The sequence below is a fragment of the Flavobacterium notoginsengisoli genome, assembly GCF_042686225.1.
In the GTDB taxonomy this organism is placed as follows: Bacteria; Bacteroidota; Bacteroidia; order Flavobacteriales; family Flavobacteriaceae; genus Flavobacterium; species Flavobacterium notoginsengisoli.
The window spans coordinates 93417-208759 of the sequence record NZ_JBHUOT010000007.1 but is presented as its reverse complement, the minus strand read 5'-3'; the positions used below and the strand labels follow the sequence as shown (position 1 = coordinate 208759).

Sequence of the window (115343 nt, the reverse complement as noted above, 5' to 3'; positions counted from 1 at the left end):
AGTTGTTTACAAAAACTTTTGCACCTGAACCCCAACCTGGAATTCTCAAAAGAAAAGCATAATCCTCTTTTGGCGCTTTTATAATTTTTAAAGTTATTTTTCCATCCCAAGGATAATTCGTCTGTTGTTCAATTTGCAGCGCTTCTCCATTAATTGTTTTAGTATTCAAAGAATTACTTCCGTATAAATTAACAAACAAACCTTCTTTTGAAAGACTGTAAGCATAATTTCCAACTTCAGCAATAGTTCTAGTTACGTTTGGCGCACAACAGTTGGATAATGCAATATAACCTTCACGCTCATTTCCCCATCTTTGATGAAATGGTAAATCATTTGAAACATTTAATGGATTATTATACAAGAATTTTTCTCCGTCTAAATCCATTCCCGAAAGCACACTATTATAAAGTGCCAGCTCTACAACATCAGCATATTTGGCATCTCCCGTGATTTGAAGCATTCTCCAGTTCCATAAAACATTTCCAATATTGGCACAGGTTTCGGTATGAGCCGTTGCATTTGGCAATTGGAAAGGTCTTCCATACGCTTGATGGATTTTCTGAACCACCGTTGGGTCATAAGAAGTTCCGTCTGGCGAAACTCCATCATACAAAGAACCACATCCTCCCGTAATGTACATTTTACGATACGTTACATCATCCCAAATCGATTCTAGATTATCTAGCAGTTTCTTTTCTCCAGTTTCGGCATATAAATCAGCTATTCCAGCGTATAAATAATTCGCTCTTACGGCATGTCCCATTGCAGTAGTCTGCTGTCTAAACGGAATTCGATCCTGATTATCATCAGTTCCGTCATTTGTAGTTCCTCTAATATCGATTAGATTATTGGCCAATTCCAGATATTTTGGATCTTTTACTGTTCTATACATCTCAACAATTCCCATATAATGTGATGGACAAATTGCATTTCTGGCCAATTCTGGCGATGCTTTTTTGTAGAAATCATATAAGAAATCGGCAACTCCTTTGGCAATATTTAAGAAATTTGTTTTCCCAGTGGCACGATAATGAATACAAGCCGCAGTCATTAAATGTCCCATATTGTATTTCTCAAAACCTAACTGTTTCTTAACTTCTTCTGGGCCTAAAGTTCCCCAGCGTTCGTCAATTAAAACTGGCGTATGAATATAACCGTCTTTGCGCTGTACTTTCGCGAAAAGTGCAATAGCTTTATCCATTTCTGCATCGAGTTTTTTATCTTTTGTAACAGCATAAGTCGCCGCCATTCCTTCAAAAATTTTATAAAAATCTCCATCATGAAATGAAGGTCCTTTAAAAGCTCCTTTGCTTAATCCTGCTGCAATTTCGAAGTTTTTGTAAGCATGCGAAATTTCATCGTTATGATACAAATCCCACATATACGGCAAGGTATTTTTGGTTTCTACATCAAATTGTTCTTTCCAAAAACCATTTGTCCATTTTACATCTTGTAAACCTACGCTTTGTAATTTGGAATACGGACTTTCTGAATTCGCAACCAACCCTTTGTTCTGCGCTAATAATCCTGAACTAACCAAAAACAAACTAAAGGAAACATTTAATATTTTTTTCATCTTACTATCATTTTGAACCATATAAGAAATATAAGTTCATTTAAACTAACCTTTTTAATCCTTAGCAATACAGACTTGAGTCAAACTTATAATATCTTATATTGCTTATATGGTTTAATAATTTATTTTACAAAGAAATTAATGGTTCTACTCATTGAATCTCCATCCGCATCTTTTACAGTTACGATGAAAGAAGCGAAACCTTTATCTGAAGCTGTAAACTGAATTTCTTTTCCTTTTAAACTTGCTTTTCCATTTTTTACTTCAGAGAAAGTATAAACTGGTTTATTTTCAAAACCTTTGAAAAAATCTGCCACATTTAAAACTTTTTTATCTTTTAAATTGATAAAATAATGAGGCTGAGCCAACCAGTCTAAATAATTATCTAACTGCGTAAATCCGTCTTTATCAGTATCTGAATTCGCATCTGAGAAATCTCCTGAAGCGGAATTTTCATTTAGTCCAAAAGCTTTTTCCCACCAGTTTGGCAAACCGTCATGATCTGTATCCCAATCTGCTGGACGAATTTCTGAAGCAAAATTTGGCCATCCTCCTGCATCTTGTTCGTTATCAATCATACCGCCTAAACCGCTTTTGCTTCCTTTGTAAGTAAATGTTCCTTTTAAAGTTTCATTGATAATTCGGTTATCGTGTTTATCAAAAAACGGCTGATTAGCACCAACATCTGAAAGCACATTTTTATAAGCCGCTTTCGCTGATTGCGTTTCTACGTAAGAAGGAAAAAATGGTTTATCTACAAAAGTTTCATATTCTACTTTTTCTCTATTTGTCACAGTCGATTTTCGGCCTTTATCCTGAGATTTCTCATCGAAATAACCTGGCATAACATTTCCATCAAAATAATAACGTTGCATTCCTTTCCCAACGCCTTCATGCTGTGCATTTAACGCTACAAAAATTCCAGTTGAAGCACCCGGTTTGTAATAATTATTGACAAAATTTACCTCATTTGCACCACCGTCAGTTGTTCTTTTCCCCCAATTGTAAACCACATTATTAGTAATATCCAATCTTCCTGTATAAAATCCGTCGCCACTTAGACCTCCGCCAATACTCCAGTTTCGTCCGTAATTATGAGATAATAAGTTATGATGAAAACTACCAATATCGCCGCCAATTGTAGCTGCATAACCATGCATTTTACCTGCTTCATATTTATCATGTCCCGCAACGTTTAAAGCTTCAGAAATTAAAGTTCGCTGTAAAGTAATATGATGTGCACCACGTGAACTAAACGATTCATCGATCGTCCAGCTTATTGAACAATGATCGATAATACTATAATCTGCACCTGTTAATCCCATTCCGTCAAAAGTAGTTCCGCCTCCGATTCTCACTTTTAAAAAACGAATTACACCATCATTTCCTGTCAATCCAATTGGCGCTCTGCTAATCGTAATTCCTTCGCCTGGTGCTGTTTGTCCCGCAATAGTAATATATGGCTGATTTGCTACTAATCTCGAAGCTAATTTTATATTTCCTGAAACATTGAAAACAATCGTTCTTGGGCCAATTTCCTGATTGATCGCATCACGTAAACTTCCTGGTCCGTCATCATTTAAATTGGTTACTTCAATTACTTTTCCGCCACGTCCACCAACAGCATAACGACCGTAGCCTTCTGCACCTGGAAAAGCCAATTGTGCAGGTTTAAACGACCAAACGTTTCCTAAAGTCACTTCGCCATTATTATCCACTTCATCGACTCTCCAATAGTAAGTTGTTCCACTGTATAAATCAGAAACTGTAAAAGATTTCTCCGTTAGTTTTCCTTTAAATTCTTTTGAAACTTCTGTTGCATTTTCTACCGCATTTTTATCTTCTCCAAAATATATTTTATGAGACGCTACGTTTTTCACAGCATCCCATTTTAGAATTAAAGTTTTGCCCACTTCAACATGTTCGTCTCTATTTTTTGGTTCTGGAGTACGAGCCTGATTCATCAAATTTGGCGTATCAATTTCAAAACCATTAATGACAATCTGTTTTACAACATCAGTACTAGAAGTCGGATCAATTTCAAAACGAACAATTACATCTTTACCTTTTTCAGCATTAAAAGTAATATACGCCATCGAAGCATCAATTTTAGCATTGGCTCTTTGGCTTGCATTTACTGTTTCCTGAAGTTTTCCGTTTACAAAGATTTTGATTGGAGAAAAAGTTTTCCCTGTAATCACATCAAAAGCATTATGAAAAGTTAAAAGTGTATGTTTTCCCGCTTTCAATCCGTTTATTTTCAATTCTAAATTTTCAGCCGTAACCAATCCGTCGCTTCCTAATTTGTTATAATGTGGAGCACTCATTCCCACTTTATACCATTTTGAAGTAAAGTTTCCTTTTAATTTAAAACTTACTCCATTAAAAGTTTTCTGATCTTCTTTTCCTTCATTAATTACCCACGAATCATAACTCGGATCATGAACTTCTTCCAACCTTCTTTGAAAAAAATCAAAGTCAACTTTTACAATTTGTTTATCAGTATTTTGAACTGATTGTGCTTGTCCGTTTGCTGTCAAAAGCATTGCCAATGCAAAAGAACACACTAATTTCTTTATCATTTTTGTTTAATTTAATTTCTTTTTTTCTGCCTCAGATTTCCCTAACAGATTTATAATGTCTTTTTTTCGTTCTTCCGGAATTACTTTTAAAACCTTCAATTCTCCATTTAAGAGTTCGGCTTCAATTGTAGTATTTTGTTTGGCATATAATTTAAAATGGACGTTCCATTCTTTTGGCCAGGCTGGAAAAAGATAAATCTTTCCGTCTGTTTCCTGCAAAAGCATTTCCTGCATGCCAATCATCCCCGATCCGCCCCAATTATGATCTGGAACCCAGTCAAATCCTGGTCCCCAGAAAGCTGGAAAACGTCTATCCGAATTCGCCATTTTTAGTGTATTGTATTTCATCGCTTCTTCCGTCAAACCCAAACGTGCCGAGAAAATATTATCTTGCTTCCATCCTACGTGGCTTCTGAATTTTAAAGCATCTAAATCGTATTTCCATGTATTTAAAGCGGTTTCTAAATCAGGTTTTCCAATGCCGTAAATTCCCCACGGATAAACAGGATACAATTGCGGAACTTCCGAATTATTAACCCTTTCCCAAGTTTTAGCAGGAAGTAAAACTTTATGATTTTCAATCTGTCCAAAATTCAAAGGCGGAATTCGATTTTGAAATCCTTTTACATATTCCAGATCTTCTTTAGATAATTGTTCCAAAGAAAGGTTTAAAAGTTGTGCTGTAATTACCTGTAAAGCCGAAATGGTACTATTGGCATTATTCGCCATTTTATACGTTTCTGCTCCAGAACCTGGATATAAAACTAATTTTCCGTTTCCGTCCAAAGCTTTTCGTCCTCTTTGTTTGGCTAAATATTGATAATGTTCATCGAAAAAACGAAGACAGCTGATGATGAATTTATGGTACTTCTGAATATCTTCTCCTGCATATTCCTTTTGCTGCAGCATCATTTGACAGAATTCTAAAACCGTATCCCATTCGTATTCCAGCCACGCATTATATTCCATTCCCGGATCATAATCTGCAGGACGTTTCCATTCGTATTCAGCTGGATTTGGCAAGCCGAAGTTTTCTAATTGTTCTGTGAATGATGCTCCGTTATGATTCCAATATACTTTACTACGCAGTTCAGCATTTTTTTGAAGACTAACGTAATAATCCAATTGTGATTTCATCATATCAAAATCACCGTTTTTTACCATCGGAAAATAAACCAATCGCTGATTTTGAGCCGTCATCGTTCCTCCTCCCCAATTTCTGAAATCGGGTGTAAAATTCAGGTCTTTATTCGTGTAAACAGGATCAACTGTGAAAAGTCCGCCGTTGAATTTCGTTGGATATTTTCCATACGCATTACATCCAAGCATGTATCGGAACAACTGATAATTCTGCCCAATTTGATAAACCGAATCTTTGGCCGTCGATTGATTTTTTTGAGTGAAAATAAAACTACGGTTCCAGAAAGTATTCCACCATTTTTGAGTGTTTTTTTCTACTTGTTTAAAATTGTTTTTATTAGCTGAAATCAAACTTTTCAACCCGTTATTCCAAGCAGAAAAATCGGATTGACTGGTGTTTAAATATATTTCTAAAGAATGCTTTTTTGAAGGTTTTACGCTAGATAAATTGAACCCTTTAAAATCTGTCGACTGATATTTTCCTAAATATGTTCCATCAGGTTCTAAATTGTCGCCTTTCATAAATCCGCCAAAAGTTAAATTCGCAATCGGGTTCAGCATTTGGTCTTTAACCGATTCCATTTTCTGCTGTTTAACGGCTACATCAAAAACAGTATTTTCTCTATTTCTGTGGTAAAATTTAACTCCATTATTTTCAAACGAAATAGAATCTTTATACGTAATAAGTTCTCCCTGAGGCGCCCATTTATAAGAATTAGCATTGTTCTCTTTTCCTTTCGGATAACGGTTTTGATAACGCCAGCTTTCGTAAGAAGCAGTCATTTTTAATGGGTTCTTACTTTCTAAATCAACATGAATAATCGGTTTAAAAACATCTACCCAAAGTTTGATTCTAGTATCGTTTTGCCTAACTAAAACATAACCATCTTTCAATTTTAATTCCTGATGAAACCCTTCTTTTCCTTCAAAAGGATTTGGTGTTAAAGTAACTTTTACACGACCTAATTTCAATAAAGTATTATGTTCGTCGAAAGTTCCGCTTCGTGAAAAATAGAAATACAAATCGCCCTTCTCAACCCAAACATTCATACCAATATCACCGCCCCCCAAAGGCATAGATTCTGATGAATTATTGCTTTGCGTTGTCCAAACCTGATTGTAATTATAAAGCACAGGAATTTGCGCTTTAAGGCAAAGCGTTGTGAAGAGAAGTAGTAATAGTATATTATTTTTCATCGTTTTCTTTCCTGCAAGGTTTTCAAAACCTTGTAGGTATATTTTTTTATTTTCTCTCGCAGATTTAGCTGATTGAGCAGATTTATTATTATCTCATAAATCCGCCAAATCTGCGAGAGTTATAAATTAAGCGTGTCTAAATCTTTGTCGAGTTACTTGCGGAGATCCCTCGTTACTCGGGATGACAAACTAGACGTTAAACTCATACTTTAACCACACCTACAAGGTTTTAAAAACCTTGCAGGAGCGTCCGTATATTACCATTCGTCTGTTCTAAACGAAGAAACTGGCAAACCTCCGCCACTAAACAATTCCGCTTTAGCGAAATCTTTCCATAAATAACGAACAGCAACTGGATTTTTTACTTTATCAGAAATCAGAACCACTGATTTTCTTCTTACAGCCGTTTTCGCTGGATAAAAAACTTTGTCTTCTCCTGCTATTTCAAAACCAGTTACTTCTTTATCATAAGATGTAATTCCGTTATTAACATCATCAAAAGAAACGGTTACAGCGCCATCTTTTATTTCCATCGATTTGTATTTCGGACTTTCGTATTCAAAACCTTCAATTCCGTACGTTCTTGCCAAAGCTTGAAAAGCCAATCTATTTCCTCCTTTTTCTTTATCCATTGGATGAATACTGTTTTCTTCACCTACATCCATCAAAACTGCCATTCCTGAGTTCGGAATTGCTGCCGAAGCCTTAAACTGCGCTTCTCTCAAATAAGCCGAATTGTATTTTTCCTGATAATCCTTTGGATGAAATGAAGCATAATTAAAAGGCGCAATCTGAGCGAAATAAAAAGGAAAATCTCCCTGATTCCACAACGTTCTCCAACTGCTGACCATTTTCTTCATTAAAGCAGTATATTCATTTGCTCTTTCGTAATTTGATTCTCCCTGATACCAGATACAGCCTTTGATTCCGTAACCAATTACAGGCGAAAGCATTCCATTAAACAAGGTCGTCGGAACACGATTTGGATCTTTTGCCAATTCTTCTTTTGTAGTCGGAATTTTAGCGCTGGCGAAATCTTTCAGCATTTCTTTGTTCATCCAAGCTTCCATACTCGAACCACCATACGAAACATGAATTAATCCCACAGGAACATTTAAGACTTCCTGCAAAAGCGAACCAAAATACCAAGCCGTCGCACTAAAATTGGAGGTCGATTTTGGAGAAGCTTCTTCCCATTTTCCTTCAAAATCCTGCAAAGGTTCTAAAACGGTTGCTCTTGGAATCGTAATTAAACGAATGTTTTTATTGGTTGATCTTACAATAATTTCGTTTCCGTTTTTAACAGGCTGTCCCTGAAAACCTTTTAATGGCATTTCCATATTTGACTGTCCTGAACAAAGCCAAACTTCTCCCAATAAAACATTTTTGATGGTTATTTTTTCCGTTCCTTCCGATACTTCAATCATATATGGGCCACCAAAAGAAGAAGTCTGTAATTCTGTTTTCCATTTACCTGAAGCATCTGCTTTTGTTTTATAGATTTTAGAATCCCACGAAGTTTTGATTACGATATTAGCGTTCTTTTCTGCCCAGCCCCAAATTGGTGCATTTGATTTTTGCTGTAACATCATGTTATCAGTAAACAATGCTGGGAGCTTGATTTTGGCATTGATTTGAAGACTTGCTAAAACCGTTAATAATGTAATAATTGATTTTTTCATTTTTTATTTATTTTTTGCCACAGATTAAAAGGATTAGAAAGATTTTTTTTTCGCCACGAATTCACGAATTTTCCTTACTTCTACACCCTTTAATATATGGTTATTTTTTTCAATTGCCTCCAGCTTTAGCTGGAGGTTAAAAATATTCGAACTTGTCGGGCTTTAGCCAAACTAATTATTTGGCTAAAGCCCTTATCTATTTATCTTATGAAACGCCCGTTCGTTATCGCTCGGGTCGTGGTTAACATTTATTTCTCTTGTAAAATCGTAACCGGTCCAAATAACCCCGCCTTCAACAATGGTTCTCCCTCTAAACGGAACGGCGCTGTTGTCCATGTTAATCTTTCTTCTTTTGGCAATTTTTGATCGCCAATTAATCTATTTGCCCAGGTATTTGTGATTTTTATTTCTATTGAATTTTTTCCTTTTTGTAAAGCTTTTGAAATATCAGTTTTGAAAGGGAAAGTCCAAAGAGTTCCGCAGTCTTTTCCATTGATTTTGATTTCGGCGATATTTGAGATTTCTCCTAAATCCAGCCAGATTTTATTGGAATCTTTTCCTTTCCAAGCAAACTCTTTTTTATAAACCACAGTTCCTGAATAATACTTAATCTGATCATTTTCGGAAGTACTCCAATCAAAAAGTTTGTTTGTTTTTACCACTTCTTTTGGCCCTTTAAATTCAGGATCAAACTGCAATTCCCAGTTTTCATCTAAAGTCTGAACTTTCTCCAATTCAGAAGATTTTCCATGTGCTAAAACTTCTTTCGTTTCTCCTTTAAAAATCACAAAACCTGATTCGTTGGCATCTAAAGTTATCGAAACAATTGTTCTTCCGTTTTCTATTTTCCAATTGGCTAAAGCCGAAGTTTGATCTGTTACTGGATTGTACCATTGCGGTACTTTTCCTGAAATTCTGAAAGACGCCTCGAAAGAACGTTTTTCTGCTTTTTGATTGGAAATGAAATAAATATCTTCCGTCTCCGATTTACGATGCGCCCAAGCCAATGTTTCAGCTTCAGAACGCTTTAAATTAGGAAAATAAATATCCTGAGTAATTCCGATTGACGCAAAATCATTTCCTAAATACGGCAATTTAACAACCGTTCCTTTTCCGATTTTCCATGTTGAAGAATTGGCATTATTCCAGATTTCATCAACTACATTCTGCCATTTCTTTTGATCTTCTTCTGAATGGATTCCTGGCTGAATATTGGGCTTTTCATCCACAAAAATAGTTGCGCCGTCTTTTAGCAATTGCAGAATTTTTTCGGCGGAAGCCAAAGAAAGCATCTTACTTGGTGCCATTTTATGACTTCCTGGGAAGAATAAAGCGCCATATTCTATTCCGCCTTCAAATGAAATTTTTCCGTTTACCACTTTCGCACGATTAATTAAAACATCAGCATTAAAAGAATCATATTGATAACCATTTAGCGGATTAATCCATTGTGATAAATCGGTTATATTTTTAGAATAGGTGACTTCTTTTGGCATTTTTGCCGTTGGCTGACCTTCATTTTCTAAACGGATTTTCTCGCTTTCCAATCTTTCTTTTCCGAAAACATTCGGAATAAAAGGAACCAAACGATCTGGAACAAAAGAACGGGAAGGAAAATCTTCGCCAATAAAAACTGCCAGATCAATTACAGGTTTTCCTTTTTGCAATTGAAACTGTACTCTTTGACAATAATCAAACCACGCTTTTCCGGGTTTCCACCAAGTTTGGTCTCTTTGAAAAAAAGTTCCGATATCGTCTAAAGTCATTCCGGGTTTTCTATCCGTCCACGGATTATGGACAAAAACGTGATAAAATAAACGGTTAATTCCTAAAGCATAATTGCGGTCTGCCGTTGTTTTTAGATTTCCGGGATGTTCGTCCCAATCCATTCGCAGAGCTGTAAAAGATTCTGCCTGAATAATATCTTTTCCATAAATATGCCCGCCCGAAATGGCATCAACCATGTCAAAAGGTTTATCGTGGGTTGGGCTTTTCAGCCAAAATTCTCCACTTGGATAATCGACAAATTTATAATGAAGTAAGGCATCGCTTGTTACAACCGGCGCTACATTCTCGGCACTTAATTTTATGTTGTTTTCTTTGGCGATTTGCGCTACAGTTCCATAGAAATTATCGGCAACTAAATCGGTAATAGTTTTGCGGACATCGTATAAAACTTTCTCCGAGAAATCGGCACTTTCTATAGGAATTCCTGCCATAACTGGAAGATAATCTACAAAATCGTAGCCACGTCTCTTTTTAAATTCCGCCTGAAAAACCGAAGACCAGTTTTGGCTTCCACATTCCCAGCTGTCAAAATGAAGAATTTCTAAAACTTTTGAAGCCAGTTCAGGACCAGCAGAGCGAACGGCTTCTCCGAACCAATGATCCAACTGAAAACGAATTAATTCTGGGTTAAATTTGTCTACTTCCAACCCTTTTCCTGCTCCGCCAGTTGCATTTTCATGCCCTGTAGAAGTATGTCCCATTCGGATAATTTTCCACTTTCCTTTTGGTGCTTTCCAGTTCAAATTTCCTTCCGCATCAACAAAATTCGAAATATTGATAATTTCAGTTTTTTTGAATGCATCAGAATTTGGAATTTCTTTTTCAGTAGTTTGTGGAGTCAAACGCCAGATTGCGCCTGATTTCCCTTCGTAATTATTAATCACCGATTGATTCGAAAGTGTAATTTTACTTACTTTCAGATTCTGTTTCCACTTAGCAAAATCCAAATCTTCTGCTCCGGGTTCTGTTCCTTTTGGATCATAAACAAATCGGAAATATTTTGCCGTGACAGGCGTAATCGTATGTGTATTTGGGAAATCCATATCCTGCCAGCCGTGACGTGGCGCAATCATTCTTTCGTGGAATCTAAAATTAACTCCATCATCACTCACTTCTACAATCAGACGCTGTGCCTGAAAATCTCTTCCTTTGGTTTCAATAACAATAGATTTACAGGTAAAAGGCTGTGCAAATTCGTACTGAATCCATCCTGCATCGGCAAATTTGAAATTTTCATCTTTTTTAGGATCAGCCAAAAACGAAGCATCGGTATTGTTTGATGTGGTTACTTTTGGCAGTTGCATCTGCGAAGTGATTTGGTATTCTTTTATCGGAATAGCAAAAGTAGCAATGTCTTTATAATACTCTTTGTAATGTGCTGGAACTGGCAATTTCAGCGCAACTTTTTTTCCTCCTAAAATTTCAGTTGTTGACCAGACTACTTTCTGCATCGACATTTCTGGTGTAATCCATGGCCCGCCAGCAACGGCAAATCCGTCAGCTCCATGAAAAGCTAGTTTTAATCCTAAACGATCTGCCTCTTTAAAAGCCCAATGAATCATATCCCAAAATTCAGGCGTCAACTGTAAAACTGGCGGATCTATCAATGGTGGATTTGCTGGCCCTTTAATGGTCATTAAATAAGCGCCCGCAATCCCGGCTTGTTTCATGGCTTCTAAATCGGCTGTAATTCCGGCTTTAGAATAGGCCGATTTCATCCAATACCAATACACCCAAGGTCTTGAGGATTCTAAAGTTGGCTGAAAATTGGTTTCTTTTTTATGGACTTCTTGTGCAGAGACAATGCTTGCAAGGAGAAGGATAAAAAAGAGGTGTTTTTTTTGAAACATTTTATCGTTGTTTTTATTTCGTTTGTAAACCCGACAGGTTTTGAAACCCTGTCGGGTTTGATCTATTATTTGCTATTAAAACATAGCCAATGGTTTCAACCATTGGGACGCAACGTCATTTAACAATACGTTTCCCGAGGTTTAAACCTCGGGCTATGTTTGATAATCTTTGTCGAATTTCTTGTATGATTTCTCCTTACGTCGAAATTACAAACTGTACTTCTACTATACTTAAAATATACTTTATCTATAAAATACAAAATACCTAACAGGTTTTGGAAACCTGTTAGGATAAATCGTAATCTAATATTTAAACTTCTTCAAACTACTTTCCAATTCATTCTTCGATCCGCTGAAAGGCGTCAAATAAAAACTATACTCATAATTTCCAGATTTAATCTGATATTGTTCTAACGGCTGTGCAACAATCGTCCAGCTGTCGTTTCCTCCTACTCCCATTTGGATTAAATCGATGTTTAGTGTTAAGAATCCTGGATCTTTCAAATCGTACGTATGTCCTGATGTACTTAGGTTTTCCTGTGTATACGGCCATGCACTCATGCTTAAAACTTTTGAATCGTTTACTACTAAAAATCCGTTGTTTTTTTGTGGAGTGCTTAATGCCATCCATCTTACATCACATCTGTTTCCGTTTTCTTGTGGTTTTGGATAATGTTCGTTAAAATCATTTATTGGAAGTGAATATTTCCCAACAAACGAACCGAAACTTCTGTCACTGTAATTTTCCAACTCGCCTTTACCGTACCATGAAATCTGGTCGAAACTTCTTTTAACTCCCATCTGCATTCCGATTTTTGGAATGTTTGGCAATTTGTTAGAAGCTTTTAAACTGTAATCTACTTTTATTAGTCCGTTTGGTAAAATGTTGTAAACTACTTTTACGTTCGCACTGTCTTTTATTACTTCGTAATCGCTTGTAATTTTGATTTCTGAAGCTGATTTGTCAATTGAAATATTAACCAATTTTGGTTTTGCTTTATACCATTGTTTCAGCAGTTTTTGTGATTTCCATCCTCGTTTATCGTTGTCTGTAAGTGGTCTTACGAAGTTTGGCAATAAAGGTGCAAAAACTTGTTCTTCTCCGTTAAAAACATACGAACTTAAAGCTCCGTTTGTTTTTCCAATTGTAATATCAAAAGTTTTTCCTTTGATTTTAAAATCAAAATCTGATTCAGAAACGTTCAGCGTTTCTTTTTTCGATTCTGGAGAAACAACTTCTTTCTTTTTCAATATAAACTGATCTTCCGCTACAGCGTAACCTTTTGAAGCCCATAATTCATCTTTTGAAAGCTGGAATTCTATATTTAAAATATATTCGGCATCGGCTTTCATTTTTGGAAGATAAGGACTCACATCTAAAGTTGTCGATTGTCCAGCTTCTACTTTTAATGGTTTTAAAATCTGAGTTTTGATTACGTTTCCGTTCTCTAAAACTTTTAAAACCGGAATATAACCTTCTAAAGATTTTACTGCCTGACGATTTTTGATTTCTAACTGATTTCCGTTTAAAGTTGAAATCGCTGGCTGATACACCCATTTATTCTCAAAAATAGATCCTTTTGGTTTTCCGTTAGAATCTACAATTCCTTTTGTATTGAAGTTTCCATCATGATATTTTTCGCCAAAATCTCCTCCGTGAGCAAAATAATTCTGACCTGATCTGGAATCAAATTTAACTATTCCCTGATCTTTAAATTCCCATATACAACCTCCGATAACTCTTGGAAGCGAACGGAATTCATCCCACAATTCTTTTAAATTTCCAACTGAATTTCCCATTGCATGAGAATATTCAACGAAAATAATCGGACGTGTATCTTTCTTTTGATCTACTAAAAATTTTGGTGTAAAAACACCTGGATAAAAACGGCTGACCATATCAACATACGAATCATCCTGAGGGTTTTCGAATCGATAAGCATGATCGATTGTTTTTGGATATCTCGGATCAAGCGGATCAATATATCCGTCTAATTTGGCATTTCCCTGCGCTGGTTCGTAATGAACTGGACGTGTAATATCGAAATCGTGAACCCAACCTGACATTGCGGAATGATTTGGCCCTTTTCCGCCTTCGTTTCCTAAACTCCACATTACGACCGACGGATGGTTTTTATCTCTTTCGACCATTCGGATCATTCTTTCCATATAAGCATTTGTCCAAAGCGGATCGTTGCTTAATTTTCCGCCAATTCCATGTGTTTCCTGATTGGCTTCGTCCATTACCATGATTCCGTATTGATCGCATAATTCGTAGAAATAAGGATCATTTGGATAATGACTTGTACGTATAAAATTGAAATTGAACTTTTTAATTGTGGTAATATCTTGTTTGATATCATCTCTCGTAACCGCTTTTCCTCTTGTTGGATGATGATCGTGACGGTTTACGCCATAAACGTAGGTTTCTTTTCCGTTGATAAGCATTTTTCCGTTCTCTTTCGAAAATTCAATAGAACGGAAACCTACTTTACAGCTTTTGGCTTCAGTAACGTTTCCGTTTTTATCTTTTATGGAAATAACCATCGTGTATAAATTCGGCTCTTCTGAACTCCATTTTTTTGGATTTTTGATGGTTTCTTGAAAGAATCCAAAGCGGACATTATCCAAACGAGGATAACTTTCGTTTATTAAATCAATTACAGGTCTTTGAAGCGGTTCTTTGAACATTGCCGTATTATTGGCATCGTACAACTGAACATTCATGATGTAATCTTTGATTTTTGCTCCTGTCAAATTCTCCACTTTCGGACGAAGTTTAAAAATCGCGTCTGTATATTGTTTATCTAATTTGGTTTGAACAAAGAAATCCTGAATACGCAATTTTGGCTCGGCCATAATGAAAACTTCACGCTGGATTCCGCTCATGCGCCAATGATCCTGATCTTCTAAATAAGAACCATCTGTCCAACGAATTACACGAACCGAAACTACATTTTCTCCTGCTTTTAAATAAGGTGTAATATCAAATTCTGATGGCAGAAAACTGTCTTCGCCATACCCTAAAAATTCTCCGTTTAACCAAACTTCAAAACCTGAACTTACGGCTCCAAAATGTAAAGTCACAGTCATATCTTTCCAGTTTTCCGGAACGGTAAAACTTCTTTGGTAAGAACCAACTCCGTTATAATCTTTAGGAATATAAGGCGGATTTATCGGTCGAAACGGATAAACCGCACTTTTGTAAATCGGATTATCGTAACCTTTCATTTCCCAATTTGATGGAACCTCGATTTTATCCCATCCTGAAACGGTATTTTTATAGAAATCTTTAGAAGCTTCTTTTAGGTTTACAGCATATTTAAAATCCCAATCGCCATTTAGCATTTGTATTCGGCTTTTGGTTCTGTCGCCTTTTAATGCGTCTTCAACATTTGAATATGAATATGAAGTTGCTCTTGATGGCTGTCTGTTGATGCTTGTAATTGTTGGATCTTCCCACGGAGCAAATTCGTATTTTTTATGTAATTCCGGAACTCCCGCTGGTTCTCCTGTTACGGATTGGGCTTGCGTGGTGTAAGATGTTAGAAGTAAAATGAAAAATGTGAATACCGATTTTGGTATCGAAAATCGAAACCTTGAAAAGTTATTTATTTGAAATGGCTTAAACATTATTTTATTTTTAGTTTTTTTGTCATTCCGACGAAGGAGGAATCTCCGTGCGATATTCTACAAAGATTGGTAGCTTTTCTGTGTGGAGCTAATTGTGGAGATTTCTCCTTCGTCAAAATGACAAAACTGTGTCTTTATTTATTTTTAAGTAATTAAACCTATCAGGTTTAAAAGCATACTATATCTTAATTCTTTGTACTTTGTACTTTGTACTTTCCTCTTAATTCTTCTTCTTTTTCTCCGGCGGTGCCACAAAATTCAATTTGCTTTTTCCTAAATCTTTAGATGTTGCGATTGCAATTCCTCTTTGTTCTGCTTTATTAACGGCACAATAAAAATGATAGACAACACCATCATGTTTTACCACAAATGACTTATGCGCAAACATATCATCGTATGGTTCTGATGATTTAACTAAATCGTCGCCTTTCCAGTCTGTCCAGTTTACTAAATCATTCGAAACGGCAAAACGATTAAATGCACCTTGATCCCAGCCTGTCCAAAAAGCTCCGAAATAGAACATTACCCAAGTATCATTAATTCGTTGAATATAAGCATCTCCCGAGATTCCTTTATGATGATTGATTAATGGTTTACTGCCATAACGCTTCCAAGTTTTCATGTCGTTTGAAACCGCCATTGCAATGCGTTCAGCACCTTTTGCAGGATTGATACTATCGCCACGGGCATTGTAATACATGATAAAATTGTGTCCTGTAACTTTGTCTTTATCACGAATTACACTGTTTTTGTACATCGTACTATTATCCCACCATTTGGCGTCTTTGTCTTTTGGAGTCAAAACCGGATTTTCTAATCTCTGAAATTCGTGTGGTTTTGTCGGAGCTTCTTTGGTATATGCCATTCCGATTGATAAAACACCCGCTTCATAACCTTTGCTGTCTCCTCCAAAATAACTCATCCAGTATTTGTCATCGTACTTTTCCCATTCGTAGCTTCCGCCCCAAGTTGGATCTTGCAACGAAATATATCCTGCTTTTTGGTTGACGTCCCAATGTTTTTCATTTTCTGAGAATGACATTACTTTTCCTAGATATTTCCAGTCTAATAGATTATCGCTTTCTGCTAGCCAGGTTTCATAACCTCTTCCGTCATAAATTAAATACGTCATGTACCATTTTCCGTCTTTTCTAAATACACTCGGACAATCCATTTTGTATGAGTTGTCGGTAGGAACCATCACCAAACCGTATTTATAAGGCGTTTTGATTTCTTCGTAAATCTCCTGCATTACACTATCAGTAATTTCTCTTTTTTTGTATTTAGTTGCACAACTTGTTAGGGCAAGTGCTGAAATGGCTAGGACTAGATATTTAATTTTCATTTTGCTTTGTGTGTATTTTGGTACGCAGATGACGCGGATTTACTTCGTAAAGACACGGATTGTAACGGATTTTTCTTTTTTACTTACATTCTGATTTAAACTAAAATCTGCGTAAATCAGCGTTTTTACGAAGTAAATCCGTTTAATCTGCGTTCTATTTTCTATATTCTATTCTCTATATTCTATTCTCTATATTCTATTCTCTATATTCTATTCTCTATATTCTATTCTCTATATTCTAAAATCTTGCTTCTTGCATCTTACATCTTCCCCACTTCTCTTCTATTTCTTCAATTCTTTTAATTTAGATTCCATTACGTCTTTGTTCAGTTTTACTTTTACCATTCCTGTTGGATGAAATCTTCTTTTCAGGTCGATGGCGTTATAGACTATTGTGTAAACCTCATTTCCTTCTGGGATTAAACACAAAGGCGTTCGCATAATATCCCACCATTTATCGACTTTGGTTTCTATTGGCAAATAATGTGCTTCTGCCCAATTAATTCCGTCTGCAGATAACGAATACGCAATCATATTTGGTAAATGATGTCCCCAACCGTCTGGGCCACCGTCGAAAATTGCGATGTACATCCCGTTTGGCAACTGACTCACGATTGGATTTTCAACAAATAGAGGATGCATAGTCTTAATTGGTTCTAAACCTTTATTCATTCTTAACCAAGGACCTTCTAAACTTTTTGATTCGGCTAAAGCCACAAACCAGCCTTTTCCTGATTTCTTCGGATAATCTGCCCATGAATTGAACGGATACGCACCGCTATAGAATCCGAAAAATTTATCTCCTACCTGATATGGAAAAAACGATGCAACACCCTGACGACCTTCCCAAGGCTGAGAATCCAATCCCGGTTCCATAATGATTCCCATATCTTTATAAGGTCCGCCAATCCCGTTGATTCCTTCTACAGTCGATTCACAACGCCAAATTCTTCCGAATGAATGATTCGGTTCAATTTCTTTACTCACAGTATACGCCAAATAATAGCCGTACCATTTGTTTGCTTTTTCATTAAAAATTGGCATGTAAGACCAAATCGCAGCACGACGGTCATTCATTGGGTTATCATCTTCAGTTACGGCATAAATTCCACTTGCTTGATAAATTGTCGATTCTCTTTTCCAATGAATGGCATCTTTACTTGTCCAATGTCCAATTTTTGTTTTTACACGATCGTAATAATAGTCAACACCTTTTTCTCCTGCTCTTTCGGTTGGAAACATATGATAGGTATCGCCGACTTTTACAACACGTCCGCCTTCAAAACCTCCCTGAATTCCTTCTGTTCCGGACATTCCTTCATCAATAACAGGTTTGTTTTCTCCGCCGATAATTTCGAAAAGCGGTTTTTCATCTGAAAATCCTTCTACAATAAAAGTTGGGTTCCAAAGTTTTCCGTCTGGAAGTTCTGCGTTTCTAGATTTTAAATTTTCAGAAGCTTTTACAACTCCTAAAACTGCAAATAATCCTTTTCCAAAATTTAATGTTTGTGTTCCTTTTGAGAAAGAAATCGCATAAACATTTACTGACGATAAACCAGTAATCGTCAATCCGTTTTCTAAAACTAATTTACCATTTTGAAGTTTATCAGCTTGAAGATATTCAGCATTTTTATCCTGAAAAACCCCAACTAAAACAGTTACTGGCTCTTTAAATTTTAATTGTAATGGAGTATTAGTTCCATTTTTATATTTATCTAAAGGAAGTTCAATCCCTGTCAAACCTTGCAATTCTGGAGCTAAACGAACAATATTGTGTTTGCTTCCTGAAAATACATGAGCGTATTGCGTAGTTTTGAAAGTTTTATAATTGGATTTTACAATTTCAAAGGATGCTGGTTTCCATGCCGTGGTTTGTGCTGTAGCTTGGATGCAGACAGCGATTAGCATTAGGAAAGTAGTTTTTAATTTGAAATGGTACATTTTACTTTTTGAAAACATTGGTTTTTATTTTTTACTTTTTGTCATTTAGACCGAAGGGAGAAATCGCACTCGTAACCACAAAGATTGTCGACAATTGTTGCGGAATTTCTAGTGTGATTTGCTTCACCTATTCGCTATCGCTCGAGTCTCGTTCCTCAAAATGACAAACTGTGCGTTATAAGCTTTAGATTAAAAACTAATTACTAAGAACTCAAATCGCCTTATAACTCACTTTATACTCTACATTCGGTTTTACAATCAATTGATATTTATTTTTGGCTAATTCAGTAATTGTTCCCGAGTTTGTTTTGGGCTTAGATGAACTTTCTATAATCAATTTTCCTTCTCCTTCACTTGCTTTTACTTTGATTTCTTTGGTACTGCAATACACAGTAACTTCTCCATTCGGTGTTGGTACTTTTCCTTCCATCCATTTTAAACCGCCAAGATTTGGTTTGATTTCGTATTCAGAATATCCCGGAGCGGTTGGTTTTACACCCAAATAATATTTTCCTAATAAGTAAATCGGACTTGCTCCCCAAGCGTGGCAAAGGCTTTTCCCGTAAGGGCGACCGTACATCGTTAAGTGTTCCGTTCCTTTTTTCTTGGGATTATATTCTTCCCAGAAAGAGGTTGCACCTTCATTCAGCATTCCGCCCCAATAGTCCTTCATTTCTTTTAAAACGTAGTTTTGTTCTCCCATTGCGCATAAGGCTTCCAATTCGTAGAAACGCATATATGGAGTTGTAATTTGAAGAACATCTTTATTGAGCAACACTTTATTTTTTACGCTTTGCTTTTGTTCTTCATTAAAATAATTAAAGAAAATACCGAACATATTAGCGTATCTGGTTACAATATCCTGCATTTTACCATCGATACGCTGGTGTTTCATGACGTTTTCTTTTTTATCCCAAAAGACATCAAATAATTTTGTTTTTAAATCAGTTCCTAATTTTTGATATTGCTTCTGATCTTCGGTTTTCCCAGCAATTTCGGCACTAACCGCCATAGCTTCTAAACTTCTTGCTAAAAGCATTTGCTCAAAACTAACTTCGCCTGTTTTTGGCAATCCGTCAGCCCAATCAATAAAAACCCAATCGCCTTCTAATGGTTCAAGGAATCCGTTTTTATTTCTTCTTTCTAAACAGAAATCCATAAGCGATTTCATTCTTGGATAAAAAGTTTTGATGAATTTCGTATCGCCAGTGTGTAAGTAATAATCGTAAACACCTACAAACCAATACAACGAATAATCCATTATGATATTTACGTGAGCCGTTACAGGATCTTTTCCACGAAGGGCTAACAACGTTCTTTCTACCGAAGCCGAATCAAAGAATAAATAATAATTCATTAAATAACTTTGATACGCATCGCCAGACCAAACCCAGCGGTCTCGTTTGATTCCGTCGATAAAAAATTCGCGAGACGTTAAATGCATTGTATAAGCCGACACATCCCAAATTTTATTCAATTGTTCATCTGAAGATTTGAATGCACCACGATAGTCCAATGGCAAATATTCATAAAGCATCGAAATCGAATCGTATTTTACACCTGCATCTGCCTGCACCTGAACATAACGAAATGCTTTTGATCCGTCGTGTGTATAGGTTTCAGATTGTTTTCCATCAAAAGATAAGTGATCTAAAGTTTCGCATTTAGCAGAATCCAAAGCTTCTTCACGAGATTCTCCATAATACAATGCTAGTTTACCTTTTCCTTTTAAACCGTGAATTTTAATATAACCGAAAGTTTCTTTTCCAAAATCTACCAATTGACCAGTTCCTACTTTTTCGGTTTTCTTTGCGCTTAAAGGCTTTGTTGTTAGTTTAAACTCAGAAGGTTTATTTTCTGGCGAATTAAAATTCCAAGAACCAACAGGAACCCATGGCGTGCCAGATTGTTGTGCTTTTCCGGTTTCGTCAATCCAAAGTTTATCTTCGTTGGTAACTTTCCACGAAGCATCAGATTTAACGTATTGACCTGAAATATAAATAGCCGGCAATACTTCCTGATTATAAACTTTAAAGGAAATTTTGTGTTTTCCGGAAGGAACTGTAATCGATTTTGGTTGTCCATAAATTTGAACGCCATCTAAAAGCAATTGAAAAGGTCCTTCCGAGAAAATTTTTACTTCGTCTGGTTGTGGAATATCTACTTCTGTCTGAAAAGTGACTAAAGCATAAGGACTGTAATATTGCCAAAGCGGAGGAAATACAGCTTCACGTTCTGTACGTCTTACCTGCATTTTATTGCTTAACCAAACTTCAAAATCTCCTGGATACCAGATCCATGTCGCTTCTTTTGTTTTTTCTTGTGCAAATGATAATGAACATGAAAAAAAGGCAACAAAAATAAGCAAGATCTTAAAAATGGAAGAGCGGTTTAGCATAGTAAGTATATTTTGGGAATAAAGATAAGTGTTATCTTTACATTTCACAACCTGCACTATCCTGCTATCTCATAAAAAATAATACTTTTTGATAATTTTTTAAGGGAAAAATTATGGGGTATCACTTTTTTAGTATTAAAAAAAATGATGTTAGAATTTTATGGTACACGGATGAGACGGATTCGATATCGCGAAGACGCGGATGAAAACGGATTTTATTTTTTAAACACATAGAAACATAGAATTGCTTTGAACACAAAGGCGTTTCACTTGTATACATACACATAGCTATGTGTTAATGACTAGTCATTTTTATTATTTCTATTTCGCAAAGAGAATAAAAACCTATGTTTCTATGTGTTTAAAAAATCCGTCTAAATCCGCGTCTTTACGAAGTAAATCCGTTTAATCAGCGTTCAATTTACATTCAAAACCTAAGCAATCATTCTATCGTTCTCATTTTCATCTTCTAAAATATAATTAGAAGGTGTTTTGCCCAAATGCTTTTTAAACATATAAATAAAAGCACTTGTAGTTTCGTAACCCAAGTTGAAAGCAATTTCCTTGATGGATTGTTTTTCGCCCAAACGTTTTATGGCTTCTAGAAGTTTTAAACGAGTTCGCCAGTCACTGAAATTCATTCCCAGTTCTTTGATGAATAAACGTGATAAAGTTCTACTACTCATAAACGAAAGTTCGGCGTAATAATCGATTGTGTTTTTGCTAGCAACATCATCCATTAAAAGTTCGACTACTTTTTGCAATCTTTCGTGATTGGTTGTGGGCAGGAAAGTGGCGCTTGGTTCTATTAAAGCCAATTCGTCTAAAAAAACCGATATGATTCTGTGTTGTGGAGGCGTTAAATTTCCTTCTATTCCAAAAGAAATGATTTTGAAAACCAATTGCTTTAAAAACATCGGAATATCAAATGAAAAACTTTTCTCTGGTAATCCCGCCATTGCAGATGCATCAATAAAAACACTATAGTAATTAACGTCTTTCTGAAAAGTAACCTGATGCTCTACTCCACCCGGAAGCCACAAACCCTGTAACGGATTCACAACCCAGATATTATTTCCCACCACTACATTCATTACACCACGTGTTGCATAAATTAGCTGTCCTCTTGGGTGCGAGTGCGAAATACACATCTCGTTGGTTACCATTTCGGTATAGCCAATAACAGGAATCGATGGATCTTCTCTGTATCCATGTTCCTGCGCCATTCGATATGTCCGAATCTGGTTATTCATTGTCCAAATATAGCAATTCTGACATTAGTATTCTTTTAATCTTTGCAAAAAATAATACAGCTGTTGTTTTTTAGCCTAATTTAAAAATCAAAAAATACCACATGGACACTATTAAAGCAAATCCTGACATAGTTAAAAAAACCACCTATTCGATCTTATTTATCATCAGTTTTTCTCATTTAATTAATGATCTTTTACAGGCTGTTGTGCCTTCCATTTATCCACTTTTAAAGGAAAATTTCAACCTAAGTTTCTCTCAAATTGGAATCATTACTTTTACTTACCAAATCGTAGCTTCTATCCTTCAGCCTTTTGTGGGAATGTATACCGATAAAAACTCAAAACCATACTCGCTGATTATTGGAATGTGTTTTACCATGGTCGGACTTTTCATGGTTTCGATCGCTTCTAACTTTGTGTATTTATTATTATCAGTAAGTTTAATCGGAATCGGATCTTCCATTTTTCATCCTGAATCTTCACGTGTGGCTCATTTGGCTTCGGGCGGAAAAAGAGGCTTGGCACAGTCCATCTTTCAATTGGGAGGAAATGCAGGAAGTGCGATCGGACCATTATTAGCCGCTTTTATTGTAATTCCGCACGGACAATCTTATATCGCTTGGTTTTGTATTATTGCGTTAGTTGGTGTTTTTGCTTTGTATAAAATTGCAATATGGTACACGGCACACTTATCGGAAAGAAATGCTAATAAATCGGCTCATAAAATTGAAACACATCATTTATCTAAAAACCGTGTAATTGCTTCGTTGATTATTTTATTGGTTTTGATTTTCTCTAAATACTTCTACATGAGTAGTATTACAAGTTATTATACTTTCTTCCTTATTGATAAATTCCACATTACGATTCAGCAGTCGCAAGTCTATTTATTCTTGTTTTCGGGTGCTGTTGCGGCAGGAACTTTAATTGGAGGGCCAATTGGAGATCGTTATGGCAGAAAATACGTAATCTGGGTTTCTATTTTAGGTGTTGCTCCGTTTACTTTAATGTTACCTTACGTTTCTTTATTTTGGGTTGGAACTTTATCTGTAATTATCGGATTGATTCTTTCTTCGGCATTCTCAGCGATTCTGGTTTATGCAACTGAATTAATGCCTGGAAAAGTCGGACTTGTAGCGGGTCTTTTCTTCGGATTTGCTTTCGGAATGGGCGGTTTAGGTTCTGCTATTTTAGGAAAAATTGCCGATGCTACAAGTATTGAATATGTATTTAAGATTTGTGCGTTCCTGCCTTTAATTGGGATTATTACTGGATTCTTGCCGAATATTGAAGGGAGAAAAAAGGACTAATTTTTTAAACACATAGTCCCGAAGCTTCGGGATAGTATTTTGGATTGTCTTTAGAAGGCATTTCATTTTATAATAAACACATAGTTTTTCTGGATTGAAAAGCTATGTGTTTTTTTATCTAAGTTGCTTTTCCAAATGTATTTCGTTTCCTGTCAGCAATATAAGGTCTTCATAACACCAAAATAACCTTCTGTGACTATTTAACATTGTAGGATTATTTTCTAAAATACCTTCGTTATGAATTTAACCCAAACAACTATGGAAACAACAAAATTTACTAAAGCAAAACAATTATTGGGAGGCTGGTTACCCCAAAATCCACAAATTATCGAAGATTGGATTAAAAAAATCAAGAAATTTACAGCAGAAAATCCAACACAACTTATTCCCGAAATTGCCGATTTTCAGAATCTAGTGTATTCAGACTCTGTTTTATATGCTAATGTACAGGGAATGTTTGCCGAAGCTTATTTTTTAAAGCAAACTACTCCTTTAGAATGGGAACCGGAACCTATGACTTTTGAGGATTTCCTTGTCTTACTCAACGGAATCATGCAAACTGCTCCCGAAGCATACCAAACTGGCGCTCCCGGAAATCAAACACCAGCAGGTATGATTGGTTTTCCTATTAACGCTCTTTTAGCCTGGCCAATGGCGACTAGTTTTGGTTATGATGTTTTCTCAAACGTTTTGGTCAATCAGCAGTTAAAAAAGATATTAAACTACTGGTCTAAATTTTTGGTTACGGAAGATTCCAGATATGTTTTGATAGAAAATGATCCTTCAGAAGATGTAATTGCTTGGTTGAGCGAAGTAGCACAGTCCGAAATGATGCAAGTTGCTCAAGGAGCATTAGGTTTAGAACCGAATCCTATTTCGCCAAATGCTACATTTTCTGATGTCTTTCAATCAAATCCTTCAGATCCGTATTATGGATTCAAAAGCTGGGACGATTTTTTCACAAGATTGTTTTGCCAAAATGTCCGTCCAGTTACCGCACCCAATGATGATTCAATTATTGTAAACGCTTGTGAGTCGGCACCTTTACAAGTAGCCAAGAATGTAGCATTATCAGATCAATTTTGGTTAAAAGGACAGCCTTATTCATTGGAAAATATGATGAATTTTGATGAATTAGCTCCCCAATTTGATGGAGGAACAGTTTATCAGGCCTTTTTGAGTGCCTTAAGCTATCACCGCTGGCACAGTCCTGTAAACGGTAGAATTGTTAAAACAGCTATTGTAAACGGTTCGTATTATCTAGAAAATCTATATCAAGGTTTCTATAATCCGGCGGGACCCGATTCAAGTGCACCCAACAATTCACAACCTTTTTTAACAGCAGTTGCCACCAGAGCTATAATATTTATTGAAGCAGATAATCCTGCAATTGGACTTATGTGTGTAATCCCTGTGGGAATGGCAGAAGTTTCCAGCTGTGAAATAAAAGTAAAGGCCGGAGACATTGTGAAAAAAGGCGACGAACTGGGAATGTTTCATTTTGGAGGCTCCACACATTGTCTACTTTTTAGACCAAGTGTAAATTTAGCGTTCACCACTTATGAAACACCTGGTTTGGATGCAGCTTATAATATTCGTGTAAACACACAAATAGCAAAAGTGATTTAAACCTCAAGTTACTTTTTATAACGCTCAAAAGGCTTTAGCCAAAATATCTACAATTTGGCTAAAGCCTTTTCTATTTTTATTACATATACCTGCAGTTAAAACTGGAGGCAACTTATAAAATAACTTTGTTTTATTATTTATATTTTTTTCAAAACATAGCCAGTGGTTTCAACCACTGGAACAAAAAGCATATAACCTTACGTTTATCAAAATACGTTTCCCGTGGTTGAAACCACGGGCTATGTTTAAAATAGATGATTTTTATTTCGTTTCAGTTTCATTATTGGTGGTAATAATGATTTTATTTTGCTGATGTTCAATCGTTACGAAATTACCGTAATGGAAACCGATTTTCTGAAGCCATTTTCCGCAAAGACGAATTTCTGGAAATATAACGTATCGATGATATGATCTTGCGATATGTCTTGGCTGTATTTTTAATCGTCTTTTTACTGATTTTTTCATTTTATTTTTTATTTCATCGAAACAAAAATAGTAAAAATTATACTACAAATAATATTTTTAAGACACTAAATTATTGTTTTAGGGCAATTTTGAGTATTTGAAGTATTCTTTTTATTATATTTAAATTATAAGATATTTGCATGGAATGTCAATAAATCAACATTGTGTCGAAACTTAAGTTAAATAGAATAAAAGTTGTTTTGGTTGAAAACAATCGAACTAGTAAGGAATTATCTAATCATTTAGGCAAAACTGTATCGACTGTTTCGCGTTGGTGTACAAATGAAGCTCAGCCCTCTATTGAAACACTTTATGAGATTTCTAAATATTTAAAGATTGATATTCGGGAGTTGTTGGTTTCGACTGGGAATAAATAAAATAGTTTTCTATTATTTAAGCTATTTAAATCTTTTTGATAAATTATTATTTTACTACTTCTTTATATTTTTCCACATAATGATTTAACTTATCTATGTTATCAGAATGTAACTTAATTTTATGATTATGATGTTTTAATTCATCTATTGATTTTAATAAAATTTCAGAAAAAATTGAATATTTTTCTCCATAATGCAAGTCGAAATCGCTCTTTAGTCTAAGTTTCTCATTTTGATAGAATTTTTGTTCTTCTATAAGTTTATTATGTTTATTAATAAATGTCTCATAGAATGTTTTACTTACTTTAAGTTCTTTTTTTTGATCGTTAAGCGCTAGATAAACATTTGGAATAAATTTTCTATTAATTGATATAATCCTTTGAATGTAATCTTCTGTAGGTATAATTTCATTATAATCAATAATCTTACTTATGAAATCTAAAGCTCCAATAATTTTTTCTGTTCTAAAATCAATTAGTTCATAACCTTTGATATCTACTCGCTGTATAATAGTTTTTTCATCTTCTAAACTAACTTGATTTTCATCAATAAAATCAAATTCTGTTTCTTCGTAAAAGGTTTTTAAGCCATCAACCATCCTTTCACATTCACAAATGATATATTTTTCAATAAATTCTTTCTCATTTGTTAGCGATAAATTAGCAGCATTTTTTGTAAACTCAATTGCATTATACCAATATGAATTTTCAATTTTCGTTTTATAATAACGTATTCTATTTTCATTATCAGTAACTGCAATCCGACTTCTAAAACTCCTTGTATATCTAATAACTTCAGAAAAATTTGAGTATCGATAGTCAATCCATTCTGATAATGGAGTTATTTGAATATTTTTATAAGTCAGTAAAGAATAGAAAAAACTAACGCTACCATATCCGAAATTAGTTTTTACTTGTTGTTTTAAATTATTTGTTATCCTATACTCTGGATTTGACCAGCCACTAATTCTATGAGAATAAACTAAAACATTATCTATTTTTTTTGCACTATCATATGCAAACTCAATATTAAATACTTTAAACCATAATTTTATTTTATCAAAAATTTTCCTTTTTAAAGCTTTTATATTTATATCTAAATTTGAATCAAGGTTTTGGTCATTTGCAATTTTATTATTTGTATAAATCAACTCTCTTTCCATTGTAATATCTTTAATCCCATCATCAACATTTACAATAACGCTTTGATAAGCTTTATCTAATTCTCTACAGTAATTAAATATTTTGTTTGGGAGTTTTGGTTTTAAAGAGTTCTTTATAAAGAAAATAATCTGAAGAATATTATCATTATGTCCTTCACACAATTTTTCTAAAGTCAAAGTTTCTTCTTCAAAATGATTATCAATTAGAATCTTCGCAATATCAACTAATCCATTTTTTTCAATTAGCAATAATAAAAAGTCTTCATTTATATATTGTTCAGCCATCTTTACAATAATTATCTAAAAAACGAAAAAATAAAATTACATCGTTGATTATTTGAGCTTTATATATCAGTTATTATATCATTTAAACAAACCTAATCTTTTTTTAAAACTTCAATTCACATTTTATATTTTTTTTTAAAAATTTAAAAAAAATGCTTCCTTGATAAGGAAGCTTTTTAGTAAATTGAATAATCACAAATTAATTTCCATTAAAAACCAAATACAAAACCAAAATCATAAATCCCAACAAACCAAACAAAAGTTTCACCTTTTTACTCGTTTTAGGAATATCCGTTTCATCTGAAACATTCACTTCAGGTTTTTTATCGGTTAACGAAATAATAACAGCTGTAATTAAAAGCACGGCAAAAATGTAAAAGGAAATCAATAAAAAGTGAGGCCAAACTGGATATTTATCGGCAGGGAAAATCCATAGATATAAAACTCCAACAAACAAACTAAAAGCCGAACCCCAAGAAAGTGTTGCATTTACAGCCTTTTTGGTTGTACGTTTCCAGAAAACACTCAAAAGAAAAACAACAGATAACGAAGGCGCCAAGAACCCTAAAACTGCCTGAAAAATGTTGAATAAATTTTGTCCTTTGATATTGTCAATCGCAACGGCAATCAGAATCGCAAATACACATCCAGCGGCAATCGTTAAACGACCAATTTTAATTTGATCCTGAATCGTCGCCGTCGGGTTGATTTTCTTAACATAAATATCATTCGTAAAAACGGTGCTTAAAGCATTTAGAGAAGAACCAATTGTTCCTACCAAAACCGCAATCATCACACAGATTACCAAACCGTTCATTCCGCTTGGGAAAAGATTCGTAACCATGGTCATATAAGCCAAGTCTGAATTGCTTCCTAATTCTGGGTATAATGCATAACACAAAATTCCAGGTAAAATAAATAACGGAAGCGCCATCACTTTCAACCATCCAATAAAGTTCACGCCAAGTTGTCCTTGTTCCAGGTTCTTCGCACCTAAAACACTCTGCACCATCGATTGATCGGTACAGAAAAAAGCAACAGCTGCTACAGGATATCCCAATAAAATAGCCGGCCACGGATAATGTGCATCATCTGAAGGACGAACTAAATTCCAAAAATTAGATGGTGTTTTTGCAATTAAAACATCGATTCCGCCTAACTTTTGTAAACCTAAAAAGGAAAGCGTTAATGAAACGACAATTAACAAAATCATTTGAAAAACATTCACTTTTGCAATTGCTTTTAATCCTCCGGCAAACGTAAATATTCCAGAGAAAATCACTAAAACCGTAACGCTCTGCCACATCGGAATTCCCAAAATCTGACGAACTAAAACACCTCCGCTGAATAATCCTAAAGACAGCCAGCTTACCAAAATTTTTACCAAAGCGTACCAAGCCAAAATATTCTGTGTACTGTCACCGTAGCGTTTTCCCATATATTCTGGCATGGTGCTAACTTTACTCGCAATATATCTTGGTGCAAAAACCATTGCCAAAAGCAGTAAAAACACAAAAGCGTACCATTCGAAATTTCCCGCTACAATTCCCGTAGCATAACCAATACTCGCAAAAGCCAATAATGATGAAGGTCCAACATTGGTTCCCCACATATTAAACCCAATGCTATACCAGTTTAATGAATTTCCGGCCAGAAAAAGCGTTTCGTTTTTCTTTCTCTGTTTCATACTTACCACGTATCCAATGACTAATAAAGCCACTAAATAACCCGCAACAATTACAAAATCGAGCGTGGTTAATTTATCGTAAATACTGTTCATAGTCCATATTCGTTAAGAATATCGGCAATTTTAACCGGCATTCCTGTTTGCAGAGATTTATCCATTGCTTGTAATAAAGCTACAGTTCCGATTCCTTCTTCCATGTTTGGATACGCTTCAAAACCTTGCTCGATACTGTCCACAAAATATTCTAAGTAATTCTGATATTCTCCGCCGTGATGACTTTGTCCTTCAAAACGGAAATAATATTTTATCGTGCTGTCGCCCCATGTAATTACTTTTTCTTCTCCAGTTTTGTCTGTAACGGCATAACGCAATTCATGATAATCGGCCTGACTTGCTCCTTCTGTTGCTCTTAAAATCGTACTCATTCCGCTGTCACGTTGCGCTGGTTGAGTCGGCGAAGTATATACACCACTTACACGAGCAATTCTTCCATCGGTTGCTTTAAAAATAAAGTGCATCGTATCTTCATTTTTCAATCCAGCATTTTTTCCGTTACTGCTAATCATTCCGTACCCCATCACTTCTTCGATATTTGGAAGATACCATCTAATAAAATCAACGGGATGACTCAAACCTCCGTACAGCCATTTAAACGATTGCAAAAGCGACCATTCTTTCTTTAAAAACCATCTGTGATCGGCATGATATTGAGCTTCAATCGTAATTAAATCTCCAATTAAACCTGCTTCGTAATCCGCTCTTTGTCTTTTTGCTGGTTCGAAGAAACGAGAACTTTGTCCAATGAAAACTTTCTTTCCAGTTGATTTGCTTAATTCTAATAATTCTTTTGCATCCGAAAGATCATCGATAAACGGTTTGGTACAAACTACATGTTTTCCGTGCAACAAAGCTTGTTTTACATGTTGTGCGTGAAGATGATCCGGTGTGTAAATCGCAATAATATCAATTGATGCATCGTTTAACAAATCCTCGTAATTGGTGGTATACGAATGAAAATCGAATTCTTTTGCTCTTTGTTTACACAATTCTTCGTTTCGGTCACATATTTTAACGAGTTCTAGTTTTGAACTTTCGATTGCAGCCGACATTGTGCTTCGTCCTTCTCCAAGTCCCAGAATGGCTATTTTTAACATTGGTCTTTATTTTAGGTTTTTGATAGTTTTTTTTAGCCACGAATTCACGAATTATTTTTTTATAATCTGGATGTAATATTAATTCGAATTATTCGAAAAATAATCGTAAAGATTTTCAAAAGAAAATTCGTGAATTTGTGGCTATCTTTTATTTTTTTGCTTCTACTTCTACTTTGTTTAAGAAAATCCAGGTTTCGTCTGGTTTTGTGCCTTCAATTCCAGATTGGTATTTTTTCATTAAGGCGTTCCAATCGTCAACTCTTGGATTATTTTGAGTTGTTTTTGGATTTAATTTGTCCAGATTTTCACCTTTCGGAATACTAATGATCAAAATCAATTGTCTTTCGTTTTTAAAGACCTGCAATTGCTGGAAATCGGCGTTACAGAAACCTTTGGCTACTTCTGGCCATTTTTCGAATTGCGTTTTATGATACTCCACATATTCTTTTTGAAGTTTTTCATCGGCAGGAAGATTGGCTGTTAAAACCACATTTTCCCAATCTGATGCCGGTTTTGAATCTTTACATCTTTCGAAATTTTGGAAGTCGTAAACTAAATCTTCATATATTTTAATTTGTAATGAAGGAAAAGCACCTGCCAGTTTTCGTTTCGTTCTTTCTGGCTGATTCATTTTTCCGTAAATCACCAAATGATTTTTCCATTGGTACAATTCCTGACCTACAATTCTAAATCCGGTTAAAGTCGATTTGATTTTTTCAATATCAAAATCAGAACCTATCAATTCGATTGCATACGGTTTTGGCATTTCCTGCAATCCCCATTTTTCATCGATTACGACTTCTTTTTCTAAATCTTTGTAAGGCGCTCTGATTCCGGCATTGTCTTTAATTTTAGCACTTACATACGGATCGTTATATTCCCAGATATTGCCTTTTGGACCGTTATGGTTTTTAAGGATTTTCTTCTCGGCAATCCAATTGTTTTTAATCGTAAAACCTTCACTTCCTTCATCCGTATACAAATACAGCCATAAAAACGGATCGTGCGCATACGGACTATTGTAAACTTTGTCGATATAATTTTCTTCGATTCGGCTGCCGGGTTGAGCAGAAAGCGTATAAATTCCTGCTACATCATGCAGGTGTTTGGCATAATGATGAATTTTATTTCCTAGAATTTTATTGTTCTGCATCACGTTTGGCGTATGTGTCCAACCCCAGCCCATTGCCATTCCGGAATACGATACATCCGAAATTTCGTTGTGTTCAATGGTTATATTTCGAACAAAACCTGCGCTGATTCCCAGAGTTCCCCAATCTTCATTGGTTACGTTGGTGATTAAATTATCTGAAATCACTTCGTCCGAACACATTTCTCTTTCATCTTTTATGATTAAAGGCAAATGCGCTTCAAAAGCTTCTTCAGAGAAAATTCCAACGTTGATGGCACTTCCGCCAATATCTTTAAATAAATTTCCTTTTACTGTATTGTGATTTGTTCCTTTATTTAAATCTAAACCAGTCGAAGCCAAATGCTCAAAACGACAAGATTCAAACTGAATATTATTAGCATAATTTACTTCAACCGCTGAGCGAGGTCGTCCAACCCAAGCCTGATTTTCTAAACTCGCCTGATTTGGCGTTCCTGGAACTTTTAATTTATAAGCGTCTAACAAATATAAACCGGACTGCAACGGTACATGACCTTGCTGAGAAGGGCGAAGCCAGTTGCTGTACTGAAACGAAATTCCTTTAAATTGAAAATGATGAACAGGAGAATCGATTGTTCCTTTTACTTCTACAAGATTTTCTAAAACTGGAGCTGTAACGGTAACCGAATTAATCTCTTCTCCAGCTCTCGGAACATAATAGATTTTAGCATTTTTCTTGTCCAAATACCATTCTCCTGGTTCGTTTAAAAGTGAAAAAGCATTGTTTAAAAAATAAGCCGAATTTCCGTTATTTTTAGAAATCCACGGCGCTGGCCATGGATGTTCGCTTTGAATACGGCTTTCTGGTTCTTCAAACGAAAGTTTAGCACTGTCCTTTTGAACTTCGATATTTTTGATGCGTAAGTTGGCATTCGACCACCATTGCACAATAAACATTTCCATTCCCGGCTCAAACTTAACCGACTTATCTTTAAACGGAATCCAACAGGTTTGTTCCTCGTGATTCCATGATAAAATACGCTCCATTGTAGTTCCTGCAGTATTTTTGGCTCTTACGGCTTTTTTACCATTTACCCATAATTGTCTGTAATCAATCAGACTTCCTGCTTTTTTAGGAGCATCTGCCAACCAAACTGATCCTTTTTTCAGTCCGTTGATAACGGTTGTTGATTTTGTCCAGTTTTTAATTTCTATTCCACCGCTTATAATGGGTCTTGCATTTACATCGGCTTCAATTGTTGTTGGACTTTCTGCTGTTCCTGAATCTTCAGGACGTACGAATAACGGTTCGTTTAAATAATACGTCCCATTCATTACTATGATACGAATTCCGTCTTTTATCGATGGATCTTTTAGTCGGCGAAGTTCTCTGGCTTTTCGCATTGCCATGTGAACCGTTGCCAACGGGTTTGATTTTGTTCCGATGTTCGAATCTTTTCCTGATGGTGAAACCCAGATTTCAGCTCCACTTGCCGAAAACGAGAATATCAGTAAAAAAACGACTAGTAATTTGTTGAAAGGAATTAAACGCATTATTTATAGTATTGATTTTTTTCTTAAGCTAAAATTATGAGGCATTTATTTAAAGCACTATAATTTTTACAAATAATTGTATTTTTAACACTTTTACCAAATAACAGGGACAATTTAAAAGAATATAAAATCACAAGCATCCTGTACCCTCCTGTAATATTGACTTTAAGTCGGGATTCTTTAAAAACTCACTTTTCACTATCTTATGATTTTATAAATAGAAAAAGTTAAATTCATAAAAAATCTGTGATAAACTGGCTAAAACTGTTATTTCGTATTATTTTTTTAATAGATTTGTGTAATCGATTACATTTAAAGATTATTATTTATAAGAACTTAAATTTTCATATAAATAAAATAAACATCAAAAAAATTACTAACAATGAAAATCAACCGACTACAATTTGCTTCTCTTGCACTCGCTATCATGATGTGTTTGAGTTCTAAAAACCTTACTGCCCAAAATACCTCAAATGGTGCTTATCAAAACATTGAGTTTAAAATGTCTAAAATTAATGAGCCTGTTATTCCTAACAATACTGTAAACTTAAAAGATTACGGTGCAGTAAACGGAGGTTATATTTTAAATACTAAAGCATTTGCTGATGCTATTGAGGCACTTTCGAAAAAAGGTGGTGGTAAACTAATTATTCCACCTGGAATCTGGCTTACAGGACCGATTATATTAAAAAGTAATATTGAGCTGCATGCAGAAAGAGGTGCTCTGATAAAATTTTCTCCAGACAAAACTTTATATCCTTTAGTAGAAACCAATTTTGAAGGTTTGAATACTTGGCGTTGCATCTCTCCTATTTATGGTAAAAACCTTGAAAATATTGCTTTTACTGGAACTGGAGTTTGGGATGGTTCTGGAGAAGTATGGAGACAGGTTAAGAAAAGCAAAGTGACAGATAGCCAGTGGAAAGAAGTTATTGCAAGAGGCGGTGTTTTAAATAAAGAAAAAACAAGCTGGTATCCTTCAGAAGTTTTTATGAATGCTTCTAAAGGTGCTGACCAAAATGTGCGTCCGGATTTAAAAACAAAAGAAGAATTTGAAACGATTCATGATTTTCTTCGTCCTGTAATGGTAAGCATTCAAAATAGTAAAAGGGTTTTATTTGACGGCCCTGTTTTTCAAAATTCGCCAGCGTGGAATATCCATCCTTTTATGGTTGAAGATTTGATTGTTCGAAATGTAAGTGTTCGTAATCCTTGGTATTCTCAAAACGGAGACGGTCTTGATGTAGAATGCTGTAAAAACGTATTAGTTGAAAATTCAAGTTTTGATGTAGGAGATGATGCAATCTGTATTAAATCCGGAAAAGATAAAGACGGACGTGAAAGAGGTGTTCCTTGCGAAAACATCATTGTGAGAAATAATATCGTGTATCACGGTCACGGCGGTGTTACGGTAGGAAGTGAAATGTCTGGCGGCGTAAAAAACCTTCATGTGTCTAACTGCACTTTTATGGGAACAGATGTAGGTCTGCGTTTTAAAAGTGCCCGCGGAAGAGGTGGTGTCGTAGAAAACATCTTTATTTCGGATGTGTTTATGACTGATATTCCATCCCAAGCCATTTCTTTTAATTTGTATTATGGCGGAAAATCGATTGCAGAAACATTAGAAGAAGGCGGAGACAAAGTTGTGAACAAGGCGATGCCTGTGACAGTTGAAACTCCCCAATTTAAAAACATTTCGATTAAAAACATCACTATTAAAGGTGCTCAGCAAGCCGTATTTTTACAAGGTCTTCCAGAAATGAATTTAGAAAATATTGAAATCACAAACTTAATCGCTAAAGCCGAAAAAGGGTTTTCGATTATTGATGCTAAAGGAATAAAATTAAACAACTTACAATTAGATATTCAGGCTAAAAATGCATTTGAAATTTATAATGCTCAAAACCTTTCTCTAAAAAATGTAGCATTTAATCCTTCTTCTTCAAATAGCATTACAATTGCAGGAGAAGCCAGTAAAAATATCGATTTAAGCGGTTCTAATTTATCAAAAACTACTACTGTCGATAAAACTGTTCCTAAGAAAGCTGTTAAATTTTAAAACGGAGATTTTATGTTCAATTCCATAAACAGCTCGAAATTATTGGCATCAGCGTTTTGTGTCTTTTCATTTTTATATTCAAATGCACAGACAAACAGCGAGATTAGCACAAAACCTTTTACAGACGGCACCAATCATTGGTATTTTATCAAAGACAAAACCAATATCATAAATCCGATTCCTAATCAGCCCAAATATGCCGAGACGGATTATACCAAAATTGCCGATAATATTCTGTATTTCCAACGTGATAATGGAGGCTGGCCCAAGAATTATGATATGAAAGCTATTTTGACGCCACAACAAATTGACAGTGTGGTTAAGACGAAATATATTGAACATACAACTTTCGATAATGAAACGACTTATACCCATATTCATTATCTGGCGCAGGTTTATACACTAACAAAAGATCCGAGGTATAAAGATGGATGTCTGCGAGGTATTAATTTCACTATAAAAGCACAATATTCAAACGGAGGCTGGCCACAATATTATCCGCTCGAAAAAGGTTACAGTCGTCATATTACTTTTAATGACGGAGCTTACATGGGAATCATGAATCTCCTTAAAAAGATTATAAACAATGATCCTGATTATGCTTTTATTGATGCTAAAACCAGAAAAAAGGTAGCCAATGCCTACCAAAAAGGACTGGACTGTATTTTGAAAATGCAGATTAAAGACAATGAAAAATTAACTGCCTGGTGTCAGCAACACGACGAAATAACACTTGAACCTGCATGGGCTCGTAAATTTGAACCGCCTAGCATTTGTAACGCAGAAAGTGTTGATGTAGTTTTGTTTTTGATGGACATTGATAATCCAAATGAAAAGATAATCAATGCCATTCAGGGTGCTGTAAAATGGTTTCAGGATTCTAAAATCTATAATACCAGAGTTGAAAGTTTTGCTGCAGAAGAAATGGAATCCAAATACAAGAAAATCAAAAATGACGTAAGAGTCGTGCACGATACAACTGCTCCACCTATTTGGACTCGTTATTACGAACTTAAAACACATCGTCCTTTATTCTCTGATCGTGACAGTGAGTTTTTATATTCCTTAGCCGAAGTAAGCCGTGAAAGAAGAACAGGTTATGCGTGGTATACGGATAAACCTGAAAAAGCTTTGAAGAAATATCCTGAATGGCAGAAGAAATGGGCTCCGGAAAATAATGTTTTAAAAAATTAGAAATAATTTTTAACATTTCGACCGAAGTCACATTTTCAAATATAGCACTTGGTTTCAACCACGGAGACGCAATATTGAAACGTCTAGCATTGTGTTCCCGTGGTTGAAACCAAGGGTTAAGTTTTTTTATATTCTAATAATAGGCCAAAGGCCTAAAAGCATCACCATAGGGCAACGCCCTATGAATTGATATAGACCAGCATAATAAAGCCCTGAAAGGGCCCAAGCATTCATCCTCAAATTTGCTTACGCCCTTTCAGGCCTTTGTTGCATATCTCTATTTGCTGTCACTGGACGTTGCCCAGTGTTCATGATTTGAGCCTTTCAGGCTCTTATAATCTATGAGCTAACTTATAACTCATAACTTGTAAAACTCATTCGCATTTTCAAACCAAATCTTATTCTGGTCTTCAATAGAAAACTTCGAAATATAATCTTCCAATGTTTTTACCACTTCATTATAATCTGAAGCAACATTTAGAACTGGCCAATCTGAACCATACATTAATTTATCAACTGAAAAGTTTTCAAAAATCACATCTAAATACGGTTTTAAATCTTCTGGTTTCCAGTTTTTCCAATCGGCTTCTGTGACCATTCCTGAGATTTTACACCAAACATTATCATGTTTTGCAATTTCTTCAATACCACTTTTCCAGGAATCAATACTTCTTGATTTAATGTCCGGTTTTGCAATATGATCAATCACAAATTTTTGGTTTGGAAAATCTTTTACCAAACTTATTGCCGCTGGTAATTGACGTTCGAAAATCAATATATCATAAGTATAATTGAATGGCTTTAAAGCTGCGATTCCTCTTCTAAATTCTGCTCCATACATAAAATCATCGGCTTCGCCTTGAACGACGTGTCTAAAACCTTTCAGTTTTTTTTGATCTGAAAAGAATTGCAAACGTTCTTTAATGTTTTCATTTCGCAAATCTACCCAGCCTACAATACCTTTTATGAAATCATTTTTAGAAGCTAAATCCAATAAAAAATGAGTTTCCTCTTCCGACTGACTTGCCTGAACTGCAACACAGCCTTCAAACTGATTTTCTTTTAATAACGGCTGTAAATCTTCAGGAAGGAAATCTCTTTGAATATTTTGCATGGTTTCGTCGATCCAGCTGTCTCTAACGGGATCAAACTTCCAAAAATGCTGATGGGAATCTATTCTTTTACTCATATCTTTTTAATTAACATCGCTGATTAATGCGCGGTCTAAATGTACGTAACCTCCATCCACAAAAACAAATTGTCCTGTAGTATGCGATGATTTTTCAGAAATGATAAAAAGTGCTGTATCTGCAATTTCTTCTGTTTTCGTCATTCGGCTTTCTAACGGAATACTTTTATTGATTTTATTCAAAACCGTTTGTCCGTCTGGCAATGTTTTAATCCAATCTTCGTAAGCAGGCGTATAACTTTCAGCAATAATAATCGCATTCGAACGAATTCCGTATTGAATTAAATCTACAGCCCATTCTCTTGTTAGTCCTAAAACGCCACCTTTCGCAGCGGCATAACCCGAAGTCCCGCCCTGCCCTGTTAAAGCTACTTTTGAGCCAATATTCAAAATATTTCCTTTTGATTCTTTTAAATATGGAAGTGAATATTTAGCCAATAAAAAGTAACTTACTACGTTCAATTTCAAAGAATTCATAAAATCCTCGTAGCTTGAATCTAATCCTGCACCATCATTAACGCCAACATTATTAATTATAGCATCAATTCTGCCGTATTTAGCTCCGATTACTTTTACAGCATTTTCTATTGCAACAGGGTCGGTTACGTCAGTTTGTACAAATAGTGAATTAACGCCTCTTTTTTGAAGTCTTTCCACATATTCGAAACCTCTTGCATTTCTGTCAACTAAAACCGGAATAGCACCTTCATCTGCCAATCTGTTAACGATCGTTTCTCCGATACTGCCTTCTTTTCCAGCCGAACCAGAAACGACAACTATTTTATTTTTTAAGTTTAAATCCATTTTTGTGGGTATTAAAGTTTAGTAGTTAGATTTTCAAACACATAGAAACATAGATTTTAAAACCGTTCAAAGGCGTTTCACTTGCATAAATACACATAGCTATGTGTTAAGAAACTAGTTTCTTTTTTTATTCTCTTTTACAAACAATAAAAATCTATGTTTCTATGTGTTTAAAATTTTTGCAGCATTTTGTCATCCTGACGAAGGAATGACAAACAGTACCTACAATATATTCTTAGTCGATTTCAATCAACGCCTTGATCACATTATTTTTAGGATCAATCAGCTTCCCAAAATCAGTAATCATTTCAGAGAAATTTGTTCTGTGCGTGATGTATTTTTTAGGATCAATTTTTCCTTCTTTCAGGCATTTCATCACATATTCGAAATCTTCGATCGTTGCATTTCTGCTGCTCATTAAAGTCGATTCTCTTTTGTGGAAATCGGGATGACTAAAACTTAATTCTCCCTTTTGAAGTCCAACCAAAACAAATCTACCTCCATGTGAAATATAATTAAAAGCGCTGTTCATTACTTTCTGATTTCCAGTCGCATCAATAACAACATTTGCCATATCTCCATTTGTCAATTCAGCTAATTTTTGAGCAACATCATCGTTTAACGGATTAATCGTTTCATCAGCATTTAGTTCTGTTTTACAGAAATTTAATCTGTAATCGTTGATATCCATTACGATTACTTTTGCTCCAGCAATTTTAGCAAACTGAATCAAACCAATTCCGATTGGTCCTGCTCCCATTACCAAAACGGTATCCGTCGGTTTTACAGCCGCTCTTCTCACGCCATGTGCTGCAATTGCCAAAGGTTCAACCAAAGCCAATTCATCATAATCCAAACCTTGACCGTGCAGTAAATATTGTTCTGGAATTGATACATATTCAGCCATTCCACCGTCAATATGAACACCGAAAACTTTGATATTTACACAGCAATTTGTCAATCCGTTTCGACACGCAACACATTTTCCGCAGTTGAAATACGGAATAAAAGTTACTTTGTCGCCGGCTTTAAATCCTTCTGCATTTCCTTTTACATATTCTGCAGCCAATTCGTGACCTAAAATTCTTGGATATTCAAAATAAGGCTGAGTACCACCAAAAGCATGGATATCAGTTCCACAGATTCCGATTCTTTTAATTTTCAATAAAACTTCGCCCTCTTTTGGTTCCGGAATACTGGTTTCTTTTAGTAAAAATTCCTGCGGTTTTTCGCAAACTATATATTTCATTTTATACTTTCTTAATTTTTATTTTTGATATGCTACAGCCTTTTGTTTACTTGTTCCTAAACCTTCAATTCCTAATTCAACAACATCGCCCGCTTTAATATAAATCGGATCTGGTTTAATTCCTAAACCAACTCCTGGAGGCGTTCCTGTACTGATAATATCGCCCGGAAGCAAAGTCATAAACTGACTTAAATAATGTACCAGATAAGGAATTTTGAAAACTAGATTTAGTGTATTACTGTCTTGGTATTTTTTACCATTTACCGTCAGCCACATCTTTAAATTGTCAACATCTGTAATTTCGTCTTTTGTAGCCAAAAATGGTCCAAGAGGCGCAAAAGTATCGCTTCCTTTTCCTTTTGCCCATTGTCCTCCACGCTCTAATTGAAATGCTCTTTCGCTGTAATCGTTCAATAAAGCATAACCCGCAACGTAATCTAAAGCTTCCGCTTCTTCAACATAACTTGCTTTTTTTCCAACAATAAAAGCCAATTCTACTTCCCAATCTGTTTTTTCACTGTTTTTCGGAATAATCAAATCATCGTCTGGACCGCACAAAGAAGTTGTTGATTTGAAGAAAATAATAGGTTCTGTCGGAATCGGAGCGTTTGTTTCTTTACAGTGATCGATATAATTTAAACCAATGCAGATAATTTTTGAAGGTCTTGCCACCGGTGAACCTAAACGTATTGAAGCATCTACTTCCGGCAAAGTTGGATTACTTTCTAATGCTTTTTGTAATTTCTCTAATCCGTTTTCTTCAAAGAAACTTTCGTTAAAATCGGTTACAATCGAAGAAACATCGTATCTTTTCTCTCCAATCAAAACTCCGGGTTTCTCTTTTCCGATTTCTCCAAAACGTATTAATTTCATAATCGTATATTTTTTAGTTGTTAGTTTATAATTTGTAGTTATTCTTCATTCATTAATTCAAAATTCTTCAAAAAGAACATAGCAAAATTAATAAATGTAAAAATCACAATTACAAAAATACTTTTTAAAAATTAATATCCGAGTGATATTTTATTTTCCGTTAATGAAAATGACTAAACTTTAAATTTTTATAACATTTTTTAGATCGTTTGTAAAAATTATATCACTAATTATCGATTTATGTAAAAAAGATTTCTTAAAAAGAAAGGATTTCTTGTGCATTTAAATCTTATTTCTACTTTTGTAATTGTAAATTTTACATTTATTATTTCAATCGATTTCACTACAAAAAATTCCTATATACAAATGATAAAATTAAAGGGCATAACTTGGAACCATACAAGAGGTTTGCTTCCAATGGTTGCTACATCGCAGCGTTTTACAGAATTACATCCTGATGTTGAAATTTCTTGGGAGAAAAGAAGTTTACAAGAATTTGCAGATGCTTCTATCGAAGACTTGGCCAAAAGGTTCGATTTATTGGTAATCGATCATCCTTGGACAGGTTTTGGAGCGCAAACCAAAGCGATTCTTCCGTTATCTGATTACTTATCAAACGAATATATTAAAGATCAAGAAAGTAATACTGTTGGAAAATCTTACGGAAGTTATGTTTTTCATGATAAATTATGGGCGTTGCCAATTGATGCAGCAACTCCGGTTGCCTCTGCCCGCTTGGATATTTTAGAAAAAAACAATTTAGAGGTTCCAAAAACTTATGATGACTTATTGGCTCTAGCGAAAAAGGGTTTAGTCGCTTTTGCCGGAATTCCGGTAGATGTTTTAATGAGTTTTTATATGTTTTGCTGCAGTTTGGGTGAAGCTCCTTTTCTTTCTGAAGAAAAAGTGATTTCTGAAACTACAGGAATCAAAGCGCTTCAAATGTTTAGAGAACTGGCGCAGTTGATTGATCCCGCAAACTTTAATCGTAATCCAATTCAGGTTTATGAAGCGATGGTTAATTCAGACGAAATTGCCTACTGCCCTTTTGCTTATGGTTATTCTAATTATTCTCGCATTGGCTACAGCCAAAACCTTTTACATTTTTATGATTTAGTAAAATTGAATGATAATCCGATGATTTCTTCTTTGGGCGGAACTGGATTAGCGGTTTCTTCATTCAGCGAACATATTGAAACAGCCATAAAATATGCTGAATTTACGTGTTCATCACAAGTGCAGCAGAATATTTATACCGATAATGGCGGTCAACCAGGACATTTGCAAGCTTGGAAAAGTGAGCGAATTAATAGCGTGACGCACGATTATTTCAAAAATACACTTCCTGCTTTAGAACGCGCTTTCCTTCGTCCAAGATATTATGGACATATGTATTTCCAGGATCATGCTGGAGATGTAGTTCGCAATTATTTGATGAACGGTGGAGACGAATTAAAAGTGTTGGAAGAAATGAATTCGCTTTACAAGGAATCTTTAAAAATCCAGACCGTATGAGACCTTTAGAAGGATTAATTGTTCTGGAATTCTGCCAGTTTTTAGCAGGACCTTCGGCAGGATTAAAACTAGCTGATTTGGGCGCGCGCGTTATCAAAATTGAACGTCCTGTAAAAGGTGAAGCCTGCAGACAATTGAGTATTAAAGATTTGTTTGTGGATGACAGTAGTTTGCTTTTTCATACCATTAACAGAAATAAAGAATCTTTTGCAGCCGATTTGAAAAATCCTGACGATTTAGTTTTAATTAAAAAACTAATCGAAAAGTCTGATATTATGACGCATAATTTCAGACCTGGAGTAATGGAAAAAATCGGTTTAGATTTTGAAAATGCTTTGGCTATTAATCCACAGATTATTTACGGAACTATTACAGGTTACGGAAATGAGGGTCCGTGGGCTAAGAAACCGGGACAAGATTTATTATTGCAATCACTATCTGGTTTAAGCTGGCTGAGCGGACGCAAAAGTCAAGGTCCAGTTCCTTTTGGTTTGGCTGTAGCCGATTTAATGTGCGGGAATCATTTTGTACAAGGAATTTTGGCAGCACTTTTAAAAAGAGCTAAAACCAAACAAGGAGTTTTGGTAGAAGTGAGTCTGTTGGAATCTATTTTGGATGTACAATTTGAAGCCATAACTTCTTTCTTAAACGATGGAGGCCAACAACCGGAAAGAGGTGATATTAAAGGAAGTGCACATGCTTTTTTAAGCGCTCCTTATGGCGTTTACCCAACTCAGGACGGTTATTTATCGCTGGCAATGGGCGATTTGATTTTTATTGGAAAAACTTTAGGATTGGACTTAAACGCTTTCGCGGATAAACATCTTTGGTTTGAAAAAAGAGATGAAATCAGAACGATTTTGAGTGAAAGAATTAAAACCCAAACATCTGATTATTGGATTGAAATATTGCAGAAAGAAGGTATTTGGTGCGGAAAAGTTTTCAATTACGAAGAACTGGACAATCAGCCTTTTGTAAATGAATTACAGCTGAAACAAACCGTAAAAAATACGGAAGGCGAAACTTTAGTTACAACGAGAAGTCCAATTCAATTGGACGGCGAAATTCTATTAAGTGAGAAAGCTGCGCCAAAAGTAGGACAAGACAATTTAAGCATACACGAACAATTTTTAAACAACTTGAAATGAAACCATTAGAAGATTATTTAATTGTAGATTTCAGTCAGTTTCTTTCGGGTCCATCGGCGAGTTTGCGTTTGGCCGATTTGGGCGCGCGCGTAATAAAAATTGAAAAACCGGGAACGGGAGATATCTGCCGTACTTTATATACTTCTGATTTGATTATGAACGGCGAATCGTCTGTTTTTCATACCATCAACAGAAACAAAGAATCTTTTGCAATTGATTTTAAACAGCCAGAAGAACTTCAAAAATTAAAAAAATTATTAGCCAAAGCAGATGTTGTGATGCATAATTTCAGACCTGGAGTTATGGAACGCATTGGTTTGAGTTATGAAGAAGTTAAAAACATTAATCCGAATGTGATTTATGGGTCAATTTCAGGTTTTGGAGAACATCCAGATTTGAAAGATTTACCAGGACAAGATTTGCTTTTACAATCATTAACCGCTTTAACTTGGTTGAGTGGCAATCAAGAAGATGGTCCAGTTCCAATGGGATTATCGATTGTTGATATGCTTGCTGGTGCACATTTGGCTCAGGGAATTTTAGCCGCTTTATATCGAAAAGCAACGCATAACATTGGCGCACAAATTCAAGTCAGTATGTTGGAATCGGCATTTGATTTTCAATTTGAAACGATTACGACATATTTTAATGACGGAGGAGAATTACCAGTTCGAACTAAAACCAATAACGCACACGCTTATTTGGGCGCTCCATACGGAATTTACAAAACCAAAAACGGCTATTTAGCATTGGCAATGGGATCGATTCCTGTTTTGGCTTCTTTGCTACAATGTGATGCTTTATTGGCTTTCCCAGAAAATAAATTTACACTTAGAGACGAAATCAAAAATATTCTTGCCGATCATCTGCAAACGCAGGAAACACAGTTTTGGTTGGACATTTTAGAACCTGCAGACATTTGGTGCGCTGGAGTTTTAAACTATCAGCAGTTATTTGCTGAAGATGGATTTAAGGTTTTGAATTTTACCCAGCAAGTTGAAATGCTTGACGGTTATACCTATAAAACAACACGCTGTCCGATAAAAATTGACGGCGAATATCTGACTTCAGAAAAAGGTTCGCCGAAACTAGGTCAGGATAACGAAAAAATTATTAAAGAATTTATTGACTGTTAATGGAAAAAATTAGAATCGCCGTTCGTAAATTCGATCCTTTCGAAAGTACACTTCGAAAATTATGGGATGCATTTTCACTTCAAAATAATATAAAAATTGAAGCTAAAATGGTTGCCTTAGAACTTCATGATTTGTATGAAACCACGATTTCAGATAAAGGTTTAAAAGAAGGAAAATGGGACATCGCCCATATTAACACCGATTGGATTTATGACGCTGCAAACGAAAATGCGGTTCTTAATTTATTTCCATTAATTGGAGAAAATCCGCCAGAAAATTATCCTTTTGGATGGCATAAATCACTTTTGCATTTGCAGAAACTAAGTAACGGCATTTTCGGACTTCCATTTCACGATGGTCCAGAATGTCTGATTTACCGAAAAGATTTATTCGAAAACGAAACAGAGAAAGAGAATTTTAAAAAACAGTTTGGTTACGAACTTGCTACTCCAAAAACCTGGCAGGAATTCGCAGAAATAGCCACATTTTTTAATCGTCCCGAACAAAATTTATACGGTGCTGTTTTTGCCAATTATCCAGACGGACATAATATGGTTTTTGACTTCTGTCTGCAGTTATGGACACGCGGCGGTTCTTTATTAAACAAAAAAAATCAGATTGACATTCATAATGAAGCAGCGGTAAAAGCATTGGATTTTTATCGGAAAATGGTCAATAACAAAAATGCAGTTCATCCAAAATCTAGAGAATTTGGTTCAGTTGAAGCAGGTTTGGCTTTCGCCGAAGGACAAGCCGCAATGGCCATAAACTGGTTCGGATTTGCTTCTATGGCAGAAGTAATTGAAGAATCGAAAGTGAAGGGGAAAATTGATATCACTTCCCTCCCATCCGATCCTGGTCATAAAACAGCTTCTTTGAATGTATATTGGTTGTATACTATTGGCTCAGGAAGCAAACATCAAAAACTGGCGTATGATTTTTTACGATTTGCCACTACTCCTGAAAGCGATAAATTATTAACAATCGAAGGCGGCATCGGATGCAGAAAATCGACTTGGAAAGATGCAGAAATTAATAGTTTAATTCCGTTTTATCATAAACTGGAAATGCTTCATGAAAATGCATTAACACTGCCTCAAACCCCAATCTGGCCAAAAGTAGCCGAATTAATTGACGGAGCAGTTTTAAAAGCGATTGAAACTGATATTTCATCAGGTATAATTTTAGAGGAAACTCAGAAAAAAATTAAAGAATTAAGTCAAGGAACAACATTACACAGCTCTGTCAAAAATTAAACTTGGCAGACTTAATTTCAAAATATAGAACAAATGAATATTCCCTATAAACCTTTACTTCCCCAAACAGAACAGCCCATTGTAATTATTGGAGCGAGCGGTATTGTAAAAGATGCCCATCTTCCTGCTTACGAAATGGCTGGTTTTAAAGTTTTTGGTATTACCAACAGAACGATTTCGAAAGCATATGATTTACAGAAACAATTCAAAATCGATCATGTTTTTGAAAGTGTTGCTCATGCGGTTAAAAATGCGCCTTCAAACGCTGTTTATGATATTACCGTTTTACCTGATCAATACATCGAAATTTTAGAACAATTGCCAGACGGAGCTGCAGTTTTGATTCAGAAACCAATGGGAAATGATTTGGCTCAGGCTCGTGAAATTGTAGAAGTCTGCGAAAGAAAAAATTTGGTTGCTGCAATCAACTTTCAATTGCGTTTTGCTTCTTTTGTAAGTGCAGCCAGATATTTAATCGATCAGGGCATTATCGGCGAATTATACGATTTAGAATTTAAAGTTACCGTAAATACGCCTTGGGAATTATTTCCTTTAATTAAAGAACATCCGAGATTGGAGATTCTTTTTCACAGTGTGCATTACATTGACTGCATTCGATCTTTTCTGGGAAATCCGAAAAGTGTATTGGCAAAAACGGCTAAACATCCGCTTAAGAAACTATCTTCAAGCCGATCTACCATTATCTTAGATTATGGCGAAGATAAACATGTTGTGATCAATACGAATCATGATCATCATTTTGGTCCAAAGCATGAAGAAAGCTACATCAAATGGGAAGGAACAAAAGGCGCTGTTAAAGCAAAAATGGGTCTGTTAATGAATTATCCTGACGGTCTTCCTGACGTTTTTGAGTACGCGCTGCCAAAAAAAGATAATGAAAATGAATACGAATGGACAGAAGTAAAACTGGAAGGCTCGTGGTTTCCTGAAGCTTTTATTGGCGCAATGTCTAATCTAATGCGTTACAAAGAGGGTTCTGACTCAGTTTTATCTGCCAGCGTTCAGGATGTTTTAGGAACAATGAAAGTTGTAGAAGCTTGTTACGCGAGCAGTAAAAACGGTGGAATTTCTTTTGATGAAGTGTAATTAAAACACTATATTTCAAAACCAAAAAAAAACAAATTTCAGTCCGTCTCAAAATAAATATCTTTTGACATTTATTTGAAAGAGCCAGACCGATAAAAATATCTAGAATATGTATTTTAAATCGACTTTTTTCGAAGATTATCAAATCGACGACAAACGAGTAACTTTAGGCAGAACAATCACAGAAACTGACTTCGTAGTTCACGCCGGACACACTGGAGATTTCTTCCCGCACCACATGGACGAAGAATGGTGTAAAACACAACCTTTCGGACAAAGAATCGCCCACGGAACTATGGTTTTTGCAATCGGAATCGGATTAACGGCTTCAGAAATAAATCCAGAGGCTTTTTCTAGAGGTTACGATAAAATGCGTTTTGTAAAACCAGTTCATATCGGTGACACCATTCATTCTGAAATCACTATTTCTGAAAAAGGCGAAGCCAAAAATCCAGAAATGGGAACTGTAACAGAACACGTAGAAATCATTAACCAATGCGGTGAAGTCGTTTTGGTATGTGATCATTTACTTTTAGTAAAGAAAAAATAATTTTCTTCTAGGGACAAAGGTTCAGAGGTGCAAAGGAACAGAGGTTTCTTCACTTTGAACCTTTGTCGCTTTGAACCTTTGAACCTAAAAAATAACAAAAAACTATCTAAACAATGCAAATTACAAACCAAGCTGGCGATCAACACGAAGTGCCGACAGAAGGCGGAAAAGGAAATCAATATCTTTTGCCTTTTATTCTTGTTACCTGCCTATTTTTTCTTTGGGGAATGGCCCACAACTTAGATTCTGTTTTGATTCCGCACTTGAAAAAAGCATGTGAATTAAACAATCGTCAATCTACTTTAATTGATACTTCTGTATTCTTTGCTTATTTTATTATGGCGATTCCTGCGGGAATGCTGATTAAAAGGTTTGGTTATAAAAACAGTATCATAACGGGATTATTAGTTTTTGCTGTGGGAGCATTTTTGTTCGTTCCAGCGGCTAATACCAGAACTTACGAATTGTTTTTATTTGCACTTTTTGTTATCGGGTGTGGTTTAACTATTTTAGAAACAAGCGCAAACCCTTATGCTGCAATATTAGGACCTGCTGAATCTTCTTCTAAAAGATTGAATTTAGCAGCTTCTTTCAACGGATTAGCCGCAATGGTTGCTCCAATTGTAGGTTCGTTATTTATTCTTTCAGGAACCAATCATACACCAGAACAAATGGCCGCAATGCCAGAGGCAGAAAAAGCGGCTTATTTACTAGGCGAAGCAGCTTCTGTAAAAATGCCATATATCGTATTAGGAAGTATTTTAGTTTTAGTTGCTATTATTTTCTATTTCGTACAATTGCCTTCAATGAAAGCGACTCATGCTGAAGCTGAAATTAAACCAGGATTTTTCTCTGTTTTAAAATTCAGACATTTAAGTTGGGGAGTTATAGCTCAATTTTTCTATGTTGGAGCACAGGTTTGTATTACAAGTTTCTTTATCCGTATTGCACAGCAAGGCGCTGGATTAGATGAAAAAACGGCTGGTTATTACTTAGGAATCTATGGTTTCCTTTTTATGGCGGGACGTTTTATTGGAACATTCTTTTTACGTTTTGTAAAAGATTATGTTTTATTGTCAATCTACTGCGTAATGAGCGCTATTCTTTGTCTGGTTGCCATATATGGTTCTGGAATTGTAGTGATTTATGCTCTTGGAGGAATCGGATTCTTTATGTCAATTATGTTCCCAACGATTTTCTCTTTGGGAATTAAAGGCTTAAAATCGAATACTGAAACGGGTTCTTCCTGGTTAGTAATGTCAATTGTTGGAGGCGCGATTATTCCTTACGGAATGGGAACTTTAATCGATATGAATCACGATGATATTCAGTCAGGATATATTATTCCTTTAGTTTGCTTTTTGATTATTCTTTCTTTTGGTGCTTTTGGTCATAAAGTAAAAACGGTTTCTGAATAGTTTTTTTTGCCACAGATTATTTGGATTAAAAAGGATTTTTTTTAGCCACACCCGAACAATAGCGAACTGGCGAAGCAAATTTCACGAATTATCACAAATTTATTTTTATTAAAAAATATTTAAATATCAATTGCCTCCAGCTAAAGCTGGAGGTTTTTTGTTTAGTGTAAATAAAATAACACATCTAAATAAAGCTCTGAAGGAGCGAAATATTTGTAGCAAATAAAATATACATCCATCTAAAGAAAGCTCCAGAGGAGCGACACAATATCATTGCAATACGTCCCCGTGGTTGAAACCACGGGCTATATCGAAATACATGATGCTAAAATAATGGTATTTTTTTTTTATAAAATCAAAAACGCCTCCAATGTGGAGGCGTCTTCATTTAGCCAGTTTAAGGATTAACGGCGATTACCGTTTGAATGATCGTGGTTTTTGTCTGACTGTTTTTTGGAGTTATTATTGTTTTTATGATTCCCATTGTTATCAGATTTTTTTTGACCTTTTCCATTGTTATTTTTCACTGGTTTTTCTCCTCTGTTTTTTTGAGGTTTTCCAACATAACCTTTTGGATAAACTTTTCTGTGATTTGTATGATAATTATAAGGTGCATCACCTCTATAATCAGTCAAAACCACTTTATAACCTGAATACAAATCATAATTTCTATATCTTGAAGGAAGTCTTTTTTCACGCATCCATTTTCCTCCGTTGTCGTAGATAAATACGCTTTGATTTACATCATAATATACATCGATATCTGGCAGGTAATAATATCTGCTGTCATCGTAACCTTGCGGTCCCCAGTTTGGAGGTGTTCCAATATTTACATTGATTGACACTTGAGCCTGGGCGAAAAAAACACTCATAAAGAGTACTGAGGCGAATACTAATTTTTTCATGATCTTTAGTTTTAAATATTAATTTTAGTAGATATGAATCTAAAGTAATGCCAATATTTAACGCAGTCGCATTCATTATACGGAACAGCCAAACTAATCGACGAATACTACTTTTTAGCCGACATAGATTTCAAAAAAAAACGCCTCATTTCTGAGGCGTTTATAGTCATGTTTTTATTAAATTAAGCGATCATTAAATGATCTTGATCGTGGTGGAACTTAAAGTCTGTTTTAATTATTTTTAACCGATTCAAAGTTAAATCCAATTCTACAATAATTAATTATTAATTAGACGAAAGGTGAAATATTTCCGACAAACGGTTATTATTCTAACAGATAAAACATTTTTTTACTTCCATCCTCCGCCTAAAGCTCTGTATAAATTTACAACAGCCTGTAACTTTTGCAAATTATCATTGATACCACTTAACTGCGCAGCCAAAAGATTTTGCTCAGAAGTTAATACATCTGTATAATTTGTAGCTGAACTGTATTCTAAAAGCTGTTGTGTAAAATCAACCGCTTTTTCTAAAGCTTCAATTTGTTTTTGTCTCGAATCTTCTTTCTCAACAGCCATTTCATAAGAATATAAAGCATTTGAAACTTCCTGTCCCGCCACTAAAAGGCTTTGCTGAAAATTATTATAAGCTTGTAATTGTTGCGACTGAGCCGTTGTTAATCTCATTTTATTCAATCCCTGATTAAAAATTGGCTGGGTTAAACCTCCAATAATAGAATAAAAAATAGAGTGACTAAAAAAGTCTTTCAATTCTAAATTCGAAAATCCGGTGCTTGCTGTAAGTGTCAGACTTGGATAAAAATAAGTTTTAGCCAAATTTACAGATTCAAAAGCTACTCTGAAATTGAATTCCGCTTGACGAACATCCGGACGATTCTGTAATAGTTGAGCAGGCATACCAAGAGCAATAATTTCAGGAATAATTTGTGTTCCTAATTCCCCTCTGTCAATTGGTCCGGGTGCTTGTCCTAATAAAATATTCAAAGCATTTTCTGTTTCACGAATATTTTGTTTTAAATCCGGAATCAAAACTTCTGCAGCATGCTGGTTTGCTTCACTTTGAACAACCGCAGCTCCTGTAACAATTGCACCTTCTTTTAAAGCTTTAATTGTTTCCACATTTTTGATACGGCTTTCTAATGTTTCCTGTGTAATCTTAAGCGATTTATCATAAGCCAAAAGCATAAAATAATTATTGGCAATATCTGATATCAACTGTGTCTGAACAGCCTGTTTGGCAGCATCAGTTGCTAAATAAGTAGCTAAAGCGGCTCTTTTAGAACTGCTTAATTTTCCCCAGATATCAAGTTCCCATGAAGTGCTTGCCCCTAATTTATAGGTTGTCGTCAGAGTATTGATATTGATTCCCGCCGGAAAGTTAAGTCCTGCTTGTGATTGTTTATTATGAGTGGCACTTGCGTCTAATTGCAATGTTGGATAGTAAGCCAGTTTGCTCTGACGTAGTGAAGCACGAGCCTGCACAATATTCTCAATGGCATTCTTCAAATTAAGATTCTGATCTAAACCTTTTTGAATTAATGCATTCAGTTTTTCATCTTTAAAAACACTCTGCCAAGGCATATCAGCAATTGTTGTCGAATCTGTTGAAGATTGGTCACGATACAACTGATCTGTTTTTAAGGTTGTGGGACGTTCGTATTTCTTGGTAACGGAGCACGCACTCAAAAGTGCGGCCGTCATTACCATAAGAATATATTTATTTGAACTATTAGTCATTTCTTTCTTGATTAAATTTTACTCTTTGTGAGCTTCTATTAAATGAATTTCGTCTTCATCATCATCTTCATCATCATAACCGTCTTTTGCAGGACCGCTAATCTTTTCCTGTAGATTTTGGAAAATGATAAACAGAACCGGAATTACGAAAACTCCTAAAATTGTTCCGATTAACATACCTCCAACAGCTCCGGTACCAATCGATTTGTTACCAACAGCACCTGCTCCGGAAGCAAACATCAATGGAACTAATCCTAAAATAAAGGCAAATGAAGTCATCAAAATCGGACGTAAACGTGCTACAGCTCCTTCAATTGCCGATTGTACAACCGGTAGTCCTTTACGTCTTCTGTCCAAAGCAAATTCGACAATCAAAATACCGTTCTTTGCCAAAAGTCCGATCAGCATGATTAAGGAAATCTGCAAATAGATATTACTATTCAATTTGAAAATAATCGAGAACAAATAAGCTCCTGCCAATCCAAATGGAATTGATAGTAATACCGCGAATGGCAAAATATAACTTTCGTATTGTGCACTTAACAAGAAATAAACGAACACCAAACATAAAATAAAGATGAAAATCGTTTCTCCGCCCGAAGCTAATTCCTCGCGCGTTAATCCCGAAAATTCATAACCATAACCTGCCGGAAGGTTTTCTGCTGCCACTTCCTGAATCGCTTTAATAGCATCTCCGGAACTGTAACCCGGTTTTGGTGCTCCCGTGATCGAAATTGACGTAAATAAGTTAAATCTAGAAATAGATTCCGGACCAAAAACCCTTGTCATTTTTACAAACTCTGTAATTGGTGCCATATTTCCTGCACTATTACGTACAAATATCTTATTCAATCCTTGTGTGTTTGTTCTAAACTCTGGAGAAGCCTGAATCATTACACGATATTGTTTTCCAAATTTGTTGAAATTAGAAGCATACAATCCGCCATAATATCCTTGCATAGTGGATAGAATTGTATTGATAGAAACTCCGGCATCTTTCGCTTTAGCTAAATTTATATCCATCATATACTGCGGGAATCCAGGATTAAATGGAGTTGTCGCATATTGTATTTCAGGACGTTCAGATAATTTAGCTAAGAATTCGTTATTTACTTTATAAAATTCAGAAGTTGTATGTCCTCCTTTATCCTGTAATTGGAATTCGAATCCACCACTTTGACCAAAACCCTGAATAGTTGGCGGAGAAATAAAGAAAATACTAGCCTCACGAATTCCGCTTGTTTTAGCAAAAAGCTGTCCAATTACATCATCAACACTAAGATCACGCTGATCCCAAGGATATAATTTCACAATAACCATACTGTAGGCACTACCCGCACCCGCCGTAAAGTTCTGTCCAACGATACGAAGTGTATTTTTTACTCCCGGAATAGTCTTCGCAATACTATCTACTTTTTTAGCCATTATATCAGAACGTTCCATAGAAGCTGATGGTGGTAAACTAATATTAGCAAAAACAGTTCCCTGATCTTCTGAAGGAACGAAAGCAGACGGCGTAGTTTTCATCATATAAACTAAGGCTGCTCCCGCAATCACAATTGCAGCTAATGCAATCCATTTTTTTACAGAAAGAAAACTTACTGATCGTTTATATCTTGCTGTAACATTATCAAATGCAACGTTAAACGAAGTATAAAAACGCTGTAAATAACTTTTATGTTTATGATCCTCTGCATGTGGTTTTAACAAAAGTGCACACAAAGCAGGGCTCAGTGTCAAGGCGTTTACTGCAGAAAGAATAATCGCAACAGCTAGTGTAATACCAAACTGCTTATAGAAAACCCCTGTTGAACCAGTAATAAATGTTACCGGAATAAATACCGCCGCCATTACCAGTGTAATCGAAATAATCGCGCCTGAAATTTCATCCATTGCATGAATGGTAGCTTTTTTAGCCGATTTATATCCATGATCTAATTTGGCGTGAACTGCCTCGACGACCACAATCGCATCATCGACCACAATACCAATGGCGAGTACCATTGCAAAAAGCGTTAATAAGTTGATCGTAAATCCGAATAAATTCAGGAAGAAAAACGTACCCACAATCGCAACCGGAACCGCAATTGCCGGAATTAAAGTCGATCTGAAATCCTGAAGGAAAATAAATACAACGATGAAAACCAATATAAAGGCTTCAATCAAAGTATGAATTACTTTTTCAATAGAAGCATCCAAATTTTCGTTGACATCCACCATAATAGTGTATTTCATTCCTTTTGGAAAACTTTTTGCTGCTTCTTCGATCAGTTTTTTAGAATTGATAATTACATCACGTGCATTAGATCCTGGAGTCTGGCTGATTGCCATTGCTGCAGATTCTACACCATTAGTTTTAATTGTTGAAGAATAACTTAATGAACCTAATTCTACTTTAGCCACATCTTTAAGTCGCAGCATCTGTCCATTTCCAACAGATTTTATAACAATGTCTTCAAATTCCTGAGCACTTGTTAAACGTCCTTTATATTTAATTACATATTGAAATGCCTGATTTCCATTTTCACCAAATTTACCTGGTGCCGCTTCGATATTCTGTTCGGCCAAAGCAGCTGAAATATCGCTTGGAATCAGTTTGTATTGCTGCATTACATCCGGTTTTAGCCAGATTCTCATAGAGTAATCTTTTGCACCAAAAACGGTTACATCTCCTACTCCAACTACACGCTGAATCTGAGGTACAAGGTTGATTTTCGCATAATTCTGAAGAAACGTCTGATCATAAGCTTTATCATCACTATATAAAGAGAAAATCAATAAGTTACTACTCTGACTTTTGGTTACAGTAACCCCGGCCTGAGTTACCTCAACAGGAAGTAAACTTGTCGCTCTGGAAACCCTGTTCTGCACGTTTACCGCTGCTAAATCAGGATTGGTTCCTACTTTAAAGAAAACTTTTATAGAAGCATTTCCATCATTTGTTGCTGTAGAAGTCATGTACGTCATGTTTTCTACACCATTAATCTGCTCTTCCAACGGAATTACGATACTTTTAAGTACCACATCCGCGTTGGCTCCGGTATAACTTGCCGCCACATTTACCGTTGGTGGTGCAATATCCGGATATTGGGAAATCGGTAACTCTATTAGGCCTAAAACACCTAAAATAACGATAATAACAGATATTACCGTCGAGAGTACGGGTCTTTGTATAAATTTTTTAAACATTTGATTTATTTTAAGTCAGCGTAAACTGTTTCTGGACTTTGTTTTTGCGCTTTAATTTCAGTTCCTTCTTTTAAAGAAGCTACTCCTTCTAAAACTATTTCGTCTCCTGCCTGCAAACCGCTTGTTACCACGTAATAGTTTCCTGCTGTATTTTCAAGTACTGAAATATTGGCATTTCTTGTTTTACCGTCTTTTCCTAGAACTACTGCAAACATTTTATCCTGAAGTTCGAATGTTGCACTCTGAGGAATAATGATTCCGTCTTTTACTTCTTTTGGAATACGAACTGTAGTGCTGCTTCCGCTTCTGATAATTCCTTTTGGATTTGGGAAACGAGCTCTCACATTTACGGTACCTGTTTCAGTATTGATTAATCCGTTTACAGTTTCGATATTTCCTTTTTGATCATAAGCTGAACCATCTGAAAGCAGTAATGAAACTGCCGGCATACTTTTTAATTTTTGGTTTAATGAAGCTCCTGCATCTTTCGTAAAATTCAATAATGTTTTTTCATTCATCGCAAAATAAGCATACACATTACCAATACTTGAAACTGTAGTTAAAGGTTCTGTAGTATTAGAACTTACCAAACTTCCTAAACGAAACGGAATTGAACCTACAACTCCATTTACAGGACTTGTAACGGTAGTATATCCTAAATTAACTTTCGCATTTACTAAAGCTGCATTAGCCTGAGCTAAAGCTGCCAAAGCAGACTCATAAGTATATTGTGCAGATTCTAAATCATACTTACTGATAATTCCTTTTTCTACTAAAGGTTTTACTTTATTTACAGCCAATTTAGCCGAACTTAAATCTGCCTGAGCACTTTTAATACTTGCTGTAGCAGTTCTTACTTGCTGTTCATATTCCGGAGCGCTAATTTTGAATAAAGGCTGACCGGCTTTTACAACTGCTCCTTCATCTACAAAAATTTTATCAATATACCCTTCAACTCTTGGGCGAATTTCTATATTTTGCTGTCCTTGAATACTAGCAGGAAAATCGCTGTTTAATGTAGCAGATTCCTGTTGTAATGTCACAGTCTTATACTCTTTTATCTGCGGTGCTCCGCCAGCCTGAGCCGACTTGTCATTTTTACCACAAGATGCGATAATAAATGCTGCTGCGAGAATACTTAAAAATGATTGCTTATTCATTGTGAAAAATGTGTGATTATCGATTATATGACAACAAAAGAACTAAAATATAACAAACGAAAAATTTCAAATAGACGAAGAGCAAAAGAGAATCGATAAAGGCAACCTAAGAACCGATGGACTTTTTTAAAATATTAAACAAGTGTTTAATTTTTGACTTATCGGCTCTAAAATGCTTTTTAGAGACTCTAAATCCGTTTTGGGCGATTGCCAAAAAATCGTATTTAAATAAAATGTAATATTGTCTCAAAATCATAATTTGTAATGACACCAAATATTTTCAGACCTTATTTATTCACCGGATTACATATTCTCAGTTGGGTATTATTAGGCTTTATTATGTTGTTTTACATGCCTTTAACCTGGAATGTAATTCTTCCGTCTGCTTTTTGGCTTTGGCAGATTATTTTATTGTTATTATTAATGATTATTTTTTATTCGAATGCTAAAGTCATAGTTCCAAGAACCATTTTTAAGGATAATACTTCGCCTTTTATGATTTGGGCTCTTGTCATTATTTTCATCATGCAGTTAATTGCTTATTTTTATACTTCCCAAACTGATCTTCATAACAAAATCAGTTTAATATTAGGATTTAAAAAATATAGAAATCCCTATTTTGACAATTACGTTTTAACACTCACTTTGTTGGTTTTAGGAATCAGTACGAGCTGGGCGATGCTGCAATACTGGCAAAAAGCTGCACAGCACAAACAGAAACTGGAGCAAGACAAAACAATGGCTGAACTGGCAATGTTAAAAGCACAGATTAATCCGCATTTTTTCTTCAATTCGCTTAATAGCATTTATTCACTTACCTATACAGATATAGAAGATTCCAGAAATGCGTTACATACTTTAAGTCGTATGATGCGTTACTTACTTTACAGCACTGAAGGAGAAAGAACAACTTTATTAAAAGAAGTCGAATTTCTAAAAGATTTTATTGCTTTAATGAAACTGCGTGCCAACAGCAAACTAACCATCACAACTGAAATTCCCGAAAAACTGCACGATTATCCAATTGTTCCCATGTTATTACTACCTTTAGTAGAAAATGCATTTAAACATGGCGTGCATGCCACTGATAAAAGCGAAATACACATAAAACTTACTCAGGAAGGAACTGATTTAGAGTTTGAAGTAGAAAATACTTTTTTTGAAAAAGTCTCTATTCCCGATGTAGGAGGCATTGGCTTAACCAATACCAAACGAAGATTGCATCTGATTTATCCCAATCATCATTTTATGACTTTTGGTGTTACTCCGGATGGAACCTATAAGATTAAACTGAAAATAACTTTAGAGCAATGACCGTATTAAAATGTATAGCAGTAGATGATGAACCATTGGCTTTAAAATTGGTAGAAACATTTATTCATCAGACACCATTTTTAGAATTAATTACTACCTGCGATAATGCTGTAGACGCAATGGGTATTATCAGGGAAGAAAAACCGGATGTTGTTTTCTTAGATATTAACATGCCGAATTTAACCGGAATGGAACTAGCAAGGCTTTTACAAGATCAACCCGGACCATTGCCAAAAATCGTTTTTACAACAGCATACAATCATTATGCTATTGAAGGTTATCGCGTAAATGCTGTTGATTATCTTCTAAAACCTTTTAGTTATGAAGAATTCCTTCGTGCTTCAAGTAAAGTGCTTCAATTACATGAAGAAGCCAACAATAATGCTTTCCAAAACATTGCTGCCGATGACGAATTTATCTTTTTGAAAGTTGAATATCAATGGGTTCGTATTTCGCTAAAAGACATCTGCTATATTGAAAGTTTGAAAGATTATGTAAAAGTACATCTTGAAGATTCGCAAAAAGCTTTGCTGTCACTTATATCCCTAAAAGCTTTAGAAGAAAAACTGCCGTCTTCAAAATTTATGCGGGTACATCGCTCGTTTATTGTTTCCTTAGATAAAATTAGTGCCATTAGTAAAAACTCCATTTTTATTGATAAGATAGAAATTACGGTTGGTGAACAATATAAAGAGGCCTTTAAAGTAATGGTTGATAAATGGCTTAAATAAAATTAGAATACAAAAAATTATGGAAAAAAGATCAAACAAATATTACTTAACATTAAGTCTTAAGCAATACGCAAATGGTGAAACCGAACCTGCAAAAGAATTAGGAATCGAATTTGACAATCACGATGAAATTTTTGGAATTATTGACCGAATCAAAGAAAAGAACCTTTTTGCTGACGATTCTGAAGCAGTTCAGTTTGCAATTGGACTGAAATTATTCAGCGAAATCAAAATTAAAAATCGTAAAAACCCACTTTTTGACGAATTAAATGAAGTTTTTCCTGTCTTCATGAAAAAACTAAAAAGTCTTTAAGAATCCCTTTAAATTCAAGACCTCGTCGATATTGCCTTTCAAAATTTGAATGTTAAATTTAAGATATTAAATAAATAATCTAATTTTTATTGACAATAATCTCTCACAAAATCCCGTTTCAATTAAGCATGTCCCACTAAATGCTTTTCCAAAAGAAGTTTAATTTCTGCTTTTTGAAATTCTTTTGCTTCAGATAAAATGGCACAAAGCATTTAGGCATTCTTAATTGAAAATATAAGGAGAATTTATTTCGAAACTGACCATTTCATTTTAAATAAATCTCCAAAAACAATCTTCTCTTTCGAAATGTTCGATAATGCATAATTTATTTTTTAACCATTAAAATGAAAGCATTATGATAATTCAAAAAAGTATATTACTTCTTGTTGGAGTCTTAGCCTTAAGCAGTTGTTCCAACAATGACAATGATGACAATACCAATACGGGCCCAACAGGACCACCCGTAGAAACTGGTACTGCCAACACTACCTATCAGCCTGCATTTGCCGGACAAACTCGTGCCGGAAGCATTCAGACTACCACAGAAATTGAATCTAAAGTTATCACCAGCGGTTTAAGCGCTCCTTGGGGCGTTGCCTATCTTCCTGACGGACGTCTTTTAGTCACTGAAAAAGGTGGAAATATCAAAATAGTTACACAAGCTGGAGTAATTGGTAATGCCTTAACGGGAGTTCCTGCCGTTAATCCTGCAGATCAGGGAGGTTTGCTGGGAATTTGCCTTGATCCTGCTTTTGAAACAAATAGAATGATTTATTGGGCATTTTCTGAAGCTGTAGCTGGCGGCAATATTACTGCGGTTGCAAAAGGAAGAATATCTAATAATGACACTGCTCTTGAAAATGTTACTGTGATCTACCGTTCGAATACGCCAAATGCCAGTACGCTGCATTATGGAGGCCGTGTTTTATTTGATAAAACCGGAAATTTATTTGTGAGCATTGGAGAGCGATCTGTATTACAAACTCGTCCATTGGCACAATCCGTAAACAGTAGTTTAGGTAAAGTGGTTCGTATTTCAACTACCGGACAAGCCGCTACAGGAAACCCAACTTTTACAGGAACCGGCGCTTTGTCTGAACTTTACAGCATCGGTCATAGAAATCCACAAGGATTGGCGCTTCATCCTACAAGCGGAGAATTGTGGCAAAGTGAACACGGGCCAAGAGGCGGTGACGAAATTAACAGAATTAAAGCCGGAGCCAATTATGGATGGCCTACAATAACTTACGGAATTGAATATGGCGGAGCAAAAATTGGAGACGGAATCACACAAAAAGAAGGAATGGAACAACCTGTTTACTACTGGGATCCTGTAGTTTCTCCTAGTGGAATGACATTTTATGCAGGAAAAAGAGTTCCGGAATGGGAAAACAATTTATTCATAGGTGCCTTAAGCGGCATGCATATTGTACGTTTAGCTTTTAAAGACAATAAAGTAGCCGGAGAAGAAAGATTATTAGCCGGAGAAGGACAAAGATTTAGAGATATTACACAAGGAAAAGATGAAGCATTATACGCCGTTACCGATCAAGGAAGACTTTACAAAATTGATAAAAAATAGAAAGCAAACTTGTTCATTATACTAGCCAAAAACGCCCCAATTAAGGGGCGTTTCGTATTTTTAAAAATTTTGGTTTCAAGTTTCAAGTTTCAGGTTTCAGGTTTCAGGTTTCAGGTTGCTATGCTTTGTGTTTTTCTTACCGCAAAGCACGCAAGGTTGTTTTATATGTAAAATCTATAGAAAACGCAAAGTTCGCAAAGCTTTGTGTAAAAACTTTGCGAACCTTGCGATTATGTATACATATCGTATATCAACCTGAAACTTGAAACTTGAAACTTGAAACCTGAAACAAAAAAATTAAGCTTTCGCTTTTCTTTTTACCGTGCAGCCAATTTCTTTTGTTTGTGTTACAGCTGGTTTCTGTCCACTTTTTAGTGAAGCAATTACATCTTCAGCATATTTAACTTTATCGGCTTTATTTCCTTCCGGATCATTGTCGATTGCTCCAACGTATTCTACTACGTTTCCTTTTGCTGTTTTAGAAATAATGAAAACGTGTGGTGTACGTTTTGCTCCGTATTCGTCAGTAATTTTTTGTCCCGGATCGAATAAGTATGGGAAAGGATATTTTTTCTCTTTTGCTAAATCCTGCATTTTACTGAAAGTATCGGCTGTCGAAGCTTCCGGATCATTTGGATTAATAGCAATTACCGGATATCCTTGTGGTCTGAATTTTTTATCTAAATCAATAATTCTTTGCTCATATCCAATTGCATAGGGGCAAGTATTACAAGTAAAAACAACGATATAACCTTTTGCCTCCTTAAAAGTTCCGAAAGAAACTTCTTTGTTGTCAACGTTCTTTAATTTAAAATCTGGTGCTTTATCTCCTGCTTTAAGAGTTGCTCCTGTCTGTGCCTGCGAAAGAAAGGCAGAAAAGGCTAATGCGAATAATAAGATTATTTTTTTCATGGGTTAGGAATTTATAGTTTTTTATACTCAGTTAATAATTGTTCATAGGTAAATTCACTTTCGACAAATTTTCGTTTGTCTCCTTTGATAAAAAGTGTTGCCGGAATACTTCCTGACCAGCTCGGATCGATCCGGTCAATGAATTCCTGTGGACTGCTTTCGTTTAAAAGAAATACTTCGTTTTTAAGATTCTTTCTTTTTACAAACGGAATTACATTCGACTCTAATTTAGATTTGAAATCAAGACTCACTAATAATACAGCCAGTTTCTCTGATTTATGTTCGGCACTTAATTTTTCAAAATGGGGTAATTCTTTTATACACGGCGCGCACCATGTTGCCCAGAAATTAACAACATAAGTACTGTCTTTTCCGTTTTTGATTCTTTCGTTCAACTGATCGATGTTCATCAGTTTAACTTTCTGACTGTATGCTGAAACTGAAACAATAGTGAATAGAAATATATAGAGAACTGATTTGATTTTCATAAAAAACGCTTTAGAATTAATTTTGAGCCTTACAAATATAAACTAATGAAATCTTACTTTTTGTTAATGAAAATTTAATGAGTTTTTTTTTGAGATACTAAGATTCTAAGTTGCTAAGATTTATGTATCGTTCCTATGGAACTTTATGATTTTTGTCTTTATTTTTCAACGGATTGATCCCGATAGCTATCGGGAATTGCTACAAAATGAAATATTCCTACGGAATTTTAGAAGAAACTAAAATCTTGTTCAATTCAATCACATTTTCCCGATAACGTGGATAAACCTCAACATTCCTAACGCTGTGATTTTGATTATTGGTTATGCCAACTCCTTCTATTTCAGAAAATCCGGATTCCATAACTAAACCATTTAAAATACAATCGGCTATATATTCAGAATGTGTTTCAAATTTTGGAATTGAATTTAAATGTTTTACTATAAACGGTTTTAAAATCAATCTTTCATTTTCAACAATTCCTGTCATTGGTAAAAAAAGGAGAAATAATTCAGGATATTTTTCAAAAGCTAATAATTCCTCTAATGTAAAAAACCAGGCTTCAAAATGTCCGCCCAGATTTCCAATATAAATATCATTCAGGAAAAAGTTAATTTCATATTCCTGAAATTCAATCGCGTAATTTAGATTATCGTTGATTTTTTCTGCAATGTATCTTGGGTTTTCTTCTATCTCTGCTTCATTCAGAAATGATCTTTCCCATTCGTAAGCTTTGGTTTCGTCCGTTTCTATCACTTCCAGAACCTCATCAATGTTTAGTTCTTTTTGATCGTCGTATCCTCTTGACCAGCAGAAATAAAATTTCCAGAAAAAGGTGTTTTCTTTTATTTCTTTCAATATAATTTGTTTATTCATGCTTTTCAATTTGTTTTCTCTTGTGCTTTTTATTAGTTATTCTTTTATAGTAAAATTGTTTTTAATCTACTAATATTCATCTAATTTGAAAATCTATCAAGAACTTTTTGAGGAGCATAATGAAATTCAAACTTATCTTTTATCGCATTATCCACAAGTTTATAATATTCCGTCCACGCTTCTTCTCTATTGGAAAAGCTTCTTAAATCTGTACCATCAAACAAATCCGTCTCATTTCTAATTTCAAACATTTCATATTGAGTATAATTTGAAAGATTTATTAAACAGCTAACCGTTTGAGGTCTTAAATTTTCAATAAACACATCAAAAGTGCAGATTTCTTCTTGAAGTTTATATTGCAACCAATCTAGGTCACAAATATCCTGTACATGAAAAATATGAATTGTATTTCTATGTTTATTTAGTAAAACTATTTCTGTTGCACCATAAAGACTTCCTATTTGAATAAATTCATCTGGAATTTCTTCACGAAACTCATCTTCAAACGTTTTCAACTCATCTTCGTCCGATAAAAATCTAAATGGTTTTTCAAATTCTTCTTCATCTCCTTCAATTATCAATTCTGCAGGAACTGCCAGCAAATTATTTCCAAAAATTTTATAAGAATGAAGACTTCTTAGGTTTTCAGAGAATTGAGAAATAGTATCTTTTTGTAAAGAAGATTTTTCTCCAAATGGCTCTATACTTTTTTCTAATTTTTCTAATGCATTCATTTTTTTTAACTATTCTTCATCCAACATAAAATCAAACTTCTGAGGCTGTCCTTTTTTTACAGCATTTATCTCATTTTGTAATAATTCTTCCAGAGAGTCTGCAATTACACCTCTATACCACGATTCGTTCTGAAGCTCAATTATCTGTCCATAATTTCCTTTTGAACTTGGATCAGTGTCAAAAAGCAAGTAATCACCTTCACGGCTTTCTGCAAAAGGTATCCAGCCAGGATTAGCATAATTGCTAGCTTTTACCCTATCATCAAACTCCGCTACTAAATCTTTTATCGCTTCGTAATCATCTTCATCATTCATTGATTGTATATCCTCCCACTCCTTTTTTATTTTTTCGAAGGGTAATAAATCATATTGGCAATTGTTCCTAAAAAAAGAAAATGGAGAGGTTACAGGATCGTACTGAACATTGTAAATTTTGTAAAAATTAACAAGCTCGTTCGGAATAACTATATGATTTTCCAGATCTAATTCTGTGTTTTTTTCAATATCTTCCAGAGTTATTCCATGTATGAGATTATAATATGGATTTCCAACCGAAATAATATTTGTTGTTTCTATTACCCATTCTTCCCACAGACCAATAAGTTTTTGATATTTCTCCTCTACCGGAAGTCGTTCATGTGGTTTTTGAGAACTTTTGTATTCAAATATTTTAATTAATTCTACATTTTTACTATTCCTTTTCTTGTATAATGAGAAACCAATTCCATTTATTTCAAATGCCCCATCTGTATCGCCTGAAAAACGTCTGAATAATTTATTCTTATTGTTTTCCTGATAATCAAATACATCTTGTTCCTCAACCCAAAATTGACCTTTAAATACTTTATTGGGACTAAAATCGAATTCTGTTTTTTCGATCATCAACATAATATATTCTACCCATGTTCCATTTTTAGAATAAGCTAATATTCCATATTCATCCCAGATATAAATAGTATTAAATTCTTTTACAGTTTGACGAAACTCTCCTAACAAATTTCTAAGGGCATAAACATTTACCGGAAATTCAAAATCAACATCATTAATTTGAAATCTGTTCTCATCTAAGATTAATTTTATCATATTTTTTTTTGTTATTACAGAATATCTTCCTACAACTTCTTCAATGCATTTTTATATTAACTTTTATTTGCTTATTTTTTAATTGTTGCAAATATTTTTCCCTTCCAATAAAAGTTCTTATTTACAATAGAATCAAAAAAATCTTCACGTCGAAATTCAAACTTTGCTTTCATTATACCTTTCTGCCAAAACTTCCTGTCAATTATAATATAACCTGTTGTAAATCCTACACTATTTTCAACCCCCGTTATACTCAAAAGCAATACATCTGCCTTACAATCATCTCCAACAATCATTAATTCCAAACTACTATGAGTCGAGACATTATTGAGCGTATAAGCGTACACAGTATCCTTAGATTTTTGCACTACCTCAATAAAATTTGTTCCTGCCCATTCCCAAACCTTAGCAACACTTTCAATTGTATGTGTAAGATGAGTAGTATCCACTATAGCATAATAGGCAGAAATTGAATCTTTAAAAATTTTACCTGTTTCATCTATCATACTATCTAATTCAGAAGGACAGAATCCATCGCAAACCAATTGTCCAAAATCATTTTTATAGATCCCTTCCGGGTAACTCCATTGATTCTTAAACGAAAAATCTCCTTTTAATTTATCGACCCATTTGATTTTTAAAATATTAGACTGATTTACAGTCTGTCCACTTACTTTAACATTCAATAGACAAAAAAGGCAAATCAGTACTATATAGTTTCTCCTAAACATAATAAATACTATTAACTACTCTCTAACCCGCAATACACATTGGAGAAATCTCTTTTTACCAGGTCACTTTTATGAATTACAAAATAAATTTCACCTGCGTCCCAAAAACAGAATCCAGGATTATTATCGGAACTTACCTTTAACAGCACCATCCATTCTTCAGGTTTTCCTTTTAATTTATCAACCGTTTCTATTTCAGGAGAATCATACTGTTTGAACACATAACTATTTACTGAATGTATTGACTCTTCGCCAAGCGGAAGAAGCATTTTTTTTAATGCATCCGTTTTCTCTTGTTTTTTTGTTAGCTCTTTTAATTCAGGAGCAATATTTTTATAATAATGTTCATCATAATAAAATGCGGGCAAACTTGGGTAATTGAATGTAGCAACTATAAATGGTTCAAAAATATCAAATTCAAAATATTCTATTTTTTCAGCATTATCGAATTCTCGTGCTGATTTTAGCTTACTGATTTCTCCATCATAATAAATCACCTTTGGTTTAAAATTCTCCTGATCTTCAATAAAAAAATATAATATCCCTGTACGAGGCAAATACTCTTGCAAATGAGCAACTGATGCACAATTAATCTGTGCAATAAACTGCCAGGCATAATTTGTTTCTTCTTGATTTTCGGTAATAATCTTAGGGAAACTAACAGATTCAGGCAAATCCGGAAGACCTCCAAAACGGTTATTTCCTATTTCATCATAATCATCAAAAACAGTAGTTACAAAACTGACCGAGTGGCGCGCAAGCTTATTGATACCCTCTTCATATTTTTTAAAATCTACTTTTTCAATAGCATGAGCAAGTAAATTACGCAACGCAATGTCATTACGGGCATAAAAGACTTCATCGTTATATGGAACTACTCCTTTTCCATCGGTTCCTTTATAAGAGTAATCGAGCAGAGTCATCTTTTTCTCCAGTTCTAATTCAAGTTCAGGAATATTTTCTAATCCTGATGGAAGCCATGTAATTGGGTTATTTTTAATATTAAGTCTTGCCAGATTCTCTAATTTAAGATACGATGCCGGGACTTTATCAAGCTGATTTCCTTCTAAATGTATTATCTCAATCGAACCATCTAATCGAAAAGCAGGAGCACTTACTAATTTATTATACTGTAGATAACAAAATTTAAGTTTTTCCAGGTATTGAAATGTATTCGGATTTATCCCTTCAACTTTACTGTCTGTGAAAAGGAAAAATTCTAACTCTCTTAAATCTCCTATCCATATTGGCAATTTTGTAATGGCAGAAATACCGGAAAAATATAATTTCTTTAAATTTTTAAAATGTTTGATAAATGATGGAATTTCTACGAATTCAGATGCCTCTTGACTATTATTGGTAAAATCGACTATTAAGGTTTCTAAATCTGTAAACGAATCAATTGATTCCCTAAATTCAACATAATCCGGATTGGTTAACTTTACATGACGGACAACTTGTGGCATTGCACCTTCAAGTTCTTTAAAAGTAGTAAACTCATACTTTTCCCATTCTAATTCCTGCAACGAAATTCTTTTTGCTAAGCTTATTTTATAGCATTTTTTTTGTTCTCCACACTCATCTTCCAAGTATCCGTTCAACCCTATCCAACCGTCTTTAAGAGTTACATTTCCTGTAAAACGTAGAGAAAAAGTAAAACCACTTTCCCAGAGATAATGATTATAGGTCTTGTCACGGCTCAATACAAATTGAATAACACCTGTTGGTATACCAGCATCATACACTTTACTGAAACTAAAGTGAAAGTGTGCTCCTCCATTATACGAATTTACCACATGTCCATGACACTCTTTGTCATAATCCCTAACTAAACCTTCTAATGCTATATATAGTTTATCGTTACTATTTACATTACACTCTGATGTAAAATCAAAAACAACATCATCAATTATCCAATGTTCTTTTTCATCTTGAGGAATACAAAAAGCTTCTATTTCTTTTGGAATATCTGCTTGTTCCTTTTGTAGTACACTTTGACCTGCGACAATTTCTGTGGTCTGTTCGTTATAATAAAAACCTCTTAAAAATGAAGGCAATTTATCCATTGCTTCCTGAGGATCTCCGAAATATTTAAGGCTCATCCATATTTCCTCAAACAATGGCTCATAAAAATCTCTGTGTGCAATTTTGCAATCTGCTTTGAAGGTATAGCAAAACTCATCGCTAATTTGAAGTATACCCAAATAATAAAAAATGTTATCATTTGTCCTTACTAATCTAACATTCGAATTAAGATTTTCTATTTGTATTATTTTGTCTGCAATGATCTCTTTGATATCATCCTCAGATAAGCAACTTTGCCAATAACGAAAAATAAGTTCCTCATGTGAAAATTTATCAAGAGAAACTATCGGAATTAGTCCTGTAGTGGCAAAAGACAAATAATCATCTTTTGGAAATTCATGAGCAGCACGAATGCTTTCCCATGCGATTTGGACGTCACTATAAATATCTGGAATAGAAAGACTAAAAGTAGAAGTTTTAAATTGTTGATTCCCCATATTAATAACTTTAATAATATAAAATCATAAATATAAATCTGTAATACTTATAAAACATCCTTTAAAAGGTATTATTCTATCATAAAGAGCCAAACTTCTTTCAGTCAATAATTCTAAAAGGATACGTAAAATCAGCTGTATAATCCGGCTTTTCAGCAGTAGGTTTTAATACGAACTCAAAAGTAGGTTCCATACTTTCAAACTCTTCTATTTCTCCTGAAACTGTTTCTACTTTAAAAAGTTGTTTGGTTAATCCAGCCAAAATAGCTACCGAATACCAGCCATTTGGCAATTCTATTGTTGCGTGTTTATATTTCTTTAGTAATTCGACTTTGGTTTCTGTAAAATCTCTTAAATAGGGAATTGTGTAAAGATAAATTCTGCCATTCACTACCTTCAGACAATATCCATCACGCTGATGCTGAACTTCATTTCCTTGTTTCAACAACTCTGGCGTTTCATCTGACAAATTGAAATAAACGGTATAAGGATAATTTTCAATTCCTATCATGGGCACCATTACGCCTTCTTCTACAACCTGATCTCCTGTTTCTTCTGTTGTGAATTCTGTCAGTAAATCATCGGGAAGATTATTCTCTATCTTGTATTGAAGTAAATAATCCGGATCGCCCAGAATAAAATAATCCATTAGATCATTTAAAATTTCATCGAATTTATATAGTGCCATAATTTTAGCGTTTGGTTCTTTTTCCCATATAGTAACTGTATTCTTTGTCAAAAGCATATCCTCTTTCGTCAATTACTTTAAAGTGAAAATCATTCAGACTTTTCGATTTTATCACTTTCACTTCTCTACTTATTGTTCTGATGAAATAAGCTTGTTTATTGTCTTTCGCATAAAAAGCGTTGTCGCATTCCAGATAATAAATTCCGTCTAAGCATCCGTCCAGAATTTTAAATGTCTTTGGATCTGCTTCCGGAATTATCTCTCCTTTAAAGAAAACATGGTTTTTATCCATTGCCAGATTTTCGATTAATTCTGGATGTGGAATTGTAAAAGATTCCAAATCGGCGTTTTCAATTAACTTTACACTTCCAAAATACAATTGATCGTCAACCTGAATATGATAATCATTCAGATGTTTTGCTTTACTGAGATCAAAAGGCATTTTATCATTATGACGATAATAGTTTCCGTTGGAGAAAGTATATCCTTTTTGAATATCAATTACTTTAAAATCCTCTGGCTTAGCATTTTCTAAAAGACAAAAACTCGTATAAGCACTTTTTAAATAAATGTGGTTCTTATCTTCAAAATAAATTGTAAAAGCAAAACCATCATTATCAAATTCTGCGTTAGTGGCAATTATTACAAAAGTCTCAAAGTCGATTGTTTTATAAAACTTTCTAAACACTTCACTGTCATAACAAAGAATAAATTTATTGTCTATAATTTTATAACCGTGTCCTAAATCTTTAATCATCTTTTTATTTTTTACGATTGTCCCCAGTGAAATTCACAGTTACTAAAATTCAGATTCTTCAAATCATTTTTATCAATTAAAACACTGAAAACACCTTCATCATTAAATCCATTTTCTCCAATCTGTAAAAGCACTACTTTATTTGAATTGACAACTTCTAATATTTCTTCTTCCTGCCACTGGCAATGTGTAAAGATTCCGAAGATTTTTGAAGTTTCACTTCCTTCAAAATAATCCCATAATACCCCTTCATCATTCGTATATTCTTCTTCATCTTCGTCTTCAGGCTGACGGTAACGACTTGATAATTTTTCTGTATTAGCAAAGGCCTCTTTAATTAATACCCCTTCAAAAAAATTATCGTCATGGTCTTTTACCACTCTCTCCAATTCGCTGTTATCAATATCAGCATAAGCTACAAGTCCTTTGTCTTCTATAATATCCGCAAAAAAGAACAAATGTCCTGTTTTAGGTAAAAGTCCCGATTTATCATGCGGTGCAATCTGCTTTAAATCCAACTGACCTGCAAAACGCAAATCATCCGGATACGGAAAATCTTTTGGAAGATCTGCAATTGGCCCTCCATAACGCGAATGTCCCAGCGGAATGTCAATTGTACTGGCTTTTACTAATAATCCATCTTCAAGTAAAATCTCTGCTACTTCTACACTATCTCCATAATAATGTTTTGTTGCCGGACGTAATTCTATGATGTCAAATGTTTCGTTTTTCATACTACCTATGAGATGTTCCTAGCGGAACATTTTTAATTAATTTTTAAATTTCAAAAGGATGCTTCTTCAATAAAAGACCACTAATTTCCTCTAATCTTTGTTTGTATTCTGTTTTTAATTCCTCGTTGATTTCATCTTCTGTTTCGTAGATTTCATCCAGTTGTTTATTGAGATAAGCGAATTGAAGCCACTTTTCAAAATTCAATCCTAAATCAGTAAAGTTTTGAGTACTCATTTCTTCCTGATTGTGATCGTAGAAATAAACTTTATTTTTAGCATCAAACAGCCAATAATCTCCTTGTCCGTTTTGAGCAAAAAACCAGAAGTTTTCTATTGTTTCTTTTGTATTTTCAGACCAATAATCGGGATCTAAAAATTCTTTTGTTTCATTGTATGCTTCAACACTGTCAAACAAAATACATTCTGATGAAATTTCAACGGTTTTGATCTGAGTGACAATATCTTTATATAATCCAGCAAAAGGAAAAAAAACCGATTTTGGAAAGTTTCTAATCGATTGTTTATTTATTAAAAGCTTTTCTTTTATGTTTTGAATAGACAGAATTGTAAACATCTTTTCTTTTTTAATTAATCCTCTTCGTCTTCTTCATCATAATCCTCATCATCATAAGACAAATAAGACCAGTCAATATCTATAATATCTAAAATAGCATCAAAACGCTCTTGATTACTGCTTCCAATAAAAGAAGCCGTGCAATTATTATCCTTATCAAAAGACAAACTGATTACATCATAAAAATCGTCTGTATATACTTTTTGATTGTCTCTGCTGATTTCGGGTACGAAGGTCCATTTTTCCTCAACTAGTTTTACTATTGAAGGATCAATTTCACCAATATAATTTCCGTTGTATTGTAAACCACCTAAAGTTCCATTATAAACTCCCATAAACAAAAAGAAGTCTTCTGTATTTTGTGTTTCAATTTCCCATTCCGATCTTTCGATTGTATCATAATTTCCATAAACTGGCGGATTGTCGAGTTTCAAATCATCCTTTTTTATTCCCCAGATAGCGACATTTTGGTTTTCTTCATAAATAACCAGAAAATCTTCTTCAGAAAAAGCAACTTCTTCAGGTTTCAGTAATCGGTTGTAGACATAATTGAGATTTTCTTCTTTTCCCAATTCGAGATAATATTCTTTAAGTTTTATGGGAAGAGTAATTTCTAAATCCTTTTCAAGTTCAAGAATTTCAGCTTCTGAAAATCCGTAGTTTTCTTTTTCTGAAAGTCCGTAAAGACGTTTTATTTTTTGAATGTAATTCATATAAAATTTTACTTTTTGAAGATTAATATCTCCATTTTCTAACTATTTTTTCTCCTAATAAATCGATAACTATTTCTTCTGTCCAATCTTCTGCTTCTTTATCTTCTGAAAAATCAGCCTGGGCAAAAATCAAACAGCCTTTGAGATAATCGTCAACGGAATCAAACATTTTGGTCAAATAAGGAGTATCATCATGGTCATAATAATAGATTTCTTTTGTTTCGCTGTGAAAGCAGAACATATTCCCGTTGCCTAAATAATCACTGAAAGAAATTAAATAAGGTAAAAGTAGTTTGTCTTCTTCTGAAAAATCAGGGCCATATTGCGGAGCATCTGACCAAATATCTTTAATCCAGTCGATTTCCGGAAATTCCTGAAGTTGTTCACCTATATCGGCAATTCCGAATGTTTCGTAAAATAATTTTAAGTTTTCTGGTAAGGTAGTTCCCAGTTTTGTTTCGAGAGCCAGAATCTCATCTTTTGAAGTGGGTTTCTTTAAATCGTCGCCAAAATTATCTGCAATTGTCTCGATAATTTTTTGTGTGTTGACTTTCCATTCCGAATCTCCAATTTTATCAAACGGAATGAGGATGTCTTCTTTCTTCTGTATTTCGATCATAACAACGGCTTGTATTTTTACTAACTGTGAAAATACACAATTACTTGTAAGATTGCAATTACTTTATGATTCGTCAGTAGGATTTTTATATAAAAATGACAATTCCTTAAAATTGAAACTCTTTTTTCTAGTCACTTTTTTTTGACTAATTGACTTGTGACTAAATACAGACGAACTTTGTTTGAAGTTAATTTTTTAAAACAAAGCGAAAATTTAAAATAATTATATGAAAGTACTTTCGCTATTCTTAATCTTGATTTTCAGTACAAGCTGTCAATCACAAACGCATTCTAAAATGAACGAAAACAAAACAAATCCGCTTTTATGTGATCCTGTAAGCGGAACATGTGAAATGCCTTTAGCAGAATCATCAAATGAAAATAGTACTATAAAAACTGAAAACAAACCTGTAAAAATAATTTACTACACTGATCCAATCTGTTCTTCGTGCTGGGGAATCGAGCCTCAACTTCGAAAATTAAAACTGGAATATGGTGATTATTTCGAAATCGATTATCGTATGGGCGGATTATTACCAGACTGGAGTTACAACAGTGGAGGAATCAGTAAACCATCTGATGTTGCGCATCATTGGGATGAAGCTAGTTTATATTACGAAATGCCAATTGATGGCGATGTTTGGCTGGAAGATCCTTTAGATTCTTCTTATCCTTCGTGTATTGCTATGAAAGCGGCTCAGATTCAGAATAAAGAAAAAGCAATAAAATTTATGCGAATCCTTCGTGAGAAATTGTATCTGGAAAAGAAAAACATAGCTAAATGGGAAAACATAGCCGAAGCCGCAAAACTTTCGGGTTTAGATCCTGAGAAATTAAAAAAAGATTTTGATGGTGATGCTAAAAAACTTTTTGAAGAAGACTTAAAACTAGGAAAATCATTAGGAGTTAGAGGATTTCCAACTTTATTTTTTTCTGACGGAAATAATAATCAATTGACGGTTTATGGTTCTAAACCTTATTCGGCATATGAAAATGCTTTGTTAGCTCTTTATCCTGAAAGTAAAAAAGAGAAATTTGAAAGCAAGAACACCTTATCGATTTTTGAAGTTTACCCCACTTTAGCGCCAAAAGAATATGCTGTTATTCAGGATATTTCTGTCAAAGAGGCTGCCATTATTCTGGAAGAATTATACAGCAAAGGAAAACTGAATAAGAAAACGATAAAAAACGGTTCTTTATATTCTTTAAAATAATACTTCCATGTAAATTTCGTTCCGTAGGCGCGTTTGATTGATCATCTTAAAAATGACATTAGACGTCCCTACGGGACGAAACATAAAATGCCAACATGATTTTTCTACCGACGAGATGTTCCTAACGGAACATTATTTTTTTTGCAAAAAAATATTTTCATGAAATGTCTTATTGCTGAAATTTATCTCTTAGATATTCTAGTTAGTTATTGAATTGGCTCTTTAAAAATATATCTATCATCATATTCTATTTCAAAAGCTCTCAATTGTTTTTGATATTCCTCTAAAAATGTTTCTTGTTTATGATGCTGTTCCTGATTTTCTATGTATCGAATAACATTTGGAACATGGCTTCTTGAATATGAAAATGCTCCATATCCTTCCTGCCATGCAAAATTTGTGCATAAATTTTGCTCCTTAATCCATTTTGTGGTTTCAGATTTTACATTTTGCATAAGAGACGAAATAGACTGTGTTGGTCTCATTCCGATAAATATATGAATATGATCAGGCATACTATTTATACACAACATTTTATGCTGATGTGACTGAATTATACCTGTAATATATTTGTGTAATTTATCTTTCCATTCTGGTGCAATTAATGCTTTTCTATATTTTACTGCAAAAACAAATTGTATATGCAATTGTGTGTACGTATTTGCCATAAGTCTACCGATGAGATGTTCCTAACGGAACATTTTTTAAACATTGACGATAAAATTCAAAAAAGTCAATAATTCATCTATCTTCTGGAAGACATTAAAATGTCATTTTAAGCCAAAATGAAAATGTTCCGTTAGGAACATCTCATTGGTAGAACTCAAATTTTAATCGTCATTTCGTTTCGTCCTGTAGGGACGTTTTTGACAATCCGGATTTTGTTTTAATATTTTACGATTTTAGCATTCAATATAAACACATAACGGTAACCAACTGAAAATTATAGAAATACCAAATATATTTCTGTAATACATTTTAGCAATTGCTAAATTAACTTTGTAAAACAGGCATTTTTCAAATCAAGATAAACATTAAAAAAAGAAATTATGAAAAATCTAAATAACGAAAATTATGGTCAATACGATCCTGATTTCATAGACCAAAATACTCCCGTAGATTATCAGGCAGATTCTTTTTATGATGAGCAAAATTTATTTCAAAACGTAAACGAAGATCACTACGGAGAACAAGATCCTGATATAATAGATCAAAATACTGCTGTTGAAAACGAAAACGCTATTTATGAAGAAGATCACGATCAATATCAGTATCAGTATCAGGAAGAATTTATTGATGACGGAAGAAATGTCTCAAACGATTCTTTTCAAAATGAAACTTTAAGAGCAGAAAACATTCCGAATCAGGAAAGAATTATTAATGAAGACGGACTCATTACAAATGACAGTGAAATAAATCATCATAATGATGAAAATGACGTTCCGACTGATATAAATCAGGAAAATGATGAAGAAAAAGAACGAGATTTGGATAAAGATGAAGAACTAAATGACTTTGATGCCGAACATTATCCTGAAAACCATCCGAGAGAATAAATTAAAATTCTCTCCTATCAACCATGGAAATTGTAAATCAAATCATTTGGCTTTTTTTTCTGGCGATTCCTATTGCCTGCATTAGCTGGACCGTAACGCATGAAGAAATTTTTAGGGAACCTCATGAATGGTGTGTCAGACATTCCAAAAATGACAGGTTTTTATTGTCACGAAAATTTTTCTATCTGTTTACGTGTGAATATTGTTTTAGTCACTATGTCACGATTGCCTTTTTAATCCTTTGTGATTATAAACTTTTGTTAAATGATTGGAGAGGTTATATTTTGGCAGGGTTTTCTCTGGTTTTTGTAGCAAATGTTTATATGAGTCTTTTTGCTTTATTGCGTCAGGCCATTAAAAAAGAAAAGGTTGAAATCGAAAAAATCGAGAGTGAAACTGAAAACGATAAATAAAAAAATAAGTAACAACTAAATAAATTAACATTATGGACAACTTAAATTTCATTGACCCATTATTACACGGAATCACTCCTGAGACAAGTAAATCTCTTAATCTGTCTGTAAAACAAATGGTCTTTGCAGGAGTTGGAGCTCTTGTTGCTTCGGCTGTTTTAAAAAAGACCGGACACCCAAAAGCCAGTGCAGTCGTAGGAAGTATTGCCTTGCCGATTTTAGCTTCTGCATGTTATAAAAAATACAATCAGGTGACTAAAGAAAAAATCGATGCTAAATCTAGCAGTGGTATTGAGTACAATCATTAATCACTTTATGATACTACAAAAAGAGCGCTATACAGCGCTCTTTTTTTATGACTTCTTGTAACTTTTAAGAAATATTTCCTTCCACCCAATTCAAGGCTTTATTAAATTCTACTCTTTTATATCCTCGAAATTCACCCGGAATAATAAAACTAAATCCATTTGTGAATGAAATGATTTCGTCTGTGTCGGTTACAATAGCTGCTCTATTCCATTTTCCAAGATGTTTCAGTCCAAGGAGCGCGTCCTGAAGCCATGCCCCCGCGGTGAAATTCTGAATATCAGTATCTAATACCAGTAAAAAGTTTATTTCATTTATTTGTTTAACTAAATGCTCTACAGCAGGAACGACAGCTGTTAAAAAATCATCTTTTGTTACTTCTGCCAAAGCTCTAAAAGCTACAACATTATCGGTAGTGTCAATTTGATGTATCATCTTAAGTACTTTTGAGTTATTTAATGAAGTTTGTTTTAGATTTCAATCTATACTCAAATATACTTATTATCAATCACATAAGAATTATATTTAACTATTCGTTTATTATATTATTTCGAGTGACTTAAAAGTTTTTTTACCGCAAAGTACGCTAAGATTTTGCGCAAAGCACGCAAGGCTTTTTATCTAAGATTATGCTAGATAAAAGTAAAAATTCGCAAAGCTTTATGGATAAAGCTTTGCGAACTTTTTTATTTATAAAATTCAACTTAAAAAATTCTTTGCGTGCTTTGCGCAAAATCTTAGCGCTCTTTGCGGGTAATCTCACCAGTATGAAGATCAACTGTAAAATGATCCGCAGGAACTTCATGCATGAATTTATTAAAAATACTGAAGAACAATTTCATCTGCTTTTGTAAAGGTTTTGAAACATCCTCTTTAGAATCTAGAAACAGCTTTGATAACACTTGATAAGAAACTATTCTTTTTTCTGAAACATCGGCAAAAGCCAATTCATCTGCACTTCTAAAACGGTAAAAATCAATTAGAAGATCATTTCCTGTCCAATTAAAATCTTCGCTTTTTAGTTTGTTTTGAACTAAAATTTGTTGCAATTTCATTTCAGCTTCTTTCCATTGATTCTCAAACTGACTTTTATTTTTTAATATAAAATCAAAATCCTGATCGGATTGTATGTTTGTTAAAACCAATAAATCTTTAGCAGAAACATTTAAGATAAAATCCTTAAATTCTGTTGGCCAATCATCTTTTAGAAAACGAAGACGTACTAATTCCTTCAAATGAAAATCGGTAAAATCATGATAATTTTTGGTCTTTAGAATATCAATATTCCAAATATCTTTAGAGTTTTGATTTTCCAAAAACTGATATTCCATTTTATACAAATCAAACAGTTCATCATACCTTGGAACATTATCAATTGTAATCGTTTGAATATCGACAACATTTTCTTTCTTTAAAGTCAGTAATTTATATGCCGGAATATAGGCGGCAAGTGACGGAGTCTGGATATTTACTAAAGTATTCCCTTTTTGAGTTGTTCTAACTCCCGTATCATTAATATGCATGTGGCCTCCAAAATGAATTTTCAGTCCGGCATCGGCAAAAACCTGCGCCACTTCTTCAACCGGAACACGGTTTAACTGCCATTTATTTGGACCAAGCAATTCTTTTATTTCTGTGGAAGCATCATCATTAAAATCAATCATCGGAAAATGACTGAAAGCCACTAAAGTTTTTCCCTGTTTTTTAGCCTGAGCCGAAATATCTTCCACCCATTTAATGAGATGTTTTTTGTTTGAAAGCACATTGTTATAACCCGTACTCGCCTCAGAATAACTTTTAGAATCTTTTGGATCACCATCCATTTTCTTCGGAATATAAACATTTCCGTCTATTGCCATTAACCAAAGTCCATCAATTGGTTCAACCACATAACTCACATCCGGAACTTGGTAACCAGGTGCAACTTCATACATTCTATTAAATAATTTTGAACTTTCCTTTGCCTTTTCAAACGAATATGTTTCACTTGTATAATTAGAAAATGGAGTTGCCCAGAATTTATTCTTTTTGTTGGGATGAAAGCCAAAATCTTTCAGGTTATCTGTAATTCCTAAATAACCCATTTTAGCAATATCGGCTGTTAGGACAACAGGCTGTTCAATGTGTAGATTGGGCTTATACATGCCGTCTTTGCTATAAATGGGCTGACTTTTACCTTCTTTTCCTAAAAAATCTTCCTTGCCCGATTCTTGTGCAAATGGTCCAACCGGATCGTGATTTCCTGTAGTAATGAAGAATTCTATTCCATACTTTTTTTGATATTCATCTAAAATCTTCGCCAATCCGTGAACGTGTATCGGCTGACCATCATCTGTGTAATCTCCGGGAAGCGCTACATATTTTATCTTTCGCTTTGCGATATCTTCTAAAGCTGCTAAAAAGGCAAAATAATTTTCATTAAAAATTCGTGTGGAATGAAGTTGAGAGGACATCGTTCGTACCAACGCGTATTGTCCTGTTTTCGGATTTAAGACACCTTTATAATCTGAATCTGAAAATCCGCCAAACAAATCCTGAAGATGCACATCAGATAAAAAGGCAATTTGAGTTCCGTTCAGATTTTGTTTCTTTTGTGCATTTAACGAACAAATAGAAAAAGAAATAAAGACAAATATTTTCAGTAAAGAAATAACTTTAGTAGGCATAAATTCAGGTGTAGAATGGGCTGTTTGTAAATATTGTAATTCTAAAAATAGAAATGCAATTTTATTGATTCTACCGTAAATTCTCTTTATGCTATTGTTATCGAAAGATAATTTTTAGGTACACATTAAATTTAAAGCTCCAGTAATATTTTTAATTCATCATAAGAGTGGAAAATAATTGCTCCTTCTTGTTTTAAATCTTCGTTGTTAAAACCATTCGCAAAACCATATACTTTAAAGCCACCGTTTATTCCTGCCCGCACGCCTGCAACACTATCTTCTATTACAACGCAGTCTTCTACATTAAACCCCATTTCTTTAGCAGCATGCAGAAAAATTCCCGGATCTGGTTTCCAGCTTTTAATAATGTACGAACTAAATATTCTGCCTTCAAACCTGTCGAGTAATCCGGCAAGTTCAAGATTAAGTCTTATTTTTTCTAATGGTCCGCTTGACGCTGTACAATATCGTATTTTAAGATGATCCAGAAAATCAACAATTCCTTCCATTGGCTTAGTGCCAATTTTGAAAGCTTCAAAACTTCTGTCCCTGTAATTGGACTCAAAATCCTTAGGTAGTTTTTTTCCGATTCCGTTTTCGATCTGCAGAAAACAATCTTTGAGACTTCTGCCGTTAAAAAGATGATAGGCATCTTCTAATTCCATTTGAAATCCGTGTTCAGATGCCATTTCAAGTAATATTCCGTTACCTATTTTTTCTGTATCAACCAAAACTCCATCACAATCGAAAATAATACATTTAACCATTTTTACTGATTTTCATTTAATTATAAATTATCCTGAACTAAAAGTCAGGAAACGTAATTTACAAAAAAAACTGTTTTCTTTTCTAGTGATTTTTAAGTCATTTTCAATTCTGTACAGAATTACTCCGATTTTGTATTTGCATTTATTTTATGATTTGTACTTTTATAAATCCTATCAAACCGATTTTTAAAAAAATTAAATTTATAAATTTTGAAAAAACACTTTTTATTTACCGCAATTCTGGCTGGAACTTTTACGATTCAGTCACAAAACAAAATCATAACCATCAACAATAACTTAAAAGTCGAGAGAGAGTTTGAAACCGTTGAGTTAACTAAAAAAATACTCGGATTAGCAGCAGACGCTAAACTTGAAAATTATACTGTAAAAGATCTCAGTAATAATTCATTCGTAGAAACTCAAACTGTAGATAATGATGGAGACGGAATTATGGATATCCTTTTATTTCAGCCAAAACTAAAGGCTTCTTCTAAACAGGATTTTGAAGTTTTAGTTGGAACTAATCCAAACGCTTCTAAAACAATAAGCTGTTATTCCCGATTTGTTCCGGAAAGAACAGATGATTATGCCTGGGAAAACAATAAAGTTGCCTTTAGAACATACGGCCCTGTTGCACAAAAAATGGTAGAAGATAATATTCCGGGAGGAACTTTAACCAGCGGAATTGATGCCTGGCTAAAAAGAGTTGAATATCCTATTATCAACAAATGGTACGATAAAATGACTACAGGAAAAGGAACCTACCATAAAGATACCGGAGAAGGTTTAGATAATTTTCAGGTTGGCCCGAGTCGCGGCGTTGGTGGAATCGCAGTAAATGTCGATGGGAAATATTATTTTTCTAAAAATTTTACAAGCTGGAAAACGATTACAACAGGACCAATCAGAACTAGTTTTATTTTAACCTATGCCGACTGGGATGCTAATGGAAATAAAATTACCGAATCAAAATTAATCAGTTTAGATTACGGAAGCCAGCTTTCCCGATTTGAAATCAATATTACAGGTACTAAAACTGTCGCTGCCGGAATAACACTTCATGATAAAAAAGGAACTACCGGAACCAATTTAAAAGAAGGTTGGTTAAGTTATTGGGAACCTATTGATGATTCTGAAATTGGTTTAGGATTAGTCGCTCCAAAAGGCACTTTAATCAGTTTTGATAATCATGTTACGGACGAAAAAGATTTGAGTAACCTTTACGGAAATATCGTCGTTAAAAACAATACAGCTGTTTATTATGTTGGTTTTGGATGGAAAAAAGGAAGTCCGTTTCAGACTAAACAAGAATGGGAAAAATATTTAAGTTCTTTTGCAGAGAAAATTAATAATCCTTTGGTAGTGAAGGTTAAAAAATAGTTTTGCCACGAAGGCACTAAGACACAAAGGTTTTCCTTTTTGATTTTAAACATAGCCCACGATTGAAACCGTGGGCTATATTGAAATACAATAATCTTTAAATTTGAATCTTACTTCCTTACAGGAAAATAATTCTCCTTCAAAATAATTTCCAGCGGAATATAATGGGTTCGCTCCGCATCTTCCTGAAGAACCAATTTCTTATACAAATAATTAATTCCCATATAACCCTGATCTTCGGGTCTTTGGTTAATTAAAAAATCAATTACGCCTTTGTTGAGATATTCTATATTTTCTTTCAACAAATCATAACCAATAATTCGGACACCTTTTATGCTGTTTTTGTGTAAAAATTCGGCAACAATGTAAGCTCGTGAATTAGGTACAAAAACGCTGTTTATTCCGGAAAACATTTCCAGACTTAATTGGTCTATTTTGGAATCTTTTAAAGTGACTTCAGAAAATTTAAAATTCGTCAGTTCGTTATGATCTTTAAAATAAGAATAGAAACCATCAATTCGCTGTAAATAAACCGAAGTACTTTCTATCTCTCTCGTAATTTTAAAAATCAAAACCTGTCTTTCATTTTTTACAGCAAAACTGATTAATCTTCCCGCCAGATATCCGCTCTGAAAAGCATCCTGCCCTACATACGCGTGCTGATTATCTTCAGAAATATTGGAATCAATCATCACAACCGGTATCTTTTTCTTTTGATATTGCTTTAAAAAATGAACCGAATCTTCATAAAAAATGGGTGCGAATAATAAACCATCGCAATCAAATTCCATTACATTTTGAACCGTTTCTTTAAAAGATGCCAGATTATAATCGTAGAAAAAATAATCCAGAACAATTCCGAATTTACTAAACTCCACAGCGGCTTTTTCAATTCCTTCAACCTGACTTTTCCAATATTCTAAAGTCTCAGATTTTGGAAGAAAAACAGCAAAGTGAAATTTCTTATTCAGCGCCAGATTACTAGCGAGAATATTTCGTTTATAACCAAACTCTTCAATAATTGCATTGACCTTATCAACAGTCTCCTGCGCAACCTGTCCGCGTTTGTGTATAATCCTGTCAATTGTTCCCGGCGAAACATTAGCTAACTCCGCAATTTTCTTGATTGTTATGATATTGATTCTTTTTAAGTTAAAAAAATAAAAGCAGTACGGTAAAATTAATTTTATTTTATAAAATAAGTTGTTTTACAATGCATTTTACATACATTTGTAAAATACCGTGTACGCACACGCAAATATACACATAACATCTAAAAAACAATTTTTTTTTATGTTATCTATTGAAAACTAACTAGTAAAACCAGAAAAAATCTATACAGAATGATAGTAGATTCACTACAAAATGCTGCAAAGTATTACAGTCTTCATCCAAATTTTCAAAAGGCATTTAATTATGTAAATCAAAATGATATTGCCAATCTTGAAGAAGGAGCTTTTGAAATTGGAGAAGGTTTAAAACTAATTGTAATTGTTGGGCAAGGAAACACAAAAGAAGAAGCCGTTAAAGGTTTTGAATGTCATGATCAAAATATTGATATTCAGATTTCTATTAAAGGTCCTGAAACTTTTGCCTGGAAACCGAGAGAAAAATGTGTAAATCCAAATGGAGATTACAGTGATGAAAGAGATGTTCGATTTTTCCACGATGCGCCCGATACCTTTTTTGAATTACAGGAAAAACAATTTGCTATTTTATTTCCGGAAGATGTCCACACTGCAATGATTGGTGAAGGATTGTTGAAGAAAATTGTAATCAAAGTTAAAATATAAGGTATGAGTGCCATTCAGAATGCTATAGATGTTATTTTAAAACAAGGAATGCTTCCTTTATATTTTAATGCCGACGAAAACAAAAGTCTAACAATTTTAAAGACACTTTACAATGCAGGAATCAGAGCCGTAGAATACACTAACAGAGGCCCTGAAGCGATTTCTAATTTTAAAAAACTAGTTGAAATCAGAAATGCAGAATTACCGGGCATGTTATTAGGAATTGGTACAATCAAAAACTTAGCTCAGGCAGAAACGTATTATTTAGCCGGAGCTGATTTTTTTATAAGCCCAGGTTTTGTTCCGGAAGTTGCTTCCTTTTTAATAAGTAAAGAAGTATTATATGCTCCGGGTTGTATGACTCCAACAGAAATTATTGCGGCTGAAAATGCCGGAGTAAAATTCATTAAACTTTTCCCGGGAAATATTTTAGGGCCTGACTTTATGAGCGGGATTAAAGATGTATTCCCAGATTTAATCTTTATGCCAACAGGTGGTGTTGATACGACTCATCAAAGTATTGAAACCTGGTTTAATGCCGGTGTTTGTGCTGTTGGAATGGGAAGCAAATTAATCAGTAAAAAAGTAATGCAGGATGAGGCTTATGATACAATTGAGGAAGAAACTAAAAGAGTTTTAAAATTGATTGAAAGCATCAGAAAGTAGAAATTCAAAATATAAATTATAGAAATAAAATGAATTCAATATTTAATTTAAAAGGAAAAATTGCTTTAATAACAGGCGGTGCCGGAGTATTAGGAAGCAGATTTGCAAATGTATTGGCAGAGCAAGGTGTTGTTGTAGGTATTGTTTCTCAGTCCTTAGAAAAAGCAGAGAAAACGGTAAAAGACATTGAAGCTAATGGCGGACAAGGATTTGCTGTTCAGGCAAATGTTTTAAACAAAGAAGAATTAGAAAAAGCAAAAAATCTAATTGTAGAAAAATACGGTCGTTTAGATATCTTAATAAATGCTGCCGGAGGAAATATGCCAGGGGCAACAATTCAGCCGGATCAGGCAGTTTATGATATGAAAAGCGATGATTTGCAAAAAGTAGTAGATTTGAATATAATTGGAACTATGCTTCCAACGCAGGTTTTTGCAGAACTTTTTGCTAAGCAGAAATCAGGAAACATCATCAATATTTCATCAGCATCGGCGCAAAGACCTTTAACGAGAGTTGTAGGATATTCTGCTTCAAAAGCAGCAATTGACAACTTCACACAATGGATGGCGGTTGAACTAGCACAAAAATATGGTGAAGGACTTCGCGTAAATGCTATTTCACCGGGATTCTTTATCGGCGAACAAAACCGTGCTTTGTTATTGACTCCGGAAGGAAAATTGACTCCAAGAGGCGAAAAAATTATCGATCATACACCAATGGGAAGATTTGGAAGTCCGGAAGATATTGATGGCGCTTTATTATTCCTTTGTAGTGATATGTCAAAATTCGTAACAGGAACAATCTTAAAAGTAGACGGCGGATTTGCTGCAACAAGTATTTAAGATTTAACAAACTCCTGCAAGGTTTTGGAAACCTTGTAGGTATAATTTTTAATTTACAATAATCTATAATAAACCTTCAAGGTTTTACAAACCTTGAAGGAAATAAACCAAAAACATAAAACATGGAACAAACATTAAGATGGTTCGGACCAAATGATCCTGTTTCTTTACAAGATATTAAACAAACCGGTGCAACCGGAATCGTAACCGCTTTACATCACATTCCGAACGGAGAAGTTTGGAGTATCGATGAAATTATTAAGCGTAAAGTTGAAATCGAACACGAAGACGGAGATCCTAAAAAAGGGGCTTCGGGCTTAACCTGGTCTGTTGTGGAGAGTATTCCTGTACACGAAGACATTAAAAAACAAACAGGAAATTATCTTCAGTACATTGAAAACTATAAAGAAAGCATTCGTAATCTGGCTCTATGCGGAATTAAATGTGTTTGCTATAATTTCATGCCCGTTTTAGACTGGTCAAGAACTGATTTATCTTATACGGTAGAAGATGGTTCAAAAGCTTTACGTTTTGACATCAATGCTTTTGCTGCTTTTGAATTGTTTATTTTAAAAAGACCGGGAGCTGAAAAAGAATATTCAGCAGAACAGACTCAAAAAGCGAAGAGCTATTTTGAAGCTATGACCGCTGAAGACAAAGTGAAATTACAACAAAACATTTTGGCCGGACTTCCAGGTGCAGAAGAAGCTTACACCGTTGAAGATTTCCTTGTTACCCTAAGTGCTTACAATCATATTGACAGACAGGCTTTAAAAGACAACCTTTTCTTCTTTTTAAAAGAAATTATTCCGGTTGCTGAAAGTAAAGGAGTTTTAATGGCTATTCACCCGGACGATCCACCCTATCCGATTTTAGGTTTGCCAAGAGTAGTAAGTACGGAAGAAGATTTAATTGAGCTAATGAATGCTGCCCCTTCTCAGTCAAACGGATTTACAATGTGTACGGGTTCATATGGTGTAAGAGCTGATAATGATTTGCCGGGAATGGTAAGACGTCATGGTGATAAAATGAATTTTATTCACTTAAGAAGCACCCAGCGTGATGAAGAAGGAAGTTTCTATGAAGCCAATCATTTGGAAGGAAATGTAGATATGTACGAAGTTGTAAAAGCAATTTTGGAAGTAGAAAAAAGAAACAACAGTACTTTGCCAATGCGTCCTGATCACGGACACCAAATGCTGGATGATTTGAAGAAAAAAACAAATCCGGGTTATTCTGCAATCGGCCGTTTAAGAGGTTTAGCAGAACTACGCGGACTTGAATTAGGGATTAAACGATCTTTATAATTGGTCTTGCCACTAAGACGCTAAGGCGCAAAGATTTTTTATAGACTTATGTTTTAGTCTCGCAAAGTCGCAGAGACGCAAAGTTCTTTCTCATTTTTGTCATCCTGACCAAGAATGACAAACTAAACTAAAAAAACTTTGTGTCTTAGTGCCTTCGTGGCAAATCACACACAAAAACCTTACTAACCACAACCACAAAAACCATGATTCGCCAAGCCATTATTGTCTCCTGTGGCTTTTTTATGAATACCATATTGGCGCAGGAATTACCTAAAATTATTACTTCAAAAACAAATTATCTTCCTGATTTTAGTTATGCAGGCTATCACTTCGGCGAAAGCCAAATACCTGAAGTCAACGGAAAAGTTATTAATGCAACCGATTTTGGCGTAAAAGCAGATGATGATCTCGATGATTCAAAAGCATTACTAAAAGCATTCAAAGCGGCTAATGCTGTTGAAGGAAACGTCATTTTGCAATTGCCGAAAGGAAAAATTATCTTAAGCGATATACTCTACATCGAAAGAAGCAATTTTGTGCTCCGAGGCGCAGGTTCTGACGAAAACGGAACCGAAATTTACTGTCCAAGACCCATGATGTATCTTAAAGATCCTGAATCTCTGGCAGAACTTCGCGAATATTTAACCACTTTTGACAAAAGACAACGTGAACCAGAAAACAATATCGATTTGCCTTTTTCACAATATGCGTGGTCCGGAGGTTTTATCTGGACTCAGGTTCCGAGCGAACGTGTAAAATCGTATCTGGATAAATATGAACCGGAGCCGAATGTTTTAGCAAAAGTCAGTTCCGGGAAAATGGGAGAATTTACCATCAATGTTTCTGATGTTAAAAACCTGAAAACAGGTGATATCGTCGAATTACAGTTGTTCAACAAAGAGGGTGAAAACGGCGAAATCATCAAAGATTTATATCAGGGTGCCAAAGTAAAACCGGGCTCGCATCACTGGCAGTTTCCTAAACTTCCTATTGTCAGACAGCAAGTTGAAATTGTTAAGATTTCAGGTTCAAAAATTACAATTAAAACGCCTTTAACTATTTCTATTAAACCTGTTTATCAGGCACAATTAGTAGAATGGAAACATTTAAATGAAGTTGGAATCGAGCATCTTCGTTTTACATTTCCCGATATTCCAAGAGTCGCGCATCATGTTGAACCCGGAAATAATGGTATTTTCTTAACCCGTTTATTCAACAGCTGGGTAAAAGATGTTAAAATCACCAATGCTGACAGCGCAATTTTAGCCGACGAAGTTTCTAATGTAACGGTTCAGGATATTACAACAGACGGACCTCATTTAGCACATTATACCGTAACTTTAGGTGGTGTTCATAATGTATTGGTCAAAAACTTAAAAATCTATAATAAAACAGTACATCCGTTAAGTTTCAACACTTTTGCAACCAAAAACGTGTATCAAAACTGTGAGATTTTTGCCGATGCCCTTTTAGACCAGCATTCGGGTGCCAATCATCAAAATTTGTTTGATAATATTACCGTTCATATTAAACCCGATAAAAACAATAGTTACCTTTTATTTGGTGGTGGCGGAGCTGAATACTGGAAGCCTTCACATGGTCCATTTAGTACATTTTGGAATCTAAATGTTCAGGTTGAAAATCCAGAGACAGCAAAAACGATTCTATTATACGGAATGAAAGATGGCGCTTTTGCCCGAATAATTGGAGTTCACGGAAATACAAAATATGAAATCAAATACGATGTTGATCCTTATATTGAGTTTTTAAATACACCAATTGAAAAAATTCCGTCTCTTTACGATTATCAATTACAAAGACGCCTAAAATAAGTTAAAACTGCCACAAAGGCACAAAGACGCAAAGCAATTAAACAAATTTTGCGTCTTTGCTGTTTTGTGGTAAAAAAATAAACGCTATGAAATACAAAATAGCTTTTCTTGCAATTGTATTTATTTTCGGGAATATATTTTCCCAAAATAAATACCGCCTTAAAAATATCTCCACAACCGACGGACTTTCGCAGAGTTCTGTTATTGCCATACATCAGGATAAATTTGGACAGATGTGGTTTGGTACGCGTGATGGTCTCAACAAATATGATGGCAGTCATTTTACGATTTACCGAAATGATGTGAGCGATAAATTTTCGATCAGCAATAATGATATTTTAGCAATTGAAGAAGACAATTCAGGTAAAATCTGGGTTGGAACTTATAATGGATTAAATTGTTACGATCCCGTTTCGAATAAATTCACAAGATACTTGCATACCAAATCCAATCAGACAATAAGTAATAATGCGGTTTGGACTATTAGGGAAATAGGCGGAGAAATGTGGTTTGGAACATCAAAAGGATTAACGATCCTTAATAAGAAATCGGGATTATTCACTTCGGTATTTCATTCTGATGAAGATACGTCAACACTTCCAAGCAATAATATTCAGAGCATTGTAAAAACTAAAAAAGGCGAAATCTGGATTGGAACTACTAAAGGCTTATGTCTACTTATCAATAGAAAAGGTGAAAAATTTGCTTTTAAAAATTATCCTCTCAATACTGTTGACCTTCTAAATGTACAATCGGTTATTGAAGATCAAAATGGCGATTTATGGGTAGGAACCAAAAACAAAGGACTTTTAAAATTCGATCAAAAACAAAAAGCATTTGTATCGTTTTTAGACGCCAATAAATATCGCGAAATTAATACTGATATCAGATCTTTAGTAATCGATAATCAGGGTTTCTTATGGGTTGGCGCTTATGATGGAATTTATATTTTAGGAAAAGATAAAAGCCTGCAAAAAATCAACAATAGCAATAATAGTAACGGAATCGACAAAGTAAAGTCGGTTTTTATGGATAAAAAAGGTTCTATCTGGATTGGCTGTTATTACAAGGGCGTAAATCTTTGGGATATTTCTAATGTCAATTTCTCAAACTACAATCAGAATTCGAAAAAGATTCCGATGAGTTTTGATGTGGTCAGTTCTATTATTGCGGATAAAAACCATAATGTTTATTTTGGAACTGAAGGCGGTGGTATAACCATCTATAATACAAATTCAGAAGCCGTAAGTTATATTAACAGTAAAACGGGACAAACCAACAAAAATGACATTAAAGCAATGTGTCTTTCCGACGATCATATTTTGTGGATTGGAACATTTTCTAAAGGATTATCAGCTTACAATACCATTTCAAAACGGATTGAAGATAATCGAATTACTTCGAGTCTAAGTGATTTATTAAAAGATACCGGAGTTTATTCGCTCAAAACGGAAGGAAATATTTTATGGATTGGAACATTTGGAAAAGGTTTAGTTCGTTATAATACACTGGACAAAACCTTTGATATTCTTGGAAATGACAATACAAAACCCGTTTTCCTAACCAATAATATCGTTCGAACGATTTTAGTTGACAAACAAAATTATGTTTGGATTGGAACTCAAAACGGACTCAACCGAATTCCGTTAAAAAACTTCAATCCAAAAAAATATAAAATTCAGCATTTCTTTTACAATCATACTGCTTTATCCGGTGACGATATTCTAACCCTGTTTCAGGATTCGGAAAAAAGGATTTGGGTCGGGACTAAAGCAAAAGGACTTCATTATTTTGACGGAAAAAAATTCAACCATATCCATCTTAAAGTCGGAAATACAGTGATTACATCTATCCATTCTATTCTGCAGGATGATGATAAAAACTTATGGATCAGTACCAATCAGGGAATTATAAAATACAATACAAATAGAAAAGCAATCGTAAGTTACGATCAGAAAGACGGATTAGCGAGCAATGAATTCAATGATAATTCGGCCTTAAAACTGGCATCAAATCAATTCTATTTCGGAAGTCCATCAGGAGCGACGTTTTTTGATCCGACAAAAATTTCGCTGAATAGTTATGCTCCTCAGGTTTTAATTACGGATTTAAAAATCAAAAATGAAACGATACACGCTAACGATAAGGATGCTATTTTAGAAAAAAGTGTTGGATTTACTCAAACCATAACACTGGACTATGATAAAGCTAATTTTACGATAAATTTTGCTATTCCAAATTACATTCGATCTAAAAATAATCAATACAGTTATCGTTTAACAGGTTTAGAAAACAACTGGACAACGACTAAAAATACCGAAGCCAATTTTGCCATTCAAAATCCGGGAACTTATACATTTGAAGTCCGAGGCGCAAATAATGACGGAGTTTGGAATCAGACTCCAACAACTTTAACGGTAATTGTAAATCCGGCTCCGTGGCGCAGCATCTGGGCATTTTTATTGTACGGAATTGTTATCGGTTTGGGATTATACGGTTTAATCTGGATTATGAAATCAAAAGCCAGACTGAAACAAAAACTGGAATTGGAATATCTGGAAACCAAACGTATCGAAGAAAACAATAAACTAAAACTGGATTTCTTTACGAATATTTCACACGAATTCAGAACACCGCTGACTTTAATTCTGGGGCCTTTGCAACAGATTTTGGCCGATTATAACGGAACAAACGAAATGTACAAAAAGCTTCTGGTAATAGAAGGCAGTGCAAATCATTTGTTGAGTTTAATTAATCGTTTAATGGATTTCAGAAAACTCGAAAATCATCAGGTTGCACTGGAATCGGCCAACGGAAACATCGTCAAATTTACACGAGAAATCTATTTATCTTTTATTGAATATGCCAAAGACGGCGGTTACGATTATACATTTGAAACTTCTGATGATGAAATTCTGGTTTATTATGACCGTTACAAACTGGAGCGTGTGTTTTATAATTTGATTTCTAATGCTTTTCGATATACTCCAAAAGGCGGTACAATCAACATTAAAATCAATCACAATCAGGAAAACCTTTTTATAGCTGTAGAAGATTCAGGAGTTGGAATTGCCGAAGAACATATCGATAAAATCTTTGATTTGTTTTTTGAAGTTCCAACGCACAATCAGGTTCAGAAAAATTACAATAAAGGAACAGGAATCGGACTTTCAATCGTAAAAAACATTGTAAAACTACATAAAGGTTCTATTGATGTAACCAATAAACCAACTGGAGGTGTAATCTTTACAGTAACATTGCCGCTGGGACGTGAACATCTTTCAGACAGTGAAATTATTACTGATTTTAAAATCAGTGATGATGTGGAGCAATACGCAGCGCAATTAGAACCTTCTGAAATTGTTGAAAATGAAGATCTCGAAGATTTAATTGTAAACGAGGAAAAACAAACCATTCTCCTTGTTGAAGATCATAAGGTTTTGAGAAAGTTCATGAAAAACTTACTCAAAAAAGATTACAACATTATTGAAGCCGAAAACGGAAAAATTGCTTTTGAAAAAGCTTTAAAATATGTCCCGAATTTGATTATCAGCGACGTTATCATGCCTGAAATGGTGGGAACTGAATTATGTTCTAAAATAAAAGAGAATTTAAAAACCAGTCATATTCCTGTAATTCTTTTAACATCCAGATCTTCATTAGTCTATAAATTTGAAGGATTGGAAAGCGGTGCCGATGATTACATCAGTAAGCCATTCAATTTAATGGAATTCAGGCTTCGTGTTAAAAATCTTCTGAACACAACTGAACGTTTAAGAATCAAATTTTCAAGCGAAGACAGTTTTATCCCGTCGGAGATTACGGTTTCTTCATTGGATGAAGAATTACTGAAAAAAGCATTTAAAATTGTCGAAGAGAATATTTCAAATGAACAATTTGATATTCCGTTTTTCTGTTCCGAATTGGGTGTCAGTCGAACCATGTTATTTTTGAAAATTAAAGCCTGGACCAATTGCACACCAAATGAATTCATTCACGAAATCAGATTAAAACGTGCGGCTCAATTATTGGAACAAAATAAACTAACCGTTTCTGAAGTAAGTTATAAAGTTGGTTTTAATAACCCGAAATATTTCAGCAAATGCTTTCAGAAAAAATACGGAGAAACTCCGTCTCAATATGCAGACAAATTTTATAAATCTTCTGCTATAATTTAAAAATCCACTGTTTTAAAGGCTTAAAAAAGGGTATCTGTATTTTTGGATACCCTTTTTTGTATTTCTATATCGTTTTCGGCTTCTACATTTGCGATATGAAAATCAAAAAAACGAACTTCTTGTTATTACAAATTCTGTTTGTCATTCTCGTAATTGGAATGAGTTTATTGCTTTTCTATTTTATCTAAACTTATTAACCTTAAACCGAAAAATGAATGTTTACAAACCACAAGAAAAAACCGTTTAAATGGTGTTTACTGGTCTCTTTTTTACTAGTAAATTTCATCATGAACGCACAGGAAAAAAAAGTGACGGGAAAAATTACTTCAAGTGAAGATTTACTCGGACTTCCTGGTGCCAATGTCTATATCAAAAACTCTTCGGTTGGAGCGTCTGCGGATATGGATGGAAATTATACTGTTATTGTATCTGAGAAAAATGCTGTTTTAGTTTTCAATTTCGTCGGATTTCAAACTGTTGAAATTCCGGTCGGAACTAAAAATGTAATCAATGTAAGTTTAAAACCAGATACAAAAGCACTTGATGAAGTAATTGTAGTAGGATATGGAACTCGTAAAAAGAGTGATATTACAGGTTCTGTTTCTTCTGTAACCGCAAAAGAACTGACTGCTTATCCTGTTTTAAATGCCGAACAAGCGTTGCAGGGGCGTGCTGCCGGGGTTTCCGTACAAACTAATAATGGTGGTGAACCCGGAGCTCCGGTAAAAATCAGAGTCCGTGGCGGTACTTCGATTAACGCCAGTGGTGATGCGCTTGTCGTTGTGGACGGTTTTGCAGGAGTTTCTATGCCGGCACCTCAGGATATTGCTTCTATCGAGGTTTTAAAAGATGCTTCGGCAACGGCAATTTACGGATCAAGAGGTTCAAACGGGGTTATTATGGTTACAACAAAAAAAGGAAAACCAGGAAAACCTGTAATTGAATTCAGTAACTCAACTTCTATACAATCAGTAAACAATAAATTGCATTTATTAAACGCAGATCAGTTTGCAGCTTACAGAAAAAGTTTTACGACGCATACACAAGGTCCCGCAAATACAGACTGGCAGGATCTAATTTACCGTGAAGGAATGATTTCGAATACACAATTATCATTTTCAGGAGGATCTGAAAATATGAGATATTATGTGTCTGGAACTTATTTTAACCAAGACGGAGTTGTAATTAATTCCGGTATTGACAAATACACTATTGTAAGCAATCTAGAAGCCGATTTGTCTCCTAAATTTAAAGTCGGTTTAAATATTTTTACCAGCAAACAAAACAAAGAAGGAATCGTAAGTCAGACAAGTGCCGGAGGAACCGGTGCAGCTGGTGTAATTGCATCGGCTTACCGTTTTATGCCTGACAAAGGGATTTATAATGCTGATGGCTCTTACACCACAACAGCTCCAATTGGTGATGATATTGACAATCCGTATGCAACTGCAATGGAAAATATTTTAGAAACCGTTTCTATTGTAAACAGAAGTAACTTTTTTGCGCAGTATCAAATCACAAAAGATTTAGATTTTAAAACTACTTTAGGTTTAACCGATAATAATTCACAGACTGGAAGATTTATTCCGTCAACCCTAATTGCTGGAAAAAATATCAAAGGAGAAGCTTCTGTAAACAATACCAGATTTTCTTCATTCTTAACAGAAAATTATCTGACTTTTAAACGTGAAATTATCGACAAAGGAATCTTAACAGTTCTTGGAGGTTATTCGTATCAAAAAAACAAAAACGAAAATTCTTATGCCGCTTCAAGAGGATTTCTGACGAATACTAACTCTTATAGAAATTTAGGTGCGGGAACCGTATTTTTAAAACCGGATTCCGGTTTATCTGAAACTGAATTGATTTCTGCTTTCGGAAGATTAAATTTTGATTACGACGATCGTTACTTACTAACTTTTACTGCCAGACGAGATGGTTCTTCAAGCTTTAGTAAAAACTACAAATACGGAACTTTTCCATCTGGAGCAATTGGATGGAATATTAGCAAAGAAGCTTTCTTAAAAGACAACAAAACCATTTCGAACTTAAAATTAAGAGCTAGTTATGGAGCAACCGGTAATCCTTCTATTGGTGCCTACTCTACTCTTTCCCGCTTTTCTGAAATTTATTATGTAAGTGGCGACGTAATTGTAAATGCGGTACAGCTGACTTCTTTGGATAACCCGAATTTAAAATGGGAAACTTCATATCAACAGGATTATGGAATTGATTTAGGTTTATTTGATAACCGAATCAGCATTACGGCAGATTATTATAAAACTATTACTAAAGATTTATTATTTAACAGACCACTTCCGGGAGTTTCAGGAATTGCTTCTCAACTTCAAAACGTGGGCGAATTGGAAAATAAAGGATGGGAACTGGGTATTAATACCAAAAACTTTATTGGTGCTGATTTTACATGGTCTACCAGCTTCAATATCTCTTCCAACAAAAACAAAGTACTAAAATTAGCTGATAATAAAGATCTTTTAATTAACTCTGCTCCCGGTCACTTTTTGGCAACAGAATCTCAGATTTTGAGAGTAGGACAACCTGTTGGTTCTTTCTTTGGTTTTGTTTATGATGGTGTAATTCAGCAGGGAGAACCTGTATTACCAGGAAATTTTGAAACTATTGCCGGAGGAGAAAAGTTCAAAGATGTTAACGGAGACGGTAAATTAGATTCGCAGGATAAAACCATCATTGGAAATCCAAATCCTGATTTCATTTTTGGTTTCAATAATGATTTCACTTATAAAAATCTGGATTTAAACATCTTCTTTCAAGGTTCACAAGGAGGTCAAATTTTAAACTATACTTTAATGGAATTAGCATCAGGAAACAATAATGCTACCACAGAAGTTTTAGATTCCTGGACACCAACAAATACAGATACCAATGTGCCTATCAATGCAGCAAGAACAAAAAGAATTACTTCGAGATTTGTTTACGATGGAAGTTATATTCGTTTGAAAAACATTTCATTAGGATACAGTTTAAGCGAAAATATTGTTTCAAAAATAGGGTTAAACAAGGTTCGTTTTTACATAAGTGCACAAAACCTTTGGACAATTACAGATTATCCGGGTACAGATCCTGAAACGAGCTATTTAAACGATACGAATTCAAGAAGCAACACCAATTTAGGATTAGATTACGGCGGTTATCCAAACGTGAGAACGTTTACAATAGGTCTTAATGTAAAATTCTAATTAAATCACAACCATCATGAAAAAATATATAGCTTTTCTATTCTTCGGAACATTCGCTTTTTTGGGATGTTCTGATTTGGAAGAAAAACCGGTAGGTATCATTCGTCCAGACAACTTTTTTAACAATACAGATGATTTACAGGCGGCAGTAAACGGTGCTTTTGCCAATATCGCCCACAACAATTACTGGGGAAGAGAATTTACAATCGCCCTGATGCTTCGCGATGACATGGCCGACATTGGTGACAGAACAACTCAGGCGGCACGTATTGATGTTAACGACATGAGTATGAACGATACTAATGCCCTTGTAGCCAATTTTTGGCCTCAATCTTATGTTATTATCACAGCTGCAAATCAGGCAATTGAAGGTGCTAAAAAAACGCCTGGAGATCCTGCCAAAGTAAATGCCATTGTAGCTCAGGCTTATTTTGCGAGAGCTTTTACTTATTATCATTTGGTACGCCTTTTTGGAGACATTCCATACATTGATTTTGTAGTGACTGACGTTAATCAGATTAATTCGATGAGCAAAACTAAAGAAGCAGACGTTTATCCAAAAATTATCGCCGATTTAGAATTTGCGAAACAATGGCTGGAAGATAAACCAAAAGTAAAAGCAGTTCCGGGAAAAGGTACTGCTGCAGGCTATTTAGCATCTGTTTACTTAACTTTAGGAAACTTCCAAAAAGCTTATGACGAAGCCAAATACGTCATTACAAACGAAGCCAAATTTGGTTTAGGACTGGATGCTGATTTTCAGGATTTATTTAACGCTACTAAAACCGCTACATTAAAAGAACCTTTATTTACAATTGACTTTAACAACCTGACTTCAGGAAATTACGGTCAGGATTATACAGCGTTTTTCACAGGTTCACTAAAAGATGACAGTTACAGTTACGGACAAGGATTCTCTGTTGCCGTTCCATCTTTAAAAGTATTTAATACCTGGGATCAGAGAGACTATAGAAGAGCGGTAAGTTTTGATACGATTATCAGAAAGAAAACTGGTCCAGGCGGTGCTTTACAGGTTTATCCATCAAGCGATAACGAAAAAGCACCTCGTCCGCATATTGCTAAATATTTCCGTTTTCCGGGAAAAGCAGGTGCTAACGGAAGAACTTCGCAGCACAATTACATCACAATGCGTTTTGCAGAAGTTTTATTGACTGCTGCTGAAGCTTTAAACGAAATTACACCCGGAACTTCAGAAGCTGACGGTTATGTCAACCGTGTTCGTGCAAGAGCTAGAAATAAAGCCGGAAAATTAGTTTCTTTTCCTGCAAACGTAACTCCGGGTTTATCTCAGTCCGATTTTAGAAAAATGGTTATTGACGAAAGAAGACTAGAACTGGCTTTTGAATACATCAGATGGTATGACATCAAGAGACTTAAAAATGGTCCCGAAGTATTTGGTCCAAATGGTTTAGAACCTCACGCCAATTTTGATCCGAATAAAGATTATTTATGGCCTTTACCAGGAACCGAATTAGCAATTAATCCGAATTTAAAACCAAACAATCCTGGTTACTAAAAATTAGAATTAATTAATGAATCTGCTGGATATAAATTCATTTGATCCAACAGGTTACATTAATTAGCAGGAGATCGCCATGATTCAGCTAAAAATTGAAAAGTGGCGATATCACATTCCAATAAAAAAATAATACCTGTACATGAATAAAATTAGTTTCGTTTGTTTAGTTCTTGGATTTGCATCGCTGGCAGCAGCATGCAAGTCTGGAATTAATCCTCAAACAAAAAACACAGCAACAAATAATCTTCTGGAAACGCGTTACAAAATGTTACTCGATTATCCCGTTGATTCTATGTCGATGCCCAGAAGTATGAATATTAAAACCAATGAGATTCGAAAAGTCCCTTCAAGAGACTGGACAAGTGGTTTTTTTGCCGGAAATCTTTGGCAGTTATACCGATTGACAGGTGACTCGAAATATAAAGAACAAGCCCAAAAATGGACTCCATTCAGTAAAAAAGAAAGTATCAACAGTAATTCGCATGACGTAGGTTTTAAAGTGTTTTGTAGTCTTGGAGAAGCGCTGAAAGTGGAAAAAAAGAAAGAATACGAAGCTGTAATTATTAAAGGCGCTGAAACTTTATGCACAAGATTCAATCCACAAGTAGGCTCTATTCGTTCTTGGGATTTCAACAAAGAAATTTGGGATTATCCCGTGATCATTGATAATATGATGAATTTGGAACTGCTTTTTGAAGCTTCTAAATTATCCGGAAATCCAAAATACCGCGACATTGCAATTAAACATGCCAATACAACTTTAAAAAATCAGTTTAGAGAAGACAATTCGTGTTATCACGTTATCGATTATAATCCGAATACAGGTGAAGTAAGAAAGAAAACAACGCTTCAGGGATACAGTGACGATTCGGTTTGGGCACGCGGTCAGGGATGGGCAGTTTACGGATTTACCATGTCTTACCGCTATACAAAAGATCCAGCCTATTTAAAACAAGCCGAAGCGACAGCGAAATTTTTTATGACCAATAAAAACCTGCCGGAAGACAAAATTCCATATTGGGATTTTAAAGATCCGGCTATTCCAAATTCACCTCGTGACGTTTCTGCCGCAATGGTAATGGCATCAGCATTATATGAATTATACGGTTATACTAAAAATCAAACTTATTTGGCTTTCGCCGATAAAATGATGGCTTCGGTACAAACCAATACCTATATTTTAGATCATAAGATTAAGGCACCTTTTCTTTTTGATCACAGTACCGGAAACTGGCCAAAACACGATGAAATTGACGAACCAATAATCTACGCCGACTATTATTTTCTGGAAGCTTTACTAAGAAAAAAAGCCTTATAACCTTATGAAAAAAAGAGACTACAATACATTTTCAATTTTTGCGCTTTTTGTTTTGTTTCAAATTTGTCTGAGCAGTTTTGCTCAGACAAAGAGGAACATTAACGACAATTGGCTTTACTTAGAAAATCATACTCCAAATCTTATTGAGGCTGAAAAAGCTTCAAACTGGATTCCTTTAAACTTACCACACACATGGAACGCCGAAGATGCAACCGACTTAAATCCGGGTTACAGACGTGATGCCAGCTGGTATCAAAAGAAATTAAATATTTCACAGATCGCCAAAAACAAAGTATATTCTTTATACTTTGAAGGTTCAAATGTTACCACAAAAGTCTATGTAAACGGCAAAGAAGCCGGAAATCATATTGGTGGTTATATTGGATTTTCGATTGATATTACAAACTTCATCAAAGAAGGAAATAATGACATTTTTGTTCGTGTTGATAATAGTTATGACATTGAAATCATTCCGTCTCAAAAAAGTGATTTCTTTATTTATGGCGGAATTACGCGCGATGTGTGGTTAGTTTCGAAATACAAAAATCATATTGATAATTTAAAAATCACAACACCGGAAGTTTCAGCAAAAAAAGCTTCGGTGCAGATTGTTTCTTCTTTTGTAAATCCGGATAATTCAAAAGATTTATCATTAACCATAACACTTAAAAATCCGAAAGGAAAAAAAGTAGCGAGTAAAACCATTCCAGTTTCAGATAAGACTTCGACAATTACTTTTGAAAACATCAAGAATCCAGAACTTTGGGACACTGAAAAGCCGAATTTGTATAAACTAACCGCTGTTTTAGCAGAAAAAAATCAAATCAGGGACAGTATTTCTGAGAAAGTGGGGTTCAGATGGTTTGAATTTAAAGATCATGGTCCGTTTTACCTGAACGGAAAACGTTTGTTAATCCGCGGTACACATCGCCATGAAGAACAAGCCGGAGTGGGCGCTGCGATGAGCAACGAGCAGCATTGGGCAGATATGAAATCGATTAAAGAAATGGGGGCTAATTTTGTTCGTTTAGCACATTATCCACAAGATCCCGAGGTGTATAAAGCCTGCGATGAACTCGGACTTTTGGTTTGGGATGAATTGCCGTGGTGCAGAGGCGGGATTGGTAATGAGGTCTGGAAAACGAATGCCAAAAATATGCTGGCAGAAATCATCAATCAAAATTACAATCATCCAAGTATCATTATTTGGTCGCTTGGAAATGAAATCAACTGGCTTCCGGATTTTCCTGATGGAGATAATGATGAAACAACGAATGCTTTTTTAACTGAATTAAATGATCTGGCTCACAAATTAGATCCAACCCGAAAAACAGCAATTCGAAAATATTATGAAGGTTCGCATATTGTAGATGTGTTCTCGCCTTCTATCTGGTCAGGATGGTATTCGGGAAGTTACAAAAGCTATCAAAAAGCGATCAATGTTTACAAAAAAGAATACAAACATTTTATTCATGCTGAATATGGTGGTGACAGTCATGTAGGGCGTCACAGCGAAAATCCGGTTACCGGCGAAAATATTATTAAAGCGGAAGGATGGGAAGAAGCTATTGTACAAACTAAAGTGGCAAACATTGCTCAAATTGGTGACTGGAGCGAAAATTACATAGTTGATTTATTTGACTGGCATTTACATGTATCGGAAAATGACCCGACGTTTGTGGGCAATATCCAATGGGCATTTAAGGATTTTGCAACACCGTTAAGGCCGGAAGATGATATTCCGTATATGAATCAAAAAGGATTGACTGACCGAAACGGAATTCCGAAAGATGCCTATTATGTTTTTAAAAGTTACTGGGCAAAAGAACCTTTTACTTATATAGAATCGCATACCTGGACAGAACGCCAAGGTCCCGAAAATACTCCGAGAACTATCAGCGTATTCAGCAACTGCGAAAAAGTGACTTTATTCCACGATGGAAAATTGTTGGGTGAAAAACAACGCAATCTTTCATTATATCCGGCAAATGGTTTGACTTGGGATATTAATTTCAAAAAAGGAGAAAACATTCTGATCGCTATTGGAAAAAATAAAGATGGAAAAACAGTTTCTGATACTCTAAAAGTCAATTATCGTTTCAATAAAAATGATACGGCTTCATCTTTACAATTGTCTTCAGAAAAATTGAAAAACGGAAATTATTTAGTTACTGCAATTGCAATTGACAATAATAATCTACGCTGTTTAGATTATGAAGAAAGTGTTTATTTTCAATGTTTAAAAGGTGGAAAAACGCTAAAAAGCCAGGGAACTCCAACAGGAAGTGAATCTATCAGAATGGCCAATGGGAAAGCTTCTATAGAAGTTATTCCTGATGGTTCCGGAAAACCGATTGAAATGACGGCTTTGAATCAAAGTTTTAAAGGAGAATATTTGAAGATTCCTGTTGAGTAAGATTTCTGGCCACTAAGACGCTAAGAAACAAAGTTTTTTTTAGTCTGGCTATTGTAAAGAAGCGCAGTATTCTTGCATTATTGTCATCCTGACGAAGGAAGGATCTCCACAAGTAACTCTACATAGATTGTCGATTTAGTTTGGGGAGCTGCTTACGGAGATCCTTCCTCCGTCAGGATGACAAACCAAACTAAAAAACTTTGTGTCTTAGCGTCTTAGTGGCAAAAAAAACACAAATACAAAACAAATTATAATACAATGAAAAAACTATTAATCGCATTACTCCTAACCTCTTCTATTCCAGGATTTGCACAAAACCTAATCTCCAATGTACCAAACCGAAATACCACTTCTTTAAACGGAGTCTGGAATTATATTATCGATCCTTACCAAACAGGTTTTTACAGCTTTCACCTTGATCAATACGACAAAAGTGAAAAACCGGCAAAAGGAGCCTTTTTCACGAACTACCATGCTCAAAACAAACAGGAATTGGTAGAATATGATTTTGATAAATCACCGACAATCAATATTCCGGGCGACTGGAATTCTCAGGTTACGGAATTAAAATATTACGAAGGAAATGTTTGGTTCAAAAAATCTTTCGATTATAATTTAGGAGCTAACAAACGTCTGTTTTTATATTTAGGAGCCATCAATTACAAAGCAGATGTTTATTTGAACGGAAAAAAACTAGGAACTCATGAAGGTGGTTTTACCCCTTTTAATTATGAAGTCACTTCGATTGTAAAACCTACAGGAAATTATCTTGTAATTAAAGTGGATAATACCCGTCATAAAGAAGATGTCCCAACAGTCAACACCGATTGGTGGAATTACGGCGGAATTACACGCGATGTGACTTTAATTGAAGAAGAATCATCATTTGTGGAAGATTATACTATTCAGCTGAAAAAAGACAATGCAAATATCATCTCAGGATTTATAAAAATCAACAATTTAGATACATCAAAAAATCAGATTTCGATTTCTATTCCTGAATTAAAAATTAATTTCAAAGGAAAAGCCGACACGCAAGGAATTTTAAATTTTGAAATTCCAGCGAAAAAAATCTCTTACTGGTCACCAGAAAATCCAAAATTATATGATGTAACTGTTGACTTTAACGGAAAAAAATTAAACGATAAAATTGGTTTCAGAACGATTGAAACGAAAGAAGACAAAATACTACTGAACGGAAAACCAGTATTTCTAAGAGGAATTTCGATTCATGAAGAAAATGCCAAAGGCGGACGTGCCAATTCTCAGGAAGATGCTCTACGTTTATTAAACTGGGCAAAAGAATTAGGCTGTAATTATGTTCGTCTGGCGCATTATCCACATAATGAAAATATGGTTAGAGAAGCGGATAAAATGGGATTAATGGTTTGGGAAGAAATTCCGGTTTACTGGACCGTTGAATTTAAAAATGAAAACACCTATAAAAATGCACAAGACCAGTTAACAGCTGCGATTACAAGAGATAAAAACAGAGCTAGTATTGTAATTTGGTCTATGGCAAATGAAACTCCTGTTTCTGACGCTCGAAATACTTTTATAACGAATTTAGTAACTCATACAAAATCATTGGATCATACAAGATTAATCAGCGCAGCTTTATTAACGCATAATGGAAAGATTGACGATGAAATTGGTAAATCACTTGACATTATTGCTTTCAATCAGTATCTAGGCTGGTACGGCGGTAATTTAGAAAATGCTGAAAAAACATTTTGGACTACACCTTACAACAAACCTGTTTTTGTTTCTGAATTTGGTGGTGATGCAAAAGCCGGCTTTCACGGAGAGAAAAACGAGCGTTGGACTGAAGAATATCAGGAATATTTATATATCCAAAATTTAAAAATGATTGAAAAAATCCCACATTTAAGTGGTACAAGTCCGTGGATTCTGGTTGATTTCAGATCACCGAAAAGATTACTTCCGGGAATCCAGGACGGCTACAACCGCAAAGGTTTAATCTCTAATGACGGAGAAAAGAAAAAAGCGTTTTATATCATGCAGGATTGGTACGCTAAAAAGAAAAGTGAATAAAATCATTACCAATTCATTAACAAAAAACAAGCAGTAAATTATATGATTTTTCTTCATTATTAACTTACTTTGTAGTTATCTAAAAATTGTAATCCTATGAAAAAAATTTATTTACTAGCAGTTACATTGTTTGCTGCTTTTACAGTTCAGGCGCAAGATGTGATAAAATTTGCTCCACTTGACAATAGTCCTGTTGATATTTCTTATTTCCCAAACAAAGCGGTAAAATTTAAGAAAACGGATACTCCAAATCCAGTTATCAAAGTTATTTATGCAAGACCTTCGGTAAAAGGAAGAACTATTTTTGGTGATGTAGTAAAGTTTGGTGAAATCTGGAGAGTTGGTGCTAATGAAAACACAGAGATTAAATTCTACAAAGATGTAACAATCGGTGGTAAAAAAGTTGCAGCAGGATACTACAGTTTATTTGCAATTCCTGAAAAAGATAAATGGACCATCATTATCAATAAAGAGTTGGATTTATGGGGTGGTTATGCTTATGACGAAAAGAAAGATGTTGTAAGAGTTTCTGTTCCTGTAAAATCAGTTTCTGATGTTATCGAAGCTTTATCTATTGCTTTTACAACTCAAGGCAATGTGGCTAATTTAGTTATTGGATGGGATAAAACAACTGTTGAATTGCCAATTACGGTTAAATAATTAATCGTTTTCAGATATTTTTATAAAAGAGACATTTTTAAATGTCTCTTTTTTGTTTAGATAATTCACTTTGCATTTGTAAACACAATTCTCTTCGATATAGCCATGCTTTCAACCACCGGAAACGGATTGTTTTTTGATTGTGTCCTCATGATTGAAACCACGAGCTATTTTTAAAATTGAAATGTAAAAAAAAGAAACATCTTTCAATATCTCTCTTTTTTGTTTTAAACCTTTACAGTTTCTATAATTTTATCCAATGTAATTGGTAAATCCCGCACTCGCTTTCCAGTTGCATTAAAAACAGCATTTGCAATTGCAGGCGCCATTCCAACCAAAGCCGTTTCTCCAAGACCTTTTGTTCCCATTGGATTACTAATTGGGTCTTTTTTATTAACGAAAAAGACTTCTTGTTTTTCTATATCAGCATTTACAGGAACATGGTAATCAGCAAAATTATTATTGATTGGACGACCAAAACGATGATCGATTTCCAGCGCTTCCATTAATCCCATTCCGATTCCTCCTACTGCTCCTCCATACATTTGCCCTGCTGATGTCTTTTGATTGATAACCGTTCCAATATCAGCACAGGAAACTACGTGTGCCAATCGTATCTTTCCTAAATTCGGATTCACCAATACTTTTACAAAATGAACTGAAAACGAATAAATTGAATATTTCTTAGCTTCTTCTGCTCCTTTGGAGAGATTTTCCACTTCTAATCCGTCTAATTTATTAGCACTCAACAAAGAAGTTATAGCAATAGTCTTTTTTGCCTCTTTTTTAGAAGAAATTATACCATTTTCAAAAGTTAAATCTGTAATCGGAATTCCTTTAAAAGTCGGATTTTGTGTTGCTAATTCTAATGTTTTGCTCACTAATAAATTACAAGAATCGTGAACCGCAGAACCAACCGACGAAGTCGTCGCAGAACCACCTTGTGTAGGCCCCTTTGGCAATCCGCTTTTTCCCATTTCTATGATAACATTCTCGGCAGGAAGACCCGTTATTTCAGCTCCAATCGCAGTCATCATGGTTGCAGTCCCGGGTCCCATATCATTTACACTGCATTGCAGAACTAGATTTCCGTCAGACAGGAATTTTGCTTTTACCGAAGTCGGGCTTCGATAGCAACCAAAAGTTCCTGTTCCCATTCCATAACCAACCAGCCAGTTTCCTTCTTTCACAGTACCGGGTTCATTTTTACGGTTTTTCCAGCCAATGCGTTCCATTCCGCCCTCGTAACATTCCAAAAGATATTTACTGCTCCACGGTTTATTTTGTTCCTGATCTTTTTCAGCATAATTCAGCTTACGAAATTCAATCGGATCCATATTTAATTTATGCGCCAATTCGTCCATGGCAGACTCTAATGCAAAAGAACCTGTCGCCTCACCCGGACCACGCATCCAGATTGGTGTACAGGTATCCAAAGGCACAATCCTGTAGCGAGTCGAAACATTAGCACAATCATAAATAAATCGCGACATATTTACTGTTCCTTCCATGAAATCTTCATAGCTCGAAGTCATTGCAACTGCTTCATGAGTTAAACCTGTCAGTTTTCCATCTTTTGTTGCGCCCAGACCCATTTTCTGAATCGTGTAAGGTCTGAAACCTACATTGGTAAACATCTGTTCGCGATGCAAAACTAATTTTACCGGACGGTTTAATTTCTTAGAACCAATTAATGCTGCAATTTCATACGGCCATGTATGTAATCCCATACCAAACGCACCTCCAAGATATTCTGCATGAACCTCAACATCTTCAACCGGTACTCCAAAAACTCCTGCTATACTTCTGCGTGTTCCTTCAACACCTTGGCTTTTGGTATACAAAATGGGCTTATTTCCATCCCATTTTGCAATGATATTTGCCAATTCCATTGGATTATGAACTTCTGTTGGAATCGTATATTCAGCTTCTAAAACTACTTCTGCATTTTTATATCCGTCATGTTCACCACGATGGTAATCATTTCCTTTATCTGTTTCAACTTTTTTCTCTTTATCAGCTACTTTATGAAGATCTGTCGAATGCTCTTCTTTAAAATAATCTGCTTTAATTAAGCTTGCAGCATATTGCATACGTTCGAATGTATCTGCAATAATCAACGCAATTGGCTGATCGTAATATAAAACCGAATCGTCTTTAAAAATCTGAAGGGGCTGACCAAAATTATGTTTGTCTTTTGCTTTTTCGTAGCCGACGGGTTTATCCACATTTAAATATGTGATTACAGCCAAAACTCCTGGTGCCCATTCTGCCTTTTTAGTATCAATGGTTTTGATTCTTCCTTTTGCAATAGTGCTTCCCACCAAACATGCATATACAACACCAGCCGTTTTATATTCTGCTGAATAAGTTGCTGAACCCGTTACTTTAGCAAATCCGTCAACTCTATTAATATTACTTGTCTTACTCATAATTCTAATTATTTTGATGCTGCTATTGTAAGTGCTTCTGTTATGGCATTGGCTCCAAGTGTGATTTTAAAATCATTATCACCATATCCTCTTGCGCCATTCATTGCTAAACTTGCGGCTTGTCTGAATGTTTCTTCTGAAATTGTTTTTCCTTTCAGATATTCCTCTGTTTCTTTTAATCTCCAGGGTTTATGCGCTACACCACCCATAGCCAGTCTGACATCCTTTATTACATTATTTTTTAAGTCTAAAGCAACAGCTACTGATACCAATGCAAAAGCATAACTCGTTCTGTCACGAACTTTTAAATAATGCACATTTTTAGTAAAATTATTATCTGGAATTTCAACTGAAGTGATTAATTCTTTATTATTTAAAGTATTGTCTTTTTCCGGTGTATTTCCCGGAAGACGATGGAAATCGGTAAACTTAATTTGTCGTTTTCCTTTAGGACCTTCTACCCAAACCTGTGCGTCTAATGCCGCCAAGGCCACACACATATCGCTTGGATGAACGGCAATACAACTGTCCGAAGCACCAAAAATAGCTGACATTCTGTTTGAACCGCCAATCGCACCGCAGCCACTCTTTGGATTTCTTTTATTACACGGCATATCGGTATTATAAAAATAAGAACAGCGTGTTTTTTGGAGCATATTTCCGCCAACCGTTGCCATGTGTCTTATTTGCTGAGAAGCTCCGGCTGCTAATGCCAAAGCCAATAAAGGATGTTTTTCTTTTATAGAAGCATCTTCAGCAACCTGACTGTTTTTTGCCAAAGCGCCTATAGCAACTTTTCCTTTCAGAAATTCTATTTTTTTTAAATCCAGTCCGTTAATATCAACCAATTTGTCTGGAGCAACTACATTCTTTTTCATTAAATCAACCAGATTGGTTCCTCCGGCAATAAACATCGCTTCTTTTTCTTTGTCAATATTGGTTACTGCCGAACCTGATGATAATGCTCTAATTATTTGAAAGTTTTTCATATTTCCTTCCCTCCTTCCTTCACTTCGGTTATAGCATCTACAATGTTATGATAAGCACCACATCTACAGATATTACCGCTCATATATTCACTAATTTCTTCTCTGCTGTTGGCATGTCCTTCTTTAATACAGGCAATTCCCGACATGATTTGTCCAGGCGTACAATAACCGCACTGAAAACCATCATGTTTTATAAAAGCTTCCTGCATTGGATGTAGTTTTTTTCCTTTTGAAAGTCCTTCGATTGTTGTGACCTGAGCATTTTGCTGCATGGAAGCCAAAGTCAAACAGGATAAAATTCGGGTTCCGTTTACATGAACTGTACAGGCACCACATTGCCCGTGATCGCAACCTTTTTTGGTTCCGGTAAGTTGTAATTGCTCTCTTAACAAATCAAGTAAAGTAGTCCTGGGCTCAATATTAAGATTGTGTTTTTTACCATTTACTTCAATAGATAGCGGTACTGTCTCTAAATACTCTGCTATTTTTTCATCCCATTTGTTCTCTGAAGCCATGACCAATGAAGGCGGTGTAAAAGCTAACGCAGTAAAAAGTCCCGATTTTTTTATAAAGTCACGACGGGAATTCGAATCATTCTCCGTTACTTCTTTCGGATTGTTTTTTTTAGAAGCCATTCTATCTATTTTAAATTAGCAAAATCACTTGGGTATTCTAACAAATTTAACGATCTTAAATCACAAAAAGTTATGAAATTCAAACATTAGGCTTATTTAGAATAATTACAATTTCAGTGTTTTTTTAACGCAAAGCGCGCTAAGGATGTTTCTTTTAATTATCTATAGAAAAAGTTCGCAAAGCTTCCTCTACACAAAGCTTTGCGAACTTTGTGGTTTTGTAAAACGCTTATAAAAAAACTTTACGCTCTTTGCGGTTAAGCAAAATTATGCTGATTTATTTTTTACTTTGAAAATTGTACTTTTACAACACTAAGTTTTAATTATGCCACATCAACAAAATATTTATCTAGATAATAATGCCACAACTCAAGTTGATGAACGCGTTTTAGAAACTATGCTTCCGTATTTTACTGATTTATATGCTAATTCTACTAGTCAGCATATCGCAGGTTTAACGGTCAATGAAGCTATAGAAAATTCTGCCTGGCAAGTTGCGGATTTAATTAATGCCGATGCCGAAGAAATTATTTTTACGTCTGGTGCTACAGAAGCAATAAATTTAGCAATAAAAGGTCTGGCTGATCAGGAACGAAAACATATTGTTACCATTCAAACAGAACACAAAGCGGTACTTGAAACTTGCCAGTTTATGGAAAATAACGGCTTTGAAGTCAGTTATTTACCTGTTCAACGTGACGGTCTTTTAGATCTTACTCTCTTCAGTAAAGCTATAACAGATAAAACATTGGTTTTCATCGGAATGCTTTCTAACAATGAGACTGGTGTCATACAGAATATCAATAAAATCTCTAAACTGCTTAAAAGTAAAAATGTGTTTTTTATGTGTGACGCCACTCAGGCAGTCGGTAAAATTCCAATCGATGTAAAAGTTTCAGGAATTGATCTTTTAACATTGTCCGCTCATAAATTTTACGCCCCAAAAGGAGTTGGTGCTTTATACATTTCGGCAAAAGCCAAATTAAAATTAATAGCTCAGATGACAGGCGGAGGACAACAGCGAAAATTACGCAGCGGAACACTCAATGTTCCTGGAATTATCGGTTTAGGTAAAGCAGCAGAAATAGCTGTGAATGAATTAGAAAAAGATTCAAATAGAATTAATCTATTACGAAACAAACTAGAATCTGGCTTGTTACAATTTGAAGGTTCTTTTGTAAATGGTAATACTGCAAATCGAATTTATAATACTACAAATATTTGTTTTCCAGGCTTGAATTCTGAACAGCTTATTATGGCTTTGGGCAATATTTCAGTTTCTAATGGTTCTTCTTGTTCTGCGGTTACTTCGGAACCTTCGCATGTTTTAAAAGCAATGGGATTGTCTGATGAAGACGCTTTGAGCTCAATTCGTTTTAGTTTGGGAAGATTTACTACAGAAGAAGAAATTGATATTACTGTAGAAAGGGTTTTATCTTTGGCTCGGCAATTGGTTTTGCCTCAAAGACGCTAAGTTTTTTTTTAAACTCGCAAATTCACAAAGGTTTACGCAAGGTTTACGCAAAGTTTTTCAAAAATTTACTCAACCAGTTTGTCATCCTTACGAAATCAACTTAAAATAATCCTCCTCCGTATCAATATCAATACTTCCTTTTTCGAAAGCAATTGCAACTACATCATCAGAATATTTTTTAATGAGTTTTTTAGCTCCTTCTTGTCCTTTTAATTCTAATAATTCATTGAAGTACTTTTTATGGAATAAAACAGGAGTTCCTAAGGTTTTAGAATAAGCAGATGTCACAATTCCTTTTCTGGTTTTATGAGATTCTTTTATAAGCTTTTCAAATATTGAACTGGTTACAAAAGGCTGATCGCAAACGGCAAAAATACATTGTTTACAATCAGGATTTAAATGTAATAACCCGCTAAGTCCTTTTACGATTGAAGATGACAATCCATTTTCCCAATTCGTATTGAAGCATATTGTTATTGGCACATTAGTAAGATCCTTTTCGATGATTTCACTGTTTGCTCCAGTTACTATTATTACAAAAGAATTTTCAACTTTTAGTGCTTCTGAAATGGTATTTTTTAGAAGTGTCGATTGTTTATAAAGTAACAATTGTTTCGGTCTGCCTAATCTGGAAGAATTTCCTGCAGCTAAAATGATGATTGCGGTTTTATTGTGAATTTTATCTTTCATACCAAACCTCATCATGTATTTTACCTGATTTGAACTTTAAAGAAGTTCCTGTCTTAGCTGTTGAAAAAGCTTTTATTTCGGATACAATAGAAAGTGCAATTTCTTCTGAAGTTTCAGCTCCGATATCTAAACCTATTGGGCTGTAAATACGTTTTAATTGTTCTTCAACTATAGTTATTCCTTCATTTTGAAGATCATCCAGCATTCGATGCAATTTGGTTTTAGGACCCAGTATTCCAATATATTGACAATTAGTTTCTAAAAGTGATTTTAAAACTGCCAAATCGTATTTATAATTGTGCGTCATTAAAACGAAATAGGTTTGATCATCAATTGTAATATTTTCTAAAAATTGTGCTGGTTTTACAGCTTTTACAGTATCTGCTTTAGGAAATCTTTTTTCTATTGCATGAGTTACACGACCATCACCAATAATAATTTTCCAGCCTAAAATTGAAGCCATTTTTACTAAAGGCTGTACATCATTTCCTGCTCCGGCAATGACGATAGAAACGGGAGGTTTTATATATTCTACCAAGGCTTCACTCTCGTTTTCAGGCTGAAGTTTTTTTACAATTGAAGTTTTGTTTTTCCATACTTCTTTTACAGCTGCAATTATATTCAAAACTTCATCTGTATTCTTCAAAACAGAATTTTCCTTTCTATAAAATAAAGCCGTTCCAATCTGTTTTGCGTTTCTTTTTAAAGAGAAAACAGTAACAATTACGGCTTCTTTTCTTTCTATCTCTAATTGCTGTAAAAGCTGAATCGGATTATTTAATGCCTCATCATGAATATATTCAAACAAAATATGTACAATTCCGTTGCATCCAAGCTGTAAACCTAATTCAATATCATCTTCATTACTGGTATTGTAAGTAATGAGTTTATTTTGCTTTTGATGGATCGAAAGAAGTGCTTTTCTGAGAGCATCGCCTTCAAGGCAACCTCCGCTTATGGCACCTGTTAGTTCTCCCTCTTCAGTAACCAGCATGCGTGCTCCCGGCTGACGGTAAGAAGAACCCTCAACTTTGACAACAGTCGCCAAAGCTGTTTTTTTTCCAGCTGCTTTTGCTTTTGAATATGCTTTTAAAATTTCACTAATTTCTTTCATAAAAATAAATATCACCTTCTCAAATCAACTTTGTGACTTGAATAGGCAATCATAAAAATACACAAAATCACGGTAAGTTTATTAATTATATAATTCCCATTGCAAAAGCTGTTTGTATGGCTTCCGCTGTATTAGTCACTTTTAATTTCTCAATAATATTCTGTCTGTGTCGACGTACAGTGTATACGGAAATATGCATATCTGTTGCAATCTGTTCGCTTTTATTTCCTTTCGCAACACTGCTTAAAACTTCAATTTCTCTTTTAGAAAGTATCTTTTCTGCATTATTTTTATATTTCTCAGATTCTACAATATCGCCTGTCCTGATATTGATAATTTTTCCATCTATCCCTATTCTGGATTGTAAATCGGTTGAAGGAAGATACAAACATAAAGCAAGAGAAATACTTCCATTATTGAACGTTTTAAGATAAATTGTCCGATGATTGATATACATATTTTTCTCGTTGGAACTTTTCATTCTTAGACGACTGAAAGTACTGTAATTACTGTATTCTTCCTTAGGAATTTCTTTCAAAAACTGATAAAAATTGAGTTCTAAAATATGACGTTCCACTATATCATCGGCATTGATTTTTGTAAATATACATTCTTCAAAAGCAGAATCAATTACGGAATTTTCATCGGGAAGTCCGAAAACAGCACCAAAACTTCCTGCATAGATATAACTGCAATCTGAACGATAATCTGATAATACTGCCACACATTGTTCTATTTTTATATAATTAGCCACAAATTGTTTGTACATTTCAATGTCATTCGATTCTTCAATCTCAAACTTTTGTTCTAAAAATGTGGTCATTAATTGGTTTTCAACAGAAGTATTTTGTGGCATTTAAGGATATAATTGGTTAGTTTTACGTATTGCCTTTGTTTAAAAGCAATTCTATTTTTGGAAAATTAAAAATATCACTTTCTATCCCAAAAAAATAATTTATGAAAACAATTTTTTATAGTACTATTATTATCCTTAGTCTTTCTGTATTATCAAGCTGTAATAATAAAAATGAAACTGCAAAAACAACAATGAAAGAAGAAATTAAAACAGATTCGGCCATTGTAAATGGTTTACCATGTGATATTAAATTATCAAACATACATTTTACTAAAGCTGTAAATGGTGCTGATAGTTTAATTAAAAAAGAAGCTGCAGAGAAAATAATTTTTAAAGCTGGCGAAAAATCAGATTATTTCTCTGATCCTGACGGAAAATTATCCAATACTACAGCTCCAATGCTTTTATCAAAAGTCGATAATACCAAACCTTTTACGCTTACTGCTAAAGTTACCCCTGAGTTTACCGAAAAAGGATTGTACAATGCCGGTGTTTTATATATTTATGTGAATGACAGTTTTTACCAGAAGTTCTGCTTTGAACAAGACGAAAGAGGCAATCACAGAATTGTAACAGTTCGCACCATGGGAACTTCTGACGACAATAATCATGATGTTGTAAAAGAGCCTTCTGTTTATATGAAAATCTCTTCGGATACTAAAACAGTTGCAAGTTATTATTCTTTAGATAAAAAGAACTGGCAAATGGTTCGTTTATACAAAAACAATTATCCAAAACAAATCTGGATGGGAATTAGTACGCAATGTCCTGTAGACAAAGGAACTCAAAGTATTTTTGAAGAAATCATTTTAGAAGAAAAAAGTGTATCTGATTTTCGTTTAGGAATATAACTTTAACTTAATAAAGAAGGCTCTTTTTCAATCATTTTTATTGTTTTGATAATCATTTTTTCAAATAGATGTATGATTTATATGACTAAGTTTTGTATTTTTATCAATAGCAAAATAATTATTACCTAACTTTAAAAATAAACTACATGGGAAAATTTGTAATTACTACCAGAGCCAACGGAGAGTTTCAATTCAATTTAAAAGCTGGTAATGGTCAGACCATTCTAACAAGTGAAGGTTATACTACAAAAGCAGCCTGCAATAATGGTATTGAATCTGTAAAAAACAATGCAGCTGATGACAATCGCTATGATAGAAAAGAAGCTAAAAACGGAAAACCGTATTTCAATCTAAAAGCTGGAAACGGACAAATCATTGGTTCTAGTGAAATGTATGAAAGCGTTGCTGCCAGAGAAAATGGAATCGAATCTGTAAAGAAAAATGCTCCTGACGCCACTATAGATGATCAAACATCATAAATGGAAGTTTAAAATATAAAAAATGAAGCGAGGTTAATAGCCTCGCTTTTTTATTTGTTCTCCTTACTGATATAAAGATAACCCGATCTTCGCATTGTTTTATCAGCATTTTGATATTCAAGAATGTAAAAATAAGTGCCATCAGGTAATCCTTCACTTTTTTTGACTGTACCACGTCCTTCTGAATAACCCCGAAACATATTATTAGTCTCATTATAGGATACCGCATCATAGACTTTTACGCCCCAACGGTTATAAATTTCGACTTTATTATCAGGGAATTTATCAATTCCTTTAATGTGAAAGGTATCGTTTATATCATCTCCATTTGGTGAAAGTGCATTGTAAATTGTAATTTCATCTGTTGGTGGTTCCGGGTTTTCTTTTTTTACTATTGCTATTGTAAAAATACCATAACCACTTACCTGTGTCGTAATTAGTTTTGTATAATCTGCTCCGGTCAAAAGATCCGCTGTATCTCCCTTTTCATTAATCCATTTAGAAGATGTAGTATCCCATCTTACTATCGCTAATTGAGTTTCAGTATTTTCCAGAAAAAAAACCGAAGGTGTTGTATTTTTATCCAATGTAAGGCTTAAAACAGCTTTATCTGTTCCTTGTTCCTGAGTTAAATTCCAATATTCAAATTCGTCTATTACAATAATACTTTCCTCTTTGCTGGTGTAAGGATTAGTCGTTGCTATATTCTCTAAAAAATATTCTGTGGTATAACTATTATTTGGACTACTGCTGACATCATTAAGTGAGGGTCTGTAATACACATCATCTCCAATTGGAAACTCAAATTTTGCAGCACCTACTTTTTCTACTCTTCCATCAACAAAACTCAAATTGCTTGTATCGGAATGCAATGCATTTGTATTGAAAATCATTTTTCCCGCATCATTAGAACCGTCTACAATTCCGTTCTTAAACAAAGCCTGTTTATTAACAGCAACGGTTGTTTTTAAGAAAAAAGGAAACTTACTGGAAATGTTATTAAATTCGATATTCTGAAAACCAGAAATTGATCCTCCTTCTATTAGCTGTTGAGAATTACCAATAAAAAACGTTTTCCCATTTGCTGAATCAGTATAAGTAAACAAACCATCGTTCTTGAAATTAGCGTACACATAAAAATTTCCATTGTTTAAGACATCTCCATCTGTTGTATTATCAAAATCAAAAATGGTCGAAAAATCAGTATTAGGTTCTATTGTAAATACTCCTGTATTGATGGTCTGTGCAAAGATTTTCCCAAAACAGCATAAAAGAACTAAACCATATTGTATCAGTAGCTTCATAGAATCAAATTTTAAAATGACATTTGAAATTATTTTTTATCAGACGTTTTTTCTACTAGTTTTTCCAGACGGGCAATTCTTAAATCCATTTCGACAGCAGTTTCTTTAAGTTTTTGAATTTCTTTGTCTTTAGCATCAAGTTGCTTTTGCTGTTCGATGGTATATAAATAGAGTTCTTCTACTTTTTCTAAAACCTGTACCGATAATTTCGAGATATTAAAAATGTAATCACCTCTTTCATTTTTTGACAACTCTTTTATTCCGGTAACTCCGGGCAGATGTTTATTTTCTTTAATAAATTTTTCAATTTCGTTAAGAGATTTAAAAGAATAGTCTGCATTTATAATATTGGTTGTTTTAAAATAATTTTCAAAAACATAATCAGGATAAGTATTTAATGTAGTTTGTATGGAACCATTTACAGCAAGCCAGGTATTAGGATCGGCAGTTCCTCCAAACATGTCTGATGTATTAATGCCAATTTTTCCCATTTGATAAATTGCATCTGTATTTGAAGTAGCTTTATCATTAGTAGTTTGAATATGCCATGGTCCCAATGCGGCATAAAACGGACTTACAATTTTTAAAACTCCATTTCCATCGGCTACCACTAAATTATCTGTTGTTGTACTTCCGGTTTTAAGTCCTTCAATTCGAACTGGATCATCTGAACCAATAGTCTGCGGCGAAACATGAAGTGTATTTGTAGGTGTGTCGATATTGATTCCAATTTTCGAAACTTTTGCTGAAGATCCCAAATTATTTACTCCTATACCAAAAATCGCATTTCCTATATTCAAACGATTACTTCCTGTTGCCAAAGGCAGATCAATCGTATTTCCTATTATAATATTTTGACTTCCAGATGTGACGTTTGTTCCCGATTGATATCCTAAAGCAATATTACCTGTACCACTTGCTAAAAGACCTAATGCACTATTACCTATTGCAATATTTTGATTTCCAGATGTATTATTAAGAAGCGTTCCAACTCCTAATGCTGTATTAAAATTTCCTGTATTACCTTCAAGCGCTCTATATCCAACTGCAACATTTCCTGTACCGCTTGATGAACTCGTCAAAGTATTATGTCCAAATGCAGTGTTATTTGTTCCGACTGAATTCGACAACGCTCTAAGACCAAATGCTGTAACACCAGTTTGAGACAATATTCCAGCTTTGACATTGTTAATTCTAAACATTAAAGGCTGTCCATCTGTAGTCCCAAGAAAATTCGATGCCGAATCAGTTCCTCCATTTCCAGTCATTCTCCAATAGTTTGCAGCATTTGGTGCAATTGTTTTAAGTACTCCTGTAGCATTAACCACTACAAAATTGTCTGTTGCTGTACCTGTCTGCAACCCTTCCGCACGAATAGGATCTGATGTTGCAGTTATGTGCAATGTATTAGTGGGTGCATTGTTATTAATTCCAATTCTACCTGACCCAATTGTATTATTTACACCTGTTCCAAACAAAGTATTGCCAATATTCATTTCATTACTGACAATTTGTGTCGATGCATTTATATTAATCCCTGATGCTCCACCTATCAATATATTGTTACTACCGGTAGTAAGACCAACCAAATTACCAGTACCAGTATTAATACCAATAGCTACGTTATAGTTTCCTGCTGTAGCAATGTTAAGAGTATTTGTACCTACGGCAGTATTATTAGAACCTGTTGTATTGGCTGCAAGTGCGCCATATCCGGATGCCACATTATTGCTACCTGTAGTATTTACATTTAATGCTGTTGATCCCAAAGCACTATTGTAGGCACCGGTACTAGTAGCTGCTCCACCAGGTCCTGCTAATGCTAAATAACCTACAGCCGTATTCCAGCCTCCCGCAGCACTACCTAAAAACTTATTTAATGCCAGTGCGCCGACTGCAGTATTACCAACTGTACTTGTTAGTCTATTCAATGCATTAAATCCTACAGCGGTATTATCTCCACCTCCAGATCCTACTGTCAAAGCACCTACTCCTATGGCTGTACTTTCAAAAGATCCTGTACTCAAGGCCTGATAACCTAAAGTGGTATTACTTGTGGTTATCATACCTGAGGGAGTATTGTTAATGCGAAACATTAAAGGCTGGTTACTTATTGTACCTAAAAAGTTACTTGCTGTTGTACCGGTATTTCCTGATATTAGCCAGCCTATAGTACCAACTGCGTCTCCTACTGTTCGCTGATGCAAATTACCGCTTCCATCTACTGTTACAAAATTATCTGTTGTTGGTGTAGTAACCGTTTGTAAACCTGAAATAGCCAAAGTGTTCGTACCATTAGTAGCAATTGTAGTAGGCTGTATCAATGTACCTCCTAATTGTACATTTCCATTGGTTACAGTTAGCCCATTATTTGCAGAAATCAAAACAGGGACTGAAGGGGATGATGCAATGTCATTTACAGTTGAAACCAAATTTCCATTTGCAGCTGTTAAGATATTAGTATTGACAATTGGTGCGCCTGTACTAGTTACTCCGTTTACTGTTACTGTTGAAGTATTTGAGCTAGAAGCATTTGAAACCAATGTTGCAGTGGTAAGTGCAGCTGATGTCAACAAAGAGCCGCCATCTGTTCCAACCGTTAAAATATTGCCTGCATTTGCACTAGTTACATTCGCGGTCTGATTAGTTCCGCTTTCATTGGTATACGTAATTACTCCGGTAGCCGGAGCCTGAACTAAATCGGTAACCGTCTGCAATGCCGAAATTACAGGAGTTAAATCTAAAGCTGTACTTGAAACTCCGTTTACAGTGGTAGTCAAACTTGTTCCTGATAAAGAAGTTTCGTTTAAATTCACAATCGGTGCACCTGTACTTGTAATTCCGTTCACAGTCACTGTTGCTGTATTTCCTGTCGATGCATTGGAAACTCCACTGACAGCATTTGATGTTGACGAAATTCCATTTACATTTGAAGTCAATGTATTTCCTGCCAAACCTAAAGTATTGGTTGTGCCGGAAGCTAAAATAGGACTTAAATCCAAAGCCGTGCTTGAAACTCCGTTTACAGTGGTAGTCAAACTTGTTCCTGATAATGATGTTTCATTTAAATTCACAATCGGTGCGCCTGTACTTATAATTCCGTTCACAGTCACTGTTGCTGTATTTCCTGTTGATGCATTGGAAACTCCGCTGACTGTATTTGATGTTGACGAAACTCCATTTACATTTGAAGTCAATGTATTTTCTACCAAACCTAAAGTATTGGTTGTGCCTGAAGCTAAAATTGGACTTAAATCTAAAGCCGTACTTGAAACTCCGTTTACAGTGGTAGTCAAACTTGTTCCTGATAATGATGTTTCATTTAAATTCACAATCGGTGCGCCTGTACTTATAATTCCGTTCACAGTCACTGTTGCTGTATTTCCTGTTGATGCAT

General features: G+C 34.7%; 84 protein-coding genes and 1 pseudogene (1 of these 85 only partly in view). 36 read left to right on the top strand and 49 right to left on the bottom strand.

Translation table 11 applies throughout. The annotated features are described in order from the left end of the window. The 10 genes from ACFS3A_RS16855 to ACFS3A_RS16810 form a co-directional block, all read right to left on the bottom strand. Positions 1 to 1576, bottom strand: the 5' portion of a protein-coding gene (locus ACFS3A_RS16855; RefSeq protein WP_379826730.1) for an aceric acid hydrolase. The gene continues 449 nt to the left of window position 1, outside the view; 1576 of the gene's 2025 nt are visible here — the first part of the coding sequence; the start codon lies at positions 1574 to 1576; the stop codon falls past the left edge of the window. Positions 1577 to 1698: 122 nt separating this feature from the next. Then, positions 1699 to 4158 (bottom strand): pectate lyase family protein, encoded by a 2460-nt coding sequence (locus ACFS3A_RS16850; protein ID WP_379826729.1) that lies wholly within the window; start codon positions 4156 to 4158, stop codon positions 1699 to 1701. 6 nt (positions 4159 to 4164) lie between these two features. Then, positions 4165 to 6495, bottom strand: a complete 2331-nt coding sequence (locus tag ACFS3A_RS16845) for a DUF5703 domain-containing protein (RefSeq protein ID WP_379826728.1) — start codon at positions 6493 to 6495, stop codon at positions 4165 to 4167. A 257-nt stretch (positions 6496 to 6752) separates the two neighbouring features. Next, entirely contained in the window at positions 6753 to 8177 is a 1425-nt protein-coding gene (locus ACFS3A_RS16840) for a sialate O-acetylesterase (RefSeq protein ID WP_379826727.1), read from the bottom strand. A gap of 248 nt (positions 8178 to 8425) precedes the next feature. After that, positions 8426 to 11815, bottom strand: a complete 3390-nt coding sequence (locus tag ACFS3A_RS16835) for a glycosyl hydrolase (protein ID WP_379826726.1) — start codon at positions 11813 to 11815, stop codon at positions 8426 to 8428. Between the two features lie 303 nt (positions 11816 to 12118). Further along, the gene (locus tag ACFS3A_RS16830) at positions 12119 to 15448 is read right to left on the bottom strand and encodes a glycoside hydrolase family 2 TIM barrel-domain containing protein (RefSeq protein WP_379826725.1); all 3330 of its coding nucleotides are present in this window, start codon (positions 15446 to 15448) and stop codon (positions 12119 to 12121) included. Between the two features lie 220 nt (positions 15449 to 15668). Further along, on the bottom strand, positions 15669 to 16793 hold the full coding sequence (locus ACFS3A_RS16825; RefSeq protein ID WP_379826724.1) for a glycosylase: 1125 nt from the start codon (positions 16791 to 16793) through the stop codon (positions 15669 to 15671). A gap of 282 nt (positions 16794 to 17075) precedes the next feature. Continuing rightward, positions 17076 to 18752: a hypothetical protein gene (locus ACFS3A_RS16820; protein WP_379826723.1), complete on the bottom strand. Its 1677-nt coding sequence runs from the start codon at positions 18750 to 18752 to the stop codon at positions 17076 to 17078. A gap of 193 nt (positions 18753 to 18945) precedes the next feature. Further along, positions 18946 to 21132, bottom strand: a complete 2187-nt coding sequence (locus tag ACFS3A_RS16815; RefSeq protein WP_379826722.1) for an alpha-L-rhamnosidase-related protein — start codon at positions 21130 to 21132, stop codon at positions 18946 to 18948. Between the two features lie 434 nt (positions 21133 to 21566). After that, on the bottom strand, positions 21567 to 22385 hold the full coding sequence (locus ACFS3A_RS16810) for an AraC family transcriptional regulator (protein ID WP_379826721.1): 819 nt from the start codon (positions 22383 to 22385) through the stop codon (positions 21567 to 21569). Between the two features lie 101 nt (positions 22386 to 22486). On the opposite strand from ACFS3A_RS16810, the gene ACFS3A_RS16805 reads away from it, so the two are divergent. Together ACFS3A_RS16805 and ACFS3A_RS16800 are read left to right on the top strand one after the other, a co-directional pair. Beyond that, entirely contained in the window at positions 22487 to 23695 is a 1209-nt protein-coding gene (locus tag ACFS3A_RS16805) for an MFS transporter (protein WP_379826720.1), read from the top strand. 237 nt (positions 23696 to 23932) lie between these two features. Further along, positions 23933 to 25324, top strand: a complete 1392-nt coding sequence (locus ACFS3A_RS16800) for a phophatidylserine decarboxylase associated domain-containing protein (protein ID WP_379826719.1) — start codon at positions 23933 to 23935, stop codon at positions 25322 to 25324. A gap of 261 nt (positions 25325 to 25585) precedes the next feature. On the opposite strand, the gene ACFS3A_RS16795 is transcribed toward ACFS3A_RS16800, so the two are convergent. Then, a complete protein-coding gene (locus tag ACFS3A_RS16795; RefSeq protein ID WP_379826718.1) occupies positions 25586 to 25789 on the bottom strand; it encodes a SymE family type I addiction module toxin in 204 nt (67 codons plus the stop codon). A gap of 164 nt (positions 25790 to 25953) precedes the next feature. Here ACFS3A_RS16795 and ACFS3A_RS16790 point away from each other — a divergent pair, with 164 nt between their 5' ends. Further along, on the top strand, positions 25954 to 26166 hold the full coding sequence (locus tag ACFS3A_RS16790; protein WP_379826717.1) for a helix-turn-helix transcriptional regulator: 213 nt from the start codon (positions 25954 to 25956) through the stop codon (positions 26164 to 26166). Between the two features lie 46 nt (positions 26167 to 26212). Here ACFS3A_RS16790 and ACFS3A_RS16785 read toward each other — a convergent pair whose 3' ends face one another. The 4 genes from ACFS3A_RS16785 to ACFS3A_RS16770 form a co-directional block, all read right to left on the bottom strand. Then, complete coding sequence (locus ACFS3A_RS16785) at positions 26213 to 27613, bottom strand: hypothetical protein (protein ID WP_379826716.1); 1401 nt, start codon at positions 27611 to 27613, stop codon at positions 26213 to 26215. A gap of 199 nt (positions 27614 to 27812) precedes the next feature. After that, positions 27813 to 29393: a sodium:solute symporter gene (locus ACFS3A_RS16780; RefSeq protein ID WP_379826715.1), complete on the bottom strand. Its 1581-nt coding sequence runs from the start codon at positions 29391 to 29393 to the stop codon at positions 27813 to 27815. Then, the gene (locus ACFS3A_RS16775) at positions 29390 to 30454 is read right to left on the bottom strand and encodes a Gfo/Idh/MocA family protein (RefSeq protein ID WP_379826714.1); all 1065 of its coding nucleotides are present in this window, start codon (positions 30452 to 30454) and stop codon (positions 29390 to 29392) included. Before ACFS3A_RS16775 ends, ACFS3A_RS16780 begins: the two co-directional genes overlap by 4 nt. Before the next feature lie 148 nt (positions 30455 to 30602). Then, positions 30603 to 33119, bottom strand: coding sequence for an L-rhamnose mutarotase (locus ACFS3A_RS16770; RefSeq protein ID WP_379826712.1), 2517 nt, complete (start codon positions 33117 to 33119; stop codon positions 30603 to 30605). A gap of 382 nt (positions 33120 to 33501) precedes the next feature. On the opposite strand from ACFS3A_RS16770, the gene ACFS3A_RS16765 reads away from it, so the two are divergent. Together ACFS3A_RS16765 and pelA are read left to right on the top strand one after the other, a co-directional pair. Continuing rightward, entirely contained in the window at positions 33502 to 35178 is a 1677-nt protein-coding gene (locus ACFS3A_RS16765; protein ID WP_379826711.1) for a glycoside hydrolase family 28 protein, read from the top strand. A gap of 12 nt (positions 35179 to 35190) precedes the next feature. Continuing rightward, positions 35191 to 36372 carry a pectate lyase gene (pelA, locus tag ACFS3A_RS16760; RefSeq protein ID WP_379826710.1) on the top strand — a complete coding sequence of 394 codons (1182 nt, stop codon included), beginning with the start codon at positions 35191 to 35193 and terminating at the stop codon, positions 36370 to 36372. 358 nt (positions 36373 to 36730) lie between these two features. Here the strand turns inward: pelA and ACFS3A_RS16755 are convergent, their stop codons facing one another. The 4 genes from ACFS3A_RS16755 to ACFS3A_RS16740 form a co-directional block, all read right to left on the bottom strand. Continuing rightward, the gene (locus tag ACFS3A_RS16755; protein WP_379826709.1) at positions 36731 to 37561 is read right to left on the bottom strand and encodes an amidohydrolase family protein; all 831 of its coding nucleotides are present in this window, start codon (positions 37559 to 37561) and stop codon (positions 36731 to 36733) included. Positions 37562 to 37567: 6 nt separating this feature from the next. Next, complete coding sequence (locus ACFS3A_RS16750) at positions 37568 to 38365, bottom strand: SDR family oxidoreductase (RefSeq protein ID WP_379826708.1); 798 nt, start codon at positions 38363 to 38365, stop codon at positions 37568 to 37570. A gap of 235 nt (positions 38366 to 38600) precedes the next feature. Beyond that, positions 38601 to 39614 carry a zinc-binding alcohol dehydrogenase family protein gene (locus tag ACFS3A_RS16745; RefSeq protein ID WP_379826707.1) on the bottom strand — a complete coding sequence of 338 codons (1014 nt, stop codon included), beginning with the start codon at positions 39612 to 39614 and terminating at the stop codon, positions 38601 to 38603. A gap of 18 nt (positions 39615 to 39632) precedes the next feature. Beyond that, positions 39633 to 40487, bottom strand: a complete 855-nt coding sequence (locus ACFS3A_RS16740; protein ID WP_379826706.1) for a fumarylacetoacetate hydrolase family protein — start codon at positions 40485 to 40487, stop codon at positions 39633 to 39635. Positions 40488 to 40853: 366 nt separating this feature from the next. Here ACFS3A_RS16740 and ACFS3A_RS16735 point away from each other — a divergent pair, with 366 nt between their 5' ends. The 7 genes from ACFS3A_RS16735 (at position 40854) to fucP (ending at position 48617) form a co-directional block, all read left to right on the top strand. Beyond that, positions 40854 to 42002: an ABC transporter substrate-binding protein gene (locus ACFS3A_RS16735; protein WP_379826705.1), complete on the top strand. Its 1149-nt coding sequence runs from the start codon at positions 40854 to 40856 to the stop codon at positions 42000 to 42002. Beyond that, entirely contained in the window at positions 41999 to 43150 is a 1152-nt protein-coding gene (locus tag ACFS3A_RS16730; protein ID WP_379826704.1) for a CaiB/BaiF CoA transferase family protein, read from the top strand. The genes ACFS3A_RS16735 and ACFS3A_RS16730 overlap by 4 nt, the downstream gene beginning before the upstream one ends. Further along, positions 43147 to 44286, top strand: coding sequence for a CaiB/BaiF CoA transferase family protein (locus tag ACFS3A_RS16725; protein ID WP_379826703.1), 1140 nt, complete (start codon positions 43147 to 43149; stop codon positions 44284 to 44286). The genes ACFS3A_RS16730 and ACFS3A_RS16725 overlap by 4 nt, the downstream gene beginning before the upstream one ends. Beyond that, positions 44286 to 45542, top strand: coding sequence for an extracellular solute-binding protein (locus tag ACFS3A_RS16720; RefSeq protein WP_379826702.1), 1257 nt, complete (start codon positions 44286 to 44288; stop codon positions 45540 to 45542). Before ACFS3A_RS16725 ends, ACFS3A_RS16720 begins: the two co-directional genes overlap by 1 nt. A gap of 33 nt (positions 45543 to 45575) precedes the next feature. Beyond that, positions 45576 to 46649 carry a Gfo/Idh/MocA family protein gene (locus ACFS3A_RS16715; protein WP_379826701.1) on the top strand — a complete coding sequence of 358 codons (1074 nt, stop codon included), beginning with the start codon at positions 45576 to 45578 and terminating at the stop codon, positions 46647 to 46649. 109 nt (positions 46650 to 46758) lie between these two features. Continuing rightward, positions 46759 to 47199 carry a MaoC/PaaZ C-terminal domain-containing protein gene (locus tag ACFS3A_RS16710; protein WP_379826699.1) on the top strand — a complete coding sequence of 147 codons (441 nt, stop codon included), beginning with the start codon at positions 46759 to 46761 and terminating at the stop codon, positions 47197 to 47199. 113 nt (positions 47200 to 47312) lie between these two features. Next, positions 47313 to 48617, top strand: a complete 1305-nt coding sequence (fucP, locus tag ACFS3A_RS16705) for an L-fucose:H+ symporter permease (protein WP_379826698.1) — start codon at positions 47313 to 47315, stop codon at positions 48615 to 48617. 404 nt (positions 48618 to 49021) lie between these two features. Here fucP and ACFS3A_RS16700 read toward each other — a convergent pair whose 3' ends face one another. The 4 genes from ACFS3A_RS16700 to ACFS3A_RS16685 all read right to left on the bottom strand — a co-directional run bounded on the left by ACFS3A_RS16700 (position 49022) and on the right by ACFS3A_RS16685 (position 55627). After that, entirely contained in the window at positions 49022 to 49522 is a 501-nt protein-coding gene (locus tag ACFS3A_RS16700) for a hypothetical protein (protein WP_379826697.1), read from the bottom strand. A 349-nt stretch (positions 49523 to 49871) separates the two neighbouring features. Continuing rightward, complete coding sequence (locus ACFS3A_RS16695; protein ID WP_379826696.1) at positions 49872 to 51278, bottom strand: efflux transporter outer membrane subunit; 1407 nt, start codon at positions 51276 to 51278, stop codon at positions 49872 to 49874. An 18-nt stretch (positions 51279 to 51296) separates the two neighbouring features. Further along, positions 51297 to 54467 (bottom strand): efflux RND transporter permease subunit, encoded by a 3171-nt coding sequence (locus ACFS3A_RS16690; protein ID WP_379826695.1) that lies wholly within the window; start codon positions 54465 to 54467, stop codon positions 51297 to 51299. 5 nt (positions 54468 to 54472) lie between these two features. Beyond that, positions 54473 to 55627 carry an efflux RND transporter periplasmic adaptor subunit gene (locus tag ACFS3A_RS16685; RefSeq protein ID WP_379826694.1) on the bottom strand — a complete coding sequence of 385 codons (1155 nt, stop codon included), beginning with the start codon at positions 55625 to 55627 and terminating at the stop codon, positions 54473 to 54475. Between the two features lie 264 nt (positions 55628 to 55891). Between ACFS3A_RS16685 and ACFS3A_RS16680 the strand changes: the two genes are divergently transcribed. From ACFS3A_RS16680 to ACFS3A_RS16665, 4 genes are all read left to right on the top strand, one after another. Beyond that, positions 55892 to 56941 (top strand): sensor histidine kinase, encoded by a 1050-nt coding sequence (locus ACFS3A_RS16680; protein ID WP_379826693.1) that lies wholly within the window; start codon positions 55892 to 55894, stop codon positions 56939 to 56941. Continuing rightward, positions 56938 to 57672, top strand: coding sequence for a LytR/AlgR family response regulator transcription factor (locus tag ACFS3A_RS16675; RefSeq protein WP_379826692.1), 735 nt, complete (start codon positions 56938 to 56940; stop codon positions 57670 to 57672). Before ACFS3A_RS16680 ends, ACFS3A_RS16675 begins: the two co-directional genes overlap by 4 nt. A 19-nt stretch (positions 57673 to 57691) precedes the next feature. Next, complete coding sequence (locus ACFS3A_RS16670; RefSeq protein ID WP_379826691.1) at positions 57692 to 57985, top strand: DUF3861 domain-containing protein; 294 nt, start codon at positions 57692 to 57694, stop codon at positions 57983 to 57985. Positions 57986 to 58340: 355 nt separating this feature from the next. Beyond that, the gene (locus ACFS3A_RS16665; RefSeq protein ID WP_379826690.1) at positions 58341 to 59567 is read left to right on the top strand and encodes a PQQ-dependent sugar dehydrogenase; all 1227 of its coding nucleotides are present in this window, start codon (positions 58341 to 58343) and stop codon (positions 59565 to 59567) included. Positions 59568 to 59864: 297 nt separating this feature from the next. On the opposite strand, the gene ACFS3A_RS16660 is transcribed toward ACFS3A_RS16665, so the two are convergent. From ACFS3A_RS16660 to ACFS3A_RS16600, 13 genes are all read right to left on the bottom strand, one after another. Next, positions 59865 to 60479, bottom strand: a complete 615-nt coding sequence (locus ACFS3A_RS16660) for a thioredoxin family protein (RefSeq protein WP_379826689.1) — start codon at positions 60477 to 60479, stop codon at positions 59865 to 59867. An 11-nt stretch (positions 60480 to 60490) separates the two neighbouring features. Further along, the gene (locus ACFS3A_RS16655; RefSeq protein WP_379826688.1) at positions 60491 to 60967 is read right to left on the bottom strand and encodes a TlpA family protein disulfide reductase; all 477 of its coding nucleotides are present in this window, start codon (positions 60965 to 60967) and stop codon (positions 60491 to 60493) included. Positions 60968 to 61184: 217 nt separating this feature from the next. Next, entirely contained in the window at positions 61185 to 61841 is a 657-nt protein-coding gene (locus ACFS3A_RS16650) for an Imm19 family immunity protein (protein ID WP_379826687.1), read from the bottom strand. A gap of 80 nt (positions 61842 to 61921) precedes the next feature. Next, on the bottom strand, positions 61922 to 62575 hold the full coding sequence (locus ACFS3A_RS16645) for a hypothetical protein (RefSeq protein WP_379826686.1): 654 nt from the start codon (positions 62573 to 62575) through the stop codon (positions 61922 to 61924). Positions 62576 to 62584: 9 nt separating this feature from the next. Next, complete coding sequence (locus tag ACFS3A_RS16640) at positions 62585 to 63658, bottom strand: SMI1/KNR4 family protein (RefSeq protein WP_379826685.1); 1074 nt, start codon at positions 63656 to 63658, stop codon at positions 62585 to 62587. 71 nt (positions 63659 to 63729) lie between these two features. After that, complete coding sequence (locus ACFS3A_RS16635; protein ID WP_379826684.1) at positions 63730 to 64389, bottom strand: hypothetical protein; 660 nt, start codon at positions 64387 to 64389, stop codon at positions 63730 to 63732. 11 nt (positions 64390 to 64400) lie between these two features. Next, the gene (locus ACFS3A_RS16630; protein WP_379826683.1) at positions 64401 to 66911 is read right to left on the bottom strand and encodes a DUF1963 domain-containing protein; all 2511 of its coding nucleotides are present in this window, start codon (positions 66909 to 66911) and stop codon (positions 64401 to 64403) included. A 100-nt stretch (positions 66912 to 67011) separates the two neighbouring features. Further along, positions 67012 to 67599 (bottom strand): hypothetical protein, encoded by a 588-nt coding sequence (locus ACFS3A_RS16625; protein ID WP_379826682.1) that lies wholly within the window; start codon positions 67597 to 67599, stop codon positions 67012 to 67014. A gap of 4 nt (positions 67600 to 67603) precedes the next feature. Further along, on the bottom strand, positions 67604 to 68356 hold the full coding sequence (locus ACFS3A_RS16620) for a DKNYY domain-containing protein (protein WP_379826681.1): 753 nt from the start codon (positions 68354 to 68356) through the stop codon (positions 67604 to 67606). 11 nt (positions 68357 to 68367) lie between these two features. Next, positions 68368 to 69090, bottom strand: a complete 723-nt coding sequence (locus ACFS3A_RS16615; protein WP_379826680.1) for a DUF1963 domain-containing protein — start codon at positions 69088 to 69090, stop codon at positions 68368 to 68370. Between the two features lie 43 nt (positions 69091 to 69133). After that, a complete protein-coding gene (locus ACFS3A_RS16610) occupies positions 69134 to 69664 on the bottom strand; it encodes a hypothetical protein (RefSeq protein ID WP_379826679.1) in 531 nt (176 codons plus the stop codon). Positions 69665 to 69678: 14 nt separating this feature from the next. Then, positions 69679 to 70377 (bottom strand): SMI1/KNR4 family protein, encoded by a 699-nt coding sequence (locus tag ACFS3A_RS16605; protein WP_379826678.1) that lies wholly within the window; start codon positions 70375 to 70377, stop codon positions 69679 to 69681. 22 nt (positions 70378 to 70399) lie between these two features. Next, positions 70400 to 70996, bottom strand: coding sequence for an SMI1/KNR4 family protein (locus ACFS3A_RS16600; protein WP_379826677.1), 597 nt, complete (start codon positions 70994 to 70996; stop codon positions 70400 to 70402). A gap of 295 nt (positions 70997 to 71291) precedes the next feature. On the opposite strand from ACFS3A_RS16600, the gene ACFS3A_RS16595 reads away from it, so the two are divergent. Next, entirely contained in the window at positions 71292 to 72209 is a 918-nt protein-coding gene (locus tag ACFS3A_RS16595; protein WP_379826863.1) for a DsbA family protein, read from the top strand. Between the two features lie 206 nt (positions 72210 to 72415). Here ACFS3A_RS16595 and tnpA read toward each other — a convergent pair whose 3' ends face one another. Next, the gene (tnpA, locus tag ACFS3A_RS16590) at positions 72416 to 72877 is read right to left on the bottom strand and encodes an IS200/IS605 family transposase (RefSeq protein WP_379826676.1); all 462 of its coding nucleotides are present in this window, start codon (positions 72875 to 72877) and stop codon (positions 72416 to 72418) included. A 381-nt stretch (positions 72878 to 73258) separates the two neighbouring features. Here tnpA and ACFS3A_RS16585 point away from each other — a divergent pair, with 381 nt between their 5' ends. From ACFS3A_RS16585 to ACFS3A_RS16575, 3 genes are read left to right on the top strand one after another with little or no spacing between them, the layout of a single operon-like run. After that, positions 73259 to 73765, top strand: coding sequence for a hypothetical protein (locus tag ACFS3A_RS16585; RefSeq protein WP_379826675.1), 507 nt, complete (start codon positions 73259 to 73261; stop codon positions 73763 to 73765). 23 nt (positions 73766 to 73788) lie between these two features. Next, positions 73789 to 74178: a hypothetical protein gene (locus ACFS3A_RS16580; protein ID WP_379826673.1), complete on the top strand. Its 390-nt coding sequence runs from the start codon at positions 73789 to 73791 to the stop codon at positions 74176 to 74178. A gap of 32 nt (positions 74179 to 74210) precedes the next feature. Then, positions 74211 to 74486: a PrgI family protein gene (locus ACFS3A_RS16575; protein ID WP_379826672.1), complete on the top strand. Its 276-nt coding sequence runs from the start codon at positions 74211 to 74213 to the stop codon at positions 74484 to 74486. A 64-nt stretch (positions 74487 to 74550) separates the two neighbouring features. On the opposite strand, the gene ACFS3A_RS16570 is transcribed toward ACFS3A_RS16575, so the two are convergent. The 3 genes from ACFS3A_RS16570 to ACFS3A_RS16560 form a co-directional block, all read right to left on the bottom strand. After that, on the bottom strand, positions 74551 to 74919 hold the full coding sequence (locus ACFS3A_RS16570) for a SpoIIAA family protein (RefSeq protein ID WP_179005665.1): 369 nt from the start codon (positions 74917 to 74919) through the stop codon (positions 74551 to 74553). Positions 74920 to 75221: 302 nt separating this feature from the next. Then, positions 75222 to 77150, bottom strand: a complete 1929-nt coding sequence (locus ACFS3A_RS16565; protein ID WP_379826671.1) for a metallophosphoesterase — start codon at positions 77148 to 77150, stop codon at positions 75222 to 75224. 131 nt (positions 77151 to 77281) lie between these two features. After that, entirely contained in the window at positions 77282 to 77917 is a 636-nt protein-coding gene (locus tag ACFS3A_RS16560) for an HAD family hydrolase (protein WP_379826670.1), read from the bottom strand. Positions 77918 to 78127: 210 nt separating this feature from the next. Between ACFS3A_RS16560 and ACFS3A_RS16555 the strand changes: the two genes are divergently transcribed. Next, positions 78128 to 79297 (top strand): DUF4861 family protein, encoded by a 1170-nt coding sequence (locus ACFS3A_RS16555; protein WP_379826669.1) that lies wholly within the window; start codon positions 78128 to 78130, stop codon positions 79295 to 79297. A gap of 110 nt (positions 79298 to 79407) precedes the next feature. On the opposite strand, the gene ACFS3A_RS16550 is transcribed toward ACFS3A_RS16555, so the two are convergent. After that, positions 79408 to 80415, bottom strand: a complete 1008-nt coding sequence (locus tag ACFS3A_RS16550) for a substrate-binding domain-containing protein (RefSeq protein WP_379826862.1) — start codon at positions 80413 to 80415, stop codon at positions 79408 to 79410. Between the two features lie 225 nt (positions 80416 to 80640). On the opposite strand from ACFS3A_RS16550, the gene ACFS3A_RS16545 reads away from it, so the two are divergent. From ACFS3A_RS16545 to ACFS3A_RS16490, 12 genes are all read left to right on the top strand, one after another. Beyond that, positions 80641 to 81090, top strand: coding sequence for a YhcH/YjgK/YiaL family protein (locus tag ACFS3A_RS16545; RefSeq protein ID WP_379826668.1), 450 nt, complete (start codon positions 80641 to 80643; stop codon positions 81088 to 81090). A gap of 3 nt (positions 81091 to 81093) precedes the next feature. Then, on the top strand, positions 81094 to 81756 hold the full coding sequence (locus ACFS3A_RS16540; RefSeq protein WP_379826667.1) for a bifunctional 4-hydroxy-2-oxoglutarate aldolase/2-dehydro-3-deoxy-phosphogluconate aldolase: 663 nt from the start codon (positions 81094 to 81096) through the stop codon (positions 81754 to 81756). 29 nt (positions 81757 to 81785) lie between these two features. Then, a complete protein-coding gene (locus ACFS3A_RS16535; protein ID WP_379826666.1) occupies positions 81786 to 82598 on the top strand; it encodes an SDR family oxidoreductase in 813 nt (270 codons plus the stop codon). 122 nt (positions 82599 to 82720) lie between these two features. Next, the gene (uxuA, locus tag ACFS3A_RS16530; protein ID WP_379826665.1) at positions 82721 to 83905 is read left to right on the top strand and encodes a mannonate dehydratase; all 1185 of its coding nucleotides are present in this window, start codon (positions 82721 to 82723) and stop codon (positions 83903 to 83905) included. Between the two features lie 203 nt (positions 83906 to 84108). Next, positions 84109 to 85737 carry a DUF4955 domain-containing protein gene (locus tag ACFS3A_RS16525; RefSeq protein ID WP_379826664.1) on the top strand — a complete coding sequence of 543 codons (1629 nt, stop codon included), beginning with the start codon at positions 84109 to 84111 and terminating at the stop codon, positions 85735 to 85737. An 86-nt stretch (positions 85738 to 85823) separates the two neighbouring features. Continuing rightward, positions 85824 to 89915 carry a two-component regulator propeller domain-containing protein gene (locus ACFS3A_RS16520; protein ID WP_379826663.1) on the top strand — a complete coding sequence of 1364 codons (4092 nt, stop codon included), beginning with the start codon at positions 85824 to 85826 and terminating at the stop codon, positions 89913 to 89915. A 215-nt stretch (positions 89916 to 90130) separates the two neighbouring features. Then, positions 90131 to 93133 (top strand): SusC/RagA family TonB-linked outer membrane protein, encoded by a 3003-nt coding sequence (locus tag ACFS3A_RS16515; RefSeq protein WP_379826662.1) that lies wholly within the window; start codon positions 90131 to 90133, stop codon positions 93131 to 93133. Between the two features lie 16 nt (positions 93134 to 93149). Next, a complete protein-coding gene (locus tag ACFS3A_RS16510) occupies positions 93150 to 94670 on the top strand; it encodes a RagB/SusD family nutrient uptake outer membrane protein (protein WP_379826661.1) in 1521 nt (506 codons plus the stop codon). 142 nt (positions 94671 to 94812) lie between these two features. Continuing rightward, the gene (locus ACFS3A_RS16505) at positions 94813 to 95991 is read left to right on the top strand and encodes a glycoside hydrolase family 88 protein (RefSeq protein ID WP_379826660.1); all 1179 of its coding nucleotides are present in this window, start codon (positions 94813 to 94815) and stop codon (positions 95989 to 95991) included. Between the two features lie 4 nt (positions 95992 to 95995). Beyond that, on the top strand, positions 95996 to 98407 hold the full coding sequence (locus tag ACFS3A_RS16500) for a glycoside hydrolase family 2 protein (RefSeq protein WP_379826659.1): 2412 nt from the start codon (positions 95996 to 95998) through the stop codon (positions 98405 to 98407). Between the two features lie 258 nt (positions 98408 to 98665). Then, the gene (locus ACFS3A_RS16495; RefSeq protein WP_379826658.1) at positions 98666 to 100462 is read left to right on the top strand and encodes a glycoside hydrolase family 2 protein; all 1797 of its coding nucleotides are present in this window, start codon (positions 98666 to 98668) and stop codon (positions 100460 to 100462) included. A gap of 96 nt (positions 100463 to 100558) precedes the next feature. Beyond that, complete coding sequence (locus ACFS3A_RS16490; protein ID WP_379826657.1) at positions 100559 to 101122, top strand: DUF2911 domain-containing protein; 564 nt, start codon at positions 100559 to 100561, stop codon at positions 101120 to 101122. A 227-nt stretch (positions 101123 to 101349) separates the two neighbouring features. Here the strand turns inward: ACFS3A_RS16490 and ACFS3A_RS16485 are convergent, their stop codons facing one another. The 3 genes from ACFS3A_RS16485 to ACFS3A_RS16475 are packed head-to-tail and all read right to left on the bottom strand — an operon-like array spanning position 101350 to position 105178. Continuing rightward, complete coding sequence (locus ACFS3A_RS16485) at positions 101350 to 103554, bottom strand: xanthine dehydrogenase family protein molybdopterin-binding subunit (RefSeq protein ID WP_379826656.1); 2205 nt, start codon at positions 103552 to 103554, stop codon at positions 101350 to 101352. An 8-nt stretch (positions 103555 to 103562) separates the two neighbouring features. Next, a complete protein-coding gene (locus ACFS3A_RS16480; protein WP_379826655.1) occupies positions 103563 to 104543 on the bottom strand; it encodes an FAD binding domain-containing protein in 981 nt (326 codons plus the stop codon). After that, complete coding sequence (locus ACFS3A_RS16475) at positions 104540 to 105178, bottom strand: (2Fe-2S)-binding protein (RefSeq protein ID WP_379826654.1); 639 nt, start codon at positions 105176 to 105178, stop codon at positions 104540 to 104542. Before ACFS3A_RS16475 ends, ACFS3A_RS16480 begins: the two co-directional genes overlap by 4 nt. Before the next feature lie 325 nt (positions 105179 to 105503). On the opposite strand from ACFS3A_RS16475, the gene ACFS3A_RS16470 reads away from it, so the two are divergent. Continuing rightward, positions 105504 to 106652: a cysteine desulfurase family protein gene (locus ACFS3A_RS16470; RefSeq protein WP_379826653.1), complete on the top strand. Its 1149-nt coding sequence runs from the start codon at positions 105504 to 105506 to the stop codon at positions 106650 to 106652. Positions 106653 to 106739: 87 nt separating this feature from the next. Here the strand turns inward: ACFS3A_RS16470 and ACFS3A_RS16465 are convergent, their stop codons facing one another. The 3 genes from ACFS3A_RS16465 to ACFS3A_RS16455 all read right to left on the bottom strand — a co-directional run bounded on the left by ACFS3A_RS16465 (position 106740) and on the right by ACFS3A_RS16455 (position 109312). Next, complete coding sequence (locus tag ACFS3A_RS16465; RefSeq protein ID WP_379826652.1) at positions 106740 to 107342, bottom strand: nucleotidyltransferase family protein; 603 nt, start codon at positions 107340 to 107342, stop codon at positions 106740 to 106742. Next, complete coding sequence (locus tag ACFS3A_RS16460) at positions 107332 to 108456, bottom strand: XdhC family protein (protein WP_379826651.1); 1125 nt, start codon at positions 108454 to 108456, stop codon at positions 107332 to 107334. The genes ACFS3A_RS16465 and ACFS3A_RS16460 overlap by 11 nt, the downstream gene beginning before the upstream one ends. A gap of 85 nt (positions 108457 to 108541) precedes the next feature. After that, the gene (locus tag ACFS3A_RS16455; protein WP_379826650.1) at positions 108542 to 109312 is read right to left on the bottom strand and encodes a response regulator transcription factor; all 771 of its coding nucleotides are present in this window, start codon (positions 109310 to 109312) and stop codon (positions 108542 to 108544) included. 101 nt (positions 109313 to 109413) lie between these two features. Between ACFS3A_RS16455 and ACFS3A_RS16450 the strand changes: the two genes are divergently transcribed. Both ACFS3A_RS16450 and ACFS3A_RS16445 read left to right on the top strand, forming a co-directional pair. Then, complete coding sequence (locus tag ACFS3A_RS16450; RefSeq protein ID WP_379826649.1) at positions 109414 to 110163, top strand: DUF1349 domain-containing protein; 750 nt, start codon at positions 109414 to 109416, stop codon at positions 110161 to 110163. A gap of 146 nt (positions 110164 to 110309) precedes the next feature. After that, positions 110310 to 110642 carry a YegP family protein gene (locus ACFS3A_RS16445; RefSeq protein WP_109193934.1) on the top strand — a complete coding sequence of 111 codons (333 nt, stop codon included), beginning with the start codon at positions 110310 to 110312 and terminating at the stop codon, positions 110640 to 110642. A 50-nt stretch (positions 110643 to 110692) separates the two neighbouring features. On the opposite strand, the gene ACFS3A_RS16440 is transcribed toward ACFS3A_RS16445, so the two are convergent. After that, entirely contained in the window at positions 110693 to 111946 is a 1254-nt protein-coding gene (locus ACFS3A_RS16440) for a gliding motility-associated C-terminal domain-containing protein (protein WP_379826648.1), read from the bottom strand. A gap of 29 nt (positions 111947 to 111975) precedes the next feature. Next, a pseudogene (locus tag ACFS3A_RS16435) lies at positions 111976 to 115343 on the bottom strand (hypothetical protein); the annotation flags it as partial.

Excerpts from the sequence above, each read along its gene's own strand:
- ACFS3A_RS16850 (WP_379826729.1), bottom strand. The coding sequence starts at position 4,158 with ATGATAAAGAAATTAGTGTGTTCTTTTGCATTGGCAATGCTTTTGACA.
- ACFS3A_RS16845 (WP_379826728.1), bottom strand. The coding sequence starts at position 6,495 with ATGAAAAATAATATACTATTACTACTTCTCTTCACAACGCTTTGCCTT.
- ACFS3A_RS16840 (WP_379826727.1), bottom strand. The coding sequence starts at position 8,177 with ATGAAAAAATCAATTATTACATTATTAACGGTTTTAGCAAGTCTTCAA.
- ACFS3A_RS16835 (WP_379826726.1), bottom strand. The coding sequence starts at position 11,815 with ATGTTTCAAAAAAAACACCTCTTTTTTATCCTTCTCCTTGCAAGCATT.
- ACFS3A_RS16830 (WP_379826725.1), bottom strand. The coding sequence starts at position 15,448 with ATGTTTAAGCCATTTCAAATAAATAACTTTTCAAGGTTTCGATTTTCG.
- ACFS3A_RS16825 (WP_379826724.1), bottom strand. The coding sequence starts at position 16,793 with ATGAAAATTAAATATCTAGTCCTAGCCATTTCAGCACTTGCCCTAACA.
- ACFS3A_RS16820 (WP_379826723.1), bottom strand. The coding sequence starts at position 18,752 with ATGTTTTCAAAAAGTAAAATGTACCATTTCAAATTAAAAACTACTTTC.
- ACFS3A_RS16815 (WP_379826722.1), bottom strand. The coding sequence starts at position 21,132 with ATGCTAAACCGCTCTTCCATTTTTAAGATCTTGCTTATTTTTGTTGCC.
- ACFS3A_RS16810 (WP_379826721.1), bottom strand. The coding sequence starts at position 22,385 with ATGAATAACCAGATTCGGACATATCGAATGGCGCAGGAACATGGATAC.
- ACFS3A_RS16805 (WP_379826720.1), top strand. The coding sequence starts at position 22,487 with ATGGACACTATTAAAGCAAATCCTGACATAGTTAAAAAAACCACCTAT.
- ACFS3A_RS16800 (WP_379826719.1), top strand. The coding sequence starts at position 23,933 with ATGAATTTAACCCAAACAACTATGGAAACAACAAAATTTACTAAAGCA.
- ACFS3A_RS16795 (WP_379826718.1), bottom strand. The coding sequence starts at position 25,789 with ATGAAAAAATCAGTAAAAAGACGATTAAAAATACAGCCAAGACATATC.
- ACFS3A_RS16785 (WP_379826716.1), bottom strand. The coding sequence starts at position 27,613 with ATGGCTGAACAATATATAAATGAAGACTTTTTATTATTGCTAATTGAA.
- ACFS3A_RS16780 (WP_379826715.1), bottom strand. The coding sequence starts at position 29,393 with ATGAACAGTATTTACGATAAATTAACCACGCTCGATTTTGTAATTGTT.
- ACFS3A_RS16775 (WP_379826714.1), bottom strand. The coding sequence starts at position 30,454 with ATGTTAAAAATAGCCATTCTGGGACTTGGAGAAGGACGAAGCACAATG.
- ACFS3A_RS16770 (WP_379826712.1), bottom strand. The coding sequence starts at position 33,119 with ATGCGTTTAATTCCTTTCAACAAATTACTAGTCGTTTTTTTACTGATA.
- ACFS3A_RS16765 (WP_379826711.1), top strand. The coding sequence starts at position 33,502 with ATGAAAATCAACCGACTACAATTTGCTTCTCTTGCACTCGCTATCATG.
- pelA (WP_379826710.1), top strand. The coding sequence starts at position 35,191 with ATGTTCAATTCCATAAACAGCTCGAAATTATTGGCATCAGCGTTTTGT.
- ACFS3A_RS16755 (WP_379826709.1), bottom strand. The coding sequence starts at position 37,561 with ATGAGTAAAAGAATAGATTCCCATCAGCATTTTTGGAAGTTTGATCCC.
- ACFS3A_RS16750 (WP_379826708.1), bottom strand. The coding sequence starts at position 38,365 with ATGGATTTAAACTTAAAAAATAAAATAGTTGTCGTTTCTGGTTCGGCT.
- ACFS3A_RS16745 (WP_379826707.1), bottom strand. The coding sequence starts at position 39,614 with ATGAAATATATAGTTTGCGAAAAACCGCAGGAATTTTTACTAAAAGAA.
- ACFS3A_RS16740 (WP_379826706.1), bottom strand. The coding sequence starts at position 40,487 with ATGAAATTAATACGTTTTGGAGAAATCGGAAAAGAGAAACCCGGAGTT.
- ACFS3A_RS16735 (WP_379826705.1), top strand. The coding sequence starts at position 40,854 with ATGATAAAATTAAAGGGCATAACTTGGAACCATACAAGAGGTTTGCTT.
- ACFS3A_RS16730 (WP_379826704.1), top strand. The coding sequence starts at position 41,999 with ATGAGACCTTTAGAAGGATTAATTGTTCTGGAATTCTGCCAGTTTTTA.
- ACFS3A_RS16725 (WP_379826703.1), top strand. The coding sequence starts at position 43,147 with ATGAAACCATTAGAAGATTATTTAATTGTAGATTTCAGTCAGTTTCTT.
- ACFS3A_RS16720 (WP_379826702.1), top strand. The coding sequence starts at position 44,286 with ATGGAAAAAATTAGAATCGCCGTTCGTAAATTCGATCCTTTCGAAAGT.
- ACFS3A_RS16715 (WP_379826701.1), top strand. The coding sequence starts at position 45,576 with ATGAATATTCCCTATAAACCTTTACTTCCCCAAACAGAACAGCCCATT.
- ACFS3A_RS16710 (WP_379826699.1), top strand. The coding sequence starts at position 46,759 with ATGTATTTTAAATCGACTTTTTTCGAAGATTATCAAATCGACGACAAA.
- fucP (WP_379826698.1), top strand. The coding sequence starts at position 47,313 with ATGCAAATTACAAACCAAGCTGGCGATCAACACGAAGTGCCGACAGAA.
- ACFS3A_RS16700 (WP_379826697.1), bottom strand. The coding sequence starts at position 49,522 with ATGAAAAAATTAGTATTCGCCTCAGTACTCTTTATGAGTGTTTTTTTC.
- ACFS3A_RS16695 (WP_379826696.1), bottom strand. The coding sequence starts at position 51,278 with ATGACTAATAGTTCAAATAAATATATTCTTATGGTAATGACGGCCGCA.
- ACFS3A_RS16690 (WP_379826695.1), bottom strand. The coding sequence starts at position 54,467 with ATGTTTAAAAAATTTATACAAAGACCCGTACTCTCGACGGTAATATCT.
- ACFS3A_RS16685 (WP_379826694.1), bottom strand. The coding sequence starts at position 55,627 with ATGAATAAGCAATCATTTTTAAGTATTCTCGCAGCAGCATTTATTATC.
- ACFS3A_RS16680 (WP_379826693.1), top strand. The coding sequence starts at position 55,892 with ATGACACCAAATATTTTCAGACCTTATTTATTCACCGGATTACATATT.
- ACFS3A_RS16675 (WP_379826692.1), top strand. The coding sequence starts at position 56,938 with ATGACCGTATTAAAATGTATAGCAGTAGATGATGAACCATTGGCTTTA.
- ACFS3A_RS16670 (WP_379826691.1), top strand. The coding sequence starts at position 57,692 with ATGGAAAAAAGATCAAACAAATATTACTTAACATTAAGTCTTAAGCAA.
- ACFS3A_RS16665 (WP_379826690.1), top strand. The coding sequence starts at position 58,341 with ATGATAATTCAAAAAAGTATATTACTTCTTGTTGGAGTCTTAGCCTTA.
- ACFS3A_RS16660 (WP_379826689.1), bottom strand. The coding sequence starts at position 60,479 with ATGAAAAAAATAATCTTATTATTCGCATTAGCCTTTTCTGCCTTTCTT.
- ACFS3A_RS16655 (WP_379826688.1), bottom strand. The coding sequence starts at position 60,967 with ATGAAAATCAAATCAGTTCTCTATATATTTCTATTCACTATTGTTTCA.
- ACFS3A_RS16650 (WP_379826687.1), bottom strand. The coding sequence starts at position 61,841 with ATGAATAAACAAATTATATTGAAAGAAATAAAAGAAAACACCTTTTTC.
- ACFS3A_RS16645 (WP_379826686.1), bottom strand. The coding sequence starts at position 62,575 with ATGAATGCATTAGAAAAATTAGAAAAAAGTATAGAGCCATTTGGAGAA.
- ACFS3A_RS16640 (WP_379826685.1), bottom strand. The coding sequence starts at position 63,658 with ATGATAAAATTAATCTTAGATGAGAACAGATTTCAAATTAATGATGTT.
- ACFS3A_RS16635 (WP_379826684.1), bottom strand. The coding sequence starts at position 64,389 with ATGTTTAGGAGAAACTATATAGTACTGATTTGCCTTTTTTGTCTATTG.
- ACFS3A_RS16630 (WP_379826683.1), bottom strand. The coding sequence starts at position 66,911 with ATGGGGAATCAACAATTTAAAACTTCTACTTTTAGTCTTTCTATTCCA.
- ACFS3A_RS16625 (WP_379826682.1), bottom strand. The coding sequence starts at position 67,599 with ATGGCACTATATAAATTCGATGAAATTTTAAATGATCTAATGGATTAT.
- ACFS3A_RS16620 (WP_379826681.1), bottom strand. The coding sequence starts at position 68,356 with ATGATTAAAGATTTAGGACACGGTTATAAAATTATAGACAATAAATTT.
- ACFS3A_RS16615 (WP_379826680.1), bottom strand. The coding sequence starts at position 69,090 with ATGAAAAACGAAACATTTGACATCATAGAATTACGTCCGGCAACAAAA.
- ACFS3A_RS16610 (WP_379826679.1), bottom strand. The coding sequence starts at position 69,664 with ATGTTTACAATTCTGTCTATTCAAAACATAAAAGAAAAGCTTTTAATA.
- ACFS3A_RS16605 (WP_379826678.1), bottom strand. The coding sequence starts at position 70,377 with ATGAATTACATTCAAAAAATAAAACGTCTTTACGGACTTTCAGAAAAA.
- ACFS3A_RS16600 (WP_379826677.1), bottom strand. The coding sequence starts at position 70,996 with ATGATCGAAATACAGAAGAAAGAAGACATCCTCATTCCGTTTGATAAA.
- ACFS3A_RS16595 (WP_379826863.1), top strand. The coding sequence starts at position 71,292 with ATGAACGAAAACAAAACAAATCCGCTTTTATGTGATCCTGTAAGCGGA.
- tnpA (WP_379826676.1), bottom strand. The coding sequence starts at position 72,877 with ATGGCAAATACGTACACACAATTGCATATACAATTTGTTTTTGCAGTA.
- ACFS3A_RS16585 (WP_379826675.1), top strand. The coding sequence starts at position 73,259 with ATGAAAAATCTAAATAACGAAAATTATGGTCAATACGATCCTGATTTC.
- ACFS3A_RS16580 (WP_379826673.1), top strand. The coding sequence starts at position 73,789 with ATGGAAATTGTAAATCAAATCATTTGGCTTTTTTTTCTGGCGATTCCT.
- ACFS3A_RS16575 (WP_379826672.1), top strand. The coding sequence starts at position 74,211 with ATGGACAACTTAAATTTCATTGACCCATTATTACACGGAATCACTCCT.
- ACFS3A_RS16570 (WP_179005665.1), bottom strand. The coding sequence starts at position 74,919 with ATGATACATCAAATTGACACTACCGATAATGTTGTAGCTTTTAGAGCT.
- ACFS3A_RS16565 (WP_379826671.1), bottom strand. The coding sequence starts at position 77,150 with ATGCCTACTAAAGTTATTTCTTTACTGAAAATATTTGTCTTTATTTCT.
- ACFS3A_RS16560 (WP_379826670.1), bottom strand. The coding sequence starts at position 77,917 with ATGGTTAAATGTATTATTTTCGATTGTGATGGAGTTTTGGTTGATACA.
- ACFS3A_RS16545 (WP_379826668.1), top strand. The coding sequence starts at position 80,641 with ATGATAGTAGATTCACTACAAAATGCTGCAAAGTATTACAGTCTTCAT.
- ACFS3A_RS16540 (WP_379826667.1), top strand. The coding sequence starts at position 81,094 with ATGAGTGCCATTCAGAATGCTATAGATGTTATTTTAAAACAAGGAATG.
- ACFS3A_RS16535 (WP_379826666.1), top strand. The coding sequence starts at position 81,786 with ATGAATTCAATATTTAATTTAAAAGGAAAAATTGCTTTAATAACAGGC.
- uxuA (WP_379826665.1), top strand. The coding sequence starts at position 82,721 with ATGGAACAAACATTAAGATGGTTCGGACCAAATGATCCTGTTTCTTTA.
- ACFS3A_RS16525 (WP_379826664.1), top strand. The coding sequence starts at position 84,109 with ATGATTCGCCAAGCCATTATTGTCTCCTGTGGCTTTTTTATGAATACC.
- ACFS3A_RS16520 (WP_379826663.1), top strand. The coding sequence starts at position 85,824 with ATGAAATACAAAATAGCTTTTCTTGCAATTGTATTTATTTTCGGGAAT.
- ACFS3A_RS16515 (WP_379826662.1), top strand. The coding sequence starts at position 90,131 with ATGTTTACAAACCACAAGAAAAAACCGTTTAAATGGTGTTTACTGGTC.
- ACFS3A_RS16510 (WP_379826661.1), top strand. The coding sequence starts at position 93,150 with ATGAAAAAATATATAGCTTTTCTATTCTTCGGAACATTCGCTTTTTTG.
- ACFS3A_RS16505 (WP_379826660.1), top strand. The coding sequence starts at position 94,813 with ATGAATAAAATTAGTTTCGTTTGTTTAGTTCTTGGATTTGCATCGCTG.
- ACFS3A_RS16500 (WP_379826659.1), top strand. The coding sequence starts at position 95,996 with ATGAAAAAAAGAGACTACAATACATTTTCAATTTTTGCGCTTTTTGTT.
- ACFS3A_RS16495 (WP_379826658.1), top strand. The coding sequence starts at position 98,666 with ATGAAAAAACTATTAATCGCATTACTCCTAACCTCTTCTATTCCAGGA.
- ACFS3A_RS16490 (WP_379826657.1), top strand. The coding sequence starts at position 100,559 with ATGAAAAAAATTTATTTACTAGCAGTTACATTGTTTGCTGCTTTTACA.
- ACFS3A_RS16485 (WP_379826656.1), bottom strand. The coding sequence starts at position 103,554 with ATGAGTAAGACAAGTAATATTAATAGAGTTGACGGATTTGCTAAAGTA.
- ACFS3A_RS16480 (WP_379826655.1), bottom strand. The coding sequence starts at position 104,543 with ATGAAAAACTTTCAAATAATTAGAGCATTATCATCAGGTTCGGCAGTA.
- ACFS3A_RS16475 (WP_379826654.1), bottom strand. The coding sequence starts at position 105,178 with ATGGCTTCTAAAAAAAACAATCCGAAAGAAGTAACGGAGAATGATTCG.
- ACFS3A_RS16470 (WP_379826653.1), top strand. The coding sequence starts at position 105,504 with ATGCCACATCAACAAAATATTTATCTAGATAATAATGCCACAACTCAA.
- ACFS3A_RS16465 (WP_379826652.1), bottom strand. The coding sequence starts at position 107,342 with ATGAAAGATAAAATTCACAATAAAACCGCAATCATCATTTTAGCTGCA.
- ACFS3A_RS16460 (WP_379826651.1), bottom strand. The coding sequence starts at position 108,456 with ATGAAAGAAATTAGTGAAATTTTAAAAGCATATTCAAAAGCAAAAGCA.
- ACFS3A_RS16455 (WP_379826650.1), bottom strand. The coding sequence starts at position 109,312 with ATGCCACAAAATACTTCTGTTGAAAACCAATTAATGACCACATTTTTA.
- ACFS3A_RS16450 (WP_379826649.1), top strand. The coding sequence starts at position 109,414 with ATGAAAACAATTTTTTATAGTACTATTATTATCCTTAGTCTTTCTGTA.
- ACFS3A_RS16445 (WP_109193934.1), top strand. The coding sequence starts at position 110,310 with ATGGGAAAATTTGTAATTACTACCAGAGCCAACGGAGAGTTTCAATTC.
- ACFS3A_RS16440 (WP_379826648.1), bottom strand. The coding sequence starts at position 111,946 with ATGAAGCTACTGATACAATATGGTTTAGTTCTTTTATGCTGTTTTGGG.